Source organism: Pseudoxanthomonas sp. LjRoot125 (assembly GCF_964252705.1).
GTDB lineage: Bacteria > Pseudomonadota > Gammaproteobacteria > Xanthomonadales > Xanthomonadaceae > Pseudoxanthomonas_A.
The window spans coordinates 2,937,084-3,047,541 of record NZ_CAXUOY020000001.1; the positions used below are offsets into that span (position 1 = coordinate 2,937,084).

111 protein-coding genes, 8 tRNA genes and 2 pseudogenes (2 of these 121 only partly in view) are annotated in these 110,458 nt (G+C 67.4%); 63 read left to right on the forward strand and 58 right to left on the reverse strand.

What is annotated here, in order from left to right:
* The 3 genes in view from moaA to ACSION_RS13635 are tightly spaced (at most 1 nt apart) and all read right to left on the reverse strand, a layout consistent with a single transcriptional unit that may run on beyond the window.
* On the reverse strand, positions 1-863 hold the 5' portion of the coding sequence (moaA, locus tag ACSION_RS13625) for a GTP 3',8-cyclase MoaA (protein WP_435306333.1). Its footprint begins 151 nt before the window's first position; 863 of the gene's 1,014 nt are visible here — the first part of the coding sequence; its start codon is at positions 861-863; its stop codon lies beyond the left edge, outside the window.
* On the reverse strand, positions 860-1,612 hold the full coding sequence (locus ACSION_RS13630; protein ID WP_435306334.1) for an MBL fold metallo-hydrolase: 753 nt from the start codon (positions 1,610-1,612) through the stop codon (positions 860-862). The genes moaA and ACSION_RS13630 overlap by 4 nt, the downstream gene beginning before the upstream one ends.
* A gap of 1 nt (position 1,613) precedes the next feature.
* Positions 1,614-2,363: a 3-deoxy-D-manno-octulosonic acid kinase gene (locus tag ACSION_RS13635; protein ID WP_435306335.1), complete on the reverse strand. Its 750-nt coding sequence runs from the start codon at positions 2,361-2,363 to the stop codon at positions 1,614-1,616.
* A gap of 19 nt (positions 2,364-2,382) precedes the next feature.
* On the opposite strand from ACSION_RS13635, the gene ACSION_RS13640 reads away from it, so the two are divergent.
* Positions 2,383-3,429: a glycosyltransferase family 9 protein gene (locus ACSION_RS13640; protein ID WP_435306336.1), complete on the forward strand. Its 1,047-nt coding sequence runs from the start codon at positions 2,383-2,385 to the stop codon at positions 3,427-3,429.
* 4 nt (positions 3,430-3,433) lie between these two features.
* Positions 3,434-4,498 carry an NAD(P)H-dependent flavin oxidoreductase gene (locus tag ACSION_RS13645; protein WP_435306337.1) on the forward strand — a complete coding sequence of 355 codons (1,065 nt, stop codon included), beginning with the start codon at positions 3,434-3,436 and terminating at the stop codon, positions 4,496-4,498.
* Here ACSION_RS13645 and ACSION_RS13650 read toward each other — a convergent pair.
* Positions 4,474-4,881, reverse strand: a complete 408-nt coding sequence (locus tag ACSION_RS13650; protein ID WP_435306338.1) for a DUF6165 family protein — start codon at positions 4,879-4,881, stop codon at positions 4,474-4,476. The two genes, ACSION_RS13645 and ACSION_RS13650, sit on opposite strands and share 25 nt — an antisense overlap.
* Before the next feature lie 117 nt (positions 4,882-4,998).
* Positions 4,999-5,089: transfer RNA gene (locus tag ACSION_RS13655), tRNA-Ser, on the reverse strand.
* A 216-nt stretch (positions 5,090-5,305) separates the two neighbouring features.
* Between ACSION_RS13655 and ACSION_RS13660 the strand changes: the two genes are divergently transcribed.
* Entirely contained in the window at positions 5,306-6,010 is a 705-nt protein-coding gene (locus tag ACSION_RS13660) for a PP2C family protein-serine/threonine phosphatase (RefSeq protein ID WP_056880659.1), read from the forward strand.
* A gap of 6 nt (positions 6,011-6,016) precedes the next feature.
* Here the strand turns inward: ACSION_RS13660 and dnaQ are convergent, their stop codons facing one another.
* From dnaQ to ACSION_RS13680, 4 genes are read right to left on the reverse strand one after another with little or no spacing between them, the layout of a single operon-like run.
* The gene (gene dnaQ, locus ACSION_RS13665; RefSeq protein ID WP_435306339.1) at positions 6,017-6,751 is read right to left on the reverse strand and encodes a DNA polymerase III subunit epsilon; all 735 of its coding nucleotides are present in this window, start codon (positions 6,749-6,751) and stop codon (positions 6,017-6,019) included.
* Positions 6,751-7,314, reverse strand: coding sequence for a GNAT family N-acetyltransferase (locus ACSION_RS13670; protein ID WP_435306340.1), 564 nt, complete (start codon positions 7,312-7,314; stop codon positions 6,751-6,753). Before ACSION_RS13670 ends, dnaQ begins: the two co-directional genes overlap by 1 nt.
* Positions 7,311-7,760: a ribonuclease HI gene (rnhA, locus tag ACSION_RS13675; RefSeq protein WP_435306341.1), complete on the reverse strand. Its 450-nt coding sequence runs from the start codon at positions 7,758-7,760 to the stop codon at positions 7,311-7,313. The genes ACSION_RS13670 and rnhA overlap by 4 nt, the downstream gene beginning before the upstream one ends.
* A 17-nt stretch (positions 7,761-7,777) precedes the next feature.
* Positions 7,778-8,437, reverse strand: a complete 660-nt coding sequence (locus tag ACSION_RS13680) for a class I SAM-dependent methyltransferase (protein WP_435306342.1) — start codon at positions 8,435-8,437, stop codon at positions 7,778-7,780.
* Between the two features lie 60 nt (positions 8,438-8,497).
* Between ACSION_RS13680 and gloB the strand changes: the two genes are divergently transcribed.
* Positions 8,498-9,277: a hydroxyacylglutathione hydrolase gene (gloB, locus tag ACSION_RS13685; protein WP_435306343.1), complete on the forward strand. Its 780-nt coding sequence runs from the start codon at positions 8,498-8,500 to the stop codon at positions 9,275-9,277.
* Positions 9,274-10,476, forward strand: a complete 1,203-nt coding sequence (locus tag ACSION_RS13690) for a transglycosylase SLT domain-containing protein (RefSeq protein WP_435306344.1) — start codon at positions 9,274-9,276, stop codon at positions 10,474-10,476. Before gloB ends, ACSION_RS13690 begins: the two co-directional genes overlap by 4 nt.
* A 53-nt stretch (positions 10,477-10,529) precedes the next feature.
* Here ACSION_RS13690 and ACSION_RS13695 read toward each other — a convergent pair whose 3' ends face one another.
* The 13 genes from ACSION_RS13695 to ACSION_RS13755 form a co-directional block, all read right to left on the reverse strand.
* Positions 10,530-12,506: a SurA N-terminal domain-containing protein gene (locus ACSION_RS13695; protein ID WP_435306345.1), complete on the reverse strand. Its 1,977-nt coding sequence runs from the start codon at positions 12,504-12,506 to the stop codon at positions 10,530-10,532.
* Between the two features lie 167 nt (positions 12,507-12,673).
* Positions 12,674-12,750 (reverse strand) — tRNA-Asp (locus ACSION_RS13700).
* Positions 12,751-12,835: 85 nt separating this feature from the next.
* Positions 12,836-12,910, reverse strand: a tRNA-Val gene (locus tag ACSION_RS13705).
* Positions 12,911-12,947: 37 nt separating this feature from the next.
* Entirely contained in the window at positions 12,948-13,253 is a 306-nt protein-coding gene (locus ACSION_RS13710; protein ID WP_255412341.1) for an HU family DNA-binding protein, read from the reverse strand.
* Between the two features lie 182 nt (positions 13,254-13,435).
* Positions 13,436-15,889: an endopeptidase La gene (gene lon, locus ACSION_RS13715; protein ID WP_435306346.1), complete on the reverse strand. Its 2,454-nt coding sequence runs from the start codon at positions 15,887-15,889 to the stop codon at positions 13,436-13,438.
* A 183-nt stretch (positions 15,890-16,072) separates the two neighbouring features.
* The gene (clpX, locus tag ACSION_RS13720) at positions 16,073-17,356 is read right to left on the reverse strand and encodes an ATP-dependent Clp protease ATP-binding subunit ClpX (RefSeq protein WP_093486800.1); all 1,284 of its coding nucleotides are present in this window, start codon (positions 17,354-17,356) and stop codon (positions 16,073-16,075) included.
* A 127-nt stretch (positions 17,357-17,483) separates the two neighbouring features.
* Positions 17,484-18,110 carry an ATP-dependent Clp endopeptidase proteolytic subunit ClpP gene (clpP, locus tag ACSION_RS13725; protein WP_093297022.1) on the reverse strand — a complete coding sequence of 209 codons (627 nt, stop codon included), beginning with the start codon at positions 18,108-18,110 and terminating at the stop codon, positions 17,484-17,486.
* 76 nt (positions 18,111-18,186) lie between these two features.
* Positions 18,187-19,479: a trigger factor gene (gene tig, locus ACSION_RS13730; protein ID WP_435306347.1), complete on the reverse strand. Its 1,293-nt coding sequence runs from the start codon at positions 19,477-19,479 to the stop codon at positions 18,187-18,189.
* A gap of 174 nt (positions 19,480-19,653) precedes the next feature.
* Positions 19,654-19,739, reverse strand: a tRNA-Leu gene (locus ACSION_RS13735).
* Between the two features lie 129 nt (positions 19,740-19,868).
* A tRNA-Lys gene (locus ACSION_RS13740) sits at positions 19,869-19,944 on the reverse strand.
* A 76-nt stretch (positions 19,945-20,020) separates the two neighbouring features.
* Positions 20,021-20,097 (reverse strand) — tRNA-His (locus ACSION_RS13745).
* Between the two features lie 38 nt (positions 20,098-20,135).
* Positions 20,136-20,212: transfer RNA gene (locus ACSION_RS13750), tRNA-Arg, on the reverse strand.
* Positions 20,213-20,266: 54 nt separating this feature from the next.
* A tRNA-Pro gene (locus ACSION_RS13755) sits at positions 20,267-20,343 on the reverse strand.
* A 151-nt stretch (positions 20,344-20,494) separates the two neighbouring features.
* Here ACSION_RS13755 and ACSION_RS13760 point away from each other — a divergent pair.
* Positions 20,495-21,268, forward strand: coding sequence for a Bax inhibitor-1/YccA family protein (locus tag ACSION_RS13760; RefSeq protein ID WP_435306716.1), 774 nt, complete (start codon positions 20,495-20,497; stop codon positions 21,266-21,268).
* A gap of 51 nt (positions 21,269-21,319) precedes the next feature.
* On the opposite strand, the gene ACSION_RS13765 is transcribed toward ACSION_RS13760, so the two are convergent.
* The 4 genes from ACSION_RS13765 to grxC all read right to left on the reverse strand — a co-directional run bounded on the left by ACSION_RS13765 (position 21,320) and on the right by grxC (position 24,624).
* On the reverse strand, positions 21,320-22,651 hold the full coding sequence (locus ACSION_RS13765) for a Na+/H+ antiporter NhaC family protein (RefSeq protein ID WP_435306348.1): 1,332 nt from the start codon (positions 22,649-22,651) through the stop codon (positions 21,320-21,322).
* Positions 22,652-22,783: 132 nt separating this feature from the next.
* Positions 22,784-23,791 (reverse strand): isocitrate dehydrogenase, encoded by a 1,008-nt coding sequence (locus tag ACSION_RS13770; protein ID WP_435306349.1) that lies wholly within the window; start codon positions 23,789-23,791, stop codon positions 22,784-22,786.
* A gap of 150 nt (positions 23,792-23,941) precedes the next feature.
* The gene (locus ACSION_RS13775; RefSeq protein WP_435306350.1) at positions 23,942-24,337 is read right to left on the reverse strand and encodes a carboxymuconolactone decarboxylase family protein; all 396 of its coding nucleotides are present in this window, start codon (positions 24,335-24,337) and stop codon (positions 23,942-23,944) included.
* On the reverse strand, positions 24,334-24,624 hold the full coding sequence (grxC, locus tag ACSION_RS13780; protein ID WP_435306351.1) for a glutaredoxin 3: 291 nt from the start codon (positions 24,622-24,624) through the stop codon (positions 24,334-24,336). The genes ACSION_RS13775 and grxC overlap by 4 nt, the downstream gene beginning before the upstream one ends.
* Positions 24,625-24,811: 187 nt before the next feature.
* Between grxC and ACSION_RS13785 the strand changes: the two genes are divergently transcribed.
* The 14 genes from ACSION_RS13785 to ACSION_RS13850 all read left to right on the forward strand — a co-directional run bounded on the left by ACSION_RS13785 (position 24,812) and on the right by ACSION_RS13850 (position 38,942).
* A complete protein-coding gene (locus tag ACSION_RS13785; RefSeq protein WP_435306352.1) occupies positions 24,812-26,452 on the forward strand; it encodes a M48 family metalloprotease in 1,641 nt (546 codons plus the stop codon).
* 98 nt (positions 26,453-26,550) lie between these two features.
* Positions 26,551-27,240, forward strand: a complete 690-nt coding sequence (gene phoB, locus ACSION_RS13790) for a phosphate regulon transcriptional regulator PhoB (protein WP_435306353.1) — start codon at positions 26,551-26,553, stop codon at positions 27,238-27,240.
* Positions 27,241-27,295: 55 nt separating this feature from the next.
* Positions 27,296-28,633 carry a phosphate regulon sensor histidine kinase PhoR gene (phoR, locus tag ACSION_RS13795; RefSeq protein ID WP_435306354.1) on the forward strand — a complete coding sequence of 446 codons (1,338 nt, stop codon included), beginning with the start codon at positions 27,296-27,298 and terminating at the stop codon, positions 28,631-28,633.
* On the forward strand, positions 28,630-30,717 hold the full coding sequence (gene ppk1, locus ACSION_RS13800; RefSeq protein WP_435306355.1) for a polyphosphate kinase 1: 2,088 nt from the start codon (positions 28,630-28,632) through the stop codon (positions 30,715-30,717). Before phoR ends, ppk1 begins: the two co-directional genes overlap by 4 nt.
* A 92-nt stretch (positions 30,718-30,809) precedes the next feature.
* A complete protein-coding gene (ppx, locus tag ACSION_RS13805; protein WP_175502074.1) occupies positions 30,810-32,330 on the forward strand; it encodes an exopolyphosphatase in 1,521 nt (506 codons plus the stop codon).
* Positions 32,331-32,504: 174 nt separating this feature from the next.
* Complete coding sequence (locus ACSION_RS13810) at positions 32,505-33,761, forward strand: sensor domain-containing phosphodiesterase (protein WP_435306356.1); 1,257 nt, start codon at positions 32,505-32,507, stop codon at positions 33,759-33,761.
* 51 nt (positions 33,762-33,812) lie between these two features.
* Positions 33,813-34,781: an aldo/keto reductase gene (locus ACSION_RS13815; RefSeq protein WP_435306357.1), complete on the forward strand. Its 969-nt coding sequence runs from the start codon at positions 33,813-33,815 to the stop codon at positions 34,779-34,781.
* A 131-nt stretch (positions 34,782-34,912) separates the two neighbouring features.
* On the forward strand, positions 34,913-35,320 hold the full coding sequence (locus ACSION_RS13820; protein WP_435306358.1) for a DUF4259 domain-containing protein: 408 nt from the start codon (positions 34,913-34,915) through the stop codon (positions 35,318-35,320).
* A 37-nt stretch (positions 35,321-35,357) separates the two neighbouring features.
* Complete coding sequence (locus tag ACSION_RS13825) at positions 35,358-35,765, forward strand: YbjQ family protein (protein ID WP_435306359.1); 408 nt, start codon at positions 35,358-35,360, stop codon at positions 35,763-35,765.
* Between the two features lie 11 nt (positions 35,766-35,776).
* Positions 35,777-36,208 carry a hypothetical protein gene (locus ACSION_RS13830; RefSeq protein ID WP_435306360.1) on the forward strand — a complete coding sequence of 144 codons (432 nt, stop codon included), beginning with the start codon at positions 35,777-35,779 and terminating at the stop codon, positions 36,206-36,208.
* Between the two features lie 115 nt (positions 36,209-36,323).
* Positions 36,324-36,746, forward strand: a complete 423-nt coding sequence (locus tag ACSION_RS13835) for a hypothetical protein (protein ID WP_435306361.1) — start codon at positions 36,324-36,326, stop codon at positions 36,744-36,746.
* On the forward strand, positions 36,746-37,114 hold the full coding sequence (locus ACSION_RS13840) for an MmcQ/YjbR family DNA-binding protein (protein ID WP_435306362.1): 369 nt from the start codon (positions 36,746-36,748) through the stop codon (positions 37,112-37,114). Before ACSION_RS13835 ends, ACSION_RS13840 begins: the two co-directional genes overlap by 1 nt.
* Positions 37,115-37,264: 150 nt before the next feature.
* Complete coding sequence (locus ACSION_RS13845) at positions 37,265-38,413, forward strand: glycosyltransferase family 4 protein (RefSeq protein ID WP_435306363.1); 1,149 nt, start codon at positions 37,265-37,267, stop codon at positions 38,411-38,413.
* Positions 38,391-38,942: a phosphatase PAP2 family protein gene (locus tag ACSION_RS13850; RefSeq protein WP_435306364.1), complete on the forward strand. Its 552-nt coding sequence runs from the start codon at positions 38,391-38,393 to the stop codon at positions 38,940-38,942. Before ACSION_RS13845 ends, ACSION_RS13850 begins: the two co-directional genes overlap by 23 nt.
* 10 nt (positions 38,943-38,952) lie before the next feature.
* On the opposite strand, the gene ACSION_RS13855 is transcribed toward ACSION_RS13850, so the two are convergent.
* The 6 genes from ACSION_RS13855 to creB all read right to left on the reverse strand — a co-directional run bounded on the left by ACSION_RS13855 (position 38,953) and on the right by creB (position 44,643).
* On the reverse strand, positions 38,953-39,834 hold the full coding sequence (locus ACSION_RS13855; RefSeq protein ID WP_435306365.1) for a carbon-nitrogen hydrolase family protein: 882 nt from the start codon (positions 39,832-39,834) through the stop codon (positions 38,953-38,955).
* On the reverse strand, positions 39,831-40,436 hold the full coding sequence (locus ACSION_RS13860; protein WP_435306366.1) for a GNAT family N-acetyltransferase: 606 nt from the start codon (positions 40,434-40,436) through the stop codon (positions 39,831-39,833). The genes ACSION_RS13855 and ACSION_RS13860 overlap by 4 nt, the downstream gene beginning before the upstream one ends.
* A 52-nt stretch (positions 40,437-40,488) precedes the next feature.
* The gene (locus ACSION_RS13865) at positions 40,489-40,974 is read right to left on the reverse strand and encodes a hypothetical protein (protein WP_435306367.1); all 486 of its coding nucleotides are present in this window, start codon (positions 40,972-40,974) and stop codon (positions 40,489-40,491) included.
* A gap of 81 nt (positions 40,975-41,055) precedes the next feature.
* Positions 41,056-42,426, reverse strand: a complete 1,371-nt coding sequence (gene creD / locus ACSION_RS13870; protein WP_435306368.1) for a cell envelope integrity protein CreD — start codon at positions 42,424-42,426, stop codon at positions 41,056-41,058.
* Positions 42,427-42,516: 90 nt separating this feature from the next.
* Entirely contained in the window at positions 42,517-43,956 is a 1,440-nt protein-coding gene (gene creC, locus ACSION_RS13875; RefSeq protein WP_435306369.1) for a two-component system sensor histidine kinase CreC, read from the reverse strand.
* A 3-nt stretch (positions 43,957-43,959) separates the two neighbouring features.
* The gene (creB, locus tag ACSION_RS13880) at positions 43,960-44,643 is read right to left on the reverse strand and encodes a two-component system response regulator CreB (RefSeq protein ID WP_435306370.1); all 684 of its coding nucleotides are present in this window, start codon (positions 44,641-44,643) and stop codon (positions 43,960-43,962) included.
* A 25-nt stretch (positions 44,644-44,668) separates the two neighbouring features.
* Between creB and ACSION_RS13885 the strand changes: the two genes are divergently transcribed.
* The 7 genes from ACSION_RS13885 (at position 44,669) to ACSION_RS13915 (ending at position 52,848) form a co-directional block, all read left to right on the forward strand.
* Positions 44,669-45,526 carry a 23S rRNA (adenine(2030)-N(6))-methyltransferase RlmJ gene (locus ACSION_RS13885; RefSeq protein ID WP_435306371.1) on the forward strand — a complete coding sequence of 286 codons (858 nt, stop codon included), beginning with the start codon at positions 44,669-44,671 and terminating at the stop codon, positions 45,524-45,526.
* Positions 45,527-45,593: 67 nt separating this feature from the next.
* The gene (locus ACSION_RS13890; RefSeq protein WP_435306372.1) at positions 45,594-46,544 is read left to right on the forward strand and encodes a DUF808 domain-containing protein; all 951 of its coding nucleotides are present in this window, start codon (positions 45,594-45,596) and stop codon (positions 46,542-46,544) included.
* A gap of 55 nt (positions 46,545-46,599) precedes the next feature.
* Complete coding sequence (locus ACSION_RS13895; RefSeq protein ID WP_093486842.1) at positions 46,600-47,148, forward strand: GNAT family N-acetyltransferase; 549 nt, start codon at positions 46,600-46,602, stop codon at positions 47,146-47,148.
* Positions 47,149-47,263: 115 nt separating this feature from the next.
* Positions 47,264-48,313: a class I SAM-dependent methyltransferase gene (locus tag ACSION_RS13900; protein WP_435306373.1), complete on the forward strand. Its 1,050-nt coding sequence runs from the start codon at positions 47,264-47,266 to the stop codon at positions 48,311-48,313.
* 20 nt (positions 48,314-48,333) lie between these two features.
* Complete coding sequence (locus ACSION_RS13905) at positions 48,334-48,606, forward strand: DUF4242 domain-containing protein (protein ID WP_093486844.1); 273 nt, start codon at positions 48,334-48,336, stop codon at positions 48,604-48,606.
* Positions 48,607-48,713: 107 nt separating this feature from the next.
* On the forward strand, positions 48,714-52,184 hold the full coding sequence (gene mfd / locus ACSION_RS13910) for a transcription-repair coupling factor (RefSeq protein ID WP_435306374.1): 3,471 nt from the start codon (positions 48,714-48,716) through the stop codon (positions 52,182-52,184).
* 58 nt (positions 52,185-52,242) lie between these two features.
* Positions 52,243-52,848 carry an HD-GYP domain-containing protein gene (locus tag ACSION_RS13915; RefSeq protein WP_435306375.1) on the forward strand — a complete coding sequence of 202 codons (606 nt, stop codon included), beginning with the start codon at positions 52,243-52,245 and terminating at the stop codon, positions 52,846-52,848.
* Between the two features lie 2 nt (positions 52,849-52,850).
* Here the strand turns inward: ACSION_RS13915 and ACSION_RS13920 are convergent, their stop codons facing one another.
* Complete coding sequence (locus tag ACSION_RS13920) at positions 52,851-54,401, reverse strand: phospholipase D family protein (protein ID WP_435306376.1); 1,551 nt, start codon at positions 54,399-54,401, stop codon at positions 52,851-52,853.
* Between the two features lie 115 nt (positions 54,402-54,516).
* Between ACSION_RS13920 and ACSION_RS13925 the strand changes: the two genes are divergently transcribed.
* The 4 genes from ACSION_RS13925 to ACSION_RS13940 all read left to right on the forward strand — a co-directional run bounded on the left by ACSION_RS13925 (position 54,517) and on the right by ACSION_RS13940 (position 57,606).
* Positions 54,517-55,062, forward strand: a complete 546-nt coding sequence (locus tag ACSION_RS13925) for a SixA phosphatase family protein (RefSeq protein ID WP_435306377.1) — start codon at positions 54,517-54,519, stop codon at positions 55,060-55,062.
* A gap of 106 nt (positions 55,063-55,168) precedes the next feature.
* On the forward strand, positions 55,169-56,032 hold the full coding sequence (locus ACSION_RS13930) for a pirin family protein (RefSeq protein ID WP_435306378.1): 864 nt from the start codon (positions 55,169-55,171) through the stop codon (positions 56,030-56,032).
* Positions 56,033-56,179: 147 nt separating this feature from the next.
* On the forward strand, positions 56,180-56,902 hold the full coding sequence (aqpZ, locus tag ACSION_RS13935; RefSeq protein ID WP_435306379.1) for an aquaporin Z: 723 nt from the start codon (positions 56,180-56,182) through the stop codon (positions 56,900-56,902).
* Between the two features lie 242 nt (positions 56,903-57,144).
* Positions 57,145-57,606, forward strand: a complete 462-nt coding sequence (locus tag ACSION_RS13940; RefSeq protein ID WP_435306380.1) for a hypothetical protein — start codon at positions 57,145-57,147, stop codon at positions 57,604-57,606.
* Positions 57,607-57,645: 39 nt separating this feature from the next.
* Here ACSION_RS13940 and ACSION_RS13945 read toward each other — a convergent pair whose 3' ends face one another.
* The 10 genes from ACSION_RS13945 to ACSION_RS13990 all read right to left on the reverse strand — a co-directional run bounded on the left by ACSION_RS13945 (position 57,646) and on the right by ACSION_RS13990 (position 69,335).
* Positions 57,646-58,506 carry a pirin family protein gene (locus tag ACSION_RS13945; protein WP_435306381.1) on the reverse strand — a complete coding sequence of 287 codons (861 nt, stop codon included), beginning with the start codon at positions 58,504-58,506 and terminating at the stop codon, positions 57,646-57,648.
* A gap of 116 nt (positions 58,507-58,622) precedes the next feature.
* Entirely contained in the window at positions 58,623-59,984 is a 1,362-nt protein-coding gene (locus ACSION_RS13950; protein ID WP_435306382.1) for an NAD-dependent succinate-semialdehyde dehydrogenase, read from the reverse strand.
* Positions 59,985-60,060: 76 nt separating this feature from the next.
* Positions 60,061-60,909: an ABC transporter permease subunit gene (locus ACSION_RS13955; protein WP_435306383.1), complete on the reverse strand. Its 849-nt coding sequence runs from the start codon at positions 60,907-60,909 to the stop codon at positions 60,061-60,063.
* On the reverse strand, positions 60,906-61,820 hold the full coding sequence (locus ACSION_RS13960) for an ABC transporter permease subunit (protein ID WP_435306384.1): 915 nt from the start codon (positions 61,818-61,820) through the stop codon (positions 60,906-60,908). Before ACSION_RS13960 ends, ACSION_RS13955 begins: the two co-directional genes overlap by 4 nt.
* Entirely contained in the window at positions 61,817-62,953 is a 1,137-nt protein-coding gene (locus ACSION_RS13965) for an ABC transporter ATP-binding protein (protein WP_435306385.1), read from the reverse strand. The genes ACSION_RS13960 and ACSION_RS13965 overlap by 4 nt, the downstream gene beginning before the upstream one ends.
* Positions 62,954-63,053: 100 nt before the next feature.
* The gene (locus ACSION_RS13970; protein WP_435306386.1) at positions 63,054-64,178 is read right to left on the reverse strand and encodes a polyamine ABC transporter substrate-binding protein; all 1,125 of its coding nucleotides are present in this window, start codon (positions 64,176-64,178) and stop codon (positions 63,054-63,056) included.
* 222 nt (positions 64,179-64,400) lie between these two features.
* On the reverse strand, positions 64,401-65,516 hold the full coding sequence (locus ACSION_RS13975; RefSeq protein WP_435306387.1) for a polyamine ABC transporter substrate-binding protein: 1,116 nt from the start codon (positions 65,514-65,516) through the stop codon (positions 64,401-64,403).
* Positions 65,517-65,604: 88 nt separating this feature from the next.
* Positions 65,605-66,969, reverse strand: coding sequence for an aspartate aminotransferase family protein (locus ACSION_RS13980; protein ID WP_435306388.1), 1,365 nt, complete (start codon positions 66,967-66,969; stop codon positions 65,605-65,607).
* 116 nt (positions 66,970-67,085) lie between these two features.
* A complete protein-coding gene (locus ACSION_RS13985; RefSeq protein ID WP_093486870.1) occupies positions 67,086-68,477 on the reverse strand; it encodes a glutamine synthetase family protein in 1,392 nt (463 codons plus the stop codon).
* Between the two features lie 102 nt (positions 68,478-68,579).
* Complete coding sequence (locus ACSION_RS13990) at positions 68,580-69,335, reverse strand: gamma-glutamyl-gamma-aminobutyrate hydrolase family protein (protein WP_435306389.1); 756 nt, start codon at positions 69,333-69,335, stop codon at positions 68,580-68,582.
* Between the two features lie 209 nt (positions 69,336-69,544).
* Here ACSION_RS13990 and ACSION_RS13995 point away from each other — a divergent pair, with 209 nt between their 5' ends.
* The 4 genes from ACSION_RS13995 (at position 69,545) to ACSION_RS14010 (ending at position 74,192) form a co-directional block, all read left to right on the forward strand.
* The gene (locus ACSION_RS13995) at positions 69,545-70,924 is read left to right on the forward strand and encodes a glutamine synthetase family protein (RefSeq protein WP_435306390.1); all 1,380 of its coding nucleotides are present in this window, start codon (positions 69,545-69,547) and stop codon (positions 70,922-70,924) included.
* 16 nt (positions 70,925-70,940) lie between these two features.
* Entirely contained in the window at positions 70,941-72,224 is a 1,284-nt protein-coding gene (locus ACSION_RS14000; RefSeq protein ID WP_435306391.1) for an NAD(P)/FAD-dependent oxidoreductase, read from the forward strand.
* Positions 72,225-72,320: 96 nt separating this feature from the next.
* Positions 72,321-73,625, forward strand: coding sequence for a diguanylate cyclase (locus tag ACSION_RS14005; protein WP_435306717.1), 1,305 nt, complete (start codon positions 72,321-72,323; stop codon positions 73,623-73,625).
* A gap of 105 nt (positions 73,626-73,730) precedes the next feature.
* Positions 73,731-74,192, forward strand: a complete 462-nt coding sequence (locus ACSION_RS14010; RefSeq protein WP_435306392.1) for a bacteriohemerythrin — start codon at positions 73,731-73,733, stop codon at positions 74,190-74,192.
* Here ACSION_RS14010 and ACSION_RS14015 read toward each other — a convergent pair.
* From ACSION_RS14015 to ACSION_RS14025, 3 genes are all read right to left on the reverse strand, one after another.
* Entirely contained in the window at positions 74,189-75,478 is a 1,290-nt protein-coding gene (locus tag ACSION_RS14015) for an MFS transporter (protein ID WP_435306393.1), read from the reverse strand. The genes ACSION_RS14010 and ACSION_RS14015 overlap by 4 nt on opposite strands.
* Before the next feature lie 65 nt (positions 75,479-75,543).
* Entirely contained in the window at positions 75,544-77,046 is a 1,503-nt protein-coding gene (locus ACSION_RS14020) for an aldehyde dehydrogenase (RefSeq protein ID WP_435306394.1), read from the reverse strand.
* A 28-nt stretch (positions 77,047-77,074) separates the two neighbouring features.
* Positions 77,075-77,623 carry a cupin domain-containing protein gene (locus ACSION_RS14025; RefSeq protein WP_435306395.1) on the reverse strand — a complete coding sequence of 183 codons (549 nt, stop codon included), beginning with the start codon at positions 77,621-77,623 and terminating at the stop codon, positions 77,075-77,077.
* A gap of 211 nt (positions 77,624-77,834) precedes the next feature.
* Here ACSION_RS14025 and ACSION_RS14030 point away from each other — a divergent pair, with 211 nt between their 5' ends.
* From ACSION_RS14030 to ACSION_RS14055, 6 genes are all read left to right on the forward strand, one after another.
* Entirely contained in the window at positions 77,835-79,208 is a 1,374-nt protein-coding gene (locus ACSION_RS14030; RefSeq protein ID WP_435306396.1) for an aspartate aminotransferase family protein, read from the forward strand.
* A 66-nt stretch (positions 79,209-79,274) separates the two neighbouring features.
* Positions 79,275-80,390 (forward strand): alanine dehydrogenase, encoded by a 1,116-nt coding sequence (gene ald, locus ACSION_RS14035; RefSeq protein ID WP_435306397.1) that lies wholly within the window; start codon positions 79,275-79,277, stop codon positions 80,388-80,390.
* Between the two features lie 21 nt (positions 80,391-80,411).
* Positions 80,412-81,902: a CoA-acylating methylmalonate-semialdehyde dehydrogenase gene (locus tag ACSION_RS14040; RefSeq protein ID WP_435306398.1), complete on the forward strand. Its 1,491-nt coding sequence runs from the start codon at positions 80,412-80,414 to the stop codon at positions 81,900-81,902.
* Positions 81,903-81,934: 32 nt separating this feature from the next.
* A complete protein-coding gene (locus ACSION_RS14045) occupies positions 81,935-83,152 on the forward strand; it encodes a serine hydrolase domain-containing protein (protein WP_435306399.1) in 1,218 nt (405 codons plus the stop codon).
* A gap of 101 nt (positions 83,153-83,253) precedes the next feature.
* Entirely contained in the window at positions 83,254-83,622 is a 369-nt protein-coding gene (locus ACSION_RS14050) for a response regulator (RefSeq protein WP_093486894.1), read from the forward strand.
* A 43-nt stretch (positions 83,623-83,665) separates the two neighbouring features.
* Entirely contained in the window at positions 83,666-84,511 is an 846-nt protein-coding gene (locus tag ACSION_RS14055; protein WP_435306400.1) for a chemotaxis protein CheX, read from the forward strand.
* 9 nt (positions 84,512-84,520) lie between these two features.
* Here ACSION_RS14055 and rlmKL read toward each other — a convergent pair whose 3' ends face one another.
* From rlmKL to ACSION_RS14070, 3 genes are read right to left on the reverse strand one after another with little or no spacing between them, the layout of a single operon-like run.
* On the reverse strand, positions 84,521-86,656 hold the full coding sequence (gene rlmKL, locus ACSION_RS14060; protein WP_435306401.1) for a bifunctional 23S rRNA (guanine(2069)-N(7))-methyltransferase RlmK/23S rRNA (guanine(2445)-N(2))-methyltransferase RlmL: 2,136 nt from the start codon (positions 86,654-86,656) through the stop codon (positions 84,521-84,523).
* Positions 86,657-86,672: 16 nt separating this feature from the next.
* Complete coding sequence (locus ACSION_RS14065) at positions 86,673-87,200, reverse strand: YqiA/YcfP family alpha/beta fold hydrolase (protein WP_093489487.1); 528 nt, start codon at positions 87,198-87,200, stop codon at positions 86,673-86,675.
* Positions 87,197-87,688, reverse strand: coding sequence for an MOSC domain-containing protein (locus tag ACSION_RS14070; protein ID WP_435306402.1), 492 nt, complete (start codon positions 87,686-87,688; stop codon positions 87,197-87,199). Before ACSION_RS14070 ends, ACSION_RS14065 begins: the two co-directional genes overlap by 4 nt.
* Before the next feature lie 88 nt (positions 87,689-87,776).
* On the opposite strand from ACSION_RS14070, the gene ACSION_RS14075 reads away from it, so the two are divergent.
* The 5 genes and pseudogenes from ACSION_RS14075 to ACSION_RS14095 form a co-directional block, all read left to right on the forward strand.
* Entirely contained in the window at positions 87,777-88,346 is a 570-nt protein-coding gene (locus tag ACSION_RS14075; protein ID WP_435306403.1) for an N-acetylmuramoyl-L-alanine amidase, read from the forward strand.
* Positions 88,347-88,403: 57 nt separating this feature from the next.
* Positions 88,404-89,318: an acyl-CoA thioesterase II gene (gene tesB, locus ACSION_RS14080; protein WP_093486904.1), complete on the forward strand. Its 915-nt coding sequence runs from the start codon at positions 88,404-88,406 to the stop codon at positions 89,316-89,318.
* Between the two features lie 10 nt (positions 89,319-89,328).
* Positions 89,329-89,832: a putative signal transducing protein gene (locus tag ACSION_RS14085; RefSeq protein ID WP_435306404.1), complete on the forward strand. Its 504-nt coding sequence runs from the start codon at positions 89,329-89,331 to the stop codon at positions 89,830-89,832.
* Positions 89,833-89,899: 67 nt separating this feature from the next.
* Entirely contained in the window at positions 89,900-91,117 is a 1,218-nt protein-coding gene (locus ACSION_RS14090) for an RNA polymerase sigma factor (protein WP_435306405.1), read from the forward strand.
* Between the two features lie 90 nt (positions 91,118-91,207).
* Positions 91,208-91,983, forward strand: a pseudogene (locus tag ACSION_RS14095) (RNA polymerase sigma factor); the annotation flags it as partial.
* A gap of 417 nt (positions 91,984-92,400) precedes the next feature.
* On the opposite strand, the gene ACSION_RS14100 reads toward ACSION_RS14095, so the two are convergent.
* Positions 92,401-92,505 (reverse strand): hypothetical protein, encoded by a 105-nt coding sequence (locus ACSION_RS14100; protein ID WP_435306718.1) that lies wholly within the window; start codon positions 92,503-92,505, stop codon positions 92,401-92,403.
* Positions 92,503-93,126: pseudogene (locus ACSION_RS14105) on the reverse strand (hypothetical protein); the annotation flags it as partial. The gene ACSION_RS14100 and the pseudogene ACSION_RS14105, both read right to left, overlap by 3 nt.
* 141 nt (positions 93,127-93,267) lie before the next feature.
* On the opposite strand from ACSION_RS14105, the gene ACSION_RS14110 reads away from it, so the two are divergent.
* The 3 genes from ACSION_RS14110 to ACSION_RS14120 are packed head-to-tail and all read left to right on the forward strand — an operon-like array spanning position 93,268 to position 95,820.
* Positions 93,268-93,849 (forward strand): hypothetical protein, encoded by a 582-nt coding sequence (locus tag ACSION_RS14110; protein WP_435306406.1) that lies wholly within the window; start codon positions 93,268-93,270, stop codon positions 93,847-93,849.
* 2 nt (positions 93,850-93,851) lie between these two features.
* The gene (locus ACSION_RS14115; RefSeq protein WP_093486917.1) at positions 93,852-94,571 is read left to right on the forward strand and encodes an arginyltransferase; all 720 of its coding nucleotides are present in this window, start codon (positions 93,852-93,854) and stop codon (positions 94,569-94,571) included.
* Positions 94,572-94,617: 46 nt separating this feature from the next.
* Entirely contained in the window at positions 94,618-95,820 is a 1,203-nt protein-coding gene (locus ACSION_RS14120) for an endonuclease/exonuclease/phosphatase family protein (RefSeq protein ID WP_435306407.1), read from the forward strand.
* On the opposite strand, the gene ACSION_RS14125 is transcribed toward ACSION_RS14120, so the two are convergent.
* Together ACSION_RS14125 and purT are read right to left on the reverse strand one after the other, a co-directional pair.
* Positions 95,810-96,121 (reverse strand): hypothetical protein, encoded by a 312-nt coding sequence (locus tag ACSION_RS14125; RefSeq protein ID WP_435306408.1) that lies wholly within the window; start codon positions 96,119-96,121, stop codon positions 95,810-95,812. The genes ACSION_RS14120 and ACSION_RS14125 overlap by 11 nt on opposite strands.
* Before the next feature lie 10 nt (positions 96,122-96,131).
* Positions 96,132-97,316: a formate-dependent phosphoribosylglycinamide formyltransferase gene (gene purT, locus ACSION_RS14130; protein WP_435306409.1), complete on the reverse strand. Its 1,185-nt coding sequence runs from the start codon at positions 97,314-97,316 to the stop codon at positions 96,132-96,134.
* 122 nt (positions 97,317-97,438) lie between these two features.
* Between purT and ACSION_RS14135 the strand changes: the two genes are divergently transcribed.
* From ACSION_RS14135 to ACSION_RS14170, 8 genes are read left to right on the forward strand one after another with little or no spacing between them, the layout of a single operon-like run.
* Positions 97,439-97,561: a hypothetical protein gene (locus tag ACSION_RS14135; RefSeq protein ID WP_255357666.1), complete on the forward strand. Its 123-nt coding sequence runs from the start codon at positions 97,439-97,441 to the stop codon at positions 97,559-97,561.
* A gap of 21 nt (positions 97,562-97,582) precedes the next feature.
* Complete coding sequence (locus tag ACSION_RS14140) at positions 97,583-98,446, forward strand: SPFH domain-containing protein (protein ID WP_435306410.1); 864 nt, start codon at positions 97,583-97,585, stop codon at positions 98,444-98,446.
* A gap of 13 nt (positions 98,447-98,459) precedes the next feature.
* Complete coding sequence (locus tag ACSION_RS14145) at positions 98,460-98,735, forward strand: hypothetical protein (protein ID WP_435306411.1); 276 nt, start codon at positions 98,460-98,462, stop codon at positions 98,733-98,735.
* Entirely contained in the window at positions 98,732-98,932 is a 201-nt protein-coding gene (locus ACSION_RS14150) for a hypothetical protein (protein ID WP_056881396.1), read from the forward strand. Before ACSION_RS14145 ends, ACSION_RS14150 begins: the two co-directional genes overlap by 4 nt.
* Positions 98,929-99,108 (forward strand): DUF4177 domain-containing protein, encoded by a 180-nt coding sequence (locus ACSION_RS14155; RefSeq protein WP_435306412.1) that lies wholly within the window; start codon positions 98,929-98,931, stop codon positions 99,106-99,108. The genes ACSION_RS14150 and ACSION_RS14155 overlap by 4 nt, the downstream gene beginning before the upstream one ends.
* A 24-nt stretch (positions 99,109-99,132) precedes the next feature.
* Positions 99,133-99,678, forward strand: coding sequence for a PH domain-containing protein (locus tag ACSION_RS14160; RefSeq protein WP_435306413.1), 546 nt, complete (start codon positions 99,133-99,135; stop codon positions 99,676-99,678).
* Between the two features lie 9 nt (positions 99,679-99,687).
* A complete protein-coding gene (locus ACSION_RS14165) occupies positions 99,688-100,512 on the forward strand; it encodes a M15 family metallopeptidase (protein ID WP_435306414.1) in 825 nt (274 codons plus the stop codon).
* A gap of 4 nt (positions 100,513-100,516) precedes the next feature.
* Positions 100,517-101,932 carry an FAD-binding protein gene (locus ACSION_RS14170; protein ID WP_435306415.1) on the forward strand — a complete coding sequence of 472 codons (1,416 nt, stop codon included), beginning with the start codon at positions 100,517-100,519 and terminating at the stop codon, positions 101,930-101,932.
* A gap of 7 nt (positions 101,933-101,939) precedes the next feature.
* On the opposite strand, the gene ACSION_RS14175 is transcribed toward ACSION_RS14170, so the two are convergent.
* The 5 genes from ACSION_RS14175 to ACSION_RS14195 form a co-directional block, all read right to left on the reverse strand.
* Positions 101,940-102,614 carry a DNA-3-methyladenine glycosylase family protein gene (locus ACSION_RS14175; RefSeq protein WP_435306416.1) on the reverse strand — a complete coding sequence of 225 codons (675 nt, stop codon included), beginning with the start codon at positions 102,612-102,614 and terminating at the stop codon, positions 101,940-101,942.
* 4 nt (positions 102,615-102,618) lie between these two features.
* Positions 102,619-102,987 (reverse strand): DUF423 domain-containing protein, encoded by a 369-nt coding sequence (locus ACSION_RS14180; RefSeq protein WP_435306417.1) that lies wholly within the window; start codon positions 102,985-102,987, stop codon positions 102,619-102,621.
* Positions 102,988-103,132: 145 nt separating this feature from the next.
* Positions 103,133-104,302: a polyketide cyclase gene (locus ACSION_RS14185; RefSeq protein ID WP_435306418.1), complete on the reverse strand. Its 1,170-nt coding sequence runs from the start codon at positions 104,300-104,302 to the stop codon at positions 103,133-103,135.
* A 178-nt stretch (positions 104,303-104,480) separates the two neighbouring features.
* Positions 104,481-105,122, reverse strand: a complete 642-nt coding sequence (locus ACSION_RS14190; protein WP_435306419.1) for a response regulator — start codon at positions 105,120-105,122, stop codon at positions 104,481-104,483.
* Positions 105,119-106,360 carry a sensor histidine kinase gene (locus tag ACSION_RS14195; RefSeq protein ID WP_435306420.1) on the reverse strand — a complete coding sequence of 414 codons (1,242 nt, stop codon included), beginning with the start codon at positions 106,358-106,360 and terminating at the stop codon, positions 105,119-105,121. Before ACSION_RS14195 ends, ACSION_RS14190 begins: the two co-directional genes overlap by 4 nt.
* A gap of 181 nt (positions 106,361-106,541) precedes the next feature.
* Here ACSION_RS14195 and ACSION_RS14200 point away from each other — a divergent pair, with 181 nt between their 5' ends.
* From ACSION_RS14200 to ACSION_RS14225, 6 genes are all read left to right on the forward strand, one after another.
* Positions 106,542-107,138 (forward strand): GNAT family N-acetyltransferase, encoded by a 597-nt coding sequence (locus ACSION_RS14200; RefSeq protein ID WP_093486948.1) that lies wholly within the window; start codon positions 106,542-106,544, stop codon positions 107,136-107,138.
* A gap of 2 nt (positions 107,139-107,140) precedes the next feature.
* Positions 107,141-107,914 carry a septum site-determining protein MinC gene (gene minC, locus ACSION_RS14205; RefSeq protein WP_435306719.1) on the forward strand — a complete coding sequence of 258 codons (774 nt, stop codon included), beginning with the start codon at positions 107,141-107,143 and terminating at the stop codon, positions 107,912-107,914.
* A gap of 43 nt (positions 107,915-107,957) precedes the next feature.
* Positions 107,958-108,767: a septum site-determining protein MinD gene (minD, locus tag ACSION_RS14210; RefSeq protein WP_093296826.1), complete on the forward strand. Its 810-nt coding sequence runs from the start codon at positions 107,958-107,960 to the stop codon at positions 108,765-108,767.
* A gap of 2 nt (positions 108,768-108,769) precedes the next feature.
* Positions 108,770-109,024, forward strand: coding sequence for a cell division topological specificity factor MinE (gene minE / locus ACSION_RS14215; protein WP_093486953.1), 255 nt, complete (start codon positions 108,770-108,772; stop codon positions 109,022-109,024).
* 75 nt (positions 109,025-109,099) lie between these two features.
* Positions 109,100-109,549, forward strand: a complete 450-nt coding sequence (locus ACSION_RS14220; protein WP_435306720.1) for a hypothetical protein — start codon at positions 109,100-109,102, stop codon at positions 109,547-109,549.
* A gap of 234 nt (positions 109,550-109,783) precedes the next feature.
* A protein-coding gene (locus ACSION_RS14225; RefSeq protein ID WP_435306421.1) for a M2 family metallopeptidase crosses the window boundary here: on the forward strand, positions 109,784-110,458 show its beginning. 1,302 nt of this gene lie beyond the right edge of the window; only the first 675 of its 1,977 coding nucleotides appear in the window; the start codon lies at positions 109,784-109,786; its stop codon lies beyond the right edge, outside the window.

Genomic DNA, 110,458 nt, shown 5'->3' on the forward strand with positions numbered 1-110,458 from the left:
TCGGCGCCGTCCGAGGCGAACAGGCAGGTGAACAGCCGCCCATCCGCCGACACGCGCGCGCGGTGACAATCGCCGCAGAAAGGGGTGCTGACCGAGCTGACGAAACCGACTTCGCCGCCACCGTCGTCGAATGCGTAGCGCTCGGCCACTTCGCCGCGGTACTCGGCCTGCAGCGGGTGCAGCGGCCAGCGCGCACCGATCCGGTCGCGCAGCACCGACGATGGCACCATCTTCTCCACCCGCCAGTCGTTGCTGTCGCCCACATCCATGAACTCGATGAAGCGCACCACGTGCCCGGTGCCGCGAAAACGCTCGACCAGCGGAAGCACGTCGGCTTCGTTGACGCCACGCTGCACGACCGCGTTGATCTTCAATCGCGAGAATCCTGCGGCGATGGCGGCGTCGATGCCGGCCAGTACGTCGCCGACCTTTCCGCGCTGGCCCGACATCGCGGCGAACACCTCCGGATCCAGCGCATCCAGGCTGACGGTGATGCGCCGCAGCCCGGCATCGTGCAGGGCCTGCGCGTGCTGCGCCAACAGCACACCGTTGGTGGTCAGCGCGATGTCCTCCAATCCGGGAATGGCGGCCAGACGACGGACGAGCTCAGGCAGGCGCTTGCGCAGCAGCGGCTCGCCGCCGGTCAGGCGCAGCTTGCGCATGCCCAGTCGCACGAAAGCGCGAACCAGCACGTCGATCTCATCGAAGGACAGCCGTTGCGAGGCGTCGGTGCCGTAGTCCTCGGGGACCCGGTCGGCCGGCATGCAGTAACCGCAGCGGAAATTGCACGCGTCGATCACCGACAACCGCAGATCGTGCAGCGGGCGCCCCAGCAGGTCGCGCGGCAGCGACGGCGCGTTCACGGCAGCGCGACGACCGATGGCAGCGACAAGACGATACCGTCGCCAGGCGTCGCAATCCGGTATCCGCGCGCGCGCAGCGCCTCGCCATCACCGGCGCTGGCGTAGTGGTAGAGCACGCAGCGGGCCAGCAGTCCCGGCGAGTATTCGCGCTCCAGATCCTCGATGCCGCTGTGCGACGGATTGCCGTGCAGACCGCAGTCGTGCGCAATCAACTCGCCGGCATCCGCATGGCGCGCCAGCATCTCCGGGATCGGCCGCGTGTCGCCCGTCCAGACGACGCTGCCGCGCAGGCGCAAGCCGAATGCCGTTTCCGGCCAGTGGTGGCGCACGGGGAATACCTCCAAGCGCTGCCCGTCGTGCCAGAACGCATCGCCCACCGGAATCAGCTGGAACGCATCCCAGAAGTTCGCGCCGCCTTCGGCCAGCACGTTCGGATAGCTGCCGATGCGTTGGTGCAACAGCGGGACCAAAGGCGCGGGCACGTACAAGCGAACCTTGCCGCGCCGTGCCGGATCGAAATAGCTCGAGACGAACAGCCGTTCCATCCCGGCCACGTGGTCCAGGTGGAGATGGGTGATGAAGAGGGCGTCGGGCAGGTCGCCATAGCGCGCGTGGTACGCGGTGAGGCCCTCACCGCCACAATCGATGGTCAACCAGGGGCTGCCCTCGCGCTCCAGGGTCGCCATGGCCGAACCCAGTTCGACCGCGCTGGCGTTGCCTACGCCATGGAAATGCAGCACCCACGTCATCTCAATAGCCCCGCGACCAGGCGTGGTCGTAAGCGCGACGCAGGTGGGCGAACTCCACGCCGACCTCGTCGACACTGCGCGCGCCCCGCAGCTTGAGCAGCGAGCGCTTGAGGCGCGCCAGGTTCTGCTCCCGCCACGCCGTCGCCGGAATCCGCAGGCGCCCGCGATCGAAGTCGATCAGCCAACCGTGGCCGGTGGCATCGAACAGGATGTTCTGCGCATTGAGGTCCGCATGATCCAGGCCGGCGCGGTGGAAGCGCGCCACCAACCGGCCCGTGCTCTCCCATGGCGCCCGGCTTTCGTCCTGCGAGGCGATGTCGGCCAGCGTGCGGACGTCCATCAACCGCTCCACCATGATGGCGGCGCGGTAGAACATGCCGTCGCGCACATAGCTGGCGGCGACGGGGCGTGGCACCGGCAGGCCGCGCGCCAGCAGCGCGCGGGTCAGGCGGAATTCGGCGAAACTGCGCGTGCGGTCGGGGCCGTGCCAGAGGTAGCGATCCTGGCTGAAGCGCGAAGCCAGGCCCCCGCGGCGGTAGTGGCGCAGCACACACTGGCTGGAGGGCGCATCGATGAACCAGGCTCCTCCGCGGCCGCCGCTGTCGACGGGCCGGGCGCGGTCTCCCCACTTCTCCGGCAGGAACCAATCGGGATCCGCTTGCCGCAGGTGTTTGCGGTCGAACAGAATCGCGCCGTATCCGCTGCCTTCGCGGAACGGCGTCAGGGATTCCGAGGCGTCAAAACCGACCATCCAGCGAGTCTAACAACACTTGTCCACGATTCCCCAATCGCTCTGCCTGCTCCGCCTGTCCGCACTCGGCGACGTGACCCATGTCGTGCCGCTGGTGCGCACCTTGCAGCGGCACTGGCCGCAGACCCGGTTGCACTGGGTGATCGACAAGGGCGGCTTCAAGCTGCTCGAGGGACTGGAGGGCGTGACCTTCCATACCTACGACAAGAAGACGGGACTGGCCGGCATGCGTGCCCTGCGCGCGGAACTGCCCACCGAAGGGTTCGATGCACTGCTGCAGATGCAGGTAGCCCTGCGCGCCAACCTGCTCTCGGCCTTCATCCGCGCACGCCGCCGGATCGGCTACGACCGCAGCCGATCCAAGGACCTGCACGGGCTGGTGATCAACGAGCGCATCCCGGACCGTCCGGGCATCCACGTGCTCGATGCGATCGGCAGTTTCTGCGAACCCCTGGGCTTGAAGCAGGACGCCGTCGTGTGGAACCTGCCGGTTCCGACGGACGCGCATGCATGGGCCTCGGCGCAGTGGCCGGCGGATGGCCAGCGCACCCTGATGATCTCGCCCTGCTCCAGCCACGAACGCCGCAACTGGTACGCCGACCGCTACGCCGCGCTTGCCGACCACGCGGCTGCGCAGGGCTGGCGCGTGGTGCTGTGCGGCGGCCGCAGCGACCTGGAACGCCGCACGGCCGACGCCATTCTGGCCGCCATGCAGGCGCCCGCGCTCGACCTGGTCGGCAAGGACACGCTGAAGCAACTGCCTGCCCTGCTCGCCCGCGCCGACCTGGTGGTGACGCCGGACTCCGGCCCGATGCACATCGCCAACGCGATGGGCAGCGCCGTGCTCGGCCTGCATGCTGCCAGCAATCCGAGACGCAGCGGCCCCTATTCCACCGTGCGCTACTGCGTGGATCGCTACGACGATGCCGCCCGCAAGTACCGCGGCAAGCCGGCGACCGAGCTCCCGTGGGGTACCAAGATCGAGCACGATGGCGTGATGGACTTGGTGTCCGTGGAAGACGCGGTGGCGGCGTTCGAGCGGCGTCGCGCCGATCTGGACGACTGACGTTATGGACCTGGCCGATCTGCTTGGCATCCGCTGGCCGCTGCTGCAGGCGCCGATGGCGGGCGTACAGGGCAGTCGGCTGGCAGTGGCCGTGTGCGAGGCTGGTGGACTCGGTGCACTGCCTGCGGCCGCGTTGACGCCGGCGGCGCTCGATGCGGAGATCCAGCGATTGCGCTCGGGCACGGACCAACCCTGGAACCTCAACTTCTTCTGCCATCCATCACCCGCATCGGACGCGTCGCGGGAACAGGCATGGCGCCAGCGACTACGGCCCGACTACGAACGGTTCGGCCTGGACGTCGAACGCATCGCGGCGACGCCCGGGCGCCGGCCTTTCGATGCCGATGCGCTGGCGCTCGTGCAGGCGCATCGGCCGGCGGTAGTGAGCTTCCATTTCGGCCTACCCGCGGACGACCTGCTCGCTGGCGTCCGCGCCGCGGGCTGCCGCGTGCTGTCCAGCGCGACCACGGTGGAGGAAGCGCGTTGGCTGCAGGCGCGCGGCGTCGATGCGGTGATCGCGCAAGGCTGGGAAGCCGGCGGGCATCGCGGTCATTTCCTGTCCGACAACCTGAGCCTGCAGGCAGACCTGTCGGCCCTGTTGCCGCGGATGGTCGCGGCCGTGGACGTGCCGGTGATCGCCGCAGGCGGCATCGTCGATGCCCAAGGCGTTGCAGGGGCGATGACGCGGGGCGCGGCCGGCGTGCAGATCGGCACGGCCTATCTGCTGTGCCCGGAAGCCGACACCCGCGCGGTGCACCGGCAGGCGCTGCGGGAACCACGCACCACCGCGGTGACCAATGTCTTCACCGGTCGCCCGGCTCGCGGCATCGTCAACTGGGCGATGGGGTCCTGGGGCCCCTTGGCGGCCGACGCCCCCGCGTTCCCGCTCGCTACGGCTTTCTCCGCACCATTGCGCGAAGCTGCAGAGGCGCAGGGGTTGGACGATTACTCGCTGCTATGGGCAGGCCGGCAGTTCCCGGCCTGCCGCGACGCGTCCGCAGCGGAGATCACCGCGGCGCTGATCCAGGGCTTCGGCCTGCCGCGTCAGGACGCGGCGCCCGACCGGTAGTCTTGGTACGACTTCTCTTCGACGTAGCTCGACCCGAGCGCGAGGTTGATGGCCTTCTTGATCCGGGCGCGCTCATCGTTCTCGATGTACACGCTGCGTGCCAGTTGGACGAACGCATCGTCGAAGGCCTGCGCTTTCTCCTTCACACGGACGTCGTCCTCGATCTCCCACAAGCGCTCGTTGACGGCCTTCAGCTGCGCGCGCAGCTCGACGATGTTGTTCCCTGCCGCGGGATGCGCCATCCAGGCCTGCTCCAGCGCCGTCAGTTCGTCGCGCACGTGGGCCAGCTTGGTCGGATCGCTCATGCGTTCGGACTTGATCTGCAGGATGGCGATCTTGTCGAGCAGCTCACCGAAGGAGACGGGGACGAGGATCTCGGACATGGGTGGGTTCCCGGCAAAGAAGGCCATTCTAGGGTGCGCATCCCGCCACAGCATCCGTGGCATGCCCGTCGGGGCGCCACAACGCAAAAAGCCCCCTTTCGGGGGCTTTCGCGAAACTGGCGGAGAGGGAGGGATTCGAACCCTCGATACGCTATTAACGTATGCCTGATTTCGAGTCAGGTACATTCAACCACTCTGCCACCTCTCCGGTGGCCCCGGACGTGTCCGGGAGCGTGAATGATACGTGGCGGGCCGCTTTCGGACAAGCCGAACGACGCCGATCCGTGCGTTCGATGGCACGTGAGTGCCTGACGATGAACCCCGACCACCCTCGCGACACGGTTCGGCTTGCCGGTTGTCCTGTCCGTCCGGATCATTGCGTATGAACGGGTAGGCGAAGTACGTCCCCACAGCGCAGGACACCATGATCGAATTCGGCCACATCTCCCACGTCGGCCTCCGCAGGGAGCTGAACGAGGACACCTACTACGGCGACAGCGAGCTGGGCCTGTGGCTGGTGGCCGACGGGATGGGCGGGCACGCCTGTGGCGAGGTGGCCAGCGCATTGGCGCGCGAAACCATCGTCCGCGAGGTTCGCGACGGCACACCGCTGGCGCAGGCGATCAGGATCGCCGACGAGGAGATCATCCGCACCTCGCGCCGCCGCAACGACACGCTGCCGATGGGCACCACGGTGGTGGCCGCCCGCATCCAGGGCAATCGCTTCGAAGTGGCATGGGTCGGTGACAGCCGCGCGTACCTCTGGCGCGAGGGCCAACTGGCCCAACTGAGCCAGGACCACAGTTACGTCCAGGAACTCATCGCCCAGGGCGCGCTGACCGCCGAACAGGCCCGCTCGCACCCGCATCGCAACGTGGTGACCCAGGCACTCGGCGTTACCGACCCGAACCACTTGAACGTGGAAACGATGACGGGCGAGCTGCGCCCCGGCATGCAACTGCTGCTGTGCAGCGACGGCCTCACCGAGGAAGTCGACGATCCCAGCATCGCCAGCACGCTGAAGCACGACGATTGCAGTGCGCAGGAGTGCGTGGACACCTTGATCGCGGCCGCGCTGGATGGCGGCGGCTCTGACAACGTCACCGCGATCCTGGTGCGTTGCCACTGACGCCTGTCAGGCGCCAACCTGCTCCAGTGCCGGTGGATCCCACAGGCACCGTCCTCCCGCCTTCTTCCGCAGTTTTTCCAGCCGGGCCTCATGGGCAGCCAGTTCTTCGTCCGTGACCGCGACGCGGGGACGTTGCCCGGCGCCTGATGCGTCGAAGGCGATGACGGCCGCGACGGCGGTGCCCGCCGTCGCCTCTTCAGTCCCACCGAAACCGATTTCGCTCTGCCCGGCGGTCAGGTTCAGGTACACATCGCACAGCAGCTGGGCGTCGAGCAACGCGCCGTGGAGTTGGCGGTGGGTGTTGTCCACCCCCAGGCGCTTGCACAACGCATCCAGCGAATTGCGCTGACCGGGAAAGCGCTGGCGCGCCATCAGCAACGAATCTTCGACGGTAACGCGATCAGCCAGCCGTCCGTACCGTTCGCCGAGACGCGACAGTTCGTAGTCGAGGAAGCCCACGTCGAAGGCCGCGTTATGGATCACCAGTTCGGCGCCGTCGATGAAGGCCAGGAACTCGTCTGCGATGTCGGCAAACAACGGCTTGTCAGACAGGAACTCCAGGCTCAAACCAGTGACTTCGGCCGCACCCTGTTCGAATTCGCGCTGCGGGTTGATGTACTGGTGATAGGTTCGCCCGGTCGGCCGGCGCTCCAGTAATTCGACGCAGCCGATCTCGACGACACGGTTGCCCTTCTTCCATTCCAGGCCTGTGGTTTCGGTGTCGAGGATGATCTGGCGCATCAGGCTGAGGGTTCCGGAACAAGGTGAACGTGGTACAGCCCGACTTCGCGGTCGACGTGGGGCAGCGTGGTAATTCTCTCAAAGACGAATCCCAGCTTCTGCAACAGGCGGATCGAGGCCGTGTTGTCGGGATTGACGATCGCCAGCAGACGGTGGAGATGCAGGCGTTGCTTCGCATCGGCCATGACCGCGCGCGCTGCTTCTTCGGCCAAACCTTGGCCGACGTGCGCGGGCAATAGCGCGTAGCCGATATCGGGACCGTCCAGGCCTTCGCGCCGCACCAGGCCGGCGTTGCCGATCAGTTCGCCGGTATCTTTCCGTTCGATGGCGTACATGCCCAGGCCATGCTCGGCATAGCTGCGCAAAGCGCCCCGGCGCAGGTATTCGCTCGCCTGGTCCAGCGTGCGGACGCCGCGGTCGGCGATGTGCTGGATGAAACTGGGTTCGTTGAGCAGCGTCAGCATCAGGGCGGCGTCATCCGCGCGCTCGTCGACCATGGCGCGCAGTCGCAGGCGCGGTGTTTCCGCGACGAGGGCGCCAGGCGCCAGTGGCACCGCCCTCATGCAACGGCACCGTTGCGGAAACGCGTGGCCTCATTGCGGGCCAGCACGTCGACGCGCTCGTTGTCCGGATCGCCGTTGTGCCCCTTCACCCACTTCCACTCGATGCGGTGACGACCGGCGGCGGCATGCAGTCGTTCCCAGAGATCGCGGTTCTTGACCGGGTCGCCGCCTGCGGTTTTCCAGCCGCGGCGGACCCAGTTGGGCATCCATTCGGTGATGCCCTGGCGGACGTACTGGGAGTCGATGTGAAGCGTGACCTGGCAAGCCTCGGTCAGCACTTCCAGCGCGCCAATGGCCGCCATCAATTCCATGCGGTTGTTGGTGGTCTGGGCCTCGCCACCCACTAGCTCGCGCTCCTTCTCGCCATAGCGCAGGAGGGCGGCCCAGCCGCCCGGGCCGGGATTGCCCAGGCAGGAACCATCGGTATGGATGCTGACGTGCTTCATGCGGTCTCTTGACGGGTTCAGGCGGCCGGCGCCGTGCGCCAGGCGCGCGCGACGGGGGCCGGAGGGATCAGGCCTGCGACGCGCTTTTCCGCCTCCAGCAGGCAGGCGGCACGCAGGGGCACAGGATTGCTTCCGGGAGCGTCGTGCAGGCTGCGCCAGACCGGACCGTAATGAAGGACGTGCTGGGACGCGTCCAGTCCGGCGGCAGCGAGCTGTAACCGCCACTGCCCGAGGGTCCGCGGGACCAGTCCGGAACGGCGCCAGCGGAGCCGGTAGGGGCTCATCGGATTCAGGACGAACAGCCATAGCCGACCACCCGGCTCGAGCACTCGGGCGCATTCGTGCAGCAGGGGCTGGGGATCGCCGGCATCGAGCACGTGCTGGAGCACGATGACCCCGGCAGCCTCGGTCGGCAGCGGCAAGGGCAGCGCACAGCGGACCCGACCCGACAGGTGGGCGGTACCCGCCCGGGCCCGCAGGTGGAGCCCCCGGGTCGTCGGGCCAGCCGCCAAGGCGTCCCCGGCCGCCTCCGGCGAGATCCAGAGCCAGGGCTGGGGGGTACGGCTGGTGAGCGCCTGACTGACGCGGGCGTGCTCGGACGCCAGCACCGGCTCGCCGCGCCCGGTCCCGAACCACGCCAGGGCATCGGGTTGACGGGTAAACGCGAAGGCAGGCATGTTCGGATTGTAGAGGACGCCGCCCCCGGGCGTCCGTTCCAGCCCGGAGTTCGTCCCCCGATGCGCCTGCTCGCCCTGCCCGCCTTCGAGGACAACTACATCTGGGCGTTGGTCGACGACGACGGTGATGCGCTCGTCGTCGATCCCGGCGACGCCGCGCCCGTATTGGCCGCGACCGGCAACGGCCTGTGGCCAGCAGCGATCCTGATCACCCACCATCACCCGGACCACGCCGGCGGTGTCCACGCGCTGCGGGAGCGCTGGCCGACCCTTCCGGTCTTCGCGCCGGAAGACGATCGCGTGCCCGACGCTACCGAGCGGGTCGGTGCGGGGGATGTCGTGCGCCTGAAAAACTGGCAGCTGTCGGTGCTGGAAGTCCATGGCCATACACGCAGCCACATCGCTTTCCATGGCGGTGGATCGGAGGGGCCGCCACACCTTTTCTGCGGAGACACTTTATTCAGCCTGGGGTGCGGTCGCCTGTTCGAAGGCACGCCCGCGCAGATGCTGGAAGCGCTGGACCGGCTGGCCTCATTGCCGCCCGAGTCTCTGGTCTGCTGCGGCCACGAATACACGCTGGCCAACGGCGCCTTCGCCCAGGCAGTGGATCCGCACAACGCCGCCCTGCGGCACCGCCTTGATGAGGTCCGCGCGATGCGGCAGGCCGGGCGCCCCTCGCTGCCTGTCTCGCTGGCGAGCGAACTCGCCACGAATCCCTTTCTCCGCGTGGACACGCCTGCCGTGCGCGATGCGGTCGCACACCGGCTGGGGCGTACCCCGCTCGATCGCGTGGAGACCTTCGCCACGCTGCGGCAGTGGAAGAACGATTTCCGCGCATGAAGCCTCTCACTGACTTGGGTGCCGCGATCCTGGTGGCGCTGCTTGGCGCGGCGCTGTCACCGGCTTTCGCCGCCGATCCACCCACACCGCCGGATGTCGTGCTCGCGTCGCAATCCGCGAACGACGCACTTCCGCCATCCGCCCTGCCCGCCAGTCATCAACGTAGCGGTTTGGAGGTGTACCAGCGCTTCCGCGATGGGCTTGCCGATCCGGAGTGCGATAGCGCCGCGACGAATGGCCGGTGGAAGAAACAGTTCGGCCACGCTCCAGGACAACTTGCGCGCGCGGAAGACGATCTGTTGCCGCTCTTCGGCTATGTCGTCGACGCGCTGCGCGAAGCGCACCTGCCGACCGAGTTCGCGCTCATCCCGTTCGTCGAAAGCGGCTACAAGCCCGGTGCACGGAACCCGAATGGCCCGGCCGGGCTATGGCAGTTCATCGGCATCACTGCGCGCAACCACGGCGTGCCGATGCGCGAGGGCTACGACGGCCGACTGTCGCCGGTGGACTCCACGCAGGCCGCCGTGCGTTATCTCAAGACCTTGCATGGCATGTTCGGTGGCGATTGGCGACTGGCCGTCATGGCGTACAACGCCGGCGAATACCGCGTGCTGCAATCGATGCGGCGCGCCGGCATGAATGCGCGCAACGCCCGTCCCGCCGAACTGCCCGGTCTCTCCGGCATCACCTACGCGTATGTGGAAAAGCTGCACGCCCTGGCCTGCATCTTCCAGCAAGCCGACGACCGCGATGCCTGGCTGGATCAGCTCGATCGGCCCGTGCCGCGTCTCGCCGCCCACCCGCTGCCTGACGACGGCACACTGGCCTCGTGGGCAACCATGCATGGGCAATCCGAGAAGCTGTTGAATCGTCTGAACCCAGCGCTGGCAGGCCGATTCAACCGAGGCTCGCGCCCCATGCGGTTGCTGGCGCCGAGCCTCGCGGTCGAAGGCGTCGTCGCAAACGACGACGCCACCATCGCCACGAGCGAGCAGCCGACCGCTCCGCGTCGGGATGATCCAACGGAGCCGTCCGGACGCACGCACACCGTCAGGAGCGGTGAATCGGCCTGGAGCATCGGCAAGCGGCATGGCATCCCGGCAGCCCGCCTGCTGCGCATGAATGGATTGAAGCCCGGCGCCGTCCTGCGCCCCGGCATGGTCCTTCAGCTCAATGAAGCGGCGAGTGAGGCCCCCTGAAACAGGAATCCCGCCTTTCGGCGGGATTCCCGGGTTCCCTGCAGCGAGACCGCTTACAGGCGGTCTTCGAACACCTTCACCTTGAAGCGCTTGCGCAGCGCTTCGACGTAAGCCTGCGTTGCGATGCCGCCATTCAACTGGACCATCTGCTGTTGCATGGTCGCGCGCTCGGCCGGCGGCATGTCCGCCAGGACGCCTTCGGCCACCTTGTTGACCGTGAAGACCGCATACGCACCGTTACCCAGTGCCACTTTGCCCGGGGTTGACTTGCCTTCGGCCGGGCGCGCTGCCGCGAAGATCGCCTCGTTGGCCTCGGCCGTCGGCATCGGCATGCCACGGCGCATGCCCGGCAGTTCGTTGAATCGCAGGCCGTCTGCCGTGGCGATGGCGGCCAGCGACTCGCCCTTCTGCAAACGGGCGACCAGCGCATCGGCCGCCGCGACGGCAGCCTTCTCGCGGCGATCGGCACGGATCGCGGCGACGACGGTGTCGCGCGCCTTGTCCAGTGGCAGTGCCTGTTCCTGGGTGTGCTGCGCCACGCGGATCACCACACTATGGTTCGGCGCGATCTCGATCGGATCGCTGACGGTACCGTCCTGCACCAGCGTGTCGGAGAAAGCAGCGCGCAGCACGGCGGGCACCGTGGCGATGCCTTCCGGCGCATTGCGCGAGAACGGCCCCACCTTCTGCAGCGGCAGGCCAACCGCCTGGGCGGCCGGGGCCAGCGCGGTCGGGTTCTTCAGCGTCTCGTTGACCACCTTGCCTGCCAGGTCGTTGTAAGCGCGTTCGCGCTCGCTGCCGGCTTCTTCACCTGCGAGCTCGGCACGCACCTCCTCGAAGCTGCGACCCGCACCGGCCTTGATCTCCTTCAGCTGCAGCACGTGGTAGCCGAAGTCGGACTTCACCGGACCACGGATCTCGCCCGCCTGCATCGCGAACGCGGCGTCCTCGAACGGCTTGACCATCGACCCGTCCTTCGCGAACGGCGGCAGCTCGCCACCAAGGTCCTTCGAACCCGGGTCTTCCGAATTGGCGCGCGCCAGCGCGGCGAAATCGGCGCCTTCGCGCGCCTGCTTTGCGAGCGCGGCCGCCTTTTCCTCGGCCTTCTTCTGGGTGGCGGCATCCGCACCAGCATCGGCGGCGATCAGGATGTGCGCGACGACGCGCTGTTCCGGCGAAACGAAGCGCGACTTCTCGGCCTCGTAGCGCTTGCGCAAAGCGGCCTCGTCGGCAGGCGCGCCGGCCGGCAGCGTGGCGCCGTTGATTTCGATGTACTCCAGCGATACCTGCTCGGGCTGCTTGAAGTCGTTCTTGTGCCCGTCGTACCAAGCCTTGATGTCCGCGTCGCTGACCGGCGCCGCATCCTCAGGCAAGGGCGGAAGCAGCGCGATGCCGATGTCGCGGGTCTCGCCCAGCAACTTCCACATGCGCTCCTGCTCGCCTTCGGTGACGAAGTCGGAATCGTTGATCGCCATCGGCACCAGCATCATGCGCAGGCGATCACGCTGCTCTTCTTCGAACTTCTGCGGCGACAATGCCGGCACCTGCGAAGACAGCATCAGCTGATACTGCTCGGGGCTGAACTTGCCGTCGACCTGGAACGCCGGTTCGCTGGCGATCATCTTCTGTAGCGCCGCATTGCCGACCAGGATGCCCGCGCGCTTCGATCCGAGCGCCAGCACCTTCTGGTCGATCAGCTGCTCGAGCACCTTCCGCTTGTTGTCCGCACTCTCGAACTCGCGCGGATCGAAGGCTTCGCCCTGCTGTTGGCGGGCCTGCTGGCGCGCCTGCTCGAACGCCGCACGGAACTCGTCCTGCGTGACCTCTTCGCGCTGCCACAGCATCGACACCGGCCACCACTGTGGCGCGGACTCCCACCATGTCGGCGGCGCTTCCACGACCGCGACATCGCGGGCCGTACCACCGGTCATGTATTCGTTCACGCCCACGAAGGCGAACGGGATGATCAGCAAGCCCAGGATCAGGCTGGCGATCCAGCCAGAAGTTTTGTCGCGGAGTTTCTGCAGCATGTGCGAATGGGATCCGAATTCGTCCAGCCGTGCAGTTTAGCGCGCCGGATCACCGGCGTCTCGCCGGCCCTCGACCTCGGCCAGCCCTCGGGCAGCGCGGCGTTAAGGCACTACGCCCGGCAGCCGAACAGCAAAAAGCCCGCTTTCGCGGGCTTCTTGGGGTCTAGTGGCGGAGTGGACGGGACTCGAACCCGCGACCTCCGGCGTGACAGGCCAGCATTCTAACCGACTGAACTACCACTCCGCATCAAGACGAACATTGTAAGGTGGTTTGCGTACTTTCCGCTAGACCATCCGACAAAATTTTTTAACTTCGCATCGCCCCGAGGTGGTGGGTGCTGAGGGTTTCGAACCCCCGACCCTCTCCGTGTAAGGGAGACGCTCTACCGCTGAGCTAAGCACCCAGGTGCATCAAGCACCCTGCCATCGGCAGCGAGTCGATTAGTTTACGGCATCCTTCAGGGCTTTGCCAGCCTTGAACGCGGGGTTCTTGGACGCCTTGATCTTGATGGTGTCGCCCGTCTTCGGGTTGCGGCCCGTGCGGGCGGCGCGCTTGCGGACCTGGAAGGTGCCGAAGCCGACCAGCGTCACGCTGTCGCCCTTCTTCAGGGCCTTCGTGATGCTGGAGATGACGGCGTCGACGGCACGGCCGGCTTCGGCCTTGGAGACTTCTGCTTCGTCGGCGACGGCATCGATCAATTCGGTTTTGTTCATTGAGTAACTCCCTTTGCGGAACAACCGCGGAATGAGTAACCGGAACCTGGAGCTGCGCGCACCCTCGGGAACCGGTCGTTGTTTCCACGCGCTTCAAGGCTTCGCCTGACGCGCGCGGGTGACGTCGTTATACCAGTGCGAAAAATGCCACGCAAGCCGAAAACCCAGCAATGACGCGGGTTTCGGGGGGTTTCAGCCGCCGTTCGTCACCACGCTCAGTGCTTGACGCCAGGTTGCTGCGACGCTTTGTCGCCATCCTTATCCGTGCCGGGTACGCCACGCTCGGTGCCACCCCCACCATCCGCCGGGACGGGCGCCAACGGGCGCTCCAACGCGAGGTCGAGCACTTCGTCGATCCACTTCACCGGCACGATCTTCAGGCCTTCGGTGACATTGGCAGGAATGTCCGCCAGATCCTTCTTGTTCTCGTCCGGGATGATCACGGTGGTGATGCCGCCACGCAGCGCGGCGAGCAACTTCTCCTTCAGGCCGCCGATCGCCGTGACGCGACCACGCAGGGTGATCTCGCCGGTCATGGCCACGTTGGCGCGCACGGGATTCTTCGTCAGCGCCGAGACCAGCGCCGTCGCCATCGCGATGCCCGCGCTGGGGCCATCCTTCGGCGTGGCGCCATCGGGCACGTGCAGGTGCACGTCGTGCTTCTGCAGGAACTCCGCATCCACGCCCAGGCTGGCGGCGCGACTGCGGACCACCGACAGCGCGGCCGAACCGGACTCCTTCATCACGTCGCCCAATTGGCCCGTCAGCAGCATGCCGCCCTTGCCCGGCACCAGTGCGACTTCGATCTGCAACAGATCGCCGCCCACTTCGGTCCACGCCAGGCCCGTCACCAGACCGATTTCATTCTGCTCTTCGGCACGACCGAAGTCGAAGCGACGGACACCCGAATACTTCTCGAGGTTCTTGGTGCTGACTTGCACGGCGGCCGCCTTCTTCTTCGTCATCGCCTTGGGACCGGCGAGGGCGATCTCCTTCACCACCTTGCGGCAGATCTTGGCGACTTCGCGCTCGAGATTGCGGACGCCGGACTCGCGCGTGTAGTAGCGCACCAGATCGCGGATCGCGCTCTCGGCGATCTTCAGCTCCTCCGGCTTCAGACCGTTGGCCTTCAGCTGCTTCGGCACCAGATAGCGCTGTGCGATGTTGACCTTCTCCTCCTCGGTATAGCCGGGGATGCGGATCACTTCCATGCGGTCCAGCAACGGGCCCGGGATGTTCAGCGAGTTCGAGGTCGCGACGAACATCACCTCGGACAGGTCGAGGTCGACCTCGAGGTAGTGGTCATTGAAGGCGTTGTTCTGCTCCGGATCCAGCACCTCGAGCAGCGCCGACGACGGATCGCCGCGGAAGTCCATCGACATCTTGTCGATCTCGTCCAGCACGAACAGCGGGTTCTTGCTGCCGGTCTTGTTGAGGTTCTGCACGATGCGGCCGGGCATCGAGCCGACGTAGGTGCGACGATGACCACGGATCTCGGCTTCGTCGCGCACGCCGCCCAGCGACATGCGGACGAATTTGCGGTTCGTCGCCTTGGCGATGCTTTGACCCAGCGAGGTCTTGCCCACGCCCGGAGGGCCGACCAGGCACAGGATCGGGCCGCGCAGCTTCTTCACGCGCGATTGCACCGCGAGGTACTCGAGGATGCGCTCTTTGACTTTCTCCAACCCGTAGTGGTCGGCATCCAGCGTGTCCTGCGCGACCTTCAGGTCCTTGCGCACCTTGGTGCGCTTGTTCCATGGCACGCCGAGCAGCCAGTCCAGGTAGTTGCGAACGACAGCCGCTTCCGCCGACATGGGCGACATCTGCTTCAGTTTGTTGAGCTCGTTGCGGGCCTTGGTCTCGACGGGCTTGGGCATGCCGGCTTCGGCGATCTTGCGCGCCAGTTCTTCCTGTTCGTTCGGCGCCTCGTCCAGCTCACCCAGCTCCTTCTGGATGGCTTTCATTTGCTCGTTGAGGTAGTACTCGCGCTGGCTCTTCTCCATCTGCGACTTCACCCGGCCGCGGATGCGCTTCTCCAACTGCTGCACGTCGATTTCGCCGTCGACGAAGCCCACGAGCAGCTCCAGTCGTTCACCCACTTCGATGGTTTCCAGCAATCGCTGCTTGTCGCTCAGGCGCACGCCCAGGTGCGCAGCGATCGTGTCGGCCAGGCGGCTGGGCTCATCGATGCCGGCGAGTGTCTGGAGCAGTTCCGGCGGAAGCTTGCGATTGGTCTTGACGTATTGCTCGAACAGGCTCATCAACGAACGCGCGACCGCTTCGATTTCGCGCGGCTCGCGGCCGTCGGTGGAATCGACCTCTTCGCCCTGCCCGTAAAGCGAGCCCTCACGCTCGACCACGTTCGTGACGTTGATGCGCGCCGTGCCTTCGACCAGCACCTTGATGGTACCGTCGGGAAGCTTCAGCAGCTGCAGCACCTGCGCCAACGTGCCAACCGTGTACAAGTCGGCGGCGGCCGGATCGTCCGTCTCGGCCGACTTCTGCGCGAGCAGGATGATGCGCTTGTCGGCCTCCATCGCCTGCTCCAGTGCGCGCATCGACTTGTCGCGACCGACGAACAAGGGAATGACCATGTGCGGAAACACCACCACGTCACGCAGTGGCAGAACCGGCAGGTCGAGGATTTCAGTCTCAGGGCGGCGGGGCATGGGGGGCTCCAGCAAAAGTGCGAATCCGGGGTGTCGAAACACCAATGGGCCCGTTATGGGGCCATCCGAACGGGGATGCAATAGCGGCCGGGAAACGCAAGTAAAACCAGCAACTTGCGAGGCCCCCAGAAAGTGAACAGGCGCCCAGTGGGCGCCTGTCTTTCGATGCATTTTCCGTGCCGATTACTCCGCGGCCGCAACCTTCGGCGGAGGCGGACTCTGGTAGATCAGGTACGGCTCGGATTTGTGCTCGATGACGGACTCGTCGACGACGACCTTGCTGACGTTCTCCATCGAAGGCAGGTCGTACATCGTGTCCAGCAGCACCGACTCCACGATCGTGCGCAGGCCACGGGCACCGGTCTTGCGCTTGAGCGCCTTGCGCGCGATGGCCGACAGGGCATCCGGGCGGAACTCGATCTCCACACCTTCCATCTCGAACAGTTTCTTGAACTGCTTGGTGATGGCGTTCTTGGGCTCGGTCAGGATCTTGACCAGTGCGGGCTCGTCCAGCTCCTCCAGGGTCGCGACCACCGGCAGGCGGCCGACAAATTCGGGGATCAGGCCGAACTTGATCAGGTCCTCGGGCTCGACGTCGGTCAGCAGCTTGCCGGTCTCGGTCTTGCGCTCGGAACTCTTCACCTTGGCGCCGAAGCCGATGCCGCTGGCTTCCGTGCTGCGCTGTTGGATGATCTTGTCCAGGCCGGCGAACGCGCCGCCACAAATGAACAGGATGTTCTTGGTATCGACCTGCAGGAATTCCTGCTGCGGGTGCTTGCGACCGCCCTGCGGCGGCACGCTGGCGACGGTGCCTTCGATCAGCTTCAGCAGCGCCTGTTGCACGCCTTCGCCCGACACGTCGCGGGTGATCGACGGGTTCTCGCTCTTGCGCGAGATCTTGTCGATTTCATCGATGTAGACGATGCCCTGCTGTGCCTTCTCGACGTCGTAGTCGCACTTCTGGAGCAGCTTCTGGATGATGTTCTCGACATCTTCGCCCACGTAACCCGCTTCGGTCAGCGTGGTGGCGTCTGCGATGGTGAACGGCACATTGAGCAGGCGCGCCAGGGTCTCGGCCAGCAGCGTCTTGCCCGAACCGGTCGGGCCGGCCAGCAGGATGTTCGACTTCGCCAGTTCGACGTCGTCGTTCTTCTGTCGGCTCTCGATGCGCTTGTAATGGTTGTACACGGCCACGGCCAGCGTGCGCTTGGCGCGGTTCTGGCCGATCACGTACTGGTCCAGGACCTCGAGGATCTCGCGCGGCTTGGGCAGGTGGCTACGCGCGGACTGGGCCTTCTCTTCCAGCTCTTCGCGGATGATGTCGTTGCACAGCTCCACGCACTCATCGCAGATGAACACGCTGGGGCCCGCAATCAGCTTGCGGACCTCATGCTGGCTCTTCCCGCAGAACGAGCAGTACAGGATTTTGGTGCTGTCGCCGGAACGGCCCTGACGATCTTCGCTCATGCTGGTATTACTCGGTCGCTCAACCTGCCCCAGGGGGCTTTCGGTCGGAGAATAGCACACGGTCCCGGCTTGTCAGCCGGGCCCGTGAACAGGGGTTTTGCGCGTGAAACCAGGGCAATCCGGGCCGTCAGCCCGCCTGGATCGAATCGTCCGGACGGCGCTCGAGCACCTGGTCGACCAACCCGTAAGCCTGGGCGTCCGCCGCGCTCTTGAAGTTGTCGCGCTCGGTGTCGCGTTCGATGGTCTCCAGCGCCTGGCCGGTGTGCTTGGCGAGGATCTCGTTCAGGCGGGCACGCAAGGTCAGGATTTCGCGGGCATGGATGTCGATGTCCGTCGCCTGGCCCTGGAAGCCGCCCAGCGGCTGGTGGATCATCACGCGCGAGTTCGGCAGGGCGTAACGCTTGCCCTTCGCGCCCGCTGCCAGCAGCAGTGCGCCCATGCTGGCCGCCTGGCCCACGCAGATGGTGCTCACGTCCGGCTTGATGTACTGCATGGTGTCGTAGATGGCCATACCCGCCGTCACCACGCCACCGGGCGAGTTGATGTACAGGCTGATGTCCTTTTCGGGGTTCTCCGCCTCGAGGAACAGCATCTGCGCCACGATGACGTTGGCCACGTGGTCGTCCACGCCGCCGACCAGGAAGATCACGCGCTCCTTCAGCAGGCGGGAATAGATGTCGTAGGCGCGCTCGCCCCGGCTGGTCTGTTCGACCACCATCGGCACCAGGTTGAGGGCTTTGGTTTCGATACTCATCTGTTCTCGCGCCTGTCGTTCATGGAAGGGGTCCGGCCTAGGATAGCCGGACCGCCTGCCCGGACGGGAGCCGGGCTCAGTTGCGGATGGCTTCCTGGAAGGAAAGCGTCTGCTCGGTGTGCTGGGCGCGCTCGGCGATCCAGTCGATCACCTGCTCTTCCATCACACGACCCTGCAGACTGTTCATCAGTTGGGGGTCGTTCCGGTACAACTCAATGACCTGCTCCGGCTCTTCGTAGGTCGAAGCGATCAGGCGCAGGGTTTCGTTAAGGCGCTTGGGATCCAGGCGCAGCTGGTTGCGGCGGGCAACCTCGCCCACCAGCAGCCCCACCAGGACGCGCTTGCGGGCGGCGTCGGCGAAGCCTTCATGGGCATTGTCCGGGATCTGCACCTGCTGGCCCTGGCGACGCGCCTGCTCGGCGGCCTGCTGGACCATCACCCGGGCCTCGTTCTCGACCAGGCGCGGCGGCATCTCGACGTGCGAATAGGCGGCGATCAGCTGCTCGCCCACTTCGCGACGCAGCCGGGTCGCGAGGGCGCCCTTGAGCTCGCGCTCCAAGTTGCTGCGGATGTCGGCCTTGAACTGGTCGGCATCGCCGCCCTTCACGCCAAAGCTGCGGATGAAGTCGCGATCCACTTCCGGCACGATCGATTCGGCGACTTCGGTCACCTTCACGTGCACGGCGACCTGCTTGCCCGCCAGCTGCGGGACGCGCCAGTCGGCCGGGAACGTCACCGACACCGTCTTCTCGTCGCCCTGGGCCAGGCCGATCAGCGCTTGTTCGATCTCGCCGAACATCACGCCCGACCCGATCAGGGTGGCGCCCTTCTCGATGCCTTCCGCCGGCATGCGCTCATCACCGGCCTGCGACCAGGTCTCCAGGCCGACGCGATCGCCTTCCTGTGCAGGGCGCTCCACGGCCTGGAACGTCCGACGCTGCATGCGCAGGTTCGACACCATCTGCTCGATGTCGGCGTCCGCCACGTCGGCGGTGTGGCGGATGACGTTCAACTTGGTCACGTCAACGTCACCGAAATCCGGCACCACTTCGAACGTCGCCACGAAATCCAGTTCGCCCGCGCCCTGCTTCTCGATGCGCGGATTGCCGGCGAGCTGGAGGTCCTGCTCGCGCACGGCATTGTTGAAGGTCTCGCGCAGCAGGCCGTCCAGCGCTTCTGCACGCACTTGATCGCCATAACGCTGCTCGATGACCTTGGCCGGGACCTTGCCCGGACGGAAGCCCTTGATGCGCGCGGTGCGCGACAACTCGCGCAGGCGACCACCGATATGGGTGTCCAGACGCTCAGCCGGCAGGCTGAAGCTCATGCGGCGTTCGAGATTGCCGATCGATTCGACCGAAACTTGCATACTCACTGACTCCTGCGGCCACGGCACTGCCGGGGCGATGTTGATAATCCGGGACGCCTGGGACGCGAGCGCAAGGCCCGGCCGGCGGAACTTGTTAGTTTCGCCGATTCCGGGGCTGGCTGCCAGCGGGGCGGCCTGGGGGAGCTGGGGCGCCATCCGGCACTCGGTGGGCCGTGGTGCGAAAGGAGGGACTCGAACCCTCACGGGGGTTACCCGCTGGAACCTAAATCCAGTGCGTCTACCAATTCCGCCACTTTCGCAGTGCCCGGCGATTGTACCGCGCCTCGACCGCCCCTCGGCGCCTGACAGGCGAACGCGCCGCAGCGCGCCCGACGGATGAACAACCCACAAAAGACAAACGCCCGGCGTGAGCCGGGCGTCTTCGGGTTTGGTGGGCCGTCAAGGATTCGAACCTTGGACCTATTGATTAAGAGTCAACTGCTCTACCAACTGAGCTAACGGCCCCGAAAAACTGGCTGCGTAGTGTAACCGCATCTTCTTTTTGTGTGAACCCCCGCGAGTGCGGGAATTCGTGGATCAGTGGGGTGGCTGAGGGGACTCGAACCCCCGACATCTGGAATCACAATCCAGTACTCTAACCAGCTGAGCTACAGCCACCACTGAAACTTTTTCTCCTGCCGCCGCACACCGGTGAGTGGCGCGCCCGACAGGACTCGAACCTGTAACCGCCGGCTTAGAAGGCCGGTGCTCTATCCGGTTGAGCTACGGGCGCCCGGTCCGGATTCTCGCCCTACCCTGTCGGTCACGCCAAGGCAGTACATCAGGCTGGTCGGGGTAGAGGGATTCGAACCCCCGACCCTCTGCTCCCAAAGCAGATGCGCTACCAGACTGCGCTATACCCCGACGAGGGTCCCGGCGTGGCGTCTGGACGCCAACGAGGCCGCGTATTGTCGGAACACCGGGCCCGGCTGTCAAACGAAACATGACGGAGCACCGCTTGGGATATGCTCCGTGGCTGGGGACAGAAGTCCGATGACCACATGAGGGAACCATGATACGCAGCGGCAATCCGGCACTGAAGGAATCCACCTTCCTCGACCTCGGCACGGGCAGCGTGGTGTCGCGCGAGGGCGGCACGATGACGCTCAATGGCACCGTCAACAAGACCGGCATCCTGCTGTTGCTGTCGGTGCTGACGGCCGCCTTCGCCTGGACGCAGTCGGTCGTCACCGGCCCGGATGGCGTGGCCACGGTAGCTCCCGGAATCATGATCTATGCGCTCGGCGGCGCCATTGGCGGCTTCATCCTCGCCCTGGTCACCGTGTTCAAGAAAGAATGGTCGGCCGTCACCGCGCCGATGTACGCGCTGGTCGAGGGCTTCTTCCTCGGTGCGATTTCGGCGGTGTTCGAGCTGAAGTATCCGGGCATCGTGTTCCAGGCCGTGCTGCTGACGTTCGGCACGCTGGGTGCACTGTTGGCGGCCTATCGCAGCGGCCTGATCCGCGCCACCGAGAACTTCAAGCTCGGCGTCGTCGCAGCGACCGGCGGCATCGCCCTGGTCTACCTGGTGTCGATGGGCCTGCGCCTTTTCGGCAAGGAAATGCCGCTGATCCATGAGTCGGGCATCGTCGGCATCGGCTTCAGCCTGTTCGTGGTGGTGATCGCCGCGCTGAACCTGGTGCTCGACTTCGACTTCATTGAATCGGGTGTCGAAGCCGGCGCGCCGAAGTACATGGAGTGGTACGGCGCGTTCGGCTTGATGGTCACGCTGGTGTGGCTGTACATCGAGTTCCTGCGCCTGCTGGCCAAGCTGCAGTCGCGCGACTGATACGCACCGCTGCCTGGAAACGAAAAGGGCGCCCTCGGGCGCCCTTTTTCATTACTCGCTGTCTGCCGCCTTCGCAGGCGAGCCCCCCGTCCTTCGGCTGGGCCATAGCATGAACGCGAGCGCCGACAATGCCAGCAACCAGCAATAGTGCACGCTGCCCGCCAACGCCAGCGGCGATACGGCGGCCAACGACGCCGCCAGCAGGATCTGCGCGCCGTACGGCAGTACGCCCTGCACCACGCACGCGAAGATGTCGAGCACGCTGGCCGCGCGACGCGGACTGATGCCGTGGCGTTGTGCGATGTCCTTCGCCAGGCTGCCGGTGACCAGGATCGCGACCGTATTGTTCGCCGTCAGCGCATCGGAGCCTGCCGCCAATGCGGCAATACTGATCTCACCCGACCTGCGTCCCGTGTGGCCGCGCGCAAACTTCGCGATGACCTGCGCCAGCCAGTCCAGGCCACCCGTGACCTTGATGAGCGCAGCCAGGCCGCCGATGAGGATCGATAGCAGGGTGATCTCCACCATGCTCTCGAAACCCAGGTAGATGTCGCCGGCGAAGGAGACCACGTCGTAGTCCTTGGCCAGCACGAAGCCGAACACGCCCGATGCCACCAAACCGATGCCGAGCACCAGCACCACGTCCAGGCCCGCCAACGCCAGGCCGAGCACCAGCACGTAGGGCAGTACCAACCAGGGCGAAGCGGCGTCCGGGGCTTCCACCGGCGCAGCGTCGCCCAGCGTGCCCAGCAGGACGATCGTGGCGATCGCTGCGGGCAGCGCGATCTTGAAGTTCTCGCGGAACTTGTCGCGCATCTCGGCGCCCTGGCTGCGGGTCGCCGCGATGGTGGTGTCCGAGATGATCGAAAGATTGTCGCCGAACATCGCGCCACCCAGCACCGCGCCGATCACCAGCACCCGGTCCAATCCCGCCGCATCCGCCACGCCCAACGCGATGGGCACGACCGCCGCCACGGTCCCCATCGACGTACCGATGGAAAGCGATACGAAGGCCGCCACGAGGAACAGGCCGGGCAGGATCAGGCTGGCCGGCAGCGCGCCCAATCCCAGCGCGACGACCGCATCGACTGCGCCGATGGCCTTGGACACGGTCGCGAATGCGCCCGCCAGCAGGAAGATCAGGCACATCAGCATGACGTTGCTGTCGCCCATGCCCTGCAACAGGGTCTGCTGCGCAGGCAGGCCTCGCCGGCGCGCCAGCCAGATGCCCAACGCCAGCGCCGGGAGAATCGCTACCGGCGCGCGCAGCTGGTAGAACCCCATCGCCTCGCCCTGCGCCGTGTAATACAGCCCGGCACCAAAGAACAGCGCCAGGAAAAGCAACAACGGGGTCAGTGCGATCGCGCTGGGACGGACGGACATGGCAAGGCCTTCTGCGTGGGGCCGCGGATTGTGCGTGCCGCCAGCCTAGCGTCCAACCCCATGGATGGGACAGGGACCAACAAAAACGGGACGCTGAGCGTCCCGTTCGTGTTTGCCGCGATGTGGCCGTGCTTACACGCGGCTGGCGATCGCCTTGGCGAACGTCATCGTGGTGCCCTCGCCGCCCAGGTCCGGGGTCAGCGAATCCTTGGCGTCCAGCGTGGCGATGATGGCCGCGCGCAGGCGCTCGGCCTTCTCCGGCTGGCCCAGGTGGTCCAGCATCTGGGCCGCGCCCAGCAGCAGCGCGCACGGATTGGCGACGCCCTTGCCGGCGATGTCCGGGGCCGAGCCGTGCACGGCTTCGAAGATCGCCGCATCGACGCCGATGTTGGCGCCCGGGGCCAGGCCCAGGCCGCCGACGAGGCCGGCGCACAGGTCGGAGATGATGTCGCCGAACAGGTTGGTGGTGACGATGATGTCGAACTGCTCCGGACGCATCACCAGCTGCATGCAGGTGTTGTCCACGATCATCTCGTTGGTCTGGATGTCCGGGTACTGCGCGGCCACTTCGCGCGCGACCTTCAGGAACAGGCCCGAAGTCGTCTTCAGGATGTTGGCCTTGTGGACGATCGTGACCTTCTTGCGGCCGGTCTTGCGGGCCAGGTCGTAGGCGTAGCGCACGATGCGGTCGGAGCCCTTCCGGGTGATCTTCTGCGTCAGCAGCGCGGTCTCGCCGTCTTCGGAAATCGACTGACCCTCACCGATGTACGCGCCTTCGGTGTTCTCGCGCACGGTGATCAGGTCCACGCCCGAGGGGAAGCGCGACTTGGTGTTCGGGAACGACTTCGCCGGGCGCACGTTGGCGTACAGGTCGAAGTGGCGGCGCAGGGCCACGTTGATCGAGCTGAAACCCTCGCCCACCGGCGTCGTCAGCGGGCTCTTCAAGGCCACGCCGTTCTTGCGGATCGAATCCAGGGTGGCCTGCGGCAGCAGGTCGCCGTGCTTCTCCAGCGCGACCATGCCGGCATCGGCCTCTTCGTAGGTCAGGCCGACCTTGAGGGCGTCGAGCACGTACAGGGTGGCATCCATGATCTCCGGGCCAATACCGTCGCCGCGGATGACCGTAATCGTCTGGGTCATTGAGTGGGGTTTCCGAACAGGGGCGCGCGCGGGCCGGGGCCGGAACGGGCGCAAAGGGGAAGGTCTGTGCCCGCCATTATGCCCGAGGGCCCCTCGGGGCCCCAAATCGACGATGGTCGGAGGCCCTGTGTGCAGGCCTGCAGGATCGGCTCAGCCGTGGTCGTGCGCAGCCGGAGCCGCGGCGTCGCCGCCTTCCAGCTGATCGAGGAAATCCACCGCCCGGCGCAGGTGCGGAATGACGATGGAACCGCCCACCACGAGCCCCACGGAGAACGTCTCGAAGAATTCCTCACGGGTCACGCCCGCTTCCTTGCACTGCGCGACGTGGTAGCTGATGCAGTCGTCGCAACGCAGGACCATCGAGGCGACCAGGCCCAGGAGCTCCTTGGTCTTCACGTCCAGCGCGCCTTCCTGGTAGGTCTGCGTGTCGAGCGCGAAGAACCGGCGCACGACCTGGTTGGGTTCGTCCAGGATGCGCTTGTTCATGCGCTGGCGGAATTCGGTGAACGCCTTCACGCGGTCCTGGCTCTCGTCTGCAGCGCTCATGCGGCCTCCCCCGCCAGCAGCGCATCGAGCTTGCCCGCGCGGTGCAGCGCGATCATGTCGTCGTAGCCGCCCACGTGGACGTCGCCCACGAAAATCTGCGGCACGCTGGTGCGCTTGGCCTTGGCGATCATCTTCTCGCGCTCGGCCGGGTCCAGGTCGATGCGGACCTCGGTCCAGGCCTGGCCCTTGCTCTTCAGGAAGTTCTTCGCGGCCACGCAGTAAGGACAGATGGCCGTGCTGTAGAGGGTGATTTCCGGCGCCGTGGCGCCTTGCGGGGTGTCGCTCAAGGGGGTTCTCCGGAACGAAAAGGACATAGTGCGGTCCCAACCAATATCGGGCCGACCAGGTCGGGTTACAGCCGGCGACATGGAACAGTGCGGGCCGGTACTGGTCCGGTTAACCACGTATTCACTCGCCCGGATCAACGACCGGTCATCCTGATGACGGCGCCATTATCCGCCACGGAGCTTCGATTTGCGCCCACTGCTACTCGCCACTGCCCTGACCCTGGTCCTCGCAGCGCCGCTGGCGGCGTCGCAGGACAGCCGGCTACCCGACATCGGTTCTTCCGCCGGCGAGTTGCTCACCCCGGCGCGCCAGGCGCAATACGGCGGCATGATGCTGCGCGAACTGCGCAACTACGGTTACCTGCTGGAAGACCCACTGGTCACGGACTGGTTGCAGACCGTCGGCAACCGCCTGGGCGCCGACAGCGACAACCCGCAGCAGGCCTATACGTTCTTCATGATGCGCGACCGCCAGATCAACGCGTTCGCCACGCTGGGCGGTTATATCGGCATGAATGCCGGGTTGGTACTGACGGCCGACCGCGAAGACGAAGTGGCGGCCGTGCTCTCCCATGAAATCGCGCACGTCACCCAGCAACACGTGCTGCGTGGCGTGGAACGGGCGCAGCGCGACCAGATCCCGATCCTGTTGGGCATGCTGGGCGCCATCGTGCTGGCGCAGGCCGCAGGCGGCAGTTCCAGCGGCGACGCCTCGCAGGCCGCCATCGCGTCGGCGATGGGCCTGATGCAGCAGCGACAGATCGACTACACCCGCTCCAACGAATCCGAGGCCGACCGCGTGGGCATCCGCACGCTGTCGCGTGCCGGCTACGACATCGATGCGATGGCGGGCTTCTTTTCCAAACTCCAGCAGGCCACCCGCGTCGCGCGCGGCAGCGGTCGCGAGGCGATCCCCGACTACCTGCAGACCCACCCGGTCACCACGACCCGCATCAGCGAAGCCCGTCAGCGTGCGGACCAGCTGCGCGGCGAGCAGGTCACCACCGTCACCGCCGTTCCGGGCGGCGAACGCGTGGAACGCTTCGACCGACGCGGCATCACGCTGCCCGAGACGCGCAGCGCGAATCCCCTGCTGCCGGTTCCGGTCACCTTGCCCTCGCTGGCTTTCAGCCAAGGCGAGACCGGTGATTTCGACTGGGCGCGCGAGCGCCTGCGCGCCCTCAGTGCAGACACCCCGTCGGCCGCCGTGCGCGAGTACGAAACCCTGCGCCGCCAGACCGGCAAGCCGCTGGGCGGCCCGCAGCGCTACGGCCTGGCCGTCGCCCACCTGCAGGGCGGTGACGTCCGCACGGCCCTGGCCGAACTGCGCAAGCTGGAGGACGACCATCCGGACAGTCTGTGGGTGTCCCTGACCCTGGGCGAGGCCGAGTCCAGGACCGGCGATATCGCCGCCGCCAACCGGCGTTTCGATGCCCTGGTCCAGCGCATGCCGCAGAGCCGCCCGGTGGCCCTGACCTACGCCAAGGTGCTGAATGAACAGGGCGGCGCCGCGGCCGGGCGCCGGGCGCAAGCCGTGCTGCGCCCCCTCATGGCACGGGCCGGCGACGATCCGGTTTTCCAGCAACAGTTCGCCCGGGCCAACGAGCTGGCCGGCGACAACGCGCGCGCAGGCGAAGCCTATGCCGAAGCGGCCTACCTCAACGGCCGGCCGGAGCAGGCGCTGATCCAGCTCCAGAATCTCAAGAAGCAGAGCGACCTGGACTATTACGCGCGGGCCCGGATCGACGCGCGGATCGCCGCCATCACCCCCGAAGTCCTGGAACTCCGCCGCCAGGGCATCCGCGACCCGGACGTCGAGCGTCGCTGAGCCCATCCGGCGGACCTTGTGACAGGCCGCCGGCCCGTCATGTAATCGTCATAAAATTGTCGTCTACTGGCGCAGACCCCCACGCCACCGGACGCCGCGTGCAGAAGCACATCCTGATCGTCGACGACGAACCCGCCATCCGCGACATGGTGGCTTTCGCCCTCCGCAAGGGCGAATACGAGCCCATCCATGCCGGCGACGCCCGCGAGGCCCAGAACGCCATCGCCGACCGTGTCCCCGACCTGATCCTGCTGGACTGGATGCTGCCCGGCACCAGCGGCCTGGAACTGGCCCGCCGCTGGCGCAAGGACGCCATGACCCGGGATGTCCCGATCATCATGCTCACCGCCCGCGGCGAGGAGAACGACCGTGTCGGCGGCCTCGAGGCCGGCGTGGACGATTACGTGGTCAAGCCCTTCTCTGCCCGCGAGCTGCTCGCCCGCATCCGTGCCGTCATGCGCCGCTCGCGCGACGACGACGAGGACGGCAGCGTGTCGGTCGGCAACCTGCGCATCGACGGCGCCGCGCATCGCGTGTTCGCCGGCGACACGCCGGTGCCGATCGGCCCCACCGAGTACCGCCTGCTGCATTTCTTCATGACCCATCCCGAGCGCGTGTACTCCCGCACCCAGCTGCTGGACCACGTCTGGGGCGGCAGCGTTTACGTGGAAGAGCGCACCGTGGACGTGCACATCCGGCGCCTGCGCAAGACGCTCGAACCGCATGGCCTGGAAAACATGGTGCAGACGGTCCGCGGCTCCGGCTACCGGTTCTCCGCATCGATGTAAGCCGCAGGCTCCGGCCTGCGCGTCGCTGTCATACATATCTGCCTACAATCGATCCATGCCCCACCACATCCGTTCCGCGTGGTTCAAGACGCTAGGCCAGCTGGCCGGCATCCTCGCGTTGGCCGTGGTGATCGGCCTGCTGCTGGGCCAGATGTGGCCGGTGGTGACGCTGGCCGCACTGGGCGTGGTGGCGTGGCACTACTGGCGGCTACGCAAAGTGCTGCTGCGACTGACCGCGCGGCAGCGGCTGGAGCCCGCCCAGGGCCAGGGCGTGTGGAACGAGCTCGACCGCCTGCTCTTCCGCGGCCAGGCCGAGATGCGCACCCGCAAGCGCCGCCTGCTCGACATGTTGCGCGCCTACCGCGCCGCCGCCGCCGCCCTGCCCGATGCCGTGGTGGTGGTGGAACGCAACAGCCAGCGCGTGCAGTGGTTCAACAAGGCGGCCAGCAGCCTGCTCGGCCTGCAGTACCCCACCGACATCGGGGCGCCGGTCGGCGACCGCCTGCAGCCGCTGCCTATGTCGCATTGGCTCGCCGCCGGCCGCAACGCCGAGCCGATGCTGGATGCCGCCTCACCGGTGGACCCGGACTTGCGCCTCAACCTGCGCCTGATTCCCTACTCTGACCAGTACTGGCTGCTGGTCGCGCGTGACGTCAGCAAGATGCTGCGCCTGGAGCAGATGCGACGGGACTTCGTCGCCAACGTCTCGCACGAACTGCGCACGCCGCTGACCGTCGTGCACGGTTACCTCGACATGCTGGAGCCCACCGAATACCCGGACTGGGCACCGATGCTGGCGGAGATGCAGAAGCAGTCGCAGCGCATGACCCAACTGGTCGAGGACCTGCTGACCCTGTCGCGCCTCGAAGCCCAGGAGAGCCTGCCAGACGAGAACGTCGCGATGGCGCCGATGCTGGCCACGCTGCGCCGCGAGGCCGAAGCGCTGAGCCAGCGCCGGCATACCGTGGTGATCCAGGACGAGGCCGGCGTGGACCTGTCGGGATCGAACAAGGAACTGCACAGCGCGTTCTCCAACCTGGTCAGCAACGCGGTGCGTTACACCCCGGTGGGCGGCACCATCACCGTCCGCTTCGCGCGCGAAGGCGACGGCGCGGTGCTCAGCGTGCGCGACACCGGCTACGGCATTCCGTCCTCGCACCTGCCGCGTATCACCGAGCGTTTCTACCGTGTATCGACCAGCCGCTCGCGCGAGAGCGGCGGCACCGGCCTGGGCCTTTCGATCGTCAAGCACGTGCTCAACCTGCACCAGGCGCGGCTCGAGATCGAAAGCGAAGTCGGCCATGGCAGTACCTTTTCCGTGCATTTCGGCGCACAGCGCGTGGAACCCCGCCTGGACGCTTCAACCCCCGCCCTGACGGACCAGACCGCATGAATGCCGCCCTCGACACGACGCCCGCCACCCTGACCGGTGAAGACGTGCTGCGCGATCCCGCGCTGTACCTCAACCGCGAACTGTCCCAGCTGGATTTCAACTTCCGCGTGCTGGCGCAGGCGCAGGACCCGTCGGTGCCGCTGCTGGAGCGCCTGCGCTTCCTGTGCATCTCGTGCACCAACCTGGACGAGTTCTTCGAGATCCGCGCCGCCACCGTGCGACATGCGCAGGACTTCGGCCTGCCGCCCGGCGCCGACGGCATGAGCCCGGCCACCGTGCTCAACAAGATCCACGACCGCGCCGCCGAACTGGTGGATGCGCAATACAAGTGCTGGAACGACGTGCTGCGCCCCGGCTTGGCCGAGGCCGGCGTGCGCGTGTTCGGCCGCGACAGCTGGAACGCGCGCCAGACCCGCTGGCTGCGCGCCTACTTCCGCAACGAGATCATGCCGGTGCTTTCGCCGCTGGGCCTGGACCCGGCGCATCCGTTCCCGAAGATCCTCAACAAGTCGTTGAACATCGTGGTCGTGCTGAAGGGCAAGGATGCGTTCGGCCGCGCCGGCCACCTGGCCATCGTGCGCGCGCCGCGCTCGCTGCCGCGCATCATCCACCTGCCGCAACGCGTGTCCGGTGGCGAGAACGACTTCGTGCTGCTGTCGTCCGTGCTGTCGGTGTTCGTGGACGAACTGTTCCCCGGCATGGAGGTCAAGGGGTCCTACCAGTTCCGCGTGACCCGCAACTCCGAGGTCGTGGTCGACGAGGAGGAAGTCGAGAACCTGGCGCTGGCCCTGCGCGACGAACTCGTGGGCCGCGGCTACCGCCCCGCCGTGCGCCTGGAGATCGCCCACGATTGCCCCAAGCCCATCGTGCGCACGCTGCTGCAGAATTTCGCCCTGCCCGACAACGCGGTCTACCCGATCAACGGGCCGGTCAACCTCAACCGCGTCATCCAGGTGTACGACCTGGTCCAGCGCCCGGAACTGAAGTACCCCGCCTTCACCCCGCGCACGCTGCGCGACAGCGATGCGATCTTCGAGAAGGTCGCCGATGGCGACGTGTTGCTGCACCACCCCTTCGATTCGTTCGCGGCGGTGCATGAGCTGATCAAGCAGGCCGCCGTCGATCCGGAAGTGCTGGCGATCAAGCAAACGCTGTACCGCACCGGCAAGGATTCGGCCATCGTCGATGCGCTGGTCCAGGCCGCGCGCAACGGCAAGGACGTCACCGTGGTGGTGGAACTGCGCGCGCGCTTCGACGAGGACGCCAACCTCGGTGTGGCCGACCGCCTGCAGGAAGCCGGCGCGCAGGTGGTCTACGGCGTGGTGGGCTACAAGACCCACGCCAAGATGCTGCTGATCGTCCGCCGCGAGGGCCGCAAGCTGCGCCGTTACGTGCACCTGGGCACCGGCAACTACCACAGCGGCACGGCGCGCGCCTACACCGACATCGGGCTGATCACCGCCGATCCGGACATCGGCAACGACGTGCACCTGCTGTTCCAGCAGCTTTCCGGTCTTGCGCCGACCACCAAGCTCAAGCGCCTGCTGCAATCGCCCTTCACGCTCCACCCCGGACTCATCAAGAAGATCGAGCGCGAAGCGAAGCTGGCGAAAGCCGGCAAGCCCGCGCACATCATCGCCAAGATCAACGCGATCAACGAGCCACGCATCATCCGCGCGCTCTACGCGGCCTCGCAGGCCGGCGTGAAGATCGACCTGATCGTGCGCGGCGCGTGCGCGCTGCGCCCCGGCGTGCCGGGCATTTCCGAGAACATTCGCGTGCGCTCCATCGTTGGCCGCTTCCTGGAGCACAGCCGCCTCTACTGGTTCGGCAACGACGGCACCCCGGAGCTGTACTGCGCGAGCGCCGACTGGCTGGAGCGCAACCTGCTGCACCGCGTGGAAACCTGCTTCCCGATCCTGGACAAGGACCTCGCGACCCGCGTGTTCAAGGAAGGGTTGCAGAACTACCTCGACGACAACTGCAACGCATGGGAACTGCAGGCCGACGGCAGCTATCTCAAGCTGACGCCGGGCGACGACACCCCGCATTCGGCCCAGGGCATCTTGCTCGCGAAGGTGTGATGCGACCATCGGACGCGCCTGCCTCGGCGCATCGGCGCCATCGCGGTGCACCATCGTGCATTCCCACCCGCTAAACTGACCGCATGGCGCCCCTGAACTCCCCCACCTCCCCACCGCTCCAGGACGGGGACCTGCTGGCCGCGATCGATCTGGGCTCCAACAGCTTCCACATGGTGGTCGCGCGTTCGCTGCTCGGCCAGTTGCGCGTGGTGGATCGCCTGCGCGAAACCGTGCGCATGGCCGACGGCCTGGACGGCAAGGGCGGCCTGTCCGCCGCCGCGCGCCAGCGCGCGCTCGACTGCCTGTCGCGCTTCGGCCAGCGCATCCGCGATATTCCCGCCACCCGCGTGCGTGCACTCGCCACCAATACCGTGCGCCAGTTGCGCGAGCCCCAGGAATTCCTGGTGGCGGCCGAAGCCGCGCTGGGCAAGCCGATCGAAGTGGTCTCCGGCCGTGAAGAGGCCCGCCTGATCTACCTCGGCGTCGCGCACTCCCAGCCGCCGAAAGCGGGCCAGCGCCGCCTGGTGATCGACATCGGCGGCGGCTCCACCGAATTCATCATCGGCCGTGGCTTCGAGACGCTCGAGCGCGAAAGCCTGCAGGCCGGCTGCATCGCCAGCACGCGCCGGTTCTTTCCCGGTGGCAAGCTCTCGCGCAAGCGCTGGAAGGAAGCGCTCACCGAGATCGGCGCGGAGTTCCAACAGTTCGCCGGCCTCTACCGCGGCCTGGGTTGGCAGGAAGCCATCGGTTCTTCCGGCACCAACAAGGCGATCGGCGAGATCTGCGCGGCGATGAAGCTCACCAAGGGCGCCGTCACCGCCGAGGCGCTGCCGCAGGTGCGCGAGAAACTGCTGCAGGCCGATCGCATCGAGGACATCGATCTTCCCGGCCTGTCCAACGACCGCCGGCCGATCATCGCCGGCGGCGTGCTGGTGCTGGAGGCCGCGTTCGAAGCATTGGGGCTGCAGCGCCTGATGGTCAGCAAGGCGGCGATGCGTGAAGGCATCCTGTTCGACATGCTGGGCCGCGGTGGCGACAACGATCCGCGCGACCTGTCCACCGCGGCGCTGATGCAGCGCTACGGCATCGACGAATTCCAGGCCGCGCGTGTGGAAGCCACGGCGATGCGCCTGTTCGAACAGGTCGAGCAGAGCTGGGGCCTGGACGACGACGACGCGCGCATGCTCGGCTGGGCCGCGCGCCTGCACGAGATCGGCCTGGTGATCGCGCACAGCCAGTACCACGTGCACGGCGCCTACCTGCTGGAGCATTCGGACATCGAAGGCTTCTCCCGACAGGAGCAGCAAGTCCTGTCGGCGCTCGTGCGCACGCACCGGCGCGGCATTCCGAAGAATGCGTTCGATGCCCTGCCCGACCGCCTGCTGCTGAGTGCGAAGCGCAAGGCTGCACTGCTGCGCCTCGCGGTGTTGCTGCACCGCTCGCACGACAACGAGATCATCCCGCGCCTGGACGTGACCGCCCAGGGCGACCGCCTGGACCTGGTGGTCAGCAAGAAGTGGATCGACGCCCGCCCCCTGCTGCGCTCGGACCTGCTGGGCGAACCCGAGGACATGCAGGGCCTGGGCGTGGCGTTCAAGCCGTTCGTGGCCTGAGCCGTCCCGGCACTTCCCCTTATGTGACATGGCGGTACACTCGGACCTGCCGAGAGGTCCGCGGCGTGGCCTGCAACTTTCTGCCCCCACGCCATCCTCCCCGTCCGCCCTTGCGGCGGGGGCAGGCCCGACGGCTGTTCCACTTCGTCGTACGCCTGTCTTCAGGAGGAAGCCTTGATCGATCGAAGAATCCACGACGAGCTGTTGTCCGATGCATGGCTGGACGGCGGCCCCGGCGCCGCCGCCATCGGCCGCAACGTGGACCGCATGCTGGATGCCGTCCGCCGCCACCTCGACATGGACGTGGCCTTCGTCTCCGAGTTCAACGGCCGCGACCGCGTCTTCCGCCACGTCGCCAGCCGGCTGGACCCCGCCCCCATCCGTCCGGGTGATTCGAGCCCGCTCGAAGAGGGCTATTGCATGCGCGTGGTCGAGGGACAGATCCCGCAGCTGATCCCCGATACCGCCGCCGTGCCGTCGCTGGAGCACATCCCCGAAACCGCACTGGTGCCCATCGGCGCCCATCTCAGCGTGCCCATCCAACTGCGCGATGGTCGCGTGTACGGCACGTTCTGTTGCTTCAGCCTGGCCGCCAACCTGTCGCTCAGCCAGCGCGACCTGCACATGATGCGGGCCTTCGCCGACCTGCTGGCCTACCAGATCGACGGCGACCTCGATGCCGTGCAGGCGCACGAGGAAAAAGTCGCGCGCATCACCGCGGTGCTGGAAATGGGCCAGCCGCACGTGGTCTACCAGCCCATCTACCGCAGCAGCGAACGCCGCATCGTCGGCGTCGAATGCCTGTCGCGCTTCAGGCTGGAACCGCAGCGCACGCCCGACGTGTGGTTCGCCGAGGCGCGCGAGATCGGCCTCGGCGTGCGCCTCGAGCTCAACGCCATCTTGTCTGCGCTGGACGGCCTGCGTCAGATGCAGGGCGATTTCTATGTGGCGCTCAACGTGTCGCCGCAGACGATCATCAGCGGCGGCATCGACGGCTATATCGACGATCTCGACCCGCACCGCGTGGTGCTGGAGATCACCGAGCACTCGCTGGTGGACGACTACGGATTGCTCAACAAGCGCCTGGCGCCGCTGCGCGAAGCCGGCGTGCGCGTGGCCGTGGACGACGCTGGCGCGGGCTACGCGAGCATGCGGCACGTGCTGGCGATCCATCCGGACATCATCAAGCTGGACCTCAGCCTGACCCGCGACATCGACACCGATTCGCCGCGCCGAGCGCTGGCGGCGGCGCTGATCGAGTTCGCACGGCAGACCCAATCGCACGTGGTCGCCGAAGGCGTGGAGACGGCCTCCGAACTGGCGGCCCTGCAGGCGCTCGGGGTGGACGATGTGCAGGGCTACCACCTTGCGCGCCCCGCGGACGCCGACGTCCTCGCGCAGATGCTCGCCGCCGAACGTCCGCGCGGCTGATGCGCCGCGACGCTCTGGCATGATGCCGGCTCCGTCCTGCGCGTGCCGCCGATGAAAACCTACTCCCTCGCCGAGGGTCTCGCTACGTCCCGCATCGGCTACGGCTGCATGCACCTGAGCCGTGCCTGGGACGCCTCGCCGATCACGGCGGATGAGCGCCGCAACGCGCAACGGCTGGTCGAAACCGCGCTGGCCCATGGCATCACCCTGTTCGACCATGCGGACATCTATGCCCGCGGAAAATCCGAGCAGGTCTTCGGCGACGTGCTGCGCGGCTCGCCCGCCCTCCGCGCAAAGATGGTGTTGCAATCGAAGTGCGGCATCCGCTTCGCCGACGATCCGCCCGGCACCCCGGGCCGCTACGACTTCAGTCACGCGCACATCGTGGCGTCGGTGGAGGGCAGCCTTGCGCGCCTGGGCGTGGAGCATCTCGACGTGCTGCTGCTGCACCGCCCCGATGCGCTGGTCGAACCGGAGGAGGTGGCGCGCGCATTCGATGCGCTGCATGCCAGCGGCAAGGTGCGGCACTTCGGTGTCAGCAACCACACGCCCGGCCAGATCGATCTGCTGCGCCGCCATGTGCGGCAGCGGCTGGTGGCGAACCAGGTGGAAATCAGCCTGCTGCACCTGCCACTGATCGACGAGGGCGTGGTCGCCAACACCACCGGCCATGCCTATGCCTCGGCTGCCGGTACGCTGGACCACGCGCGTCTGCATGACATCCGCGTACAGGCGTGGTCGCCGCTGGCCGGCGGCAAACTGGCCACCACCTCCGAGTTCTCCGACCCGGTGATCCGCGAGACCTCGACGCTGCTGCGCCAACTGGCCGAGGCGAAGGGCGTGGCGCCGGAAGCGATCCAGCTCGCCTGGCTGCTGCGCCATCCCGCCGGCCTGCAGCCCATCGTCGGCACCACCGACCCGGTGCGGCTGGTGGCCTGCGCCGCGGCGGATACGGTGCAGCTCTCGCGCGAGGAGTGGTATGCGCTGTTCACTGCGGCGCGTGGGGCGCGGGTGCCGTGAGCATTGCTACCCCTTGTGCCGATGCACATCGAGGCGAATGACTTCAACGGCAAGATCTACCGCTTCCGCTATCTTGATGGACGCCCGTACGGGTGACGAGAACCAACCGACGACAATCCACTGGAGAGCGCATGGGCACCTGGGGCATCGGCTCGTTCGAGAACGACGACGCAGCGGATTTCATGATCGACGCATTGAAGAGCGGCGACCTGTCGTTGCTCGGTGAGGTGTTCGACAACGTGCTGACCTCCACCGAGTACGTGGAAGCGCCCGATGCCACGGTGGCCATCGTGGCCGCGGAGATCGTGGCCGCGGCGCAGGGGCGCCCCACGCCAGCCGCACAGCGGGAAGATGGCCTGGCCGAGTGGTTGGCGAGCATCCGCCCCACCATCGATGTCGCGCTCGCCACCCAGGCGCGCGACGCGCTTGCCCGCATCCTGGCCGAACACTCCGAACTCCGGGAGCTGTGGGAAGACACCGACGATTTCCATGAGTGGCAGGCCAGCGTCATCGAGCTGGGCCAGCATCTGCGCGCCTGACACCTACTCCCTTTCCGAAACCGCCCCAGGAACTGCCGTGACCGACCCGTACAACTCGTCGTCCGCCTACACCCCCTCGCCCACCGCGCCCCATGGCGCCGTGTTGTCCCTCAACGATGCGATGGTGACCACGGCGCTGGAACTGCCGGGCTACCGCATCCGCCGCAACCTGGGCATGGTGCGCGGCATCACCGTGCGATCGCGGTCGATCGTGGGCAATTTCCTTGGCGGCTTGCAGTCGTTGTTCGGCGGCAACATCACCATCTACACCGAACTCTGCGAACAGGCCCGCGACGAGACCTACCGCGACATGCTGCAGCACGCCCGGCAACTGGGCGCCAACGCGATCGTCGCCGTGCGCTACGACGCCACCGACGTGATGGCCGGCCTCACCGAGGTGCTGTGCTACGGCACGGCGGTGGTGGTCGAACCCACCGACCATTGATCCTGTTCGCGATGACACCATCGAAACGCAAGCGCCCGCGGTGGCGCAGGCTCGCGCTGGTCGCGCTGGTCCTGGCGGCTTACCCCGCCTTCGTCCTGATCTACACCTGGTCCCACGTGCTGCAGAGCCCGCTGCCGGGCGGCCGCCATGGCCCACTGGATGCGTACCGGCACACCCTCGCCAGCGCGGTCGTGGCCTACACGCTCGACCCGCGCGCCATCGACCTGGTGAACGGCGTGATGGAACGGCGCGGCAAACGGTCCAACCAGATGGACATCCACAACAACCTGATCGGCGCCGGCATCGGCGCGCGCGCGGCCCGTTTCGCGGACATCGAACCGACGGTGGCCCGCAGCGTGGCGGCCGGCCGGATCGATGCCGCAACGCCCGACCAGACCACGTGGCTGCCCCGAAACGACTGGAAGGAAGGGTTTGCGTGGTGAGGATCCCAACGAAACCCTCAGGAGGCGCCTGAACGAGCGCTCCGCTATAGTCGCTCGCAGTCACGGCCGGCCCCACGCCGACGGGCAGTCCCTCGCATCCTTGCCGGAGGTTGTCATGAAGCGTGTGTTCCGTTTGATCCTGGCCGTCATCGCCGGGCTGTTCGTGGGCAGCATCGTCAACATGGCACTGGTCATGCTCAGCGGCCACGTGATCCCGCCGCCGGCCGGCGTCGACACCACCACAACCGAAGGCCTGAAGGCGGCGATGCCGCTGTTCGAGCCGAAGCACTTCCTGTTCCCGTTCCTGGCCCATGCCGTGGGCACGCTGGTCGGCGCGTTCGTTGCGACACTGGCGACGCCCGGCCGGACCTGCGGCCCCGCATGGGTCGTCGGCGCGCTCTTCCTGATCGGCGGCATCGCCGCCGTCGCCATGCTGCCCTCGCCGCTCTGGTTCACCGTCGTGGACCTCGTTTTCGCCTACCTGCCGATGGCATGGCTGGGGCATCGGCTGGCGTCGCGGAAACCACAGGCGACCTGATGTCCGGCAAGCGCGGGCTTGAGACCATGAAACTGGCCGATGTTCGCGCGCATGCGCTGTCGCTCGAGGCGGTGACCGAGGAGCCGCACCACACTTATTCGTCGTTCCGCGTGCGCGGCAAGATCTTCGTGACGATTCCGCCGGAGGAGACGCACCTGCACGTGTTCGTCGGTGAAGAAGACCGCGAGCAGGCGCTGGCGATGCACCCCGCGTTCGTCGAGAAGCTGTTCTGGGGCAGCAAGGTGCTGGGACTGCGCGTGGACCTGGCCCGTGCTACGCCTGCGGTCGTCAAGGCGCTGGTGCTGAAGGCCTACGAGACCCGCGTGCGCAAGGATGCCGGACCACCTCGCAAGCGCTCGGCACGCTGAGCGCGCCGAGACAGTGACGAGATCGGCGACGGACGTGCCCCGACGGCATCGGGTGAACATGCCGCCGCACACGCCGTCATCCTGCGGTCACCAAACCGAAACACCCGCGACACCTGCCGGCCCCAGCATGCGCAAAACGTGGAGCTGCGCATGCGCTTTGCCATCGTCACCGAGACGTACCCGCCGGAAGTCAACGGTGTGGCCCTCACCGTGCAGGGACTGGAAACCGGCCTGCGCCAGCGCGGGCATGCGGTCTCGTTGGTGCGGCCGAAGCAGGCGACCGACACCGCGATCGCGGCGGACGACACGCTGCTGGTGCGCGGCGCCAGCCTGCCCCGCTACCCGGGCCTGAAGTTCGGCCTGCCGGCCACCCGGCGCCTGGTAGCGCTGTGGAAGGATTCCCCGCCGGACGCGATCTACGTGGCCACGGAAGGCCCTCTCGGGTGGTCGGCCGTGCGCGCCGCGCGCCGCCTGGGCATCCCGGTGGCCACCGGGTTCCATACGCGCTTCGACGAGTACATGCGCGACTACGGCGCGCGCTTCCTGGAACATACCGCGCTGCGCTGGATGCGCCGCTTCCACAATGGCGCGCAGGCGACCCTGGTACCGACGCGCGAACTGGCGGACTTCCTGCAGTCGCAGGGCTTCCACCAGGTGAAGCGGTTGGCGCGGGCCGTGGACGCCCAGCATTTCAGCCCGGCGCGGCGCGACGACGCATTGCGCGCCCAATGGGGCCTGCAGCCGGATGACCTGGCGGTGATCTACGTGGGCCGCATTGCCGCGGAGAAGAACCTCGATCTGTCGATCCGCGCGTTCGATGCTATCCGGCGGCAACACCCGACGGCAAAGTTCGTCTGGGTGGGCGACGGACCGGTGCGCGAACGGCTGGCGCAGGAGCATCCGGATTTCATCTTCTGTGGCGTGCAGCGCGGCGAAACGCTGGCACGGCACTTCGCCAGCGGCGACCTGTTCCTGTTTTCCAGCCACAGCGAAACCTTCGGCAACGTCACCCTGGAAGCAATGGCGAGCGGCGTGCCGACGGTGGCGTTCAACTACGGCGCCGCGCGCGAGCACCTGGTCGATGGCGTCCACGGTGCGGCCGTCGATGACGACGAAGCCTTCCTGGCCGCGGCGCAGCGGCTGGCCGCCGACCCCGCGCTGCGTCGCACGATGGGCGAAGCCGCCGCGGTCGCGATGCGCGCGCTTCGCCCCGAGCAGGTCGCGGCTGACTTCGATGACCTGCTCACCGATCTCGCCCACACCCGGAGAAGCCACCATGCGTCCGCTGCTGCCGCGTAATGCCTTCATGGGCCGGGATACCGGCTGGTGCCTGCGTGCGAACCGCTGGGGCGAATGGAGTGGCGTGCGCCGCTTCTTCGCCATCATCAGCCGACTCGGCGATGGGGTGTTCTGGTATGTGCTGATGGCCGCGCTGATCGTGGCCGATGGCCTGGACGGCCTGGCCGCCTCCGCGCACCTGGCCGCTACCGGGGTGATCGCGCTGACGCTGTACAAGCTGCTCAAGCACTGGACGCGGCGGCCGCGCCCTTTCGCCTCGGACGTACGCATCCGCGCCTGGATCGCGCCGCTGGACGAATTCAGTTTCCCGTCCGGGCACACCCTGCACGCGGTGGCCTTCACGCTCGTGGCGCTTGCCCACTATCCGGCGCTGGCGCCGCTGCTGATCCCCTTCGCCGGCTGCGTGGCAGCCTCGCGCGTGGTGCTCGGCCTGCACTATCCCAGCGACGTGCTCGCCGCGACCGTGATCGGCACAGCCCTGGCGGGACTGTCGATCTGGCTGGTGCCCGGCGTCAGCTTGCTGGGGTAATGGAGAGGCGTCAGGGCTTTTCCATCCGGGCGCGCGTGATCGCGGGTTGCAGCTGGCCCGCCCAGTCCCGGTCGTTCGCCACCTGCGCGTCGCCGCGGCTGCGCTCCAGTGCGTCGAGATCGAGATCGGCGAACACCCACACCTCATCGCCCGAGGTCTGCGCGACGATGCCATCGGCAGGCAATCCACGATCCATCGGCGCGAAGATCGCGGCCTCGCCGGTGTTGATGTCGAGCGCCGGACTCCACGCCGCCTCGCCCGCCGTCACCGACTGCGCCACGAACACGCGGTTCTCCAGCGCCCGCGCGAGGCATCCCACGCGCACGCGGGTCGCGCCGGCCTCGGTATCGGTGCAGCTGGGAACCAGCAGCAGGCGCGCACCGGCTTCGGCCTGCGCACGCACCGGCAGCGGGAATTCGCTGTCGTAGCAGACGGCCACGCCGGTGCGCACGCCATCCAGGTCGAACACCTTCAACGCATCGCCGCCGTCGATGACGGCAAGGCCTTTCTCGAACCCGGTGAGCTGCAACTTGTCCTGCCAGAGGTGGGCGCCCTGTGGCGTGAACACATCGCAACGATTGCGGTAGCGGCCATCGCCCTGCGCCACCAGGAAGGTGCCGGCCACGATGTACATGTCCAGCGACGTCGCCAGCCGCGCGTACAACGCCAGCCAGTCGTCGCGGTAGCGCTGGATCGCGGCCAGCGAGGCGTGCAGGTCGGCCTGCGTGTCGGCTTCGAAGGTGGCGGCCAGTTCCAGCGACAGATACTCGGGCAGCACCGCGACGCGTGCGCCTTGCGCGGCAGCCTCGCCCAGCACGGACGCCTGGCGTTCGGCGAACGCGGCGAAATCGCCGGGCGCCTGGATCGGATACTTCGCTACCGCGACTTTCATCGTGCCGTCTCCAGCGGGCGCAACCAGAACGTCAGCGCATGGTCGATCTCGCCGTGGCCGATCTCGTCCCACGGCAGCCGCATCGTCATGCCCGGGCGCCGCGCGTAGCCGCGCTTGGTCCAGAACAGATCATTGTCGCGATGCCCTGCCGGCTTGCGTGCATCGCCGTCATCGCGATCGACGGCGCAGAACGCGGTCCACGCGAAGCGACCCAGCGCACGCGCATGCGCTTCGCGATGATCGAAGAAGGCATGACCGATGCCACGCCCGCGATACGCCGGCAACAGGACGGATTCGCCGAAGTAGAAGACGTCCTCCGGATCGATGGCGCCGTCCAGGAACGGCTGGCGGAAGGCGTCCGTGTCGTCCATCAGCGGAAGTCCGGTGGACGCACCGACCACCTGCCCCGCCTCCATCGCCAGCACGAACAGGCTGTCGGCCGACCGGACATAGGCATCCAGATAGTCGCGCTCGAAATCGAAGTCGCCTTCGTACAGATAAGGCCAATCGCGGAACACCGCCACGCGCAGGCGTGCGACATCGTCCAGCCAGGGCGTGATCTCCGCCCCGCGAAAGAGGCCGATGGTGTGCGCAGGATCCATCCTTGAACTCTAACGCACGCCATCGGCCGGGGCGAGGCAATGACGGGGATGCTCAGTCCCACCAGCTGTAGACGATGAGGCGCTCGGTGGGCAGCACCACCAGCCACGCGCCGCCGCGGGTATCGCGGGTGTAGTACGCACCCTCCCGCCACGCGGCGCGCAGCCTGCCGCGCATGCCATTGCCGATGTCCGCATGGGCGACGCCGGGCCACAGGCCCGAGCTGTCGTCCCATCTGCTCCACGTCACCGGCAGCGGAGACGGCTGCCAGGCTTCGTAGTGCGTCGGTCCGCGCGAGGACAGCACGCCACGCGAGGTGGTCGCACCTTCGAAGTACGCCAGCCCGTCGCGCTGGATCGCGGCCGCCGCGGGATCGGACAGCTCCATCACCACGGCACCCTGCGATTCACAGCGCAACAGCAGTCCGAACAGCAGGCATTGCAGTTGGCCCGGCGTCATCGCGAAGCGCTGCAAGCCTGAGGTTTCGATCACCGACGGCAGCAGTTGCTGCGCGCGGTGGTAAAGGCGGACGCGATTCATGGTCCAGCCTGCTGCGAGCACGAGGAGGAAGGCCGCAAGCGCGACCTTCCCCCGTGAGCGGCGTGCGCCCTGCGCCATGGGTCAGCGCAGTTCCGTGCCGAGCGCATACCAGTCCACCTTGCGGGTCACCCACATGATCACGGCGAGGATGCCGAACAGCAGCAGCGAACCCATCAGCAACGCGTTGTCTTCGGAGACCAGCAACCCGTAGAGCACGCCGTACAGCAAGGTCAGCATCGTGGCGAAGCCCGCCGCGCGCAGCCAACTCTGGAGCACGCCCGACAGATAGACGAACTGCAAGCCGATGCACGCCGCCGCCGACACCAGGTAGGCCTGCCAGAAGGCGATGTGCTCGGACAGGCTCAGCAGCAGCAGGAAGAAGATCGCCAGCGCCAGGCCGACCAGCAGGTACTGCAGCGGATGGATCGGCAGTCGCTTGATCAGTTCGAACAAGGCGAAGCCGACGAAGGTCAGCACCACGAACAGGATGCCGTACTTGCTGGCACGGTCGGCCTGCGTGTAGACGTCGATCGGATCGACCAGGCTGACGTGCAGCGCATCGACGCTGCTGCTGAGCGGGGCCGCCAGCACGCGCCCGTCGACGATGCGGTCGGCGCGCGCATCCTGGCCGTCCTCGCCGCGCAGTTGCTTCTGCGCGTTGCTGGCCAGCGAGGAGATCTTCCAGGTGGCGTTGAAGCCGGAACCGCTGACTTCGCTGCTGGGCGAATAACCCTCGAACTTCGGATGCGGCCAGTTGGATTTGATGCGGATATCGTTGTTGTCGCCCAGCGGTACGACCGACAGCGATTCGGTGCCCTTGAGCAGCAACTTCATCACCACCCGTTGGCCCGCCACCCGACCCGCCGCGACCGCCGGCAACTCGGCATGGATGCCATCCAGGCGCGCACCGAGATAGCCGGTGCCGGACTTCAGCGGCAGCGTCGCGCCATCCACCCTCAGCTCAGGCGTGCCGGCGACGCCGCGCACGTCGGAAATGCCGAACACGAGATACGGCGTGCCGTACTGGCGCTCCGACCCGGTCGCCGCAGGTCCCGGCAAAGCGGGCTCGAAGGTGGCCTCGAGGTCGGCGTGCCACTCGTACACCCGCACCTTGTACAAGCCCACGGCACGCTCCGATGGCGCGAGGCGGCCGGTGACGCCCAGCGTCTTCGGCATCTGCAGCAGGTGGCCGGTGGTCTTTTCTTCCCGCAACCGCTTGATGCCCTTGTCGTCCAGCCATTCGGTACGACGGACCTCCGTCCACGGCACGACCCTGATGGGTCCGGTCACGCGCTGCTTGCCGGCGGTGCCTTCGATGACGCGCTCGACGGCCTGGTGACGGTAGGCCTCGCGCTCCTGGATGGTGCCCCGGATCATCATCAGGGGGATGAGCAGCAGCAGAACCAGCCCGCCGATGGTGAGGAAACGCAACAGCAATTTCAGTGACTTCATGTCGATGCCCCGGTTGGATACGCGGTGCATCGTCCGGCGTCCGTGTGCAACGGGCCGGAAGCCTGTTTGAAGGCTGTGTGAAGTGCGGCCTCAGACCGCCGGCAGCGAGAGGACGGCTTCGGCGCCGCCGTCAGGCCGGTTGTGCAGCATGGCTTCGCCGCCGTGCAGGCGCATCACCTCGCGCACGAATGGAAGGCCCAGGCCGGAACTGCGCTGGCCGTTGTCGGGGCGTGGCAACGAATAGAATCGCTCGAACACGCGCTCGTGCGCGTAGTCCGGCACGCCCGGACCGCGGTCGCGCACGATGAAGCGCACCTGGTCCGCGTCGGACTCGACGGCGAGTTCGACGACAGCGCCCGCCGGCGAGAAGGCGATGGCGTTGTCCAGCAGGTTGCCCAGCGCGCGGCGCAACAGGAAGCCGTCGCCTTCCACCGCCCAGGTTCCCTGTACCGGCGCTTTGACGACCTGCACGCCGCGAGGCGTCAATCGGTCGTCCACCGCCTGCACGACCTCGTCCGCCAGCGTGGCGGCATCCACGCGTTCGCGGCGCTGCAGCCAGCCGTGCTGCTCGACTTCCGCGAGCGCCAGCAGCTTGTCGATGGTTTCGGTGAGCCGCTGCTCCTGCGCCTGGATGTTGCGGGCGAAGCGTTCGCGGTCCGCTTCCGGCAAGGGTTCCTGCAACAGCTCGGCGGCGCCGCGGATGGCGGCCAGCGGGCTCTTCATCTCGTGGGTCAGCGACTGCACGTACTGCTCCACGTACGCCTTGCCGGCCAGCTTGCGACGCATCGTCTCCAGCGCGCGACCGAGGTCGCCGATCTCGTCGGCGCGCGGACGCGGCGGTGGCACCGGCTCACCGGCACTGACCGCCTGCGCGTAGCGGTTGAGCCCACCGATACCGCGCACCAGCCACCATGTCATCAGCACGCCGATCAGCGCGGAGATCCCGATCAGCCATGCGCCGCGCAGCAGGATGCTGCGCTGGCTGGCGACGATGAACGGCTCGATGCTGCGGTTGGGTTGCGACAGTGTCAGCACACCGAGCAAAGCGCTGCGGTCGCCCGGGTCGTAGATCGGTGCGGCCACATGCATCACCGTGTGCGCGGTGTCCCCAGGGATCTCCGCGCTGGAACGCGCACCGTACTCGCCGCGCAGGGTGCGATAGACATCGTTCCAGCGCGAGTTGTCGCGCCCGACGTCGCGCCCCTGCGAATCGAACACCACGGTGCCGCGGGCGTCGGTGACCGTGACCCGGTAGTCCACGGTGCGCTTCTGGAAGCGCCACACCCAGGCTTTCGGATCGCGCTTCTGCGCCAGCGCCACGTGGCGCGCGAACGCACCGTCGGCGATGCGTCCGGCCTTGAGATCGTCGGCGGCCACTTCGGCCAGCAGGTTCGCGGCATCGACCAGGGTGGATTCCATCGCCTGGCGCACGCCGGGCTTCACCTCGTTGACGAACACGCGCATCACGAAAAACGCGGCGATGCCGACGATGAGGAAGAAGCCGAGGACGAGCTTGAGCCCGAGCCGCACCGGTCAGGCCTCGACGGCGTAACCCAGGCCGCGGTGGGTGCGGATCGGGTCGGGGTCGGCGCCGGCCGCACGCAGTTTCGCGCGCAGCGTCTTCACGTGCGTATCGACGGTGCGGTCGGCACTGTCGGCATCGCTGTCCCAACCGCGGTCCATCAGCTGGGCACGCGTCAGGATGGCGCCGGGACGCTGCAGCAGCGCATCGAGCACGGCGTACTCATAGCGGGTCAGGTCGAGCAACTGCTGGCGGAAGCGGATGCGGTGGCCTTCGCGGTCGATGGCAAAGACCCCCCGCGTGACCCACTCGCCCGCCGCCTGCGGCGCACTGCCCCCTGCCCGGCGCAGGCGCGCCCGCACGCGGGCGACCAGCTCGCGCGGCGAGAACGGCTTGGTGACGTAGTCGTCGGCGCCCAGCTCCAGGCCGAGCACACGGTCGATCTCGTCATTGCGGGCGGTGAGGAAGATCACCGGCACGTCGCTGAAGCCGCGCAGCTCGCGGCAGACATCGAAGCCGCTGACATCCGGCAGGCCCACGTCCAGCACCACCACGTCCACGCCACCGGCGCGCACGCGCGGGGCGACCTCGCGGCCGAGCAGGCAGTGGTCGGCCTCCAGGCCTTCGCTGCGCAGCGCATACAGCACGGCATCGGCGATGGCGGTTTCGTCTTCGGCAATCAATACGCGCGGCATGGCGCAAGCATATATGCTGCGCGCCATGAATTACCGCCACGCTTTCCACGCCGGCAACCACGCCGACGTCCTCAAGCACCTCGTCCTGCTGGCGATGGTGGATGCGCTGAAGCGAAAGGACGCGCCGTTCTTCGTGCTGGACACGCATGCTGGCCGTGGCCATTACCTGCTGGGCGGGGCGGAAAGCCGCAAGATCTCCGAAGCGGACGAGGGCGTGTTCAAGCTGGCCGGCGTGCCCCGCCTGCCGGAGCTGGCCGAACGCTACCTGCGCGCGGTGCAAGCCAACAACCCGGTCGGCGCGCTGGTCGCCTACCCGGGCTCGCCGCTGCTGGTCGCCCAGGCGATGCGCGCGCAGGACCGCTTGGCCGCCTGCGAACTGCAGCCGGAGGAAGCCGCGGCACTGAAGGCGGTGTTCGACCATGACGACCGCGTCGCCGTGCATGCGCGCGATGGCTATGCGGCGATGAAGGCGCTGCTGCCTCCGCGTGCGGGCAACCAGAGGATCGCGCGCGGCCTGGTGCTGGTCGATCCGCCTTACGAAGCGCAGGATGCCGAATACCCCGCCATCACTGCGGCGCTGCGCGATGCGCTGGAACGGTGGCCCGCGGCGACTTATGCCGTCTGGTACCCGATCAAGCAACGCCGCAGCCTGCTGCCGTTCTTCCGCAAGATGGCGGCGCTGCCCTCCAAGGGCGCCTTCGTGGCCGAATTGCAGGTGCGCCCGGACGACTCGCCGCTGCGCCTCAATGGCAGCGGCATGCTGGTCATCAATCCCCCGTGGCAGTTGGACGAAGCATTGGCGCCGGTCCTGCCGGTGCTGGCCGCGAGCCTGGGCGAGACCGGGGCCAGCCATCGATTGGAGTGGCTGCGCGCGGCGAGCTGACGCGCACGGCATCGCCACGGGCCTGTGCGAGAATCGGCCCCTTCCCACGACGACACAGACCTTCTCCATGGCCGGATCCAGCCTGTTCGCCCTGATCGACGACATCGCCACCCTGCTGGACGACGTGTCCGTGATGACGAAGGTGGCCGCGAAGAAGACGGCGGGCGTGCTCGGCGACGACCTGGCGCTCAACGCCCAGCAGGTCACCGGCGTGAAGGCCGACCGCGAGTTGCCGGTGGTGTGGGCGGTGGCCAAGGGCTCGATCGTCAACAAGGCCATCCTGGTACCGGCGGCGCTGGCGATCAGCGCGCTGGAAACCTGGCTGCACGGGCGCGGTTACAACATCCCGCTGGTGACGCCGCTGATGATGATCGGCGGCGCCTTCCTCTGTTTCGAGGGTGTGGAGAAGCTGGCCCACAAGTTCCTGCACAAGGGCGAGGACGAGCAGCAGCATGCCGAGCGCCTGGCCGCGGTGCAGGACGCGAAGGTCGACATGGTCGCGTTCGAGAAGGACAAGATCCGCGGCGCCATCCGCACCGACTTCATCCTGTCGGCCGAGATCATCGTGATCTCGCTCGGCACGCTGGGCGGCCGCACGTTCCTGGAGCAGGTGCTGACGCTGGTCGCCATCGCCGCGATCATGACCGTGGGCGTGTACGGCCTGGTGGGCGGCATCGTGAAGCTGGACGACGCCGGCCTGGCCTTGACCTCCGACGCACGCGACAGCGGCTGGGCGCGCTTCAAGCGGGCCTTCGGCCGCGGCATCCTCTACAGCGCGCCGTACCTGATGAAGTTCCTCTCGATCGCCGGCACCGCGGCCATGTTCCTGGTCGGCGGCGGCATCCTGGTCCACAGCATCCCGGCGCTCCACCACGTCATCGCACCGTATACGCAGGGCGGATGGGGCGTGTTGTGGGAAAACCTGTTCAACGCGGGCGTGGGCGTGGTCGCCGGCGCGGTCATCCTGGCCGTGGTCACGGCCGTCCAGCGCCTGCGCGGCAAACGCCACGCTGCCTGAACCGCGTGCCCGACGGCCCTCGCCGCCCCTCCGGATTTCATGCGAGCATCCGCCCATGACCGCGCCGAAACGCCTGCCGCCCTGGCATGAACACTTCCGCCTGCCCAGCGGGCGCGAACTGCTGATCCGCCCGATCCGCCCCGAGGACGCCGGCCCCATCCAGGGCGCCTTCGGCCTGCTCGGGCCGGAAGAGATCCGCCAGCGCTTCTTGTACGCGCTGAAGGAACTGACGCCGGACATGGCCCAGCGCCTGACCCACCCCGACCCGAACACCGAGTTCGCTCTCGTCGCCGCCGAACCGCTGCCGCCGGGCGAGGCGTTGGTGGGCGCCGTCGCACGCGCCTCGCTGGTGGCGCGCACGCGCGATGCCGAATTCGCGATCCTGGTCAGCCACTTCATCGCCGGCCAGGGCCTGGGCCGCCACCTGATGCGCAAGCTGGCCAAGTGGGCGCGTTCGAAAAAGCTCGACCGGCTCTATGGCGACGTGCTCGACAGCAACGAGCCGATGCTGCAGCTCGCCCAGTCGCTGGGCTTCAAGCGCGTGCGCGAGGCCGACAACGCGGGCCTGGTGCGCGTGGTGCTGGACCTCAACGAAGAGCCCTAGGGCCGCGACGCGGCCTGCTGTTCCGATCAACGGCCATTCCGCTCCACCGCACCGGCGTAACCTGCGCGTCGGGGAGCTGGCGGCAGGCCTTGCCGTGTCCGGCAAGGTGCCTTCCATGGACAGCCCCGAAGATCGACTCAACGCTTTCCTTGGCCACGCCGTGGGCGACCTGGGCGCTGCGATCAGCGCCACGCTGATGCTGGTCGGCGACCGCCTCGGCCTGTATCGCGCGCTCGCCGAATCCCCGGCCACTCCCGCCGAACTCGCCGAGCGCACCCGCACCCACGAGCGCTACATCCGCGAATGGCTGGCCAACCAGGCCGCTGGCGGCTACGTCACCTACGACGCCGCGACCGGGCGCTACGCCCTGGATGACGCACAGCGGCTCTGCCTGGCCAGCCCGGACAGCCCGGTCGACCTGGCCGGCGCTTACTACATCGTCGAAGCTGCCTTCCACGCACTGGAACGCACGACCGACAACTTCCGGACCGGCCAGGGCATGGAATGGGGCGAGCACCACGCCTGCCTGTTCCATGGCACGGAGCGCTTCTTCCGCGCGGGCTACCACGCGCATCTGCTGACCGAATGGCTGCCTGCGCTCGACGGCGCCGTGGACAAGCTCACCCAGGGCGCCCGCGTCGCCGACGTGGGCTGCGGGCACGGGGCAAGCACGCTGCTGATGGCGAAGGCCTTCCCCCGCTCGCAGTTCATCGGCTACGACTACCACGCGGACTCCATCCGAACCGCCAACGAGCGCGCGCGGGCGGCCGGCGTCGGCAACGCGCACTTCGCCGTGGCCGATGCGGTCGGCTACGAAGACAAGGATCTCGACCTGGTGGCGTTCTTCGATTGCCTGCACGACATGGGCGACCCGGTAGGCGCCGCCCGGCACGCCCGCCAGGCGCTCCGTCCCGACGGCCACTGCCTGCTGGTGGAGCCCTTCGCCGGCGACGCGGTGCAGGACAACCTCAATCCGGTGGGACGCGTCTACTACGGCGCGTCGTCGCAGATCTGTGTACCGGTCTCGCTGGCGCGCCATGGGCCGGCACTCGGGGCGCAGGCCGGCCAGGCGCGCCTGCAGGCGATCATGAGTGAAGGCGGCTTCGGGCGTTTCCGGCGCGCGACGCAAACGCCGTTCAACCTGGTACTGGAAGCCCGCCCCTGAACCTGCCGAGGAGACCCCCCATGCCCCGCTACCTCATCGAACGCGACATCGAGGGGGCCGGCCTGATGACGCCGGCCGAGCTGAAAGCCGTTTCGCAGAAGTCCTGCGGCGTGCTGGCCGAGCTCGGCCCACAGGTGCAGTGGGAGCACAGCTACGTCACCGACGACAAGGTCTACTGCGTGTACCGCGCACCCAGCGAGGCGCTCGTGCGCGAACACGCAATGCGTGGCGGCTTCCCCGCCAACCGCATTTCGCCGGTGGTGGCGATCATCGATCCGCTGACCGCCGAATGAGGCATCCCGCGCGGCGGTGAAGGCCGCCGACGGGGCTGTTGGTACACTGCGCATCCCTTTGCGCTGGGCACCCATGGTGTCCGGCGCTGCTGCTGTTTTGTGTACCCATGACCGACACCAAGAACACCGCCCTTCCCGCTCCCCCCCTGCCGCGTGGCGGCCAGTCGCGTGCCTGGTGGCGCGCGCCCGCCTCGCCGACCGCACTGGCATGGTCCATCGCCGCGGCCGCACGTGCCCATGAAGGCCCCGTGCTGGTGGTCGCGCGCGACAACCATGAAGCGCACCAGGTGGAAGCCGACCTGCACACGTTGCTGGGCAGCGCCAGCGACTTGCCGGTGGTGCCGTTCCCGGACTGGGAGACCCTGCCCTACGACCAGTTCAGTCCACATCCGGACATCGTCTCGCAGCGACTGTCGGCCCTGCATCGCCTGCCGACGCTGAAGCAAGGCATCGTGGTGGTGCCGGTGCAGACGCTGATGCAGCGCCTGTCGCCGCTGCGCCACATCGCCGGTGGCAGCTTCGACTATCGCGTAGGCCAGCGGCTGGACTTCGATGCCGAGAAGCGCCGTCTCGAGGCCGCCAGCTACCGGCACGTGCCGCAGGTGCTCGACCCGGGCGACTTCGCCGTGCGCGGCGGGCTGCTTGATGTCTACCCGATGGGCGCCGATGCGCCGCTGCGCATCGAGCTGCTGGACGATACGGTCGACTCGCTCCGCCACTTCGATCCGGAGAGCCAGCGTTCGCTCGATCGGGTGGAATCGGTGCAGTTGCTGCCCGGCCGCGAAGTGCCGCTGGACGAGCGCTCGGTGGATCGCGCGATGACGCTGCTGCGCGACCGCTTCGACGTGGACACGCGTCGCAGCGCGCTGTACCAGGACCTGAAATCGGGCCTGGCGCCGGCGGGCGTGGAGTACTACCTGCCGCTGTTCTTCGATGCGACCTCGACGCTCTTCGATTATCTGCACACCGACACGCTGCCGGTGCTGACCGACGGGTTCGGCGAAGCGGCGGAAGCGTTCTGGGCGCAGACGCGCAACCGCTACGAGCAACGCCGCCACGACATCGAGCGTCCGCTGCTGCCGCCCGACGAGCTCTACCTGTCGCCCGACGGCCTGCGCGAGCGGCTCAACCAGCAATCGCGCATCGACGTGTGCGGGCCGCAGCACAGCCGCCACGCCGACGCCCTGCCGTTGGGCGACCAGCCGTTGCCGCCGCTGCCCGTGGCAGCGAAGGATGCGCCCGCCGGCGAAGCGCTGACGTCGTTCCTCGGCCACTACCCCGGCCGCGTCCTGATCGCCTCGGATTCGCCGGGCCGGCGCGAGGCACTGCTGGAAGTGCTGCAGGCCGCCGCGCTCGTTCCCGAGGTGCTGGCGGACTTCACCGCATTCCGCACCGGGCGCGACCGCTTCGCGATCACCGTGGCGCCGCTGGAGGACGGCTTCGCCCTCGACGACCCGCGCATCGCGGTGCTCACCGAGCGGCAGCTGTTCCCCGAGCGCGCCACCCAGGCACATCGCCGCAAGCGCACCGGCCGCGAACCCGAAGCCATCATCCGCGACCTGGGTGAACTGACCGAAGGCGCGCCCATCGTCCACGAGGACCACGGCGTGGGCCGCTATCGCGGCCTGATCGCGATGGACGTGGGCGGGATGCCGGGCGAGTTCCTGGAAATCGAATACGCCAAGGGCGATCGCCTGTACGTGCCGGTCGCGCAGCTGCATCTGATCAGCCGTTACTCCGGCGCATCGCCGGAGACGGCACCGCTGCATTCGCTGGGCGGAGAAGCCTGGGCTAGGGCGAAGAAGAAGGCGGCCGAAAAAGTCCGCGACGTGGCCGCGGAACTGCTGGAGATCCAGGCGCGTCGCCAGGCCCGCGCCGGCTTGGCGCTGCACGTGGACCGGCCGATGTACGAACCGTTCGCGGCCGGCTTCCCGTTCGAGGAGACGCCCGACCAGCGCGCGGCCATCGAAGCGGTGTTGCGCGACCTGCAGTCCAGCCAGCCGATGGACCGCGTGGTCTGCGGCGACGTCGGCTTCGGCAAGACCGAGGTCGCAGTGCGCGCGGCCTTCGCCGCCGCCAGTGCCGGCAAGCAGGTCGCGGTGCTCGTACCGACCACGCTGCTGGCCGAACAGCATTACCGCAACTTCCGCGACCGCTTCGCCGACTGGCCGTTGAAGGTCGAGGTGCTGTCGCGCTTCAAGACGGCCAAGGAGATCAAGGCGGAACTCGACAAGCTGGCCGAGGGCAAGCTGGACGTCATCGTCGGTACGCACCGCCTGCTGCAGCCGGACGTGAAGTTCGCCGACCTCGGCCTAGTGATCGTGGACGAGGAACAGCGTTTCGGCGTGCGCCAGAAGGAAGCGTTGAAGGCCCTGCGCGCCAACGTCCATTTGCTGACGCTGACCGCCACGCCGATCCCGCGCACGCTCAACATGGCCATGGCCGGCCTGCGCGACCTGTCCATCATCGCCACGCCGCCGGCCAACCGCATGGCGGTGCAGACCTTCGTCACGCCCTGGGACGACGCGCTGCTGAAGGAAGCTTTCCAGCGCGAGCTGTCGCGCGGTGGCCAGGTGTACTTCCTGCACAACGACGTGGAGAGCATCGGCCGCATGCAGCGCGAGCTGCAGGAGCTGGTGCCCGAGGCCCGCATCGGCATCGCCCACGGGCAGATGCCGGAACGCGAGCTGGAACAGGTGATGCTGGATTTCCAGAAGCAGCGCTTCAACGTGTTGCTGTGCACGACGATCATCGAATCGGGCATCGACATCCCGAACGCCAACACCATCATCATGAACCGTGCCGACAAGTTCGGCCTGGCGCAGCTGCACCAGCTGCGCGGTCGCGTCGGCCGTTCGCACCACCGCAGCTACGCCTACCTGGTGGTGCCCGACAAGCGCAGCATCACCGCCGACGCGCAGCGCCGGCTGGAAGCGATTGCCTCGATGGACGAACTGGGCGCGGGCTTCACCCTTGCCACGCACGATCTCGAGATCCGCGGCGCCGGTGAACTGCTGGGCGAAGACCAGAGCGGCCAGATGGCCGAAGTCGGTTTCAGCCTGTACACCGAGCTGCTGGAGCGCGCCGTGCGTTCGATCCGGGCTGGCCACCTGCCCGACGTCGACCTGGGCCAGGAGCGCCGCGGCGCCGAAGTCGAATTGAACGTGCCCGCACTCATCCCCGAGGACTACCTGCCCGACGTGCACACGCGCCTGACGCTCTACAAGCGCATCAGCAGCGCGCCGGAGAAGGACGACCTGCGCGACCTGCAGGTGGAAATGATCGACCGCTTCGGCCTGCTGCCCGATCCCGCGAAGTACCTGTTCGCCACGGCCGAACTGAAACTGGCCGCGAACGACCTGGGCATCCGCAAGCTGGAGCTCGGCGAACACGGTGGCCGCATCGTGTTCGAGAGCAAGCCGAACATCGACCCGATGGCGGTGATCCAGCTGATCCAGAAGCAGCCGAAGCTCTACACGATGGACGGCCCGGACAAGCTGCGGATCAAGGTGCCGCTGCCCGATGCGCCGGACCGCTTCAATGCGGCCAAGGCCTTGCTCGCCACGCTGGCGCCGTGACGATGACGTTCGCCGCGCGCACCCTGCGACACCGCAACCTCTCCCAGGCTGCGCCAGCGTGAGCTTCGATCCCTCTCCCGACTTCACCGATATCGCCTGCTCGCTGGAGTCGCTGGCGCTGGCGATCGAAGTCCGCGATGCGTACACGCGCGGCCACTGCGACCGCACCGGGCGCATCGCGCGGGCGCTGGGCCAGTGCTTCGACCTGGATGCCGCACAGCTGGAACAACTCGAACTGGCCGCGCATTTCCATGACGTCGGCAAGATCGGCGTGCCCGACCGCGTGCTGCTGCACCCCGGCGCGGTACCCGACGATGACTGGCCGGCGATCCGGGCCCACAGCGCGCTGGGCGAACGCATCTTCCTGGCCAGCGGCCACGACCATGCGGTGGAAGTGGCCACGCTGATCCGCCACCACCACGAGGCGATGGATGGCAGCGGCTACCCCGATGGCCTGGCCGGCGATGCGATACCGCTCGGCGCTCGCCTGCTGCGCGTGGCGGACAGTTATGACGCGATGACCACCCGTCGCACCTATGCCGACGCACGCAGCCACGACACGGCCATGCGGATCCTGCATGGAGAGCAGCACCAGAAGATCGACGCCGAGGTATTCCGTGTATTCGAACGCCTGATGCGCGACGCGGTACTGCGCGACGGCTGACGCTACAACTGGGATTCCACCGGCAGCCAACCCACGGCGCGGGCGACGCCGCGACGCCATGCGCTTGCCTCCGGATCGCGCTCCCAGACGCGCGGGGGCGTTTGCGACGCATCGTCCCAGCGCAGCCCCCCGTCCTGCAGGCGCACGCGATAGCTCTTGTCCGGCGCGACTTTCGCCTCGTAGCTGCGCAGCAGCGCGGCGGTGGCAGCGCGGTCGCGGAACAGGACGCCCATTTCGGTATTGAGGTTGACCGAGCGCGGGTCGAGGTTGAACGACCCGATGAAGCCGCGCTCCGCATCCACCGCGAACGCCTTGGTGTGCAGGCTGGCGCCACTGGAACCGAACAGGCTGCTGTCCGGCCGCCCGTGCGGCATCAGTTCGTACAGCGTCACGCCCCCTTCCAGCAGCGGCACGCGGTACGGCGCGTAGCCGCCGTGCACCGCCATCACGTCGTTGGCCGCCAACGAGTTGGTCAGCACGCTGACGTCGACGCCCTCCTCGCGTTTGCCGACCAGCCAGCGCGTGCCCTCGTCGCCCGGCACGAAGTACGGCGAAATTACCCGCAGCTCGCGCTTCGCCAGGCCCATCGCCTTGCCCAGCCGATGGATCAACCACTGCGCCTGGCCTTCGCCCTGCCCCTTGGCGGCCGGATCCGAGTAGACCCCCACCTCGTCCAGCCAGTACAGCGCGTTTCCGCCGACCAGCGCAGGCAATCCCGGGCTTCTGCGCAGGCGCGCGACGTAGTCGCCGGCGCGCGCCGAACGGTAGCCCGCATCACCGTGCTCGCGCAGTTGTTCCAGCGCGCCGTCCTTCGCCTGCGACAGCGCGGTGAGCGGAATGACCGATGCGCTATTCCAGAAATCGTCGAAGATCGCCGATGTCTGCTGTACCGCCGGACCCACCAGCACCGCGTCCATGTCGAGGAAGTTGGTCTGCGCGGCGGCATCGAAATACTCGTCGCCGACATTGCGCCCGCCGACCACTGCGACGCGTCCATCGGCGATCCACGCCTTGTTGTGCATGCGGCGATTCATCGCAACCGGTCGCAGCAGCATTTCACTCGCGCGACCGAGCACGCCGACGCGGCTTCGCGAGGGATTGAACAGCCGCACCTCGATGTTGGGGTGCGCGTCCAACGCGGCCAGGTGCGAATCCTTGCCGTGCGCGGTCATGTCGTCCAGCAGCAGGCGCACGCGGACGCCGCGGTCGGCGGCACGCAGCGCTTCATAACCCAACAGGTTGCCGGTGAAGTCGTGGTTCCAGATGTAGTACTGCAGGTCGAGGCTGCGGCCTGCCGCACGCGCGGTGGCGGCGCGGACGGTGAAGGCGTCTAGGTTGTCCGACAGCAGGGCCATGCCACTCTGGCGCGGATGCTCGCGCAGCATCGGCGCGATCGCGCGGTCCAGTGCCGTGGCATCCGCCGCCGTGGCCAGTGCCTGCGAAGGCGTGCCACGCGCGGTCTCGGAGAACCGGCCATAGCTGTACAGCGCCACGGCCGATGCCACCACCAGTACCAGCAATCCCAGGCCGAGCCGTCGCAGCCACTTGCGCATCCTGTCCCCTCCCTCACGCGTGTGCCCCTATCGTAGTGCCTGACCCGTGAGGGCCGCGCTTGCACACCCCGGAGCGCCGTTGCACGCTCGCACCCTGTCATCGCCGAGGTTCGCCATGCGCTCCCTGACCCTGATCCGCCACCTGGTCCTGCTGGCCCTGGCATTGCTGGCCGTTGCCTGCAGCACCTCGCCACGACACGAAGTCGCGCAGGCGCCGCTGACCTTCATCGTCGTACGGCATGCCGAGAAGGCCACCGACGACCCGCAGGATCCGAACCTGTCCGCCGCAGGCCTCGCGCGCGCCGACGCCCTGGCCCAGCGCCTGCGCGACGCGCCGCTGGTGGCGGCCTATGCCACCGAGTTCCGGCGCACGCAGCAAACCGCGCGTCCGGCCGCCGAAGCCCATGGCCTTCCAGTCACTGCGTACTTCGCACGCGGTCCGGCGGCGGAGAGCGCGGCGCAGTGGAAGCAGGCGCACCACGGCGGAACCGTGCTCATCGTCGGCCACAGCAACACCGTGCCCGACCTGGTCGCAGCGCTGTGCGGCTGCACCACGCAGCCGATGGATGACACCGAGTACGACCGCCTGTCCATCGTCCGCATGGATACGGCCGGTCGCGCGACGCTGGAAATCGAACGCTACGGCGCAACCGTGCCCTGACCGCGCCTGCCCGGATGGGGGATACGCGCAACGGACCGTTTCCGTATCGTCATCCGGGTCGGCGCCCGCCCATGCGATGCTGCGCGCCTCCCACCGAGGACATGCCATGACCACGATCATCGCGCCACGCGTGCACGACCTGGGCGGCGGCTTCAACGTGCGCCGCGCCGTCCCCAGCCTGCAGGCTCGCAGCGTGGGGCCGTTCGTCTTCGTCGACCACATGGGCCCCGCCGTGTTCGAACCAGGCCGCGGCATCGACGTGCGACCGCATCCGCACATCGGCCTGGCGACGGTCACCTTCCTCTGGGCGGGCGCGATCAACCACAAGGACACCTTGGGTTCCGAACAGGTGATCTCGCCCGGCGACGTCAACTGGATGACGGCGGGCCGCGGCATCGCGCATTCCGAACGCACACCCATCGACGTACGCACCGGTCGCCACGACGTGCATGGCATGCAGACCTGGGTCGCACTGCCGAAGTCTTACGAAGAAGTCGCGCCCGAGTTCCACCACCATGCGGCCGCGACGTTGCCGGTCGTCGACCGCGCCGGCGTGCGCCTGCGCGTGATCGCCGGCCGCGCCTATGGCGAGGAGTCGCCGGTGAAGGTCTTCAGCGGCACTTTCAACGTGGCCGTGGACCTGCAGCCGGACGCGGAGCTGGAGATTGATGCAGGCCACGTCGAGCGCGCGCTCTACGTGCTGGAAGGCGACGCCCAGGTCGACGGCGCCGACATTCCGGAGAAGCACCTGGTGGTGTTCGACCGGGGCAGCCGCCCCGTACTGCGGGCCAAGACGCCGATCAAGGGCCTGCTGATGGGTGGCGAACCGCTCGATGCGCCACGCCACATGTGGTGGAACTTCGTGTCCAGCTCGCAGGAGCGCATCGACCAGGCCAAGCAGGACTGGCTGGACGGCCGTTTCGGCCACGTTCCGGGCGAGACCGAGTTCATTCCCCTGCCCGAGCGCTGAGCCCGACGGACCAGGCGAAATGTGAGTTCTACAACACTCGCGTTTGAAGCGGGCGCGGCTAACGCAAAGCAAACACCCGCGCCGCTCCCGTTCCGCTATCGTGCGGCCACCGTCATGTGACGGGGCACGCACGCATTGGGGGCTGGCATGAGTCTGGCAAAGAAACTGGCGGCGGAATTCCTGGGGACGTTCTGGCTGGTACTGGGCGGTTGCGGCAGCGCGGTACTGGCCGCTCACTTCGGTGGCGACGGCAACCCGCTGGGCATCGGACTGTTGGGCGTCTCGCTGGCCTTCGGCCTGACGGTGCTGACCGGGGCCTACGCCTTCGGCCACATTTCCGGCGGACACTTCAACCCCGCGGTCAGCGTAGGCCTCTGGGCCGGCGGGCGCTTTCCGGCCCGCGAACTGCTGCCCTACATCGTGGCGCAGGTGGTGGGCGGCCTGGCCGCCGGCTTCATCCTGCTGCAGATCGCGCAAGGCCAACCGGGCTTTGCGATCGATCCGAACGCGGCGGGCGCGTTCGCCAGCAACGGCTACGGCGCCATGTCGCCGGGTGGGTACACCGTCGCGGCGGCCTTCCTCACCGAAGTGGTGCTCACCGCCTTCTTCCTGATCGTGATCATGGGCTCGACGCACGGACGGGCCCCGGCGGGCTTCGCGCCGATCGCCATCGGTCTGGCACTGACCCTGATCCACCTGATCAGCATCCCGGTGACGAATACGTCGGTGAACCCGGCCCGCTCCACCGCTGTCGCGCTGTTCGCGGGCCCCACGGCGGTCGGACAACTCTGGCTGTTCTGGCTGGCGCCGGCGTTGGGTGGCCTGATCGGCGGCATGCTGTATGGCTGGCTGGGCCGCGACCGCGCCTGAGCCGTCGCGGGCGTGCCCGGCCAAGACCGGGCACGCAGGTGACAGGGGGTGTGACTGGGGTCGCCGTTCACGCGTTTAGCGCGTTGTTTTGCGGCGCAGCATGGGCTATGGTCGGGCCATTGCCGGGGGAAAACGGCAACCGACACCGGGGATGACCAAGGGATGGCGCGGGGCCGCAAGGCCTATCGCGGTGCGCGGACAACGCGGAACCGCCCGAGAGGGCGACCATCCAGGGGAATGCCATGAAGATCGTAATCGCCGCCAGCCTCTTCCTTGCCTCCGCCGCCGCATGGGCGCAGCAAGCGCCGCCGTGCCCTTCCCTGCCGGCCAGCGCCGGGTTGCAGTGGGAACAGCGCGTCGATGCCAATTTCATCGCCTGCAAGGCCGTCGCCACCGACGGACGCCAGGTCCTGAACGTGATGCTGACCTCGCGCGATCCGAAGATCCGCCTGGAGCGTCGTCTGCGCGAAGAGGAGAGCACGTTCTCCGGCGAGGAGATCTTCTGGTACCGGCCTGACCTGGCTGGCCAGGAAACCTCGCCCGCGATGGCATCGCGCCGCATCACCGTCGTCGAGTTCGACGACGACCGCTACGCGCAGGTGTGGATCAACGCGAATTCGCCCGAGGAGCTCGGCACGCTGATCTCGCTGGCCCAGCAACTCGACGTGCGCGCCACCAGCGCGCAGCTGTCCGCCGGCAATTGACGGCCGCAAGGCGGGACAGCATCCCGCCCCGCGCATCGCTCAGAAACGGCCTTCCTGGAAATCCACGAAGGCCTGCATCAGTTCTTGCCGGGTATTCATGACGAACGGACCGTGGCGCATCACCGGTTCGCGCAACGGACGTCCCGCCACCACGATCAGACGCGCAGGACGACTGCCTGCACGCACCTGCAGCACTTCGCCGCCACCGAGCACGCCCATCTCGTGGGTATCCAACGGTCGCGCTTCGTCACCCTCGCCCACCGTGAGCGCGCCTTCGAACACGTAGGCAAACGCGTTGTGCCCTGCCGGCAATGCGTACTCCCACGCTTTGCCCGCGTCGAGCGCGATGTCGAGGTATACGGGCTCGGTCGCCGGCTGCGAGATCGGGCCCCGCACTTCACCGACGCTGCCGGCGATCACCTTCACTTCCACGCCTGCCGTCGGCTGGGCGACCGGAATGCGATCCGGGGCGAACTCCTGGTACTTCGGCGCCGTCATCTTCTCGCGTGCCGGCAGGTTCACCCACAGCTGGAAGCCACGCATGCGGCCGGATTCCTGTTCCGGCATCTCCGAATGCACCAGGCCACGCCCAGCCGTCATCCACTGCACCGCCCCCGGCGTCAGCAGGCCTTCGTTGCCATGGTTGTCGCGGTGGCGCATGCGGCCGTCGAGCATGTAGGTGACCGTTTCGAAACCACGGTGCGGATGCTCCGGGAAGCCGGCGAGATAGTCCTCCGCCTTGTCCGTGCCGAACTCATCCAGCAGCAGGAACGGATCGAGGTCCGGCAGGTCGGGGCCGCCGATCACGCGCGTCAGTTTGACGCCCGCGCCATCGGACGTGGGTCGGCCGCGGACGGTGCGGATCACGCGGGCGGGAGTGGTGTCGGTCAGGGTGGCCATGGTGCCTCCGGTTCAATTACGGACAAGATGGCACCGCGCCGCCCGCTTCGGAACGGCAACCACCGTAACCATCCGTTCCACCGGTGGATCGCCACCCGGCGACGCGGCCACCCGCCTCAGGCCACGTAGACCGACTTGATGTTCATGAATTCGTGGATACCGTGCTCGGCGAGCTCGCGACCGAAGCCGGAGCGTTTGGTGCCGCCGAACGGCAGGCGCACGTCGCTGCGGACGATGGCGTTGACGAATGCCGCGCCCACCTGCAGCTGTCGCGCGATGCGGTCGCCGCGATCCACGTTGCGCGTCCATACACTGCCGCCCAGGCCAAAGGTGGTGTCGTTCGCGACCCGCACGGCTTCGGCATCGTCTTTCACCCGCAGGATGCTGGCGACCGGGCCGAACAGCTCCTCCTCGTAGGCGGGCATGCCGGGCACAACGGCATCGAGGATGGACGCCGGATAGCCTGCGTGCGACGCATCGGGTTCGCCACCGAGCAATACCTGTGCGCCCTTGGACACACTGGCTTGCACCTGCTTGTGCAGCTCGTCGCGCAGGTCCTGCCGGGCCATCGGCGCGAGCGTGGTGGCATCGTCCTGCGGATCGCCCAGCTGCAACTTCGCTGCCGCCTCCACGAAGCGCCTCACGAATTCATCGGCGATACCTTCCTGCACGATGAAGCGCTTGGCCGCGATGCAGGTCTGCCCGGCATTACCGAAGCGCGACGCCACGGCGCCGGCAACGGTCTTGTCGAGGTCAGCATCGTCGAGCACGATGAAGGCGTCGCTGCCGCCGAGCTCCATCACGCTCTTCTTCAGCTGGCTGCCCGCATTGGCGGCGACGGCACGGCCGGCACGCTCGCTGCCGGTCAATGTCACTGCGGCGACGCGCGCATCGCGGATCACCTCGGCGGCCTGGTCGTTATCGATGTGCAGCACACCGAACACGCCCGCCGGCAAGCCTGCCGCGGACAGCGCCTCGGCGATGACGTCGGCGCAGCGGGGCACGTTGCTCGCATGCTTCAATACCGCCACGTTGCCCGCCATGAAAGCCGGCGCGAGGAACCGGAACACCTGCCAGATCGGGAAGTTCCACGGCATCACCGCCAGTACGCAGCCGATCGGCTCATAGCGCACGTAGCTGCGTTGGCCATCCGTGGACACCGGTTGGTCCAGCAGATAATCGGCCGCATGGTCGGCGTAGTAGTCGCAGGCACCGGCGCACTTGTCGACTTCGGCCAGGGCTTCCTTGCGCAGCTTGCCCATCTCGGCGGTCATGATCCGCTGGATGTCGTCGCGACGGCGGCGCAACTCGGCCCCGATGGCACGCAGCACCTTGCCACGCTCGGCCAGCGACAGCGCCGCCCACGCGGGGAATGCCTGCTGCGCCGCCGCCAGCGTGGCATCGACTTGTGCCGACGTCATCAGCTCATGGCGGTACTCGACCTGCCCGGTCGCGGGATTGATGGTTTCGACAGTCATGGCATCACGGGGTACATGTAAGTGCCGATCATTGTCGGCGGTGCGGCGTTAGCGGATCGTGGGCAACGGCGCGCCGTCACCCGTTCTCCTGCAGTGCCAGTTGCATGTCGCGCTGGCGGCGCTTCTCCTCGCGGTACATAAACCACCAGCCGAGGAAGGCGGCCACGCTCACCACCAGGATCATCAACGTGGCGAGCGCGTTGATCTTCGGGCTCAACCCGAGGCGCACCGACGAGAACACCTTCATCGGCAGTGTGGTCGAACTCGGCCCGGCGACGAAGCTGGCGATCACCACGTCGTCCAGCGAGAGGGTGAACGCCAGCAACCAGCCCGAGACCAGCGCGGGCGCGATGATCGGCAACGTGATCAGGAAGAACACCTTGATCCTGTTCGCGCCCAGGTCCATCGCGGCCTCTTCCAGCGACTTGTCCAGTTCGGACAAACGCGAGGACACGACTACGGTGACGAAGGCCAGCGTGAAGGTCACGTGCGCGATCCAGATCGCGACGATGCCCTTCGGCGCGAAGTAGCCATCGGTCAGCCCCTGCAACGAGACGAACATCAGCAGGATCGACAAACCGATGATCACCTCGGGCATCACCAGCGGCGCGGTGATCAACGCCCCGAACAGGGTCTTGCCGGAGAAGCGGCGCATGCGCGTCATCACCAGCGACGCCATCGTGCCCAGCACAACAGCCGCCGTGGCCGTCCAGAACGCCACCTTGATGCTGACCCAGGCGGCGTCCAGCATTTGCTTGTCGCGGAACAGCTCGCCATACCACTTGAACGAGAACCCCGACCACACCGTGGCCAGGCGCGACTCGTTGAAGGAGTACACCATCAGGATGAGCACTGGCACGTACAGGAACGCGAACCCCAGGCCGAGCACCGTCCAGTTGACGGCGCGTTGTCCGATCCGGCTCATGTCAGCCTCCCTTCCATCTCGCGCTGTTGCACCCGGTTGAAGATCAGGATCGGGATCAGCAGCAGGATCAGCATGACGATGGCCACCGCCGACGCCGCAGGCCAGTCGCGGTTGTTGAAGAACTCGCCCCACAGCACGCGGCCGATCATCAGGGTGTCCGGGCCACCGAGCAGTTCGGGGATGACGAACTCGCCCACCGCCGGAATCATCACCAGCATGCAGCCGGCGATGATGCCGGCCTTGGACAACGGCAGGGTGATGGTGAAGAACGCCTTCCACGGCTTGGCGCCGAGATCGTAGGCGGCCTCCAGCAGGCGGTGGTCGTGCTTCACCAGGTTGGTGTACAGCGGCAGCACCATGAACGGCAGGTAGCAGTACACGATGCCGATGTACGCCGCCATCGGTGTGTAAAGGATCTGCAGCGGCTCGTCGATCAGGCCGATCTTCATCAGCAGGTTGTTGAGCAGGCCGTTGTTCTTGAGGATGCCGATCCACGCGTAGACCCGGATCAGGAACGAGGTCCACGATGGCAACACCACCAGCATCATCGCGATGTTGCGCGTGGACGGCGGCAAGCGCGCGATCACGTACGCGATCGGATAGGCCACCAGCAACGCGAGGAAGGTGGAGATCGCGGCGATCTTGATCGAACTCAGGTACGCCGCGACGTACTGGGAATCGGTGAACAGCGCGGCGTAGTTGCCCAGGTTGAGCTTGAGCGTCAGCGCCTCGTCGATGTACTCCAGGATCGGCGTATACGGCGGCATCGCGATCGCCAGCTTGGCGAACGAGATCTTCAGCACGATCAGGAACGGGATCGCGAAGAACAGCAGTAACCACAGGTAAGGCACCGAGATCACGCCCCAGCGCGGCCCCGGTAGGCGTTTCTGGAGGGAGCGCAGGATGTTCATGAGGTCAGCACCACGCCGTCGTTGTCTCCCCACCACACCCACACTTCGTCGTTCCAGGTGAGTCCTTCGCTGGCCCAGCGCTGGACGTTGGCGAAGTTGGCCATGAACTTGTAACCGCTCGGCAGGCGCACGTGGTAGACCGAATGGCTGCCGAAGTAGGCGATGTCCTCGATCACGCCCTTGGCCTTGTTGTGCGGCTGCGATGGCTCCTGCTTGCCGATGCCAAGCTTCTCGGGCCGCACCGCGAAGGCGACTTCCTGGCCTTCGAAACCCGAAATGCCATGACCGATGTAGATGGGATCCGGCAGCTGCGGCGAGCGGATGGTGACGTAGTTCGCTTCGTCCTCCTCCACCGCGCCCTCGATCAGGTTGACCGAGCCGATGAACTCGGCGGCGAAGCGGCTGGTCGGCTGCTCGTAGATCTCATCCGGCGTGCCGACCTGGCGAATCCAGCCCTGGTCCATCAGCGCGATGCGGGTGGCCATCGTCATCGCTTCTTCCTGGTCGTGGGTGACCATCACACAGGTCACGCCCGACTTCTCGATGATGCTCACCAGCTCCAGTTGCATCTGCGAGCGCAGCTTCTTGTCCAGCGCGCCCATCGGCTCGTCCAGCAACAGCAGCTTCGGCCCCTTGGCCAACGACCGCGCCAGCGCCACGCGCTGCTGCTGGCCACCCGAGAGCTGGTGTGGCTTGCGCTTGGCCAGCTTGCCCAACTGCACCAGCGCCAGCATCTCCTCGACGCGCTTCCTGATCGCATCCTTGGCCAGTCCGTCCTGCTTCAGGCCGAACGCAATGTTCTGCTCCACCGTCATGTGCGGGAACAACGCATACGACTGGAACATCATGTTGAGCGGCCGCTCGTACGGCGGCAGGTCGTTGAGCAACTGGCCGTCCAGGAAGATCTTGCCGGACGTCGGCTTCTCGAAACCCGCCAGGCAGCGCAGCAGCGTCGACTTGCCGCTGCCCGACCCTCCCAGCAACGCGAAGATCTCGCCCTTGCGGATGGTCAGGTTGGTGTCGTCGACCGCGACGAAGCCGTCGAATTCCTTGCGCACGTCGACGATGCGCAAGTATTCCTGCGCGTTCGCCTTGCCATTCGGTGCCGCGCCGTTGCCCTGTTCTGCCGCCATGGAGTTCCCCTGGTCGCCGGCGCTGCGTCGGCGCCGGCCGTGGTATGTCGCGTGGATCCGTCGGATCCGGGGCGGAGGTCGTCCGCCCCGGCGGCGGCACTTACTTGCCGGTCTTCAGTTCCGTCCAGATGCGCGTGTACTGGCGGTCCACGTCCGGCGGGATGATGGCGAAGGTGAAGAGCTTGGCCTCGACCTCGGGCGTCGGGTAGATGGTCGGGTCTTCGGTGATCGACTTGTCCATCAGTTCCTTGGCCTTCGGAATGGCGTTCGGATAGCTGATGAAGTTGGAGTTGTTGGCCATCACCTGCGGATCGAGCAGGTAGTTGATGAAGGCATAGGCCGCATCGACATGCTTGGCGTCCTTCGGGATGGACAGCATGTCGAACCACTGCGGTGCGCCTTCCTTCGGGATGGCGTAGGCGATGTTCACGCCGTTCTTGGCCTCGGCGGCCCGGTCGCGCGCCTGGATGATGTCGCCCGACCAGCCCACCACCAGGCAGGTGTCACCATTGGCCATCGCATCGATGTACTGCGAGGAATGGAAGTTGGTGATGTATGGACGGATCGTCTTCAGCAGCGCCGCCGCCTTGTCGATCACCGCCGGATCCTGGCTGTTCGGGTCCTCGCCCAGGTAGTTCAGGGCGATCGGGATGATTTCCGACGGCGTGTCGAGGAAGGTCACGCCGCAATCCTTCAGCTTGCTGATGTTTTCCGGCTTGAAGACGATGTCCAGGCTGCTGGCGATGTCGGTGTTGCCGAAGGCGGCCTTCACCTTGTCGACGTTGTAGCCGATGCCGGTGGTGCCCCACATGTAGGGGATGGCGTACTGGTTGCCCGGATCCTGGTTCTCCAGGCGCTTCATGAGGGCCGGGTCCAGGTTGGCGTAGTTGGGGATCTTGCTCTTGTCCAGCGGCAGGAACACGCCGGCCTGGATCTGGCGGCCCAGGAAGTTCATCGTCGGCACGACCACGTCGTAACCGCTGCTGCCGGCCAGCAGCTTGGTCTCCAGGACCTCGTTGCTGTCGAACACGTCGTAGGTGACCTTGATGCCCGACTGCTTCTCGAAGTTCGGGATGGTGTCCTCGGCGATGTAGTCGGACCAGTTGTAGACGTTGACCTGTTTGTCGCCGCCATCGGCTGGCTTGGCGGCATCGCCTTCGCCGGATTTCCCGCAGGCCGCGAGGGTACAGAGGGCCAGGGTGGTTGCCAGTACGCGCAGTTTCATCAATCTCTCTCCATTCGGCCCGCGAGGGCGGCTTGATGTGGTCCCCGCGTTGGCTCATGGTCGCCGCGGGCGTGCTGTCATTGCTGTGGCCGGTTCCGTGCCGTGATCGCTCCCCTTCTTTCCCCTTCCCCTTTTGCCGCCTCCCCGTGGCGTCGTCCGCTCACGCGTCCATCGCCACCATGACAAAGGGCGCGTCCTTCACGGCCCGCGCCCTCGTGTGTTTCATCGTCCGGTCTTCAGTTCCGTCCAGATGCGCGTGTACTGGCGATCCACTTCCGGCGGCAGCACCGCGAAGGTGAAGAGCTTCGCGTCCACGTCGGCCGGTGGGTAGATCGTCGGATCGTCCGCGATCGTCTTGTCCACCATCGGCTTCGACGACGGCACCGGGTTGGGATACGTAACGAAATTGGTATTCGCCGCCGCGACCTTGGGCTCAAGCAGGTAGTTGATGAAGGCATAGGCGTTGTCGACATTCTTGGCATCTTTCGGAATCGCCAGCATGTCGAACCACTGCGGCGCGCCTTCCTTCGGAATGGAGTACGCGATGTTGACGCCGTTGCCGGCCTCGGCAGCGCGGTCGCGCGCCTGGATCACGTCGCCCGACCAACCGACCACCAGGCAGACGTCGCCGTTGGCCAGGTCGTTGATGTACGAAGACGAATGGAAATTGCGGATGTACGGGCGGATGGTCTTCAGCAGCGCCGCGGCCTTGTCGATCACTGCCGGGTCGAAGCTGTGCGGATCCTCGCCCAGGTAGTTCAGCGCGATCGGGATCAGTTCCGAGGGCGTGTCCAGCACGGTGATGCCGCAGTCCTTCAGCTTGGCCGCGTTCTCGGGCTTGAACACGACGTCCCAGCTGCCGGTGACGGCGGTGTCGCCGAAGATGGCCTTGATCTTGTCCACGTTGTAGCCGATGCCGCTGGTGCCCCACAGGTACGGCACCGCGTACTGGTTGCCCGGGTCCTGCTGTTCGATGCGCTTGAGCATCGCCGGGTCGAGGTTCTTCAGGTTCGGGATCTTGCTCTTGTCCAGCGGGAGGAACACACCGGCCTGGATCTGGCGGCCCAGGAAGCTCAGCGACGGCACCACCACGTCGTAGCCGCTGCTGCCAGCCAGCAACTTGGTCTCGACCATCTCGTCGCTGTCGAACACATCGTAGGTGACCTTGACGCCCGACTGCTTCTCGAAGTTCGGGAGGGTGTCCTCGGCGATGTAGTCGGACCAGTTGTAGACGTTGAGCGCCTTGGACGGCGCACCATCGGCGGCCTTCTCGTCCTTGCCGCCACAGGCGGCCAGCACGGCGGCGGCCAGCATGACGGTGAGGGTCTTGAGCTTCATCGGGGTCTCCATGGAACAGGATCGGGGGATGGAAACATCATACGCCCGGGCCGCGGCGCTGTGACGCAGCGCACGCTTGCCGGCGCGCCTACATTCCCAGGTCCGCCGCGGTGTCGTTGAGCGCCTTCCACGTCTTGTCGAACAGTTCGTCCACCTGCGCGCGGGTGATGATCAGCGGCGGCGAGAGCAGCATGGCGTCCCAGGTCGCGCGCAGGATCAGCCCATGCTTGAGCGCGTGGTCGCGACAGCGCGGCCCCACGGTTCCTCGCTCGGGGAAGAACGCCCGCTTGCCCTTGTCCGGCACCAGTTCCAGCGCACCGACCATGCCGGCGATGCGCGCCTGCCCGACCAGCCGGTGTTCGCCCAGTTCCGCCCAGCGCTGGGCCAGGTAAGGCGCGACGTCGGTCTTCGCGCGCTCGACGATCTTCTCGTCCTGCAGGATGCGGATGTTCTCCAGCGCCACCGCCGCACAGACCGGATGGCCGGAATACGTGGCGCCATGCGCCAGCTCGCCACCCTGCTCCTTCAGCACCTTGGCCACGCGATCGTTGAACATCGCCGCGCCCAGCGGGATGTAGCCGGACGTGATGCCCTTGGCCACCGGCATGATGTCGGGCTGGAAACCGAAGTACTGCGAACCGAACCATTCGCCGGTGCGCCCGAAACCACAGATCACCTCGTCGGCCACCAGCAGCACGTCGTACTGGCGGCAGATGCGTTCGATCTCGGGCCAATAGGTCTTCGGCGGGATGTAGACGCCGATCGCGCCCATGATGGGTTCGCCGATGAAGGCCGCGACGCGGTCAGGCCCCAGCTCGAGGATCTTCTGCTCCAGCCGGCGCGCGGCGACCAGGCCGTACTCGTCCTCGGACAAGTCGCCGCCGTCGGCGAACCAGAACGGCGGATCGATATGGTGGATGTCGGGGATCGGCAAGCCACCCTGCTTGTGCATGCCCTTCATGCCGCCGAGGCTGGCGCCGGCCATCGTGGTGCCGTGGTAACCGTCGTGGCGGCCGATGAAGATGTTCTTCTTCGGCTGGTCCTGCACCGCCCAGAAGTGGCGGACCATGCGCAGGATGGTGTCGTTCGCCTCGGAACCGGAATTGACGAAGAAGGAGTGGTTGAGGTCGCCTGGCGCCAGCTCGGCCAGTTTCGCGGCAAGTGCGATGGTCGGCTCGGTCGTGCACTGGAAGAAGCTGTTGTAGTAGGCCAGCTGCGTCATCTGCTTCGACGCGACCTCGCCCAGTTCCTTGCGACCGTAGCCGATGTTGACGCACCACAGCCCGGCGAAGGCGTCGAGCAGCTGGTTGCCGTCGGCATCCCAGACGTAGCAACCCTCACCCTTGGTCAGGATGCGCGTGCCCTTCTTCGCCAGCGCGGCATTGTCGTTGAACGGATGCAGGTGGTGCTCGGCATCGAGCTTCTGCAGGGTACGGGTGTCGAGTTGGTTCATGTGAAACTCCACATCAGGATCATTTGTGGGAGCGACGTAAGTCGCGATGGACTACCGGTAGAGCTTCATCGCGGCTTACGTCGCTCCCACAGGAGAGAATGGGAACAGGCTTTCGATCAGACGTTCAACAACAGGAATTCCCGCTCCCACGAACTGATCACGCGGAAGAAGGTCTCGTATTCCTTGCGCTTGACCGAGACGTAGGCGCGCACAAAGCGCGCGCCCATCAGGTCCTGCAGCGCCTTGCAGCCTTCGAGTTCGTCCAGCGCTTCGCCCAGCGAGCGCGGCAACTCGAAACCGATGTCCTGGGCGCTGCTCGCCAATGGTTCGGTCGGCTTGAGCTGCTCGCGGATGCCCAGCAGGCCGCAGGCCAGCGTGCCGGCCATCGCGAGGTAGGGATTGGCGTCAGAGCCGGCGAAGCGGCTCTCCACGCGCATGTTCTCGGGGGTATCCATCGGCACGCGCAGACCGCAGGTGCGGTTGTCGTATCCCCACTGCACGTTGATCGGTGCCACCTGCCCCAGCGCGAGCCGGCGATAGGAATTGACGTTGGGGCCGAAGAACGCCATCGCCATCGGCACGTATTTCTGCAGGCCGGCCAGGTAGTGCCCGAACAGCTTGCTGGACTTGCCCTCGGACTTGCCCGCGAACACGTTCCGGCCTGACTTCATGTCCACCAGGCTCTGGTGGATATGCATCGCGCTGCCCGGCTCGTTCTCCATCGGCTTGGCCAGGAAAGTGGCGTACACCCCATGGCGGAGCGCGGCTTCGCGCATGGTGCGCTTGAACAGGAACACCTGGTCCGCGCGCGACAACGCATCGTCGTGGGTGAAATTGACCTCCAGCTGCGCAGCACCGGATTCGTGGATCAACGTGTCCACGTCCAGCTCCATCGCCTCGCAGTAGTCGTACATCAGGTCGAGGATGGGGTCGAACTCGTTGACTGCGTCGATCGAGTACGACTGGCGCGCGGTCTCCGGCCGTCCCGAACGGCCGGCCGGCGGCAACAGCGGGAAATCCGGGTCGGTGTTCTTCTGCACCAGGAAGAATTCCAGCTCCGGCGCCACCACCGGGCGCAGGCCTTCCTTTTCGTAGGCCGCCAGCACGCGGCGCAGTACGTTGCGCGGCGCCAGTTCGTGCGGCTTGCCGTCCTTGGTGTAGCAGTCGTGGATGACCTGCGCGGTCGGGTCCGCCGCCCACGGCACCATGCGTACCGTGTCCGGATCGGGACGCAGAAACATGTCCGAATCCGACGGCGAAGTCAGTTCGTAATAGTCGTCCGGATAATCGCCGGTCACCGTGGTGGCGAAGATGCCTTCGGGCAGGCGCGTGCCGTAGTCGTGGCTGAACTTGTCGGCCGGAATGATCTTGCCGCGCGCATTGCCGGTGATGTCCGGCACCAGGCATTCGACCTCGGTGATGCTGCGTTCCTTCAGCCAGCGGCGCAGCGAACTCTCGGAGGGCTCGGGGGTTTCGGTCTTCTTGCGTTGGGATTGTTTCTGGCTCATGGCAACGAAGTCGGGAGGGAGGGAATGCCGGCGCATCGCGCCGGGAACGAACCGCACGGGCGCGTCAGCGCCCGCCCTCCCATGGCGGCGGGTGGCGCCGCTTCACGATGTCCTCCGCGCCGCGCGAATCCGGCAGGCATCGCCGAACGCGCGGAAGATGGCCAGGTAGAACGGGTTCTCCCGCACCTTCCATTCCGGATGCCACTGCACCGCCAACATGAAAGCGGGGCCATCGTGGCGATACGCCTCGATCAATCCGTCCGGCGCCTGCGCTTCCACCACCAGGCCTTCGCCCAAGCGACGCACGCCCTGGCCGTGCAAGGAATTGACGACTGCCCGGGTGTCTCCGGCGAGGGTGGCCAACAGTCCGCCCGCGACGAGCGAAACGTCGTGCGCAGGGCCGTACTGCACGTCCAGCGGATCGTCCTTGTTCTCGCGGTGATCCATGAAACCGGGCTGCTCGTGCACCTTCTGGTACAGGCTGCCACCGAAGGCCACGTTCACCTCCTGGAAGCCGCGGCAGATCGCCAGCACCGGCACGCCCATCCCGATGGCGAGTGGGATCAGCGGCAGGTTGGTCGCATCGCGACGTGGATCCAGCAGGTTGCCCTCGTAGCTGGACTCGTCGCTGTAGTGGTGCGGCTCGATGTTGCTGACGGCGCCGGTCAACAGCAGGCCGTCCAAGCCGGCGAGCACCTCGCGCAGCGGCAGCACCGGGTCGAGGGTGGGCACCAGCAGCGGCAGGCAGCCCGCCCCATCCACCACCGCGCGCACGTACTTCTCGCCAACGGCAAGGAAGGGATGCGCACCGATTTGCTTGTGGTCGGTCGGCAGACCGACCCGCGGCAGCGGGGTCATGCAGGAAGCCCGGGATGGCTTCCGGGCAACTTAACCCGGCCGTTTTATTTTTACAACACGAGCGCCCGCCACGACGTTTTCGGCGCCGATATGGTGCGGCGCGGCACCGATTTAGGGCATTTCCGGGGCTCGCGCGAATTCTTCCGTTGAGTATTCTTGACGCGCCCGCTGCTCTGCTAAGCTGCGCCGCAGCCTCCAGGAACGCCCTCATGCGCCCCGATTCCGCCGCGTCTTCCCTGCCCGCCGACGACGCCGCCACGCTGGCGTCCATCCCTGACTGCGAGCAGATCGACCTGCTGCTGCCCGACATGAACGGGCTGCTGCGCGGCAAGCGGATCACCCGGGATGCGCTGGAGAAGGTCTATCGCGACGGCGTGTGCCTGCCGATGTCGCTGATCGCCACCGACATCACCGGCAACACGGTCGAGGAAACCGGGCTGGGCTACGACATCGGCGACGAGGACCGCATCTGCCGCCCCGTGCCGGGCTCGCTGCGGCCCGTGCCGTGGTCGCCGCGCCCGGCCGCGCAGCTGCTGCTGAGCATGGAGGACGCGAAGGGCGGCATGTTCGAGGCCAACCCGCGTGAAGTGCTCAAGCGCGTGCTCGCACGCTATGCCGCGCGCGGCCTGAAGCCGGTGGTCGCGGTGGAACTGGAGTTCTACCTGTTCGACCAGCGCATGGACGACGCAGGACGCCCGCGCACGTCGATCAATCCGGCGACCGGGCAACGCAACACCAGCACGCAGGTCTACTACATGGAAGACCTGAACGACTACCGCGGCTTCACCGATGCGGTGGCCGCCGCGTGTCGTGCGCAGCGCATTCCCGCCGACACCGCCGTGGCCGAGTACGCGCCGGGCCAGTTCGAAATCAACCTCAAGCATCGCGACGATGCCCTGCTCGCCTGCGACGATGCGATCTACCTCAAGCGCGCGATCAAGGCCGCCGCGCAGCAGCAGGGCCTGATGGCCAGCTTCATGGCCAAGCCGTTCGCCGACCAGGCGGGCAGCGGCATGCATATCCACGCCAGCGTGCTGGATGCCGACGGCCACAACATCTTCGCCTCGCCGCAGACGGCCCCGGCCGCTGCGCTGAAGCACGCCATCGGCGGCCTGCAGCGCAGCGACCAGGACTGCCTGCTGCTGTTCGCGCCGCACGCCAACAGTTACCGGCGCTTCGTGCTCAACGCGTTCGTCCCGCTCAACGACGTGTGGGGCTACAACAACCGCACCGTCGCCATGCGCATCCCGCACAGCGACGAAGCGAACACCCGGATCGAGCACCGCATCGCTGGTGCCGATGCCAACATCTACCTGGTCACCGCCGCCGTGTTGGCTGGCATGCTGCACGGCATCGAGCAGGGCTTCGATCCCGGCCCGCCGATCACCGGCAACGCCTACGACCAGACCGAGATCCGCACGCCGTTCTGGCGCGAGGCCATCGGCGCGTTCATGGGCAGCGAATTCATCCGCGAGCAGTTCGGCACGTCCTTCCAGCACATCTACGGCCAGCAGAAGCTCAAGGAGATGCACAGCTTCTACACCGAAGTGACCGACCTGGAATACGCGTGGTACCTGCGATCGGTGTGAGCCAGGCGATGCCCGCATGACGTCCGCGCATACCTATCCCGACAGCTGGTACGCCGCCAGCACGACGCCGTTGCCCGCGCAGCCGGCGCTGGAAGGCCGCATCGAGGCCGACGTCTGCATCCTCGGCGCGGGTTACACCGGCCTGTCGGCGGCGCTTGAGCTGGCTGAAGCCGGCTACAAGGTGGTCGTGCTGGAAGCCGAGCGCATCGGCTGGGGCGCCTCGGGCCGCAACGGCGGCCAGGCCATCGCCGGATTCGGTTGCGGCGAGGCCAAGCTGGAAGCCCTCGTCGGCTTCGACGATGCGAAGAAGATGTTCGATCTGTCGGTGGACGGCCTGCGTTGGCTGCGCGGGCGGATCGACCGGCACGGCATCGACTGCGACTGGCGCGACGGCCATGCGACCGTGCCGATCAAGCCGCGCCAGCAGCGCGAGGTCGAACACGCGGTCGAGGACTTCAATACCCGCTACGGTCACCCGGTGCAGTGGTGGAGCCGCGAGCGGCTGCGCAGCGAGCTGGCGAGCGACCGTTATCTCGGCGCGATGTACGACCCGGTCAGCGGCCACCTGCATCCGCTCGCCTATGCCCTGGGCCTGGGCCGTGCGGCGCTGGACGCCGGCGTGAAGATCTTCGAGGGTTCGCGCGTCACCCAACTGGTGCGTGGTGCGCGCCCCGTGCTGAAAACGGCGCGTGGCGAAGTGGTCTGCAGCCAGGTCATCCTCGCCGGCAATGCGCTATTGCGTGGCATCGCGCCGGAACTCGAATCGCGGATGATGCCGGTGGGCACCTACATCGCCGCTACGCCGCCGTTGGGCGAGGAACGCGCGCGCGCGCTGATCCGCAACGACATGGCGGTGGCCGACACCAACTGGGCGCTGGACTACTTCCGCCTGGGCCGCGACCACCGCGTGTTGTTCGGCGGTCGCGCGAGCTATTCCACCCTGCCCCCGCCCAACCTGCGCGGGGTGATGACCCGACGCATGCACCGCGTGTTCCCGCAGCTGCGCGATGTCGGTATCGAGTACCTGTGGGGCGGGATGATCGACATCTCGCTCAACCGCGCGCCGCACTGGGGCCGGCTGGCGCCCAACCTGTATTTTGCCCAAGGCTTCTCGGGCCACGGGCTGATCGCCGCGGGCCTGGCCGGCACCACCCTCGCCCAGGCCATTCGTGGCCAGTCCGAACGGCTGGACCTGTTCGCGAAGATCGATCACCTGCCGTTCCCCGGCGGACGCGCCCTGCGCACGCCCCTGCTGGTGGCCGCCATGGCCTGGTACAAGCTGCGCGACGCGCTCTGGTAGGCCGGCGGCGCCGCGTTTCATTTTCGTGACGGCGCTCTCAAGTCCGGGCAAGTCGGGCCGATACGGAGGCATGGAACCTCCGTAACGCCCATGACGATGCCGACACCCCTGCGCGCTTCGCCCGCCCCCGCCAGCCCGACTCCGCTACCCCAACGCATCCTGGTGGTGGAGAACTCGCGCACGCATGCACGCCTGATCGGCGAAGCGATCGAACAGAAGCTCAACCTGCCGGTCGTCTACGCCGCCACGCTCGCGGAGGCCGGCGCTGCGCTGGAACGGCATCCGGATTGGTTCATGGCCGTCACCAGCCTGGTGCTGGCCGATGGCAGCCACGACGAGGTCGTCGAGTTCTTCCTGTCGCGCCAGCTGCCCACGGTCGTGGTCAGCGGCGTCTACGACGATGCCATGCGCGAACAGGTGTTGCGTCGGCAGGTCGTGGACTACGTGTTGAAGAACACACCCGGCAGCATCGATTACCTGGTGTGGCTGGTGCAGCGGCTGGAACGCAACCGGCGGATCGCCGCGCTGGTCGTCGACGATTCGCGCTCCGCACGCCAGCACGCGGCGGCCCTGCTCTCGATGTACGGCTTCCGCGTGGTCGAAGCCGCCGACGGCGAAGCCGGCCTGGCGATGCTGGATGCCAATCCCGATATCCGCCTGGCCATCGTCGACCAGGAAATGCCCGGCATGAAGGGGCACGAATTCACCCGTCGCCTGCGCGCGCGCCATGCACGCGACCACCTGGCCATCATCGGCATTTCCGGCACCAGCGACGGCAGCCTGGTCCCGCGCTTCCTGAAGAGCGGCGCCAACGATTTCCTGCACAAACCGTTCTCGCGCGAGGAGTTCTTCTGCCGGGTGTCGCAGAACATCGACCAGCTCGAGCTGATCGGCACCTTGCAAGACTTGGCCACGCGCGATTTCCTGACCGGCCTGCCGAACCGCCGCCACTTCCTGGCCGAATGCCACGCGCTGCTGCCGAACACGCTGGGCCGCCAGCAGGCAGTCACGGCGGCGATCATCGACATCGACCACTTCAAGCACATCAATGACACCTACGGCCACGAAGCCGGCGACGTGGCATTGAAGGCCGTCGCCCAGGCCATCGCGCGCCACGCGGGCACGCAGGACCTGGTGGCGCGTTTCGGCGGCGAGGAGTTCTGCGCGCTCGTGCCCTATCTCGGCGAGAGCGAGGCGGTGGAGTATTTCGAGTCGCTGCGCGGCGATATCGAGGCGCTCGAGGTCGACATCGGTACCCAGAAGATCCGCATGACGGTCAGCATCGGCGTATTCCGTACGCGCTTCCCGGGCCAGACCCTCAACCACCTGTTGAGCGAAGCCGACCGGCGCCTTTACCTGGCCAAGGCCGGCGGGCGCAATCGCGTGGTCTCGAGCGGCTGAGCCCTGCGTCACCCGGTCGCGGCATTGATCCCGATCAATGCCGCGACCGGGGCGCGCACCTAGATTTTCCCTGCATTCCGGCATCCGCCGGCAGGGGACACGCACATGACACTGCTGATCTGGCAGGACGACATGGACACGGGCATCGACATCATCGATGGCCAGCACCGCCGCATCGTGGAGATGATCAACCACCTCCACGTCACCCAGAAATCGATGGAGCGCTTCGCGGTGGGCGAAGTGATCGACGAGCTGGTCGACTACACCCTCTCGCACTTCGCCTTCGAGGAAGAGCTGATGGAGGAAGCTGGTTACCCCTTCAGCGCGGCGCACAAGCGCGTGCATGAGGTCTTCACCAAACGCGTCTCCGAGTACCGGCTACGCTTTCAGGCCGGCGAGGATATCGTCGACGACCTGCGCAGCATGCTCTCGCGCTGGCTGTTCAACCACATCCGCAACGACGACAAGGCGTACGCGGATTCGGTCAAGCGGCACCTCAACCGGTTCGTCCGCGAGCACCAGCAGGGTGGCTGGCTCAGCCGCACCGTGAAGCGGCTGTTCGGCTAGTCGGTCGTGCGCGGGCGCGGCATCACCCACAACGCCAGCAGCGTCAGCGTGGCCATGCCGGCCAGGTACCAGCCCACCGACGCCAGGCCGTAGCGCTCGCCCAGCCGCGTGGCGATGTACGGTGCCGGCGAAGCGCCAAGGATGCCCGCCATGTTGAAGGCCAGCGATGCGCCGGTATAGCGCACGGCCGTGGGGAACATCTCCGCGAGGATCGTGCCGCAGGGCCCGTAGGTCAGGCCCATCGCGCCCAGCCCCAGCGCCAGGAAGGCGAGCACGCCGAGGTCGCTGCCCGATTCCAGCAGCGGCGCGAAGGCGAACCCGAAGCCGATGATCAGTAGCGTCGCCACGATCATCGCGTTCCGGCGGCCGTAGCGGTCCGCATACAGTGCCGACAGCGGAATGGTCAGCGCGAAGAACAGCACGCCGCCCATTTGCAGCATCAGGAAATGCTCGCGCGAATAGCCGAGTTTCGACGTGCCCCAGCTCAGCGCAAACACCGTCATCAGGTAAAACAGCACGAAGGTCGCCACCAGCGCGAACGTACCCGCGACCAGCGCGAACGGATGATCGCGCACCGCGGTCAGCATCGGCACCTTGACCCGTTCGTCCTTGTCGAGCGCCTTCTGGAAGTCCGGCGTTTCGGTGATCCTCAACCGCACCCACAGGCCGACGAATACCAGCGCCGCGCTGGCGAGGAAGGGGATGCGCCAGCCCCACGCCAGGAACTGCGCGTCGGTCATCGCTTCGGTCAGCAGCAGGAAGATACCGGTCGAGCACAGGAAGCCGATCGGCGCGCCCAGCTGCGGGAACATGCCGTACCACGCGCGCTTGCCGGGCGGCGCGTTCTCGGTCGCCAGTAGCACCGCGCCTCCCCACTCGCCTCCCAGGCCGATACCCTGCCCCAGCCGGCACACTGCGAGCAGCGCCGGCGCAAGCACGCCGACCTGCGCATACGTCGGCAGCAGGCCGATGACCACCGTGGAGATGCCCATCGTCAGCAGCGCGGCCACCAGCGTGGCCTTGCGGCCGATGCGGTCGCCGAAGTGGCCGAACAGCGCCGAACCCACCGGCCGCGCGATGAACGCCAGCGCGAAAGTGGCGAACGACTGCAGGGTGGCGCTGGCCGGATCGCTCTGCGGGAAGAACAGCTTCGGAAAGACGATCACCGCCGCCGTCGCGTAGATGTAGAAATCGAAAAACTCGATCGTGGTGCCGATCAGGCTGGCGAACAGCACGCGGCGCGGCGAATTGGCCGGCGCGGGGACAGCAGTGGCGGTGGCGGTCATGGACGGGCCGGTCGGTGGGACGTGGGCGATTCTGGCAGAACCGCCCGCCCGCTGTGGAGGCGGGATCAACTGCCCAGGTTGATCCAGGTGGCCTTGATCTCGGTGTACTTGTCGAAGGCGTGCAGCGACTTGTCGCGCCCGTTGCCGGACTGCTTGTAGCCGCCGAACGGCGCGGTCATGTCGCCGCCGTCCCAGTAGTTCACCCAGACGCTGCCCGCACGCAGCTTGCGCGCCACGCGGTGGGCACGGCTGATGTCGCGCGTCCACACGCCGGCCGCCAGTCCGTACTCGCTGTCGTTGGCCATCCGCAACGCTTCTTCTTCGCTGTCGAATGCGATCACCGACAGCACCGGCCCGAAGATCTCTTCGCGGCTGATCGTGTGGTCGTGCGCGACGTCGTCGAACACGGTCGGCTCGATGTAGCAGCCGCCGCTCACCACGTCGGCGCGCAGGCCACCCAGCGCCAGACGGGCGCCCTCGGCCTTGCCCTTCTCGATGTAGTCGAGCACGCGCTGCGTCTGGCCTTCATCGACCATCGCGCCCATCGGCGCGCCGGGGTCGAGCGGATGGCGGGGGCGCATGGCCTTGCCGGCTTCGACCACGCGGGCGACGAACTCATCCTTGATCGAGCGTTCCACCAGCAGGCGAGAGGCCGCGGTGCAGACTTCGCCCTGGTTGTAGAAGATGCCGCCGGCCGCGGCCTTCGCCGCCACCTCGAGGTCGTGCGCATCGGCGAACACGATGTTCGGGCTCTTGCCGCCGCACTCCATGTACGCACGCTTCATGTTCGACAGGCCCGCGCATTGCAGCAGGCGCTTTCCGACCGCAGTGGAACCGGTGAACACCAGCCCGTCCACGTCCATGTGCAGCGCCAGCGGTTCGCCGGCGGTCTTGCCGAAGCCCGGCACCACGTTGAGCACGCCGGCGGGGATGCCCGCTTCGATCGCCAGCTCGGCCAGGCGGATCGCCGTGAGCGGCGACTTCTCCGAGGGCTTCAGCACGATCGAGTTGCCCATCGCCAGCGCCGGGGCCAGTTTCCACGTGGCCATCAGCAGCGGGAAATTCCACGGCACGATCGCGCCGATCACGCCCAGCGGTTCGCGCGTCACCAGGCCCAGCTCGTCCTGACCGGTCGCGGCGACTTCGCCGTAGACCTTGTCCAGCGCCTCGGCGGTCCAGCCCATGCAGCGGATGGTCGCGGCGACGTCGACGCTGCGCGCGTCGCCGACCGGCTTGCCCATGTCGAGCGATTCCAGCAATGCCAGTTCGTCGGCATGCTGTTCGATCAGTTGGGTGAGCTTGAGCAGTACCTTCTTGCGATGGGTCGGACGCGCGTTGGACCACGCGCCCGCATCGAAGCTGCGGCGCGCAGCGGCGACGGCGCGATTGATGTCTTCTTCCTGTCCATCGGCCACCCGGCCCAGCACGCGGCCGTCGATCGGGCTGACGCAGTCGAAGGTCTTGCCCGAGGCGGCATCGACGTACGTCCCGTCGATGAAAGCCTGCGTGCGGATCGACAGCGCGCCGGCCATGGCCTGCCAGTCCTGTTGCGTGCGGGGGTTGCTCATGGGGGCTCCGGCGGTAAGAAGGAAAAGCTCAGAACGTGGCAGGTGTGTTCGCGCTGACGATCACCGCATCGACATCGCCGACATTGCGGAAGCGATGCGGCGTACGGCTTTCGAAGTAGTAGCCCTCGCCGGCCTTCAGCACGCGGACCTGCTCGCCGACGGTGACTTCCACCTCGCCGGCGATCACCACGCCGCCCTCTTCGCCGTCGTGCAACAGCATGCTGTCGCCGGTATCGCTGCCGGGCGGCATCACTTCGCGCAGGATGCACATCTGACGCTGCGGGCGATGCTGGCCCACGAGGAAGTAGTGGATGCCGTTGCTGCCCACGTCCGGCAGCTCGTCGGCGACATAGAACGGGCTGTCGGGCAGCCCTTTCTCCAGGTCCAGGGTGAAGAAATCGGCCAGCGAGATCGGGATGCCGTCCAGCACCTTCTTCAGCGAACTGACCGAGGGGCTGACCTTGTTCTGTTCGATCAGCGAGATGGTGCTGTTGGTGACGCCCACGCGCTTGGCCAGCTCGCGCTGGCTGAGGCCTTTGGATTTGCGGACCAGTTGCAGGCGCGCGCCGATGTCCATCACCACCCTGGCAGGAAAGCGGAAAGTGTTGCGGGATACTTTACACCCCGGGGCAGACCGGTCAATCCGGGTTCACCGTGGTATTCGGCAGGCGGATGAACGAAGGCGGGCCGGGGCCGGGGCAGCGCGGCGAATCCGACCTTCGGCACGGTTGTAAAGTTTTTTCAACGCGTTAAGCTGCGCCCATCCGCCCCGCCCCCCTGGAGCCGCGATGAGCGCCGACGACACTTCTTCCCGCGCCCTGGCCGATCACTACGCCCGCCAGAACCTCGAGGCGCCCGCCTCGCTCGACCACTTCTGGATGCCGTTCACGGCCAACAAGCAGTTCAAGGCCAAGCCGCGGCTGCTCGCCAGCGCGTCGGGCATGTACTACAAGGATGTCGACGGCAACGAGGTGCTGGATGCCACGGCCGGACTGTGGTGCTGCAACGCCGGCCATTCACGGCCGCGCATTGTCGAGGCCGTGAAGCAGCAGATCGGCACGCTCGACTTCGCGCCCAACTTCTCGATGAGCTCGCCGCTGCCGTTCAAGCTGGCCGAGCGCTTGGCCGCGCTTGCGCCGGGCGACCTCAACAAGGTGTTCTTCAGCAATTCCGGCTCGGAAGCGGTCGACAGTGCGCTGAAGATCGCCCTGGCCTACCACCGCGTGCGCGGCGAAGGCCAGCGCACGCGCTTCATCGGCCGAGAGAAGGGCTACCACGGCGTCGGCTTCGGCGGCATGTCGGTGGGCGGCCTGCCGAACAACCGCAAGTGGTTCGGCCCTGGCCTGCCCGCGGTCTCGCACATCCGCCACACGCTGGACGTGTCGCGCAATGCGTTCTCGAAGGGCTTGCCGCCGCACGGCATCGAACTGGCCGAGGATCTCGAGCGCCAGATCGCGCTGTACGACGCCTCCACGATCGCGGCGGTCATCGTCGAGCCGATCTCCGGCTCGGCCGGCGTGGTCATCCCGCCGCAGGGCTACCTGCAGCGGCTGCGCGATATCTGCGACAAGCACGGCATCCTGCTGATCTTCGATGAGGTCATCACCGGCTTCGGCCGCGTCGGCCATGCCTTCGGTGCGCAGCGCTTCGGCGTCACCCCGGACATGATCACCGCCGCCAAGGGCATCACCAACGGCTGTGTGCCGATGGGCGCCACGTTCGTCTCCGAGCGCCTGTTCGATGCCTTCATGAGCGGGCCCGACAACGCCATCGACATGTTCCATGGCTACACCTACTCCGGTCATCCGCTGGCCTGCGCCGCCGCGCTCGCCACGCTGGACACGTACGAAGAGGAAAACCTGTTCGACAAGGCGCTCAGCCTGGGCGACTACTGGCAGGAGGCCCTGCATTCGTTGAAGGGCCTGCCGAACGTGATCGACATCCGCAACTTCGGCCTGGTCGGCGCCATCGAACTCGCGCCGCGCGCGGGTGCGCCCGGCACCCGGGCCTACGACGTTTTTGCCCGCGCCTTCCATGAAGGCCACCTGCTGACCCGGGTGACCGGCGACGTGATCGCCCTGTCGCCCCCGCTGATCGTGGAGAAGGACCACATCGACCGGATCGTGAACATTCTGGCGGACACCATACGGGCAACCGCGTAAAATTACGGACCAACGGCCCCAGCGCTCCCCCTCGCGCGAAGCCCCTTCCCGCTACTGGAGAGCAACATGCTGATCGGCGTCCCCAAGGAAATCAAAAACCACGAATACCGCATCGGCCTTACGCCGTCCGGTGCGCGCGAACTGGTCTCGAATGGCCACCAGGTCATCGTCCAGCGCGACGGCGGCAAGGCCATCGGCCTGACCGACGATCAATACATCAAGGCCGGCGCGGAGATCGTCGACACCGCGGCGGAGATCTTTGCCCGCGCCGACATGATCATCAAGGTGAAGGAGCCCCAGCCGAACGAGTGCGCCATGCTGCGCCCCGGCCAGGTGCTCTACACCTATCTGCACCTCGCGCCCGATCCGGAGCAGACCAAGGCGCTGGTCGCCTCCGGCGCTACCTGCATCGCCTACGAAACCGTCACCGACCGCAAGGGCGGCCTGCCGCTGCTGGCGCCGATGTCGGAAGTCGCCGGCCGCATGTCGATCCAGGCCGGCGCGCACGCGCTGGAGAAGGCGCAGGGCGGTTCCGGCGTGCTGCTCGGCGGCGTGCCCGGGGTGAAGCCGGCCGAAGTACTGGTGATCGGCGGCGGCGTGGTCGGCATCAACGCCGCACGCATGGCGATGGGCATGAACGCGCACGTCACCATCCTCGACCGTTCGCTCGACCGCCTGAAGTATCTGGACGAGTTGTACGGCCACCAGCTGACCACGATCTACTCCACCCGCGATGCCATCGAGGAACGCCTGCCCGATACCGACCTGGTGATCGGTGCAGTGCTGATCCCCGGTGCCGCCGCACCCAAGCTCGTCTCGCGCGACCAGTTGAAGCTGATGCGCCCGGGTTCGGTGCTGGTGGACGTGGCGATCGACCAGGGCGGCTGCTTCGAGACCTCGAAGGCCACCACCCACCAGAACCCCACGTACGAAGTCGACGGCATCATCCACTACTGCGTGGCCAACATGCCGGGCGGCGTCGCCCGCACGTCCACCTTCGCGCTGACCAACGCCACCCTGCCCTTCGCGGTGCAGCTGGCGAACAAGGGCGCGAAGCAGGCGCTGCTGGACGACGAGCACCTGCTCAACGGCCTGAACGTGCACGCCGGCAAGATCACCTACAAGGCGGTCGCCGACGACCTGGGCTACACCTACGTGCCGGCGCGCGAGGCGCTGGCCTGATCCGACCCTGAGGAGCATCGCATGAGCCACCCGCTGCACCATTTCTTCAACGGACAGCGGGTGGAAGGCGGCAGCGGCCGCCACGGCGATGTGTTCGACCCCGCCACCGGCACCGTCACCGCGCGCGTGCCGCTGGCCTCGGCCGACGACGTGAAGCAGGCGGTGGACGCGGCGTCCGCCGCCTTTCCCGCGTGGGCCGCCACGACCCCGTTGAACCGCGCGCGGGTGATGTTCCGCTTCAAGGAACTGCTCGAGGCGCAGGCCGGCGAGCTGGCGAAGATCATCACGGCCGAGCACGGCAAGGTGCTCTCCGACGCACGCGGCGAGGTGACCCGCGGGCTGGAAGTGGTGGAGTTCGCTTGCGGCATCCCGCACCTGCTCAAGGGCGAGCACTCGATGAACGTCGGCCGCGATGTGGACTCGTGGAGCGAATACGCGCCGCTCGGCGTCGTCGCCGGCATCACGCCGTTCAATTTTCCCGCGATGGTGCCGCTGTGGATGTTCCCGGTGGCGCTGGCCTGCGGCAACACCTTCGTGCTGAAACCCTCGGAGCGCGATCCGTCCGCGGCGCTGTTCATGGCCGACCTGTTGAAGAAGGCGGGCCTGCCGGATGGCGTGTTCAATGTCGTGCACGGCGACAAGGCCGCGGTGGACGCGCTGCTCGACGAACCGCGCGTGCAGGCGCTGAGCTTCGTCGGCTCCACGCCGATCGCCGAATACATCTATGCGCGCGGTTCCGCGAACGGCAAGCGCGTGCAGGCCCTGGGCGGCGCGAAGAACCACATGGTCGTGCTGCCCGATGCCGACCTGGATGGCGCGGTGTCCGCGCTGCTGGGGGCCGGCTACGGCTCGGCCGGCGAGCGCTGCATGGCGATCTCGGTCGCGGTCTGCGTGGGTGATGCCACGGCGGATGCGCTGGTAGCGACGCTGGCTCCGAAAGTGGCGGCGCTGAAGATCGGACCCGGCTGCCTCGACCCGGAAATGGGCCCGCTGGTCACTGGCGCGCACCGCGACAAGGTGCGCGGCTATGTCGATGCCGGCGTTGCGGAAGGCGCGAGCCTGGTCGTCGATGGCCGCGGCCATGTCGTCGATGGGCACGCGGATGGGTTCTTCCTCGGTGGCTGCCTGTTCGACCGCGTCACGCCGGAGATGACGATCTACCGCGAAGAGATCTTCGGTCCGGTGCTGTGCGTCATGCGCGTGCCGGATCTCGATGCCGCGCTGCGCCTGGTCAACGAGCACGAATACGGCAACGGCACGGCGGTGTTCACCCGCGACGGCGGCGCGGCGCGCGAATTCGCCCACCGCGTGCAGGCCGGCATGGTCGGCATCAACGTGCCGATCCCCGTGCCGATGGCATTCCACAGCTTCGGTGGCTGGAAGCGCTCGATCTTCGGTCCCCTGCATGTGCACGGTCCGGACGGCGTGCGTTTCTACACGCGATTGAAGACGATCACCGCCCGCTGGCCCGAGACGCATGCCGCCGAGTTCGTGATGCCGACGATGAAGTAAAGTCGGGGCCGGTTCCCTCGAGGTGCTGGCCGATGTCCCTGCGTTCCCTCCGCATCCTGGTTTGCCTCGCCTGCCTGACGGCCTCCACGGTGGCGTCCGCCGCCGAGCCTGTCGCGCAGGTGCGCGTCGCCTTCGATCGCAACGGCGTCGTCAGTGCCCATGTGGAAGGCATGGCGGACCTCGCCACCGGCCGCAAGATCACCGCTGATGATCCGGTGCGCGTCGCCTCCATCTCCAAGCTGGTGACCACGATCGGCGTGATGCGGCTGGTCGAGGCCGACAAACTCGATCTCGATGCCGACGTCTCGACCTACCTGGGCTGGACGCTGCGCCACCCGCGCTTCCCCGACACGCCGATCACGCTGCGCCTGCTGCTGTCGCACCGCTCCAGCCTGACCGATGCTGCCGGCTACTACGCCACACCACTGGGGCAACCGCTCAAGGGCATCCTCGACGACCCCAAGGCCTGGGACGACGCACACGCACCCGGCACGCACTTCCGCTACACCAACCTCAATTTCCCGCTGGTGGCGATGGCGATGGAGAACGTCACCGGCGAGCGCTTCGACCGGCTGATGCGCCGGCTGGTGCTGGAACCGCTGAAGCTGGATGCCTGCTTCAACTGGGAAAGCTGCGATGCCGCCACGGCGACGCGCGCCGTGGTGCTGTATCGCGACCGCGCACCGGTGCGCGACGAGAACCGCACGGGCAAGCCTGCCTGCGCCGTGGTCGTCGAGGAAGGAGCCGATTGCGACCTCGCCCGCTGGAAGGCCGGCGAGAACGGGGCACTGTTCTCGCCGCAGGGTGGCCTGCGCATCTCCGCGAACGGACTGGCGAAGATCGGCCGCCTGCTGCTCGACGGCGGCGAAGTCGATGGCGTGCGCCTGCTGTCGTCCGCCAGCGTCGACGCGATGGTGGCCCCGCAATGGAGCTTCGACGGCGGCAATGGCGTGACGCATGAAGAAGACACCGGCGGCGGGCAGAACAAGGCCTTCTTCTGTCGTTACGGCCTCGCCGTGCAGACCCTGGCCACACCGGCACAAGGCTGCGGCGACGATCCGTTCGGTGATGGCGTTGCGCGCGTCGGCCACTCCGGCGATGCCTACGGCCTGCGCTCGGGCCTGTGGATCGACCGCAAGGCCGGCACGGGCGTGGTCTATTTCGCCACGGACGTGGGTGGCTCGCGCGGCGGTGCGCATTCCGCGTTCAGCCTTGTCGAGGAAACGCTGGCTACCGGCATGGCGCACTGACGCTCCCGCTCAAGAACTCCCCGGATCGGCCGATACGGCCTACATGTCGAACCGCGTCGCATCCGCTGCGCGGCCAACACGATCCACAGGGGGATCTTGAAATGACGTCACGTCCGACGGTTCTGCTTTGCGATGATTCGCGCGCACTGCGCATGCTGGCGGCACGCCAGCTCGACGATTGCGGCTTCCATGTGGTGGGCGAGGCCGGCAACGGCCTTGAAGCCGTCAGCCAATACCAGGCACTGAAGCCGGACGTGGTCCTGATGGACCTGGTGATGCCCGAATGCGACGGCAAGCAGGCCCTGGGCCAGATCCTCGCGCAGGACCCGGATGCGCGCGTGGTGATCCTCAGCTCGCTCGGCGCGCAGAGCGACATCGAGGAATGCCTGAAGCTGGGCGCGAAGTCCTACCTGCAGAAGCCCATCGATCCGGAAGTGATGGATCGCGTGCTGCACGAAGCGGTCGCCTGACCGGCACGCACGTCCTTCCACTTTACGTACGAGACGACCCATCATGGCAGCGAAATTCCTGGGCCAGTTCCTGCTGGAACGCGGCACCATCACCTCGGGGCAGCTCCTTGCCGCGCTCGACGCGCAGCGCGCGTCCAATCCCCTGCTCGGCGAACTCGCCACGCAGCACGGCATGCTGGACGCGACGCAGGCGCGCCGCATCAATGAACGGCAGCGCGCGGAAGACCGCCGCTTCGGCGACATCGCGCTGGAGATGGGCTGGCTGAGCAACGTGCAGCTCGACGTGCTGCTGGCCGCGCAGAAGCAGGGCCGCACCCTGTTCGGCCAGATCCTGGTCAACCAGGGCGTGCTGACGACCGAACAACTGGAGGCCGAGCTGGTCGCGCACCGTCGCGATCTGGACGAAGCCAACCACGCGCTGGCGCTCGGCATCGCCGGCCACACCCTGGCCGATGTGGTCACCAGCGCGATCCGCGTCTGCAACCGCCTGTTCCCGCGCCTGGTGGGCAGCCAGTGCCAGGCCGCCGGCATCGCCGACGACGCCGCGCTGGACGCCTGCGAATTCACCGCCCATGTGCGCATCACCGCCGCATCCCAGTCGCTGCTGGTCGGCGTGGGCTGCAGCCGCGCCACCATGCATGCGATGGCCTGCGCCCTGCTCTCGCTGTCGCCCGAACAGTGCGACGACGAACTCGCGCTCGACGCGCTGGGCGAACTGGTCAACGTGCTGATGGGCTATGTCGTGCGCGACACGCTGCCGGACGATGCGTCGTACCGCGCGCAGCCGCCGTCCACGCGCCTCTCGGCGGCCGACCTCGCCGCGACGGGCAGCACGCTGGCGCTGTCGATGGCCTCGCAGCGCGGCGACTTCGTCCTGATCGTCGGCTGACGCCCGGCGTTACGCCCGCGTCAACCGCCACGCGCGGTGGATGCGGGCGTTGCGTTCGAAATCCGGCGGAATCGTGCTGGCGCTGATGTCCTCGCATCGCGCGAATTCCGCCACCGCGTTCTCGTCCAGCTTGAACCGGCGGAAGTTGTTGCTGAAGTACAGCACCCCGCCCGGCGCCAGCCGTGCAACCGCGGCGCGCAACAGCCGCACGTGCTCCTTCTGCACGTCGAAGTCGTCGGCGCGCGCGGAGTTGGAGAACGTCGGCGGATCACAGAAGACCAGGTCGTACTCGGCCTGCTCGGCCTCCAGCCAGCGCACGGCGTCGGCCTGCACGAGGCGATGCTTCGCGCCGCCCAGGCCGTTCTCGGCGAGATTGTCCGCACACCACTGCAGGTAGGTCGCCGACAGGTCCACGCTGGTCGTGCTCGACGCACCCGCGACCGCGGCCTGCACGCTGGCCACGCCGGTGTAGCAGAACAGATTGAGGAACCGCTTGCCGCGCGCTTCCTGCGCCATCCGTCGCCGCAGCGGCCGATGATCGAGGAAGAGGCCGGTGTCGAGGTAGTCGAACAGATTGACCCGCAGCAACGCGCCCGACTCGCGCACGACGATGAATTCGTCGCGCTGCTGCATGCGTCCGTATTTCGACCCGCCCTTGCCGCGCTCGCGCGCCTTCACCGCGATCTGCTCCTGCGGCACGCCGAAGACCTCGCGGGTGGCGGCCAGCAGTTCGCTGAAACGGCGACGCACGTCGTGCTCGGGAATGGCGGCCGGCGCGGCGTATTCCTGCACGTGCAGCAACGTGCGGGCCTGCCCGCCCTCTTCCACGTAGACGTCGATGGCTGCCGCGTATTCGGGCAGGTCCGCATCGTAGGCGCGGTAGCAGGTGACGCCTTCGCGCGTGCGCCAGGCCTTGAACTTCTTGAGGTTCTTGCGCAGGCGATTGGCGACCATCTGCGCACCATCCGACAGCGGCTTGGCCTCGCGCGGTTCGCGGGCGGGCGTGGCGACCGGATCGCAGACGATCAGCACACACTCGATGGCGCCGTTGAACAGCTGGTACTTCTTGGCCGCGCGCAAACCGGTGGCATAGCCGAGATCGGCATTGCCGCACAGCAGGCTGGCGCGCCATTGCGGCACGGCGCGCTGCAGCGCATCGCCGAGCGCGCGGTACAGGTCGGCATCGGCGGCGAGCCGTTCGTCGTAGGGGGGATTGCAGACGACAAGCCCACGCGGCTCTTCGCGCGTGGATAGCTGGGCGACATCGCGTGTCTCGAACTGCAACTGGCCCGCGAGACCGGCGAGCACCGCGTTGTCACGCGCGGCGCGGATCGCGCCCAGGTCGACGTCGCTGCCGAAGAACACCGGCTTCAGCGCCTTGCGGCCTTCCGTTTCGCGCTGCACGGCGTCGGCGAACAGGGCGCGCCATGCATCGACATCGAAGCCGAGCCAGCGCGTGGGCAGCGCCGGGCCGTGGCGCTGCAGACCGGGCGCGACATCGGCCGCCATCAGCGCGCCTTCGATCAGCAGCGTGCCGCTGCCGCACATCGGGTCGAGCAACGCGCCGCCGTCGTGGTACAGCGCCGGCCAGCCACCGCGCATCAGCACGGCCGCTGCGAGGTTCTCCTTCAACGGCGCCTCGTTCTGCGCCTGGCGCCAGCCACGACGATGCATCGGGCCACCGCCCAGGTCGATCGATATCGTCGCGCGGTTCTTGCGCAGCGACAGGTTGATGCGCAGGTCCGGCTGTTCGACATCCACCGACGGTCGCTCCAGGCCCTGCTGGCGCAGGCGGTCGACCACGGCATCCTTCACGCGCTGCGCGGCATAGCGCGCATGGGTGATCGCCTCGCCGGACACGTGCGCATCCACCGCCAGGGTCAGTTCCGGCCGCGTGTGCGTTTCCCACGCCATCGCCATCACGCCGTCGTACAGCGCCTGTTCGTTCAGGCATTCGAATTCATCGATCGGCCACAGCACGCGACTGGCCAGCCGCGACCACAGCACGGCACGCTGCGCGTCCACGGGCTCGCCGTCGGCATTCACGCCGGCGATGGTGGCGGTGGCCTTGGGTACGCCGAGCGCGAGCAGCTCGTCGGCGAGCAGATATTCCAGGCCCTTGGCGCAGGAGACGAAGAACTTCAAAGGAAACCTCGATACGTCAGAGAGCGGCGAGCAATTGCCCGAATGCATCCGCCGAAGCGGCGACATGGTCGGACAGGCGATGCCCGTCGTTGACCAGCAGCAGGCGCGCACGGCGTGCATGCGCCCAGTCGGTCACGGCCTGCGCGGGGATCAGTTCGTCGTCCCAGCCATGGATGACCGAAACAGGGACCGGCGCGGCGTCCAGCAGCGGCAGCGGCCCCATGCTGATCGGCGGCGCCATCAGGAACAGGCCACGCACCGGCACCTCCAGCGAGATGCGGCCGGCGATGTAAGCGCCCAGGCTGGAACCGGCCAGCACCACCGGCCCACGCGACGCGGCGGCGTGCGCAAGGGAGCGCAGGCGCTCCAGCCGCGCGACCACGTCGCCGAGCGAACTGACATCGCGGCGCGCGTCGAGGTCGGTGTAGTCCGGGCGTTCGTGGGTCCAGCCCAGGCGTTCGGCCACGTCGGCGAGCGCGGTGACCTTGGTGGCGTCCGGACCGCTTTCGAACCCGTGCGACAGGATGCAGTGGCCGCGCATCACAGCGCTTCCACCGGATCGCCGATGCGGAACGAACCACCTTCGACGATCCGCGCGCACAGGCCGCCATGGCCACGCATCGCGTTGTAGCCGCCGGGGCCCAGCGCGTCTTCCATGCGCGAGCACGGGTCGCATTCTTCCGTGCCCTCGAACACTGCGGTGCCGATGCGGAAACGACGCTCCTTCAGCGCGATCAGCGGGATGCCGGACACGACCACGTTACGGCGCAACAGCGAAGGCGCCAGGTCGGGGCGCTGCGCCAGCGCGGCGATGGCGGGCAGGTGCTCGGCCTGGATCAGGGTGATCCCGCGCTTGCCGCTGCCGCCCTTGTAGCGGTCGCCGACCAGGCCAGCGCCGGTGACGGCTTCGACGGCGTCGGTGGAGACCATGACCTCGTCGCGGGCCGGTCGCAGGCCGATCCATTCCACCTTGCCGGCACGCGGCAGGGTGGCCATGAGCTTGGCCAACGGGGATTCGGGGTTGAGCGGCATGGGAAACCCGTGCGACGGGAAAGGCCGCCAGTTTACCGGAGCGGCCCGTGTCCAGCCCGTTCCCCGCCCTGCCTGCTAGCATCGAAGCATGCGCACGGACCTGCCCTTCACCCCCGTCATCGACCTGTTGCCCTACGAGGCCAAGCTGGACGTCCGGCCGCTGGAACAAATCGACCTGGTCGTCATCCACTGCACCGAGCTGCCGGACATGGCGCTGGCGCGCGAGTACGGCGAGCGCATCCTGCATGCCTCCGGCACCGGCAACAGCGGCCACTACTACATCGATCGCGACGGCACCGTGCACGTCTACGTGCGCCCGCAACACGTCGCCCACCACGTGCGTGGCTACAACCCGCGCTCGGTGGGGATCGAACTGGTGAACACCGGCCGTTACCCCGATTGGCTCGCCGTGGGCCACCAGTCGATGGAAGAGCCTTACACCGATGCACAGATCGAGGCCCTGTCGGCGCTGCTGGCGCACCTGCGGCACGCGCTGCCCGCGCTGCGCTACATCGCCGGCCACGAGGACCTCGACACCACGCGCGAGCCCGCCAGCGACGATCCCGGCGTCCTGGTGCCGCGCAAGATGGACCCGGGCCCGCTGTTCCCGTGGGACGCGGTGCTGCGCACGACCCCGCTGGAGCGGCTGCTGCCCTGACGGGCCGCGCACGGGCGGCCGGTATAATCGCCGTTCGCCAAGACTCCAGGCCCTGCCGTGCCCGCACCCGAACCCGTCGTCTCCGAGCTGATCGAACTGCTGTCGCTGGAGCGGCTGGAAGACAACCTGTTCCGCGGCCAGAGCCGCGATATCGGCACCAAGTACGTGTTCGGCGGCCAGGTGCTCGGCCAGGCACTGTCGGCTGCACAGGCCACGGTGGGTGGTGGTGAGGAAGAGCGCCGCGCGCATTCGCTGCACGCCTACTTCCTCCGTGCCGGCAACATCGAAGCGCCGATCGTCTACGAAGTGGACCGCACGCGCGACGGCGGCAGCTTCTCGGTGCGTCGCGTCACGGCGATCCAGCACGGCCGCGTGATCTTCTTCTGCGCGGCTTCGTTCCAGGCCGAGGAAGAAGGCGCCGAGCACCAGCTGTCGATGCCGGAAGTGCCGCAGCCGGAAGACATCCCGCCCGCGCCGCCGGTGCCCGCGGAGGTCATGGCCACGCTGCCGCCGAAGGTGCAGCGCTGGCTGTCGCGACGCGGCCCGTTCGAATTCCGCCACGTCTACCCTCGCGACGAGTTGAATCCGCCCAAGCGTCCGCCGTTCCAGCAGGTCTGGTTCCGGTTGAGCGAGCCGGTCGGCGATTCGCCCGAACTGCACCGCGCCCTGCTCGCCTATGCCTCGGATTTCCAGTTGCTTGGCACGGCCACCTACCCGCACGGCATCAGCTACTACCAGCCGAACGTGCAGATGGCGTCGCTGGACCACGCGCTGTGGTTCCACCGCCCGTTCCGTGCCGACGACTGGCTGCTCTATTCGATCGACAGCCCCAGCGCGAGCGGCTCGCGCGGACTGGCGCGCGGGCAGATCTTCGATCGCCAGGGCCGTCTGGTCGCCAGCACCGCGCAGGAAGGCCTGATCCGCGTGGTGCCGGACGCCGAAGCGGCCTCGGCCGTCCCGGCGAAGGACTGAGGGCATACCCATGCGGCAAGTCTTTTCCAGCCAGCGCATCGAAACCGTCGAAGGCGTGGCCAAGCTCTTGAGCGATGCGGGCGTTCCGGTCTTCATCAGCAACGGCCGCTCGTACCACAGCAAGCGCGGCGGGCAGTTCAGCTACACCGAACCGGTGAAGGCGCAGCTGCAGCCCGCCGTCTGGGTGCGCCATGCCGAAGACCAGCCGCGCGCGCGCGAACTGCTGCGCGAGGCGGGCCTGATGGAAACCACGCGCCCTGGCTATGCTTCCACGCTGACGTTCCGCAGCGACCAGGAGCCCGCGGCCACGCCGCAGCGCTCCTGGGCCTGGCGCATCCGCCTGATCCTGCTGGCCCTGATCGCCCTGGCCGCCGTCATCATGTGGATGCGGCGCCCGGTGCCGCCGCCCGCAGCGCCCGTCCCGGCGCCACGGGAACAACCCGCGACGCCCGCCCCCGCGGACGAGGCGCCCGAGGAAGACCGCATCCGCATCCAGCCCGCCACCGGCGGCTGACCACGCACGGTCACATCCGTCTTCCCGGCCCGTCAGGGTCATCAGCCCACCCGATGATCCTGACGCCATGACTACCCTCGCCCTGGACCTGATGCTGCAGGCCGAACTGCCCGCCGCCACGCGCGGCAGCCAGGAGGCCTACGGCCGCATCGTCCACGCCTGCCAGAACACCGTCACCGCGATCGCGCTGGCGATCACCCGCGACGTGCAGGCCAGCGAGGACATCGCGCAGGAAGCTTTCCTGAAGGCCTGGCAGCAGCTCGACCGGTTGAAGAACAGCGCCAGCTTCCTGCCCTGGCTGCGCCAGATCACCCGCAACCTCGCCCGCGACTGGCTGCGCGCGCAGCATGGCCGGCCGATGTCCGGTGAGGCCGCGGAGATCGCGATCGGCATGGCCGCCGATCCCGGTCCGACGCCGTCCGAACACCTGCTGCAGACGGAAGAAGAGATCGTCGCCACCGAGATCATCTCGGCCCTGCCCGAGGACAGTCGCGAAACGCTGTTGCTGTATTACCGCGAAGGCCAGAGCTCGCAGCAGGTCGCCGAATTGCTGGGCCTGAGCGACGCCGCGGTGCGCAAGCGCCTGTCGCGCGCGCGCAGCATGGTCCGCGACGAACTGATGCAGCGCTTCGGCGAGTTCGCCCGCTCCACGGCACCGGGTGCGGCCTTCACCATGATCGTACTGGGTGGGCTGGTTGGCGCGATGCCGGCGGCGAGCGCGGCGACAGTGATCGGCACCGGCGTCCTGGGCAGCGGCCTCGGGCTGGGCAAGCTGGGCACCGGCGGCGTGACCACCGGCGGCATCACCGGCGGCGTGGCGGGCGGCTCGCTGGGCGTGATCTTCGAACAAATCACCCAGCATCCGTTCGCGCTCGGCGGGGCACTGGGCGGCGTGGTCGGCGGACTGATCGGGTACGCCTTCACCTGGTGGTATCTCGCGCGTTTCTGCCAGACCGCGCAGGAACGGCTGCGGGTGCGCCGGTTCATGGCGCTCAATACCGTCACCGGTTCGGCCTGGCTGTTCTGCCTGATGCTGGCGACGGTGCTCGCGCCCGGCTGGGCGGCGATCGCGACGGTCACCGTGGTCGGCATGTGCGCGATCAACTACCAGTACCTGGTCATGCTGCCGCGGATCATGGACCCGATCCTCGCCTATCCCGCCAACGCGAAACGTCGACGCGGCTACGACTACGTGATCGGCCGGAAAGCCGTCGTGCTGAGCAGCCTGCTGGCGATCGGCGCCATCTTGTTCGTGCTGGTCAGGACGGGGCGCCTGCCCCTCTAGTTCCGCTCCCCGTCAGGCTGGGTCACACTTCGGCCGGTCGGTCGTCGTGCCTGCATGGCCCGGAAGCACCGGGCGGAACATGGAGACCGGATGGACACCCTGGCGATCGAACTTTCCCTGCGGGACGCCCTGCCCGCCGCCGCCCGTGGCGACCAGGCCGCGTACGGCCGCGTCGTGGCGCTCTGCCAGAACGCGGTCACGGGCATCGCGCTGGCGATCACGCGCGACGTGCAGGCCAGCGAGGACATCGCGCAGGAGGCCTTCTTGAAAGGCTGGCGACAGCTGGCCACGTTGAAGAACCCCGACAGCTTCCTGCCGTGGCTGCGCGAGATCACCCGCAACCTCGCCCGTGACCACCGCGCGCGCAACGTCGCCGCCCGATGACCGGCGAAACCGCCGAGATCGCACTGACACTCGCTGCGGATACCGCGCCGACGCCGGCGGAAACGCTTCTGCAGACCGAACAGGAAGCCGCAGCGCGCGAAGTGATCGCCGCCCTGCCCGAAGACAGCCGCGAAGTGCTGTTGCTGTACTACCGCGAAGGCCAGCGTTCGCAGCAGGTCGCGTCATTGCTGGGCATCACCGATGCTGCGGTACGCAAGCGCCTGTCGCGCGCACGCCAGTACGTGCGAGAAGAACTGATGGCGCGCTTCGGCGAATTCGCCCGCACGTCGGCGCCGTCGGCGGCCTTCGCCAGCGGAGTGCTCGGCATGCTGGCGATCGCGGCACCGCCCTCGGCGGGCGCGGTGGTGCTTGGCACCGGCGGTGTCGTGGCGGGCAAGGGATTGCTCAAGTTGATGGGCGGCGCGCTGGGTGCGACCGCGTTCGGCACGCTGGTGGGCATCGGTGCGGTCTGGTTCGGCATCCGCAAGTACCTGCGCGATCCGCTGGACGCGCGCGAACGCGACCAACTGCTGCGCTACGGCACCGTCAACACGCTCGCCATCCTGCTCTTCATCGTCGGCATCAGCGCGCTGGCACGCGTGCCCGGCTGGATCCCGCACACCGTCCTGACGCTGGCTTACATGGTCATCATTGGTTGGACGTCGGGGCGCTGGTTGCCGCAGATCCTGCAGCGTCGCCAAGCGCGCGACCTGTTGCTCGACCCCGAGGGCGAAGGCCGCCGCATGCAGCGCCAGCGCACCTGGCGAATCTGGGGCTGCGTGCTGGCATTCACCCTGGCGACCGCCGGTCTGTTCGCAGGCCTGGTGATGTCGGGCCGCCTGCCTTTCTAGAACCGCTCGACGTGCACCCGGATGGCCGCCGGATGCACGTCGTTTCCCTCAGCGGCGGGCGGGCTTGCCCGCGGCCAGTTCGTCCTTGGACAGGAAGCCGTCCTTGTTGGTGTCGAGGGCGTCGAAGCGCGAAGCCAGGCGGCCGTCCTTCACCTCGTCGCGCGACAGGCGACCGTCCTTGTTCGCATCCACACTCGCGAAGCGCTCGTCCATGCGGGCCTGCATCCGCTGATGGGCTTCTGCACGGCGGGCGGCGTCGGCGTGGTCGATCTCGGCACGGGTCAGCTTGCCGTCCTTGTCGCTGTCGGCCTTGGCGAACCATTCATCGCGGCGCTGCTTGCCGCGCATTTCGCGGTCGACGCGATCGATCGCACCGTCCTTGTTGGCGTCCAGCGTGTCGAAGCGTTCGGCGAATTTCGGATTGGCCGCGGCTTCGGCCCGGCTCACCTTGCCGTCGCCATCGGCGTCGAGCTTCTTGAAGGCGATCCCACCGCGGTCACCGCCACCGTGGCGGCCGGGGCCGCGCATGCCCTTGCGATGCGGACGCTCCTCGGCACTGAGCTTGCCGTCGCCGTTCTTGTCCAGCTCGGCGAAGCGTTCGGCCAGGCGCGGATGCGCGGCGGCCTCGGCCTTGTCGATCACGCCATCGTTGTTCTTGTCCAGGCTCGCGCGCGCCGGCTTGTGCGCGTCGCCCGCCTGGGTGGCGGCCAGCGCGGAACCGGCGCCGAGGGCGGCCAGGACGGCCACGAAAAGCAGGGTCTTGCGATTCATCATGTTCTCCTGAAGACGCGGCGCGAGCTGCGCCACTGGCAGGGGAAACGCCTGCATGCGTCCCGGGTTGACGCGCTGACGGACGCGTTCAGCCGGCGGACGGTCGCGACCCACGCGACGGGGGTGCCGCAGTATGCTGCGGCCATGTCCCACGCCCTCGCCCGTGCGCTGTCCATCTCCGGCCACCCGATGCTGGTGCTGCCGCTCGCGGTGGTGGTGATCGCCTTGGTGCAGGGCGATCGCGGTGCGGCCGCAGGGGCCGCGCTGGGATTCGGCCTGTTCGCCGCCCTCGTCATGGGATTCTCGTGGTGGCAAGTGCGGCGCGGCCGCTGGGCGCACGTGGATGCCAGCGCGCGGCACGAGCGAGGCAGCCTCAATCGCTTCCTGCTGGTGGCGCTGGTCGCCGGCGCGTTGTTCGTGGCCTGGCGTGGCACGCAACCGCTGTTCGCGCTCGGCATGGCGATGTCGGCCGCGATGATCCTGGTGGCGATGGCCGCGACGCGCTGGTGCAAGCTGTCGCTGCACATGGCCTTCGCGGTGTTCGCGGCGTGGCTGCTGCGCGAGCTCGGCATCGCATGGATGCTGGCGGCCTTGTTGTTCGCGGCCGCGATCGCGTGGTCGCGCCTGGCACTCCACCGGCACACGCCACGCGATCTTGTCGCCGGTGCGCTGGCCGGCTCATTGGCGGGTGCCGCCTTCTGGCCGCTGGCCGCGCGGTGGAGTTGATGATGGGCGAGAACGGCCACCCCATCGACGACCTGCGGCTGTTCCACACCGGCGAACATCCGTGCGGCTACTGGCCCGACCGGGTGGCGCGCGACCTGGTGCTGGACCCGCGCGACCCGCGCCTTCCACAGCTGTATCCGGATGCGTTGTCGTGGGGGTTCCGCCGTTCCGGCGACATCGTCTACCGCCCGCATTGCCGTCAGTGCCGGGCCTGCGTGGCGGTCCGCCTCCCGGTGGCGGACTTCGCGCCCGACCGTAGCCAGCGCCGCTGCGCCGCCCGCAACGCGCGCGTCGAGACGCGCATCGTCGCCGCCCTGCGCGGCGAGGAGCATCTGGCACTGTACCGGCGTTATCTGGCGGCCCGGCATCCGCTCGGCGGCATGGACAACCATGGCGCGACGGAGTTCGACCAGTTCCTCGTCGGCAGCTGGTCGCGCGGGCGCTTCGTCGAACTGCGCGAGGACGGCCAGTTGCTCGCGGTGGCGGTCACCGACGTGATCCCCGGCGCGCTCTCGGCCGTGTACACCTTCTACGAGCCGGAACTGGAAGCGCGCAGCCTGGGCACGCTCGCGATCCTTCGGCAGATCGAGTGGGCGCAGCGCGACGGCTATTCGCATCTCTATCTCGGCTACTGGATCGACGGCCATCGGAAGATGGACTACAAGCGCCGTTTCCAGCCGCTGGAGCACTTCGACGGTCGCCAGTGGCGCCGCGCCGAGTGAGCGCCGCTGGCACGAGGGTGTCATCCGTGCATGGCATCATGGCGGCATGCGAATCCCTGCCCTCCTGCTTCCGATGATCCTCGCCCTGGCCGCCTGCAGCGCCGCGCCGCACCACGACGGCGCCACGCCGGAAACCGCTTCCTTGCGCGTGGCCACCTACAACACCTCGCTGTACTCGGACGACGCCGGCGGCGTGATCCGCCAGCTCGAAGGCGACAGTGCGCATGCGCGCAAGATCGCCTCCGTGCTGCAGAAGGTACGGCCGGACCTGGTGCTGCTCAACGAGTTCGATTTCGACGAAGCGCACCGCGCCGCGGATCTGTTCCAGCAGCGCTATCTCGAGGTCGCCCAGCCTGCGGGCGGCGAGCCCCTGCGCTATCCGTACCGCTACCTGGCACCGGTGAACACCGGCGTGCCGAGCGGGCTGGACCTGGACGGCAACGGCACCGTCGGCGGCACCGGCCGCGACCGCGGCAACGATGCGTGGGGCTACGGCCTGCATCCCGGCCAGTACGGCATGTTGGTGCTGTCGAAGTATCCGATCGATGAAGCCCACGTGCGCACGTTCCAGCTGCTGCGCTGGAGCACGCTGCCGGGCGCGACCAATCCCGTCGATCCGGCCAAGGGCCGTGGCTTCTATCCGGATGCGATCTGGGCGCAGCTGCGCCTGTCGTCGAAGTCGCACTGGGACGTGCCGGTGCGCACGCCGCAGGGCACGGTGCATTTCCTGGTCTCGCATCCCACGCCGCCGGTCTTCGACGGGCCCGAGGATCGCAACGGGCACCGCAACGCCGACGAGCTCCGGCTCTGGGGCGAATACCTTTCGACCGGCGAAAAGCCCTGGCTGTGCGACGACCAGGGCCGCTGCGGCGGCCTCGCTCCGGATGCGCGCTTCGTCATCGCCGGTGACCTCAACAACGATCCGGTGGATGGCGATGGCCACCACGATGCCATCCTGGAACTACTCGAACACCCGCGCGTGATGCGGATGGCCACGCCACGCAGCGAAGGCGGCGAAGAAACCGCCCAGGCCTACGCGGCGAAAGGCCTGCAGCGTCGTGGCGCGCCGGCGCACGTGACCGGCGATTTCGGTCCGCGCGCGGGCGCCATGCGCCTGGACTATGTGCTGCCCTCGACCGGCTTCGCCCTGGTCGGCAGCGGCGTGTACTGGCCGAAAAAAGCCGACCCGGCCGCCGCCATCGCCGATGGCAGCGACCATCACCTCGTGTGGGTGGACCTCACGCCGTAGGTGGCGTGGCGGCGCCGGGCGGCGGCGTCACCCGCGGCCCGAAGCCGAACAGCGCTTCGCTCTGCGCCGAGACGATCATCCGGATCATGCTGCCGGGCACCATCAGTTCCACCTGCACGTCGTGGCCTTCGGCATCCTTGCCCACCAGCGTCATCTCGGTGAAGGCGCCACCGGTATCGATCTCCTTGCAGAAGATGTGCGGCCCTTCGGGCTGGTTGGTGAGGTAGGGCTTGATCGCTTCGCCCAGTGCCTCGAGCGCCTGCGGGAAGAAGAACACCGCGTAACCACCATGGCCGTTCATCGCGTGCGCCTCACTTCAGTTCGATGGTGATGGCCGCGGCCGCGGCGCGCGCCTTCGAGCGCGCGACATCGACGTCCTCGCCTCGCGCCAGGGTCACGCCGACGCGGCGATGGCCTTCGACGCGCGGCTTGCCGAACAGGCGCAGCGCAGTGTCGGGTTCTTCCAGCGCGCCTTCCACGTTGCCGAACACCGGCACGCCGTGGCCGTGCGCCAGCATCGCGCACGACGCGGACGGGCCGCTCTGGCGGATCACCGGGATCGGCAGGCCGAGGATGGCGCGTGCGTGCAGCGCGAATTCCGAAAGTTCCTGCGATGCCAACGTGACCAGGCCGGTGTCGTGCGGGCGCGGCGAGACTTCGCTGAACCACACCTCGTCGCCCTTCACGAACAGCTCCACGCCGAACAGCCCCCATCCGCCCAGGTCGTCGGTCACCGCCTTCGCGATCTGCTGCGCGCGCTCCAGCGCGCGGGACGACATCGGTTGCGGCTGCCAGCTTTCGCGGTAGTCGCCGTCCTTCTGCCAATGCCCGATCGGCGCGCAGAACGCGGTGCCATCGGCATGGCGCACGGTCAGCAGGGTGATCTCGTATTCGAAATCGATGAAGCCTTCGACGATGCAGCGGCCGGCGCCCGCACGGCCACCGGTCTGCGCGTAGTCCCATGCGGGATCGATGTCGCCATCGCTGCGCAACGTACTCTGGCCCTTGCCGGACGAGGACATCACCGGCTTCACCACGCAAGGCAGGCCGATATCGCGCACGGCCTCGCGGTACTCCTCGACCGTGTCGACGAAGCGGTACGGGGACGTGGGCAGGCCCAGTGTTTCGGCGGCGAGCCGACGGATGCCTTCGCGGTCCATCGTCAGGCGCGCGGCGCGCGCGGTCGGGATCACCCGTGCTGCGCCTTCCGCTTCCAGCGCCACCAGCGTCTCGGTATGGATCGCCTCGATCTCCGGCACGACCAGGTGCGGCTGTTCCTTCGCGATCAGGGCGCGGATGGCGGCTGGGTCGAGCATGTCCAGCACGTGCGAGCGATGGGCCACCTGCATGGCCGGGGCGTCGGCGTAGCGGTCGGCGGCGATCACTTCCACGCCCAGCCGCTGCAGCTCGATGGCCACCTCCTTGCCCAGCTCGCCCGACCCCAGCAGCAGGACGCGGGTCGCATGGGGGGACAGCGGGGTGCCGAGGGTGGTCATGGGATCGTTCCGGAAAAGGGGGCGCCAGTGTACCGGTCGCCCCGACGGACGGCGGCGGCCAGCCGTTGACATCTGATATCAAATTGATATCTTTTAATCCAACAACCAGCCGGGGACCGACCATGCTCCATGTGATCCACCAGATCCAGCGCCGCTGGCCCTCCCAGGCGCACAAGGTCATCCCCGCCCTGCTCATTCTCTCCGTCGCCCTGCTCGCGCTCGGTGCCGGCCTGTCGCTGCTGTGATCCCGTCCTGAGACCAAGACCATGAAAGAGAACGCCAAGTCGTCGCTGCCCGGAATCCCGACCCTCCTTGGTCTGCTGGTGCTGGGCCTGGGGGTGATCGCCTTGTTCATCGCCGGCGCTGCGGACAAGCAGCCCGCCTACATGGTCGTGGCCGCCGTGCTCGCCTTCGCGCTGATGTTCCTGATGGCCGGCCTGTACAAGCTGGAGCCCAACCAGTCCGCCGTGCTCAGTCTGTTCGGCAAGTATGTCGGCACGGTGAAGGACAACGGCCTGCGCTGGAACAATCCCTTCTTCAGCAAGCGCAAGGTGTCGCTGCGCATCCGCAATTTCGAAAGCAGCCGCCTGAAGGTCAATGAGCTGGATGGCAGCCCGATCGAGATCGCGGCGGTGATCGTCTGGCAGGTGGTGGACTCGGCCGAGGCCGTCTTCAACGTGGACGACTACGAGAGCTTCGTGCACATCCAGTCCGAAGCCGCGCTGCGTGCGATGGCGTCCAGCTATCCCTACGACCAGCACGAGGAAGGCCAGATCGCGTTGCGCAGCCATCCGCAGGAGATCTCGCAGCACCTGCAGGACCAGATCGCCGAACGCCTGGGCAAGGCCGGCGTGGACGTGATCGAAGCGCGCATCAGCCACCTCGCCTACGCACCGGAAATCGCCCAGGCCATGCTGCAGCGGCAACAGGCCAACGCGGTGATCGCGGCCCGCACGCGGATCGTCGCCGGCGCGGTGGGCATGGTGGAAATGGCGTTGGCCGAGCTGCAGAAGAACGATGTGGTGAAGCTGGACGAAGAGCGCAAGGCACAGATGGTCAGCAACCTGCTGGTGGTGCTGTGCGGCGAGCGCGGCACGCAGCCGATCGTCAACACCGGCTCGATCTACTGACCGGCCGTTACGCATGCACGCGCTCGCACCGCTCATCGTCGCGCTCTCCGGCCTGCCCGCGCTCTTCATCGGCGCGTGGGTAAGCCGGGCTCGCGACCCGCGTTCGCGCGGCATGGCCCTGCACTGGGTGCTGATCGGCCTGGCGATCCAGGCCGGCGCCGTCGGCCTGTACTGGGCGGGCGAGGATGATCGTTTGGCCACAGGCACCGTCATCGCGATGGTGGTACTGGTCAATGCCTTGATCGTCTCGATGGTGCTGCAGCTCCGCCGCAACGGGACGCCCCGGTGAGCGAGAAGCAGGACAAGAAGGCCTACCCGCTGCGCATCAGCGCCGACGTGCTGGCCGCCGCGCAACGGTGGGCCGACGACGAGCTTCGCTCGCTGAATGCCCAGATCGAATACGTGCTGCGCGATGCGCTGCGCAAAGCGGGCCGGCTCCCGAAGACCGGCTCCAACCCGGAAGACAGCAAGAAGGAATCGCCATGAACCACCGATGGAGCCACAAGGTCATCGAAGTCCCGTACAAGATGTTCGCGGGCAAGCTCACCGACCGCATCCAGCAGGAGTTGGACAAGATGAGCGCGCAGGGCTGGGAACTGGTCAGCACGCTCTTCATCGAGCATGAAGTCTCGGTGCGCCTGTTCTTCAAGAAGCTCGCCTGATCCTCCCCCGCTCGGAGCCGCCGCATGCAGCACCCGCAGGACTTTCCCGTCGCCCCGCTGCCTGGCCACACCGGCTGGTGGCTGTGGTTGCCACTGTTGCTCGCGATCGGCGCGGGTGTAGGCGCGATGACAATGGAATCGACGACTCCGCCGCCTCTGGCAGCTTGGCTGACGGTTCCCTTCGTCCTTTTGGTCGGTGCAGTCCTCGCGCTGGCGCTGCGGCGGCGCGCGATCGTGCTGGACAACCGCGAGCTGCAGGTGAAGGCGACGTTCTACACGAAGAAGCTCGCCGTCGAAGCGATCGACCTCGACAAGGCCCGCGTACTGAGCCTGGAAGAACACACCGAGCTCACGCCGATGCTGAAGACGAACGGCTTCAGCCTGCCCGGCTTCAAGGCCGGGCACTTCCGCCTGCGCAACCTGGGCAAGGCGTTCTGCCTGGTCACTGATCGCACTCGCGTGCTGACGCTGCCGCTGCGCGACGGCAGCCTGGTGCTGGTGAGCCCCGTGCGCCCGGCCGACCTGCTCGCCCGGCTGCGCGAACTGGCGGCGCCCACGCCGCGTCGCTAAGCTGCAGGCATGCGCCGCCTGCCCTCCCAGCCGCTGACGTCCACCCTGCTCAACACGTCGCAGATCGAACTGTGGCCGGCGGACCTGTTGCGCGTACGCAGCAATGCGGATGCCCGCATCCTGGCGGTCGCGCACGCGGTATTGCGTCGCAAGCACGATGGCCGCTATCTCGCCGCAGTGTCTGTACGTGGCGTGCATCCACTGGTACCGGGCCTGCCCCGCGAGCCCGGCCTGGATGAAGCCTGGGATGCATTGGAAAACTTCGAGAGCGCCACGCGTGGCTTCGATGCGGATGCCCAGGGCCTGCTGCCCCTGCATGCATTGCAGGAACGCCTGCACGCAGTCGGCCTAGATGAGGATGCTTACGCCAACCGCACCGGCCTGGCACTCGTGGCCGAGCCGGCTGCCCTCGCCTTCGCCGGCCGCGACCGCTATCGCCGGCCGCTCTGGCTCACGCGGGGAGCCGCACGCGCGTGGCAGGCGCTGCGCGCTGCTGCGGCACGCGACGGCATCGTGCTGGAAGCCATTTCCGGCTATCGCAGCCACGACTACCAACTGGGCATTTTCGAGCGCAAACGCGCCCGTGGACAGACTGTCGACGAGATCCTGACCGTCAACGCCGCACCCGGCTACAGCGAACACCACAGCGGCCGCGCGCTCGACATCGGCGCGCCGGATGAGCCGCCGGCCGAGGCGTCGTTCGAACGCACCCCCGCGTTCGCCTGGCTTACCGCTCGCGCCGGCGACTTCGGCTTCGTCATGAGCTACCCGCGCGACAACCCCCACGGCATCGTGTACGAACCGTGGCATTGGTATTACGCCGGCGTCGGTTGACGGCATGCGCCGCAGGGAAGCACTCGGCTACGCGCTCGCTGTCGGCACCGCCGGCATCCTCCCGGCTTGCTCCAGGTCAGACGACGACGCCAAGCGTTCCACCACCGACATCGCGGCACTTGATGCTACCCGTATCGCCGGCATCGCAAGGCCCACCACATCCGGAGGCGTCGTCGCCGCCCTGCGCACATGGCAGGGTGCAGTCTGCATCGCCGGCGCCCGCTTCAGCATGGGCGGACAGACCCGTGAGCCCGGGGCGCTGCAGCTCGACCTCTCTGGAATGGACGACCTGCTGCGGCTCGATCCCGGATCGGGCATTGCACGCGTGCAGGCCGGCATGCGCTGGCGACAGCTGCAGGCCCTGCTGGATCCGCACGACCTGTCGGTCAAGGTCATGCAGAGCTACAGCAACTTCAGCGTCGGCGGTTCGGTGTCGGTCAATTGCCACGGCCGATACATTGGCCAAGGCGCGATCGCAGGCACGGTGCGCGCCCTGCAGCTGGCCACTGCAGACGGGCGCCTGCTCGAACTTTCGCGTGACCGCGACCCTGCCCTGTTCGGCGCGGTGCTCGGAGGGTACGGCGGCCTCGGCGTCATCACGGAAGTCGAACTGGACCTGGCCCGCAATACACGGATGTCGCGCCACGTGGAAGCCGTTCCGCTTGCGGAGTACGCGGACTGGTTCCAGGGCCGTGTACTGGGGCGACAAGACGTCGTGATGCACAACGCGGACCTGATGCCGCCGGATTTCGATGCGCCGCTGGCCATCACCTGGTCGCGGAGCGATGCCGCGCTGACCGACACGCGACGCCTGATTCCGGAGGGGATGGATTACGCCAGCGAACAGAACCTGATCTTGTCCGCCACCGAACTCCCTGGTGGCGATGCGGTACGCGAGCGCTACATGACGCGCCGCCTGCTTCACGAGCCGCGCGTCATCATGCGCAACTGCGAAGCCAGCCTCGATGTGGCGTCCATCGAGCCGCGCACACGAAAGATCTCGACCTACCTGTTGCAGGAATACTTCGTCCCCATGCACGCGTTCGACAGCTTCGTCGCCCGCCTGCGGGCGATCCTGGCGGGGTCGGACGCGCACGTCATCAACGTATCCATCCGGCACGCCAAGGCTGACACGACATCATTGATGCGCTGGGCGGACCGCGACATGTTCTGCTTCGTCCTCTACCACAAGCAGCGCAGCTGGCAGGACGCGCGGGCCGCCGGATGGACCCGTGCGCTGATCGACGCCGCCCTCGATCACGGCGGCCGCTACTACCTGCCCTATCGCCTGCATGCCACGCGCAAGCAGTTCGAGCGCGCGTACCCGCAAGTCAGAAAGTTCGTGGCCATCAAACAGCAGGTCGATCCGGGCAACCGGTTCCGCAACCTGCTATGGGACCGTTACCTGCCTTTGGCCTAGCGCGGCGTCAATCCTGCGAACGCTTCGTCGCCGTCTTCGCCTCGGTGCCGGAATCGGCGATCCGCCACAGGTATTGGGCCGCGTAGGTGCGGTAAGGACCCCATGCTTCGCCACGCGCCAGCAGTTCCTTCGGCGTGGGCATCGCGTCCTGCTTGTCGACGAACTGCGCGCCCTTGCGCACGCCGAGATCGTCGATCGGCAGCACGTCGGGGCGGCCCAGGCGGAACATCAGCATCATCTCCACCGTCCAGCGGCCGATGCCGCGGATCGGCACCAGTGCGGCGACGATCTCGTCTTCGCTCATCACCGACATCTGCCGCAGGTTGGGGATTTCGCCACGCTGTTCACGTGCAGCAAGGTCGCGCAGTGCGAGGGTCTTGTTGCCGGAAACGCCGCAGGCGCGCAGCGCCACGTCATCGATGCGACCAAGCGTGTCGAAGTGCAGGCGCGTACTGCCGATGGCGGTCTCGACGCGGCCGACGATCGTCCCGGCCGCCTTGCCGCTGAGCTGCTGGTAGAGGATGGCGCGCGCCAGGGCGTCCACGGGATCGAACGGCTTGCGCCACGTCGGCTGCGGCTCGATGTAGCCGATCCGCTTCATCCAGGTGCCCAGCTTGCGATCGCGCCGCGCCAGGTGGTCCCAGGCCTGCTCGGTATCGAAGCCGCGCGCGTGTCGTGGCATGCCGTCAGCGACGCACTGCGTCCACCGCCCACAACACCCATCCCAGCATCAGGGTGATGCCGCCGGCGGGCGCGAGCCGCGTGGATAGGCCGCCCAGCGCGCCAGCCACCAGGCTGCCCGAGAAAAGCAGCGTGCCCAGCAACAGCAGGCCGAGAGCCAGCTTGCCCAGGCGTCGGGTGGTGCTGGGGGACAGCGCCGCGAGCGCAAGTCCATGCCCGAAGGCGAACAGGGCAGCCGTCTGCACGTGCGATTGCGCTTCCGCCGTCGCGATGCCATGCGACGCATAGGCGGACAAGCCCACGGCGATCGCGGCGAGCAAGCCGCCACTCAGTGCGAGGAACGAAGGTTTGCGTTGGCGTCGATCGTAGTTCATCGGCTCGGGGGTCCCGGCATCGGGCGGGCATCCTGCCCCGTGGAGGAAGGGCCGCGGCGAAACGCCGACCCCACAAACGCAACGCGCCGCATGAAGCGGCGCGTTGGCATGGAGCTGACCATCAGGGACAGCGGTCCGGGATGGCTTAGTGCTTGACGGCCCAGTAGATGTCGAACTTGCCGTCGGCTTCGAACGAACCATCGACGCCGGACTTCCACGACTCGTACGGACGGTCAACGACTTCGTGGCCCGAGGTCACCGCCCAGGCGCGCAGTGCATTGCGCTGGTTATCGAGCTCGGCCATGTAGCCGGTGTAGCTGGCGAAGGCAGACTTGCGCGCGTCCAGGTGCACGTAGGTCACCGGCGCACCCGACGGGATCGTGACCTTCAGCTCGCCCGTGGAAGCGACCGGAGCGGCCGCCGGCGGGGTCACCGGGGGCTCACCGGCGACGGCGGGTGCTGCGTCGGCTTTCGGCGCGGCGCTGCCCTTGCGGACCGGCTGGGCGACATCAAAGGCGTACTTCTCGGTGCCGAAGTCGGTGGTGATGATGCGCAGCGGACCGTTGGCGACCAGGCCGTTGGCCTCCATCACGCGCTTGATCCACTCCTGGTTGGACTTGATCGAGGCCTTGATGGCGTCGTTGGTACGGTCGATGTTGCCGGCGTTGACGACCAACAGGTCTTCGGCCGGCACGTCGACGATCTTGAGATCGGTCAACGGGCTGCCTTCGGTGCGGTAGTCGAAGTTGGGCACGGTGGCCAGCATGTTGGTCAGCTTGGACAAGCCGGCCTTCACGCTGTCGCCCACGTGGCGGCTGACGTACATGCCCGCGTAACGGCCGATCAGGTTCCAGCCGTACTTCACTTCGTACTGCTGGGTGATCTTGACGTTGCGGTTGTTCTTGCCCGACGGCTCCAGCGAGAAGACGCTGCGCTTGTCGGTGCCCATGCGCTTGTCGGTGATCGCGTAGACGATCTTGCCGGGGCCGCCGGACGGCGCAGGGCGCTCGCTTTCGACGATTTCCCAGCTGCCCTGGCCCCAGGCGGCATTGGCGGAATTGAAGTCGACCTTGGCGCCAACGCCAGCGTCGTTCTCGCCACCGGAATAGCTCAGCTCGTTGGCGGCGCTCGGGATCAGCGGATTCCAGTCCTTCAGTCGGCGCACGTTGTTCAGCGTATCGAACACGATGGTCATGCGACGGTTGGTTTCAACGCTTTCCTGCAGCTCGCGCGAGGACGGCAGAACCAGGCCAATCACCAGGAACAGCGCCAGAACCAGCGCCAACGCAATCACGAACTCGATCAAACGGGTCATTCAGGAAGTCTCCGGGGGCCGGTGCCACGGCCGTGAAAAAAATGCACCGCGCATCCTAGCAGGGTTGCCGGGCTTCGGGCAGTCCACCTGACACCGGTTGGCGTCGCTATTCCGGGGCGTATGGAACCCGTGTTCGAGCCCCTTGCGGGGGGGGCCCCGATGGGAACCCGGGCCGCCGTCACACCAACTGCAATTCGAAGGCCTTCAGCACGGCCCGGGTGCGATCGCGCACGCCCAACTTGGACAGGATGTTGGACACATGATTCTTGATCGTACCCTCGGCAACGCCCAGCGAATTGGCGATCTCCTTGTTGGAGAAGCCACTGGCCATCAGCCGCAGGATCTCGGTCTCGCGATCCGTCAGCGGATCCGGTCGATCCAGGCTCACGAACTCGTTGCGCATGTGCTCCAGGCCCGACAACAGGCGCTGGGTGACCGCGGGCTGGACCAGGGAGCCACCATCGGCAACCGTGCGGATCGCGCCGACCAGTTGCTCCAGCGAGACATCCTTCAGCAAGTAGCCCTTGGCGCCGGCTTTCAGGCCAGCCAGGACCAGTTGGTCGTCGTCGAACGTGGTGAGGATGATGGTCGGCGGCAGCTGGCCGGCTCGTGCCAAGGCCTGCAGGGCCTCCAGGCCCGACATGACCGGCATACGCATGTCCATCAGGACCACGTCCGGCTTGACCTGCGGGACCACTTCCACGGCCTGGCGGCCGTCCGCAGCCTCGGCTATCACCTCGATACCGTCGTCCAGCGCCAGCAGGGAGCGGATACCCTGGCGCACCAGGGTTTGATCGTCGACCAGGCAGACACGGATCACGGGGTTCCTCCGGAGCTGAGCTCGGGTATGGGTTCGGGTGGGGAAACGGGAAGGGGCGCAAGCGCCGGCGGGGTCTCGCTGACAGGCAGGGCGATGTGCAGGCAGAAGCCCTGGCCCGGCTGCGTTTCGATGCGCAGCTCGCCGCCGTACTGGGCCAGGCGCTCGCGCATGCCGGTCAGGCCGTTGCCCGCCACCACGTGCGGGCTGCCGGCACCATCGTCGCGTGCGTCGATCAGGATCCTCGCACCCTCCCTGCGGCAGTGCAGCCACAGGTTGCGGGCGCCGGCATGGCGGACCGCGTTGGTGATGATTTCCTGGGTGCACCGCAGCAATACATGGGCCCTGTGCGGGTCCTCAAGGGTCAGCGGCTCCTCGATGTCCATGTGAATGGCCAGCGAGGGCACTTTTTCGGCCAGAGGCACCAAGGCGGCTCCGAGGTCGATGGCGCCGCTGTCGCGCAACTGGCTGACGGCTTCGCGCACATCGGTGAGCAACAGCCGGGCCAGCGTGTGGGCCTGGCGGACGTGCTCCTGGGCGCGCCCCTCGGTCATGTGGCCGGCCACTTCCAGGTTAAGGCTGAGCGCGGTCAGGTGGTGTCCGAGCAGGTCGTGCAGCTCCCGGGAAATGCGGGTTCGCTCGTTGACGCGGGCGCTTTCGGCCAGCAGGACGCGGGTGGCCCGCAGCTCCGCGTTGAGGCGGCGCTGCTCTTCGCGGGCCTGGGCCTGCTGGCGCGCCACATACGTGGTGATGAGCACGAAGGCGGCGAAGCCCACGTAGAACATCGATTGGAACAGGGCTTCCCAGAAGTTGAAATCGTCGCGCGCCATGAACGACGGCACCAGCAGCACGTGCGCCGCCAGCAGCCAGGCCACGGCGAAGCGCAGCTCCAGCAGCCAGGGCAGTACACCCGCCATGATCAGCAGCAGCACGGCGCCCAGGCCGGTCTGGGTGTAGAAACCCACGCCGATGGACGTCGCCGTCAGCACCATGGCCAGCGGCACGTTCCAGGCCACCGGCAGGCTGTCCCGGCGGCCATCCAGGGCGCGTGTCGCCAGCCAGTACACCGCGCCGAACGCGAAATAGCTCAACGCGGTCAACGGCAGGTTCACGCCCTGCCCATCCGTGCCGCTGGACGGCGGCAGCACCCACACATTCAGGATGATGGGTATTCCCACCAGGGCCCATGTGTAGAGCCCGGCGGCGCGCAGCAGGCGGGTATGGCTGAGTCGTCCCAACATCCGGGCATATTAGGCGGAATCCCCGACGGCCATGTCCCAACTAAAGTCATGCTGCCGCGGCAGGGATGCACCAGACGGGTTCATGCCCTGCTCACCCACTGCCTCGCCGGGCTCGGCGCCACCATGCGATAATCCGGGCTTGGCCACGTGCCGCCCTGCAAGACCCGTACGGAGTCAGGTAATGTCGATCGTCATCCGCGACGTGCGCGAGCACGAGCTGGATTCCGTCCTAGCCCTCAACAACAATGCCGGACTGGCGATCCTCCCGCTGGATTCAGCCAAGGTCCGCCGCTTCTACGAGACGGCCGAATACTTCCGCGTCGCCGAGCGCGACGGCAACCTCGCCGGTTTCCTGGTCGGCTTCGGTTCGGCCGCCGGACACGACAGCAGCAACTTTGCCTGGTTCGGCGAGCGCTATCCGCAGTTCTTCTACATCGACCGCATCGTGGTGGCGAGCCGTCGTCGCGGCGGCGGCGTGGGCCGCGCCTTCTATGCCGATGTCCAGAGCTTCGCCGAACTACGCTATCCGCAGCTGGCGTGCGAGGTCTTCCTCGACCATGGCGCCGATCCTGCCCTGCTCTTCCACGGCAGCTTCGGCTTCCGCGAAGTCGGGCAGCACGTGATGGCCGAGGCGAACGTCCGCGCCAGCATGCTGATGAAGGAACTGTGCAGCTATCCGTGGGTGCGCGACACCTACGGCGACGCGCTGCCCGATACACCCTGGACCCGTACCCGCCTCGTGGCGGCAGCCGGCGCACAGCGCCCGACGGGAACATGAGCGTGACCCGGACCCACATGGACTACGAACAGGCCGGCGAACTGAAGATCGGCCAGGTCGGCATCGCCAACCTCCGCATCCGTACCCTCGACGTCGACCAACTGGTTCGCGAAATGCGCGAGCGCGTCGATCGTGCACCGAAACTGTTCGGCCGTGCCGCCGTCATCGTCGATTTCGGCGGCTTGGCACGCATGCCCGACGTGGCGACGGCACAATCGCTGATCGACGGCCTGCGCGCTGCGGGCGTGCTGCCGGTGGCGCTGGCGTACGGCTCCCGCGACACCGAAGTGCTGTCCGAGCAACTGGGCCTGCCGCTGCTCGCCAAGTTCCGCGCGCAGTACGAATCTTCTGCTCCCGCCGCACCTGCCCCCGCACCCGCGGCACGCCCCGCCGCCGTCGAGCCTGCGCCAGCGAAACCGGCACCCGCCGCCAAGGCGGCCGACAGCAAGCCGGGACTGGTCCAGAAGACCCCCGTGCGCTCCGGCCAGCAGTTGTACGCCGAGAATCGCGACCTGACCGTGCTCAGCACCGTCGGTGCCGGCGCCGAAGTCATCTCCGATGGTTCCATCCACATCTATGGCGCGTTGCGCGGCCGCGCGCTCGCCGGTGCGCGCGGCAATGCCGATGCCCGCATCTTCTGCCGTGAATTCCACGCCGAACTGGTCGCCGTCGCAGGCCACTACAAGGTGATGGAGGAAGTGCCCAAGGAACTGCGCGGCAAGGCCGTGCAGATCTGGCTGGACCAGGACCAACTCAAGATCGTCGCGCAGGACTGAGCGCGCCACCACCCGAACATAAGAACGACCAAGGAGAACACCGTTGGCTGAAATCATCGTAGTCACGTCCGGCAAGGGCGGCGTCGGCAAGACCACCACCAGCGCCAGCATCGCCTGCGGGCTGGCCCGTCGCGGCAAGAAGGTCGCGGTCATCGACTTCGACGTCGGCCTGCGCAACCTCGACCTCATCATGGGCTGCGAGCGCCGCGTGGTGTACGACTTCGTCAACGTCACCCAGGGCGAGGCCACGCTGAAGCAGGCCCTCATCAAGGACAAGCGCTTCGAGACGCTGTACGTGCTCGCCGCGTCGCAGACGCGCGACAAGGACGCGCTGACGAAGGAAGGCGTGGAGAAGGTGCTGAAGGACCTGTCCGACGACGGTTTCGAATTCGTCGTGTGCGACTCGCCCGCCGGTATCGAGAAAGGCGCCTTCCTGGCGATGTACTTCGCCGACCAGGCCATCGTGGTGGTCAATCCGGAAGTGTCCTCGGTGCGCGACTCCGACCGCATCCTCGGCCTGCTTGACTCCAAGACCCGCCGCGCCGAGAACGGCGAGCCGCTGAAGGCCAACCTGCTGCTGACCCGCTACAACCCCGCGCGCGTCGAGGGCGGCGAGATGCTCAGCATCAAGGATGTGGAGGACGTGCTGGGTTTGAAGACCCTCGGCGTGATTCCCGAATCCGGCGACGTGCTGAATGCGTCCAACAAGGGCGAGCCGGTGATCCTCGATCTGGAATCGCCGGCCGGCCAGGCCTACGACGACACCGTCGCCCGCCTGCTGGGCGAAGACCGCCCGCTGCGCTTCACCACCCTGGAGAAGAAGGGCTTCTTCAGCAAGTTGTTCGGAGGCTGATCATGGGCCTATTCGATTTCCTGAAGGCGAAGAAGAACACCGCCGAGACCGCCAAGAACCGCCTGCAGATCATCATCGCGCAGGAACGCAGTTCGCGTGGCGCCCCCGACTACCTGCCGCTGCTGCGCCGCGAGTTGCTGGAAGTGATCAAGAAGTACGTCAACGTCGACGTCGACGCAGTCAAGGTCGACTTGATCAAGGACGGCGACCATGACGTGCTCGACATCTCCGTGGCGCTGCCGGAAGGCAACAACTGACGCCGTAACGGGCGGAGCCCTGCTCCGCCCGCGTTTCCGATGAGCGCGACGCCGACCGATATCGAGAGCTCCGTGATGCGGGTGGGCAGCGTGTCCTTCGGCGATGCGGCTTCGCTGCTGGCCGGCTATGGGCTGACGCTCCACCGCGTGGAGGATGGCTCGCCGATTCCCGGCAGCTTCTGGGGCGAACCGGAAGCCGGCGTCATCGCCCACAACGTCTACGTGCGCAACGACACGCCCGTGCACTCGATGCTGCACGAGGCGTGCCATCTGATCGTGCTCCCGCCCGAGCGGCGCGCCCAGGTGCATACCGACGCGACCGACTCGGTGATCGAAGAAGACGCCACCTGCTGCCTGCAGATCATCCTCGCCGATGCCCTGCCCGGCGTGGGGCGCGCACGCCTGATGGCCGACATGGATGCCTGGGGCTACACGTACCGGCTGGGGTCGACACGGGCGTGGTTCGAGCAGGATGCGGATGACGCCCGCACGTTCCTGCAAGAACGCGGGCTGCCCTTCCGCTGATCCGGCGGCGACACCCGGGCGCGCTGCGGCGCGCGATCTGCCGCGGCGCCCATCATTCCAGTGGGCGCGATTCGAGCACGATGCCGACGATGCCCGCGCGTTCCTGAAGGATCGGGGCCTGCCGCACCGCTGAAGGCGCCGTCCCGCAAGGCGCCGCAACGTCGCACTTGCCGCCCCACCCCCGTCTCACTACCCTTCGGGTTCCCGTGCCAGCCGCACACCGAAGGACGTCCCGTGAAGCACCGCCACCTTTTGCTCGCCCTCGCCATCGGCGCCGGCGTTGCCACGCTCGCCGCCTGCAAGAAGGACGAACCGGCTGCCGACAGCGCCGCCGTGCCTGCCGCACCGAAGGGCGAGACCGCCGACGAGTTCGTCGCGCGCGTCAACGACGAATTCAAGAAGATGTACCCGGAGCTGACCGCCGCACAGTGGTTGTCGAGCACGTACATCAACGATGACAGCCAGTTGCTGGCCGCCAAGGGCAACGAGCGCTACCTGACCCAGCTCAACAGCTGGATCGACCAGGCGAAGAAGTTCGAGGGCCAGAAGATGTCGGCCGAGTCCGCGCGCGCCATCCAGTTGCTCAAACTGGCCACCGCGATGCCCGCGCCGAAGGATCCGGTCAAGCTGGCCGAGCTGACCCAGATCGCCACGAAGATGGAAGGCACCTACGGCGCCGGCAGCTACTGCACGGGCGAAGGCGATGCGAAGAAGTGCCGCCAGCTGGGCGAACTCGAGGACGTCCTGCGCAGCAGCCGCGACTACGACGCGCAGTTGGACGCGTGGCAGGGCTGGCACACGATCGCCCAGCCGATGCGCAAGGACTACACGCGCTTCGTCGAGCTGGTCAACGAAGGCTCCAAGGAAATGGGCTTCGCCGATGCCGGCGAGATGTGGCGCAGCGGCTAC

What these genes read in the sequence shown, in the direction of transcription:
- ACSION_RS13630 (WP_435306334.1), bottom strand. Translation starts at nt 1,612, where the DNA reads ATGACGTGGGTGCTGCATTTCCATGGCGTAGGCAACGCCAGCGCGGTC.
- ACSION_RS13635 (WP_435306335.1), bottom strand. Translation starts at nt 2,363, where the DNA reads ATGGTCGGTTTTGACGCCTCGGAATCCCTGACGCCGTTCCGCGAAGGC.
- ACSION_RS13645 (WP_435306337.1), top strand. Translation starts at nt 3,434, where the DNA reads ATGGACCTGGCCGATCTGCTTGGCATCCGCTGGCCGCTGCTGCAGGCG.
- ACSION_RS13650 (WP_435306338.1), bottom strand. Translation starts at nt 4,881, where the DNA reads ATGTCCGAGATCCTCGTCCCCGTCTCCTTCGGTGAGCTGCTCGACAAG.
- ACSION_RS13660 (WP_056880659.1), top strand. Translation starts at nt 5,306, where the DNA reads ATGATCGAATTCGGCCACATCTCCCACGTCGGCCTCCGCAGGGAGCTG.
- dnaQ (WP_435306339.1), bottom strand. Translation starts at nt 6,751, where the DNA reads ATGCGCCAGATCATCCTCGACACCGAAACCACAGGCCTGGAATGGAAG.
- ACSION_RS13670 (WP_435306340.1), bottom strand. Translation starts at nt 7,314, where the DNA reads ATGAGGGCGGTGCCACTGGCGCCTGGCGCCCTCGTCGCGGAAACACCG.
- rnhA (WP_435306341.1), bottom strand. Translation starts at nt 7,760, where the DNA reads ATGAAGCACGTCAGCATCCATACCGATGGTTCCTGCCTGGGCAATCCC.
- ACSION_RS13680 (WP_435306342.1), bottom strand. Translation starts at nt 8,437, where the DNA reads ATGCCTGCCTTCGCGTTTACCCGTCAACCCGATGCCCTGGCGTGGTTC.
- gloB (WP_435306343.1), top strand. Translation starts at nt 8,498, where the DNA reads ATGCGCCTGCTCGCCCTGCCCGCCTTCGAGGACAACTACATCTGGGCG.
- ACSION_RS13690 (WP_435306344.1), top strand. Translation starts at nt 9,274, where the DNA reads ATGAAGCCTCTCACTGACTTGGGTGCCGCGATCCTGGTGGCGCTGCTT.
- ACSION_RS13695 (WP_435306345.1), bottom strand. Translation starts at nt 12,506, where the DNA reads ATGCTGCAGAAACTCCGCGACAAAACTTCTGGCTGGATCGCCAGCCTG.
- lon (WP_435306346.1), bottom strand. Translation starts at nt 15,889, where the DNA reads ATGCCCCGCCGCCCTGAGACTGAAATCCTCGACCTGCCGGTTCTGCCA.
- clpX (WP_093486800.1), bottom strand. Translation starts at nt 17,356, where the DNA reads ATGAGCGAAGATCGTCAGGGCCGTTCCGGCGACAGCACCAAAATCCTG.
- clpP (WP_093297022.1), bottom strand. Translation starts at nt 18,110, where the DNA reads ATGAGTATCGAAACCAAAGCCCTCAACCTGGTGCCGATGGTGGTCGAA.
- tig (WP_435306347.1), bottom strand. Translation starts at nt 19,479, where the DNA reads ATGCAAGTTTCGGTCGAATCGATCGGCAATCTCGAACGCCGCATGAGC.
- ACSION_RS13765 (WP_435306348.1), bottom strand. Translation starts at nt 22,651, where the DNA reads ATGTCCGTCCGTCCCAGCGCGATCGCACTGACCCCGTTGTTGCTTTTC.
- ACSION_RS13770 (WP_435306349.1), bottom strand. Translation starts at nt 23,791, where the DNA reads ATGACCCAGACGATTACGGTCATCCGCGGCGACGGTATTGGCCCGGAG.
- ACSION_RS13775 (WP_435306350.1), bottom strand. Translation starts at nt 24,337, where the DNA reads ATGAGCGCTGCAGACGAGAGCCAGGACCGCGTGAAGGCGTTCACCGAA.
- phoR (WP_435306354.1), top strand. Translation starts at nt 27,296, where the DNA reads ATGCCCCACCACATCCGTTCCGCGTGGTTCAAGACGCTAGGCCAGCTG.
- ppk1 (WP_435306355.1), top strand. Translation starts at nt 28,630, where the DNA reads ATGAATGCCGCCCTCGACACGACGCCCGCCACCCTGACCGGTGAAGAC.
- ACSION_RS13815 (WP_435306357.1), top strand. Translation starts at nt 33,813, where the DNA reads ATGAAAACCTACTCCCTCGCCGAGGGTCTCGCTACGTCCCGCATCGGC.
- ACSION_RS13820 (WP_435306358.1), top strand. Translation starts at nt 34,913, where the DNA reads ATGGGCACCTGGGGCATCGGCTCGTTCGAGAACGACGACGCAGCGGAT.
- ACSION_RS13830 (WP_435306360.1), top strand. Translation starts at nt 35,777, where the DNA reads ATGACACCATCGAAACGCAAGCGCCCGCGGTGGCGCAGGCTCGCGCTG.
- ACSION_RS13835 (WP_435306361.1), top strand. Translation starts at nt 36,324, where the DNA reads ATGAAGCGTGTGTTCCGTTTGATCCTGGCCGTCATCGCCGGGCTGTTC.
- ACSION_RS13840 (WP_435306362.1), top strand. Translation starts at nt 36,746, where the DNA reads ATGTCCGGCAAGCGCGGGCTTGAGACCATGAAACTGGCCGATGTTCGC.
- ACSION_RS13845 (WP_435306363.1), top strand. Translation starts at nt 37,265, where the DNA reads ATGCGCTTTGCCATCGTCACCGAGACGTACCCGCCGGAAGTCAACGGT.
- ACSION_RS13850 (WP_435306364.1), top strand. Translation starts at nt 38,391, where the DNA reads ATGCGTCCGCTGCTGCCGCGTAATGCCTTCATGGGCCGGGATACCGGC.
- ACSION_RS13855 (WP_435306365.1), bottom strand. Translation starts at nt 39,834, where the DNA reads ATGAAAGTCGCGGTAGCGAAGTATCCGATCCAGGCGCCCGGCGATTTC.
- ACSION_RS13860 (WP_435306366.1), bottom strand. Translation starts at nt 40,436, where the DNA reads ATGGATCCTGCGCACACCATCGGCCTCTTTCGCGGGGCGGAGATCACG.
- ACSION_RS13865 (WP_435306367.1), bottom strand. Translation starts at nt 40,974, where the DNA reads ATGAATCGCGTCCGCCTTTACCACCGCGCGCAGCAACTGCTGCCGTCG.
- creD (WP_435306368.1), bottom strand. Translation starts at nt 42,426, where the DNA reads ATGAAGTCACTGAAATTGCTGTTGCGTTTCCTCACCATCGGCGGGCTG.
- creB (WP_435306370.1), bottom strand. Translation starts at nt 44,643, where the DNA reads ATGCCGCGCGTATTGATTGCCGAAGACGAAACCGCCATCGCCGATGCC.
- ACSION_RS13885 (WP_435306371.1), top strand. Translation starts at nt 44,669, where the DNA reads ATGAATTACCGCCACGCTTTCCACGCCGGCAACCACGCCGACGTCCTC.
- ACSION_RS13890 (WP_435306372.1), top strand. Translation starts at nt 45,594, where the DNA reads ATGGCCGGATCCAGCCTGTTCGCCCTGATCGACGACATCGCCACCCTG.
- ACSION_RS13895 (WP_093486842.1), top strand. Translation starts at nt 46,600, where the DNA reads ATGACCGCGCCGAAACGCCTGCCGCCCTGGCATGAACACTTCCGCCTG.
- ACSION_RS13900 (WP_435306373.1), top strand. Translation starts at nt 47,264, where the DNA reads ATGGACAGCCCCGAAGATCGACTCAACGCTTTCCTTGGCCACGCCGTG.
- ACSION_RS13905 (WP_093486844.1), top strand. Translation starts at nt 48,334, where the DNA reads ATGCCCCGCTACCTCATCGAACGCGACATCGAGGGGGCCGGCCTGATG.
- mfd (WP_435306374.1), top strand. Translation starts at nt 48,714, where the DNA reads ATGACCGACACCAAGAACACCGCCCTTCCCGCTCCCCCCCTGCCGCGT.
- ACSION_RS13920 (WP_435306376.1), bottom strand. Translation starts at nt 54,401, where the DNA reads ATGCGCAAGTGGCTGCGACGGCTCGGCCTGGGATTGCTGGTACTGGTG.
- ACSION_RS13925 (WP_435306377.1), top strand. Translation starts at nt 54,517, where the DNA reads ATGCGCTCCCTGACCCTGATCCGCCACCTGGTCCTGCTGGCCCTGGCA.
- ACSION_RS13930 (WP_435306378.1), top strand. Translation starts at nt 55,169, where the DNA reads ATGACCACGATCATCGCGCCACGCGTGCACGACCTGGGCGGCGGCTTC.
- aqpZ (WP_435306379.1), top strand. Translation starts at nt 56,180, where the DNA reads ATGAGTCTGGCAAAGAAACTGGCGGCGGAATTCCTGGGGACGTTCTGG.
- ACSION_RS13940 (WP_435306380.1), top strand. Translation starts at nt 57,145, where the DNA reads ATGAAGATCGTAATCGCCGCCAGCCTCTTCCTTGCCTCCGCCGCCGCA.
- ACSION_RS13945 (WP_435306381.1), bottom strand. Translation starts at nt 58,506, where the DNA reads ATGGCCACCCTGACCGACACCACTCCCGCCCGCGTGATCCGCACCGTC.
- ACSION_RS13950 (WP_435306382.1), bottom strand. Translation starts at nt 59,984, where the DNA reads ATGACTGTCGAAACCATCAATCCCGCGACCGGGCAGGTCGAGTACCGC.
- ACSION_RS13955 (WP_435306383.1), bottom strand. Translation starts at nt 60,909, where the DNA reads ATGAGCCGGATCGGACAACGCGCCGTCAACTGGACGGTGCTCGGCCTG.
- ACSION_RS13960 (WP_435306384.1), bottom strand. Translation starts at nt 61,820, where the DNA reads ATGAACATCCTGCGCTCCCTCCAGAAACGCCTACCGGGGCCGCGCTGG.
- ACSION_RS13965 (WP_435306385.1), bottom strand. Translation starts at nt 62,953, where the DNA reads ATGGCGGCAGAACAGGGCAACGGCGCGGCACCGAATGGCAAGGCGAAC.
- ACSION_RS13970 (WP_435306386.1), bottom strand. Translation starts at nt 64,178, where the DNA reads ATGAAACTGCGCGTACTGGCAACCACCCTGGCCCTCTGTACCCTCGCG.
- ACSION_RS13975 (WP_435306387.1), bottom strand. Translation starts at nt 65,516, where the DNA reads ATGAAGCTCAAGACCCTCACCGTCATGCTGGCCGCCGCCGTGCTGGCC.
- ACSION_RS13980 (WP_435306388.1), bottom strand. Translation starts at nt 66,969, where the DNA reads ATGAACCAACTCGACACCCGTACCCTGCAGAAGCTCGATGCCGAGCAC.
- ACSION_RS13985 (WP_093486870.1), bottom strand. Translation starts at nt 68,477, where the DNA reads ATGAGCCAGAAACAATCCCAACGCAAGAAGACCGAAACCCCCGAGCCC.
- ACSION_RS13990 (WP_435306389.1), bottom strand. Translation starts at nt 69,335, where the DNA reads ATGACCCCGCTGCCGCGGGTCGGTCTGCCGACCGACCACAAGCAAATC.
- ACSION_RS13995 (WP_435306390.1), top strand. Translation starts at nt 69,545, where the DNA reads ATGCGCCCCGATTCCGCCGCGTCTTCCCTGCCCGCCGACGACGCCGCC.
- ACSION_RS14000 (WP_435306391.1), top strand. Translation starts at nt 70,941, where the DNA reads ATGACGTCCGCGCATACCTATCCCGACAGCTGGTACGCCGCCAGCACG.
- ACSION_RS14005 (WP_435306717.1), top strand. Translation starts at nt 72,321, where the DNA reads ATGCCGACACCCCTGCGCGCTTCGCCCGCCCCCGCCAGCCCGACTCCG.
- ACSION_RS14010 (WP_435306392.1), top strand. Translation starts at nt 73,731, where the DNA reads ATGACACTGCTGATCTGGCAGGACGACATGGACACGGGCATCGACATC.
- ACSION_RS14015 (WP_435306393.1), bottom strand. Translation starts at nt 75,478, where the DNA reads ATGACCGCCACCGCCACTGCTGTCCCCGCGCCGGCCAATTCGCCGCGC.
- ACSION_RS14020 (WP_435306394.1), bottom strand. Translation starts at nt 77,046, where the DNA reads ATGAGCAACCCCCGCACGCAACAGGACTGGCAGGCCATGGCCGGCGCG.
- ACSION_RS14025 (WP_435306395.1), bottom strand. Translation starts at nt 77,623, where the DNA reads ATGGACATCGGCGCGCGCCTGCAACTGGTCCGCAAATCCAAAGGCCTC.
- ACSION_RS14030 (WP_435306396.1), top strand. Translation starts at nt 77,835, where the DNA reads ATGAGCGCCGACGACACTTCTTCCCGCGCCCTGGCCGATCACTACGCC.
- ald (WP_435306397.1), top strand. Translation starts at nt 79,275, where the DNA reads ATGCTGATCGGCGTCCCCAAGGAAATCAAAAACCACGAATACCGCATC.
- ACSION_RS14040 (WP_435306398.1), top strand. Translation starts at nt 80,412, where the DNA reads ATGAGCCACCCGCTGCACCATTTCTTCAACGGACAGCGGGTGGAAGGC.
- ACSION_RS14045 (WP_435306399.1), top strand. Translation starts at nt 81,935, where the DNA reads ATGTCCCTGCGTTCCCTCCGCATCCTGGTTTGCCTCGCCTGCCTGACG.
- ACSION_RS14050 (WP_093486894.1), top strand. Translation starts at nt 83,254, where the DNA reads ATGACGTCACGTCCGACGGTTCTGCTTTGCGATGATTCGCGCGCACTG.
- ACSION_RS14055 (WP_435306400.1), top strand. Translation starts at nt 83,666, where the DNA reads ATGGCAGCGAAATTCCTGGGCCAGTTCCTGCTGGAACGCGGCACCATC.
- ACSION_RS14070 (WP_435306402.1), bottom strand. Translation starts at nt 87,688, where the DNA reads ATGCCGCTCAACCCCGAATCCCCGTTGGCCAAGCTCATGGCCACCCTG.
- ACSION_RS14075 (WP_435306403.1), top strand. Translation starts at nt 87,777, where the DNA reads ATGCGCACGGACCTGCCCTTCACCCCCGTCATCGACCTGTTGCCCTAC.
- ACSION_RS14085 (WP_435306404.1), top strand. Translation starts at nt 89,329, where the DNA reads ATGCGGCAAGTCTTTTCCAGCCAGCGCATCGAAACCGTCGAAGGCGTG.
- ACSION_RS14090 (WP_435306405.1), top strand. Translation starts at nt 89,900, where the DNA reads ATGACTACCCTCGCCCTGGACCTGATGCTGCAGGCCGAACTGCCCGCC.
- ACSION_RS14110 (WP_435306406.1), top strand. Translation starts at nt 93,268, where the DNA reads ATGTCCCACGCCCTCGCCCGTGCGCTGTCCATCTCCGGCCACCCGATG.
- ACSION_RS14115 (WP_093486917.1), top strand. Translation starts at nt 93,852, where the DNA reads ATGGGCGAGAACGGCCACCCCATCGACGACCTGCGGCTGTTCCACACC.
- ACSION_RS14120 (WP_435306407.1), top strand. Translation starts at nt 94,618, where the DNA reads ATGCGAATCCCTGCCCTCCTGCTTCCGATGATCCTCGCCCTGGCCGCC.
- ACSION_RS14125 (WP_435306408.1), bottom strand. Translation starts at nt 96,121, where the DNA reads ATGAACGGCCATGGTGGTTACGCGGTGTTCTTCTTCCCGCAGGCGCTC.
- purT (WP_435306409.1), bottom strand. Translation starts at nt 97,316, where the DNA reads ATGACCACCCTCGGCACCCCGCTGTCCCCCCATGCGACCCGCGTCCTG.
- ACSION_RS14135 (WP_255357666.1), top strand. Translation starts at nt 97,439, where the DNA reads ATGCTCCATGTGATCCACCAGATCCAGCGCCGCTGGCCCTCCCAGGCG.
- ACSION_RS14140 (WP_435306410.1), top strand. Translation starts at nt 97,583, where the DNA reads ATGAAAGAGAACGCCAAGTCGTCGCTGCCCGGAATCCCGACCCTCCTT.
- ACSION_RS14145 (WP_435306411.1), top strand. Translation starts at nt 98,460, where the DNA reads ATGCACGCGCTCGCACCGCTCATCGTCGCGCTCTCCGGCCTGCCCGCG.
- ACSION_RS14155 (WP_435306412.1), top strand. Translation starts at nt 98,929, where the DNA reads ATGAACCACCGATGGAGCCACAAGGTCATCGAAGTCCCGTACAAGATG.
- ACSION_RS14160 (WP_435306413.1), top strand. Translation starts at nt 99,133, where the DNA reads ATGCAGCACCCGCAGGACTTTCCCGTCGCCCCGCTGCCTGGCCACACC.
- ACSION_RS14165 (WP_435306414.1), top strand. Translation starts at nt 99,688, where the DNA reads ATGCGCCGCCTGCCCTCCCAGCCGCTGACGTCCACCCTGCTCAACACG.
- ACSION_RS14170 (WP_435306415.1), top strand. Translation starts at nt 100,517, where the DNA reads ATGCGCCGCAGGGAAGCACTCGGCTACGCGCTCGCTGTCGGCACCGCC.
- ACSION_RS14175 (WP_435306416.1), bottom strand. Translation starts at nt 102,614, where the DNA reads ATGCCACGACACGCGCGCGGCTTCGATACCGAGCAGGCCTGGGACCAC.
- ACSION_RS14180 (WP_435306417.1), bottom strand. Translation starts at nt 102,987, where the DNA reads ATGAACTACGATCGACGCCAACGCAAACCTTCGTTCCTCGCACTGAGT.
- ACSION_RS14185 (WP_435306418.1), bottom strand. Translation starts at nt 104,302, where the DNA reads ATGACCCGTTTGATCGAGTTCGTGATTGCGTTGGCGCTGGTTCTGGCG.
- ACSION_RS14195 (WP_435306420.1), bottom strand. Translation starts at nt 106,360, where the DNA reads ATGTTGGGACGACTCAGCCATACCCGCCTGCTGCGCGCCGCCGGGCTC.
- ACSION_RS14200 (WP_093486948.1), top strand. Translation starts at nt 106,542, where the DNA reads ATGTCGATCGTCATCCGCGACGTGCGCGAGCACGAGCTGGATTCCGTC.
- minE (WP_093486953.1), top strand. Translation starts at nt 108,770, where the DNA reads ATGGGCCTATTCGATTTCCTGAAGGCGAAGAAGAACACCGCCGAGACC.
- ACSION_RS14220 (WP_435306720.1), top strand. Translation starts at nt 109,100, where the DNA reads ATGCGGGTGGGCAGCGTGTCCTTCGGCGATGCGGCTTCGCTGCTGGCC.